Raw genomic sequence first — 115,343 nt, 5'->3', positions numbered from 1 at the left:
GTGGCGGTGGTGCCGGACGGCGCAGTGCGGGAATTCAAAGTGGTCGAGGCAGATAGCGGCAAGGTGGTGCTGACTGGCTTGCTGGGACCCGCCGCGCGCTCAGCGGATTCCGGCGACACGGTCCGTCAGGCCAGCTTTGCCGCCTTGACCAAACCGGGAACATATCTGCTGCGCGTCGACGGCCTGCCAGACTCGCTGCCGTTCAAGGTCAGCGCATCCGCCTACCAGGCGCTGAACGCCGCATCGATCAAAGCCTTCTACTTCAACCGCGCCAGCATCGCGCTGGACGCCAAACACGCCGGCGTCTATGCGCGGCCAGCGGGACATCCGGATACACAAGTGCTGATCCATGCCTCGGCCGCCTCGCCACAGCGCCCGGCGGGCTCGCGCATCTCCAGCCCCAAAGGCTGGTACGACGCGGGTGACTACAACAAATACGTCGTCAACTCCGGCATCTCCACTTACACGCTGCTGGCCGCCTACGAAGATTTCCCCGCCTACTTCCAGCAACAGCGCCTCAATATTCCGGAAAGCGGCAATGGCAGGCCTGACCTGCTCAACGAAGCCTGGTGGAACCTGGAGTGGATGCTGACCATGCAAGACCCGGCCGACGGCGGCGTTTATCACAAACTCACCAACCAGCGTTTCGACGGCATGGTGATGCCGGACCAGGCCAAAGAACCGCGCTACGTGGTACAGAAGTCCACCGCCGCCGCGCTGGATTTCGCCGCCGTCATGGCAACCGCCAGCCGCGTCTACGCACCGTTCGATCAGAAACTGTCGGCCCGCATGCTGGCCGCCGCGCAGTCCGCGTGGCGATGGGCGCAAGCCCATTCGCGCGACTACTACAAGCAACCGCAGGACATCGTCACCGGCGACTATGGCGACAACGATGTCAGCGATGAATTTGCCTGGGCCGCCGCCGAGCTGTACATCACCACCGGCCAGGACGAATTCTACAAAGCCATGCGCGCGCCGGAGCAGCCGGCCACCGTGCCATCATGGAGCGATGTGCGCGGACTGGCGTGGCTATCGCTGGCACGGCATCGGCAGAAACTGACGCCCGCTGCCGATCAGCCGCTGATCGCCAGCCGCATCGACAAGCTGGCGCAACAACTGGCCGATGGATGGCGGCAATCGCCTTATGGCATCAGCATGCAGACAAGCGACTTTGTCTGGGGCAGCAATGCGGTGGCGCTGAACCAGGCCATGGTGCTGCTGCATGGCTACCGTTTGAACGGCAAGCGTGTTTATCTGGACGCTGCCCAGTCCAGCCTGGATTATGTGCTGGGGCGGAATGCGCTCGATATGTCGTTTGTCACCGGCTACGGCGCGCGCGCAACGCTGCATCCGCACCACCGGCCATCGGAAGCCGATGGCATCGCGGCGCCAGTGCCGGGCTTCCTGGCTGGCGGCCCGCAGCCGGGCCAGCAGGACAAGACGCATTGTCCGCAGCCTTATCCATCGGCATTGCCGGCCAAGTCCTATCTTGACCACGTCTGCTCCTACGCCAGCAACGAGGTCACGATCAACTGGAACGCGCCGCTGGTGTATGTGTCGGCCGGCTTGCAGGCGCTGACGCCGCTGAAATGAGCTTAGGCCAGCTTGACCATCTCGCGGTAAAGGTCGGCCTTGCCCTCAAAGCCAATGCCCGGCAGCTCGGGCAGCAGGATATGGCCGTTCTCGACCTTGACGCCGTCCGGGAAGCCGCCATAAGGCTGGAACAGATCCGGGTAGGATTCATTGCCGCCCAGGCCCAGGCCGGCGGCAATGTTGAGCGACATCTGGTGGCCGCCGTGCGGGATGCAGCGCTTGGCCGACCAGCCGTGTTCGCGCAGCATGTCCAGCGTGCGCAGATACTCCACCAGGCCGTAGCTCAGCGCGCAGTCGAATTGCAGCCAGTCGCGGTCGGCGCGCATGCCGCCGTAGCGGATCAGGTTGCGCGCATCCTGCATTGAGAACAGGTCTTCGCCGGTCGCCATGGGGTTGGCGTAGTAATTGCGCAGCGTGGCCTGCAATTCGAAGTCGAGCGGATCGCCCGGTTCCTCGTACCAGAACAGGTCGTACTGCGACAGCGCCTTGGCGTACTTGATTGCGGTGTCCAGATCGAAGCGGCCGTTGGCGTCGACCGCCAGTTTCTGCCCGTCCTGCAGCACGCTCAGGATGGAGTCGATGCGGCGCAAGTCTTCGTCCAGCGAGGCGCCGCCGATTTTCTTTTTCACCACCGTGTAGCCGCGGTCGATATAGCTGCGCATCTCATCCTTCAGCTTGCCGTGGTCCTGGCCCGGATAGTAGTAGCCGCCGGCTGCGTACACAAAGATGTTGCGGTCGGCCTTGCCATTCCCGTAGCGGTCCGCCAGCAGCTGGAACAGCGGCTTGCCTTCGATCTTGGCCACCGCATCCCACACCGCCATATCGATGGTGCCGATGGCTACCGAGCGCTCGCCGTGGCCGCCCGGTTTCTCGTTGGTGAACATGCAGTTCCAGATTTTGTGCGGATCGAGATTGTTGCCGCTGTCGTCGACCAGGCTGGCAGGATCGGCTTCCAGAATGCGCGGAATGAAGCGTTCGCGCATCAGCGTGCCCTGGCCATAGCGGCCGTTGGAATTGAAGCCGTAGCCGATTACCGGCTTGCCGTCGCGGATGACATCGGTCACCACGGCCACCAGGCTCAGCGTCATTTTGCTGAAGTCGATATAGGCGTTGCGGATCGGGGAACTGATCGGGACGGTTTTTTCGCGGATTTCTACGATTCTCATGCTGTACTCCTGTTGAAGATGCGATTAGCTTACTCTTGAATTTGTCATTTATAATTCACCACAATTAAAACCATTCTTCACTTGAAATGAAAAATGAAGCGGCGCCGGACCTGAACTTTTTCGTCCTGCTGGCCAAGCTGGGCAGCATGAGCGCGACCGCGCGCGAGCTGGGCGTGACGCCGCCGGCCGTCACCAGGCGCCTCAGCCAGATGGAGCAGCGGCTCGGCGTGCGCCTGGTCAACCGCACCACGCGCCGCATCAGCCTGACCAATGAGGGCGAGCTTTACCTGGCCCAGGCCAGCGACATCCTGCACCGCATCCGTGACATGGAAGAATCGGTAGCCAGCGGCCGCGCCGAGCCGAAAGGCCTGTTGCGCGTGAATGCCACGCCGGGATTCGGCCGCACGCGCATCGCGCCCATCGTCTCGCGCTTCGCCCACGCCTATCCGGAGGTGGAAGTCGAGCTGCACCTGACCGACCGTCCGATCAGCCTGGCGGAGGAAGCCTATGACCTGGCGATCCGTTTCGGCGAACTGCCCGACACCCGCCTGACCGCGCGCCGGCTGATGAAGAACCGGCGCTTCCTGTGCGCCTCGCCGGCCTACCTGAAGCAAGCGGGCGAGCCGCAGACGCCGCAGGAACTGCATCGCCACCGCTGCATCCTGCACCGCCAGAACGACGACGTGTACGGCACCTGGCGCCTGCTGAAAGGGCGCACGGTGGAATTGGTCAAAGTGCGCGGCGCAGTCTCCAGCAACGATGGCGACATCGTGCTCAATTGGGCGCTGGACGGCCACGGCATCGTCCAGCGTTCGGAATGGGATGTCGCCAAATACCTGGAAAGCGGCCGTCTGCGCGAGGTCATGCCGGGCTACACACTGCCTTCAGCCGATCTGTATCTGTACTATCTGAGCCGCCGCAATCTGCCGGCCAAGATGCGCGCCTTCATCGACTTTCTGGTGCAAGAGTTCAAGTCCACGTAACCAGCCTATATACTTGCCGTTTGTGTGAATGATCAAAAGGAAGCGTATGAGGGGAGGCCGGCTGGCATTGGTTTTGTGGTGGTGCCTGGTGTCGTTGAACGCATGGGCGGCCGCAGCCAACGATGACCTGTCATTCGAGCGCCGGCGCTGGACGCTGGCGGACGGCGCCCCAGGTCAGGCTTTCGATTTGACGCAAACGTCAGATGGTGTGATGTGGTTCTCCTCGTCGACTGGCCTGTACAGCTTCGACGGCGGCAAGTTTAAGCCGGAGACCAAGGTTTACGGCCACGGCCTGCAATCCTCGGCCACGTCTTCGCTACGCTACATCCCAGGCGGTGGCCTGGCGGTCGGCTATACCTTCGGTGGCCTCAGTTTATTTACCGCGCAGGGCGCGCGGCATTTTGTGGCGGGCAAGGATTTTCCATTGGGGAGCGTCAACGGCATCACCGCCGCAGCGGACGGTCAGCTATATGCCTGCACCACTACCGCCATCGTCAAGCTGGAGCAGGGAAAATGGGTGCAGGTGGGCCGCCGCAAGCAGTTGGCCAATCAGATCCGCTTCGACGCAGAGGGAACGCTGTGGGCCATCGGCGGCACGGAAGTCTTCGCCTTGCCTAAAGGGGCGGAAGAGTTCGCCTCTGTCATGAAGTTCCCTGCACAAGTGCGCTACAGCTTCGTCAATAAGCGCTTGCAGGTGAAACTGCCGGATGGCAGCCTGGCCAGGCTGGACAGCAATGGCGCGTTGCATCCGATACAGCTTGATCACCCGGAGCGCTACACCATCATGCTCAACGGTCCGCACGGCACGGTGGTGGCCTTGCATGAAGGCAGCGTAGCGCGGCTCAATCAGCGCGCCGATGGCAGCTGGCACGAGGTCGAGTTCTATCCGCCTATCGTTGCCTCCAGCGCTGGCGCCGGCAATGGCGGCATTGGCCTGATCACCTTGCTCGATCGCGAGGGCAATTTGTGGCGCACCTTGTACGACGGCGTGGAGCGGATACGCCTGCACCGCTTCCATCAGGTCAGGCGGCAGGATCATTTCTGGCTGGCGCAACCCGGCCTGAACGAGGAGATGTGGGTCGGCAGTAATACCTTGCCCATGCTGCGCATACGCCCCGACGGCGCCCCGGTGGAAACCCAGGTCAAAGTGCCGAACGCGATCTTGCGCACGGCGCCCGATCACGTCTGGGTCGGCACCAACGCGGCATTGTGGGAGTTCGGCCGCGATAAGGAGCAACGCTGGGAGTTGCCTGTGCCAGCCAACGCACGCCTGGGCGTGCAGGCGCTGGCGCTGGAGGGCGATGGCCGGCTGCTGGTGTCGCTGGCGCGCCATGGCCTGTGGCGTTTCGATAACGGCGCGTGGCAGCAGGACCCGCGTCTGCAAGGGCAGCAGGACCCAACACCAATCAGCATGCTGCGCGACGCGCACGGCAAGACCTGGCTCGGACTGACCAATAACCGCGTTGGTGTGCTGACGGCGGATGCGCTGAAACTGCTGCCGGCCAGCAGCAATCTACAGATCGGCAATACGCTCAGCATGCTGGACGCTGGCGGGCGTCTGCTGATCGGCGGCGACATGGGCGTGGCCTGGGTCGATGGCGACAAAGTGCAGCCGATGACTTTCCAGCGGCGCGCGCCGGTGCAGCGCGTGACCGGGATGGTGGTGGACCATCTCGGCCAGCTATGGCTGCACTGTAACGACGGCTTGCTGCGGGTGCCGGCTGCGGAACTGGCGCAGTTCTGGCACACGCCGGCGCAGCCACTGGACAGTGAGCTATTCAACTTTGAAGACGGCGTCAACGGCAATGCCTCGCCAACGCGGCCCTTGCCTTCGCTGAGCCTCGACAGTGCCGGCCGCGTGTATTACGCGACGATTGCCCAGGCAGGCTGGATTGATCCGGCGCAGATCCGCCGCAATCCGCGCGCGCCGGACGTCATCATTCAATCCTTGCAGACGGCCGACGGCGAGCTGCAGCCGCTGGATGGCATGAAATTGCCTGGACATCCGACTGCCGTGGACATCAGCTTTGCCGCCACCGCGCTATCGATACCGGAAAGGGTGAGGCTGAAATACCGGCTGGAAGGCGTTGACGGCGGGTGGAAAGAAGTACAGCACGATCGCAGCGCCCATTACACCAATCTGGCGCCGGGTGCTTATCGCTTCCAGGTGATCGCCGCCAATGAAGATGGTGTGTGGAATACCAAGGGCGCGGAACTGCGCTTCCATATCGCCCCGCAGTTCTGGCAGACATGGTGGTTCCGTTTACTGTGCGCGGCGCTGTTGCTGCTGGCCGTGGTGGCCGCGTATCAATGGCGGATTGCGACCGTCAGGCGGCGTGCCGACGAACGCGCGCGGGCGCTGCTTGAAGCGACGTTGCAGGAGCGTGGCCGCATCGCCCGCTCGCTGCATGACAATCTGCTACAGGCGGTGCAGGCGCTGATACTGCGCTTCCACACGCTGCAAAGCCGCATGCTGCAGGAGCCGGATTTACAGGCGAAGCTGGACACGGTGCTGATCCATGCCCAGGAGCTGGTCGAGAACGCGCGCGACGAAGTAGTTGGCTTGCGCTGCGATCCGGTGCGCGATGAATTGTTCACCGCGCTGCGCAAGTCGGTGGCCGTCAGCGTGCCCGCCGCTGAAAGCCTGCTGCACTTCACCACCACCGGTGCGCAGCGGCCATTGCGCGAAGACGCCACGCGTGAAGTCTTCTACGTGCTGCGCGAAGCCCTGTGGAATAGCGCACGTCACGCGCAGGCCAGCCGCATCGCGGCGGAGCTGTGCTATGGCGAGCAGGTGTTTTCTGCATCAGTTACCGATGACGGCATCGGTATCGGCACCGTTGCCGCGAGCGTAGGCCGCTGGGGCATCGTCGGCATGCGCGAGCGCGTGCAGCGGATGGGCGGCCAGATCGAGATCGGCGCAGGGGAACAGGGCGGCACGGTGGTACGCCTTACGATTCCCGCACAGCTGGCGTACGCTTAGTCTGCGTCCATGTGTAGGCGTATAACGCCAGGGTGATCGCCACCATGGCCATACCGAGCATGCGCAGACCATCCTCGGCCAGCCCGCAGCTGGCGCAGGCCTTCGACATCAGCAACTGCGTGCCGCTAACGCCGCACAGCGCCACGATAGGCCAGCCGATGCGGCGGCGGAATTGCTGGATCGCCTGCTGGCCGGCGCCGACGGAAATGCGTGCGGTCGCATAGCCATCCAAGGCATCGGTAATCGCCATCCCCAGCACAAAGGCGCCGGCCACCTGCAAGGCGCTCCAGCCATCGCCAGCCAGCTGCGCGGACGCATAGCCCCAGGCCAGCGCCTGCAAGATGCTTTCCACACCCAGCGCAAACAGCATGCCGATGCCCAGCGCGGTCAGTGGCCGCACGCTGCTCAATGGCGCCACCAGCCGCGCACTCAGACCGTTGCGAGGACCCTGCTGTATCGGCCGCAGCAGGCTGCGCGCATTCAGCACGGCCAACGTCAGCAGCAGCATGCCGGGCAGCCATTCCAGCAGATCCATGGCGTGCAGAAACGGGGAATCCAGTTGCAGCCAGGCGGACGCCAGATCGGCCAGGGCCACGATCAACAGCACGATCACGCCATGGCCGATAGCGAACAAGGCGCCCATCCACGGCGCTGCTGCGGGGCGCGCACGCATGGTCAGGCCATCGATGGCGGCCAGGTGGTCCGGCGCCAGGCCATGCCGCAATCCCAGCAGCAAAGCCAATTCAATTGTCGGTAGCGATTCGGTCATATACAATCCTTAATGCAGGTTAGTTGCATTAATTATAGACGCAATCCGGCCAGGCCGTATGTCCGTATGCTAGAATCCGCCCCCATACGTGAATGGTGCCCCGCGTCTTTTCAGCTGCGGGGTGAAACGGGAAGCCGGTGACGCGCGCGATTACATTGCGCGCCAGTCCGGCGCAGCCCCCGCTGCTGTAAGCCTGACGACGCTGACCGAACGCCACTGTGCAAGCGCACGGGAAGGCAAGGGCAGGGAAGGATGAGGGCAAGCCAGAAGACCGGCCAGTCACGATTGATGCGCAAAGCCCGGGGTGTGGCGCTTGCCTGTTTTTGTTCGACGTTTTCCATTGCTGCCTACACATACGCATGCTGCCTGCCTGCGCGTGTACGTTTGCCATGGAGCGCCGGATTATTCCAATCATTCAGTACAGAGAAAAAATCATGATCCGTTCCCCTGCCTTGCGTCCTGTCGCCGCTCTTATCGCCTTGCTTTGCAGCGGCGGCGCGTTTGCCGAAGATGCCGATGTCCTGCCGACCGTCACCGTCCAGGGCGCAAGCGCCAACGAGGGATTGGGACTGGCGCGCCAGAACGCCACCGCCAGCCGCCTCAATCTGAGCGCGCAGGAACTGCCGGCCAGCGTGGAGGCGCTCAGCGCCGATACCATGCTGGCGCGCGGCGATCTGCTGGTCAAGGAAGCGGTGACCCGCACCACCGGCCTGACCGATATCAGCTCGCCAGGCAACGGCGTCGCCTATTCGGCGCGCGGCTTCACTGGCAGCGGTTCGATCGCGCTGCTGGAAAATGGCCAGCGTCCGCAGGTGGGTTCCGGCACCGCCACCTATCCGGCTGATCCTTGGGGTTATGAATATATTGAAGTGCTGCGTGGTCCAGGTTCTATCGTCTACGGCAGCGGCACCACTGGCGCCACGATCAACGCCGTGCGCAAAGCGCCTTCGCGCACCAGCTCCTTCGAGGCGATGGCCGGTGTGGGCGGCGGCCAGGCGCTGCGCGCCGGCGTTGGTGCGACGGGCGCGCTGGGTGAGAGGGGCGCATTCCGTATCGACGCCTATGCCGACCACAGCGACGGTTTCATTGATCGCGGCGATGCGCGTCACGGCAAGGTGCTGACCAGCGTGAACTATGCGCTGACGCCGGATCTGGATCTGGACCTGTCGCTCGACCACCTGGAACAGAAGCCACAGCGCTACTTTGGCACGCCGCTGGTCAATGGCGGCCTGTCGCACGCGCTGCGCGACCAGAACTACAATGTCAGCGACGCCGACATTTACTTCGTCGACGACAAGGCTGTTGCGCGCCTGAGCTGGCGCTACTCGCCAGCGCTGACCATCAGCAACGAGCTGGCTTACATGAAGGCGCGCCGCAACTGGCGCAACGTCGAGTACTACCACTACGACGCGGCCGCGAACGTGGTCGAGCGCAGCGACTATATCGCCATCCACCACGACCAGGAGCAGACCGGCAACCGGCTGGAAGCGCGCTGGATCGAGGGTGCGAATCGTGTGGTGGCAGGCTGGGAAGCATCGACCATCAACTTCAAGCACACCAACAACTCGCCGTATGGCGGCGCATCGACGGTGGCGTCGACCGGCTTCAATCCGGGCGTATTCGACAGTCCCGATCCGCTCAAACCTAACTTCGCCTCCGATACCACCAGCAACGCCTTCTACATCGAAGATGCGTATAGCCTGACGCCGGATCTGTTGCTGCTGGCCGGCGTGCGCCACGACCGCTACCAGGTCGAACGCGTCAGCCTGCTGGGTGCTGCCGGCTTTACCTCGAAGCTGCAATCGAATGCCGCACGCCTGGGCCTGGCCTGGAAGCTGGACCACGCAACCTCGCTGTACGCGCAAGTCAGCAGCGGCAGCGATCCGGTCACCAGTCTGCTGTCGCTGAACCTGGCCAACAGCCGCTACAAGCTGACGTCATCGCGCCAGGCGGAAACAGGCGTCAAACAATCGCTGGCGGGCGGCAAGGCCGAATGGACGGCGGCGCTGTACCGCATCACCAAGGACGACATCATCACCCGCGATCCGGCCAATGCCGCGCTGTCTATCCAGGGTGGCTCGCAATCGTCGCGCGGTGCCGAAGTGACGGCCAGCGTGGCGCTGAATCAAGCCTGGCGCGTGGAAGCCAACGCCGCCTACACTGACGCGCAGTTCGACCAGCTGATCGAAGGCGGCAACGAATCGCGCGCCGGCAACCGTCCGGCCGATGTGCCGAAGACTTCGGCCAATCTGTGGCTCAACTATCGCGCTGACGGCTGGCGCGGCGCGCTGGGTGCACGCTACGTTGGTGAACGCTACATCGACAACGCCAATCGCCAGACGCTGCCTGCCTACACCACCTTTGACGCTTCGCTGGGCTGGAGCGTCAACCGCAATGTGCTGGTACAGCTGAACCTGCGCAACCTGGCCAACAAGCTGTATGCCGTCACCTCGTATAGCGACAGCCAATATCTGCTGGGCGACCGCCGCCACGCCGAACTGACAGTGCAGTGGCGCTACTGATCGTGCGCTCATGGAAGCGCCACGCGCATTTGTGGCACCGCTGGCTGGGCATCGTGCTTGGCTTGCTGGTGCTGCTGTGGTTTGGTTCCGGCGTGGTGATGATGTATGTACCGTATCCGGCGCTGACGGAGCCCGAGCGCATGGCATGGCTGGACCCGCTCGATGCGGAGCAGATCCAGGTCAACGCCTGGCACGCCTGGCAGGCGGTTGACCGGCCGGGTATGCCCTCGGCGGTGCGCTTGAATACCGTGGCAGGTCGTCCGGCCTACCACTTCAAGGGCGATACCCGCTGGTGGTCGGTGTGGGCTGACAGCGGCCAGCCAATGCAGATGTCAGCGCAGCTGGCGGTGGACAGTGCGCGCAACGCCGCCCCCGGCGCGCGCGCGTTGTCGGCTGAACTGATCGACATCGACCAATGGAGTTTTGGCCGCGTGCAGCAGCACCGGCCGCTGTACCGTGTCAGCGCGGACGACGCGGCCGGCAGTGTGCTGTACGTGTCCAGCCGTACCGGTGAACTGGTGCGCGACACCACGCGCGGCGAACGGGCATGGAACTGGGCCGGTTCGGTGATCCACTGGATTTACTTCACGCCCTTGCGCGAGCACGGCCAGTGGTGGCGGCAGGTGGTGATGTGGACTTCCGGCGCGGCGCTGTTGCTGGTGATGCTGGGCATGCTGCTAGGTATCCAGCGGCTGCGGTTGCGCCGGCCGTATGCGGGTGGCCGCCGCTCGCCATATCGCGGCTGGCAGGCCTGGCATCATTGGCTGGGGCTGAGCATCGGCGCGCTGATGCTGACCTGGCTGTTCAGCGGCTGGTTGTCGGTGACGCCGTTCGACTGGCTGTCGTCGCCGGGTGTCACCGATAAGGACAGGCTGGCGTTCGCTGGCGGGCCGCTAAGCCGCGCCGATTTATCCGCACCGGTGGATGATCTGGTCCGCCGTCATCCGGGCCTTTTGGAACTGGAGTGGCGGCGCATCGATGGGCAGATCAATTTCAGCATGCTGGATCATGTGCAGCGCCAGCTGCTGCAACCGATGCCCGCAGAGCGGATGCAGCACGCGATCCAGGCCCTGCGTCCCGGCGTGCCGGTGCGGTTTGAGCGGCTCACCGGCGAAGACGATTACCACTACAGCCATCACCAGCAAGCGGTGTTGCCAGTGGTGCGCGCGCGCTTTGCGCTGGCCGATGAAACCACGTTCTATATCGATCCGCTGCAAGGCGAGATCGTCGGCCATGCCGACCGTAACAGCAAGTGGAACCGCTGGCTGTTCAACGGCCTGCACCAGCTGGACTTTGTTGCTGAGCTGCGCGCGCGGCCGGTGTGGGATGTGCTGGTAATTGTCTTGTGCACTGTCGGTGCGATCTCCACGATGACTGGCGTGGTACTGGGCTGGCGCCGTCTACGTAGTCGCCGCAAAAAGTAAAAACATTCTCGGAAATCCGCATCGGTGGCATGTCCATGCTGTAGCAAGCGCCGATGCGCGGGAATTTAGGAATATTTTTGCGACTGTGCTTGGCTAGACTTGTGATTCGTCTGTAAGCATGAGGATCACAGGGAATGACAGAGGTTAAACGGCGCAAGGTGCACAGCGCGGAATTCAAGGCCAAGGTGGCGCTGGAAGCGCTGCGCGGGCAGCTGACGGTTAGCGAGATCGCGCAGCTGCATAGCGTTCATCCGGTGATGGTCAGCCAGTGGAAAAAAGAGGTGCTGACCCACGCCTACGTGCTGTTTGAGAGCAAACGCGGCCCCAAAACAAACTGACTATCTGTTGTATTTTCGCCCGATCGCGGCGAAATCTCCTCCCGAAAACGACGAAATTTAAGCTATCTTAACTTTGTCCTATACAGCGCCACAGCGTCGTTTCGCTAACTTAATGCGTGCTTAGCGCACAAGTCATACGACATCTTTCGCAGATAGATATACGGAATCGTTCCTTATCTTCTGCAAGCCAGCCTTTTATATTGCGCCTATTCGATTGAAGAAAGGACGCGATGAGAGGTTTACTGATTCCCTTGCTGCTGTTAAGCCTGGGCCTGCACGGCGCCGCCAGAGCAGGCGACTACCTGACGATTCAGCAGGGCGCGTTGCCACTGGTGTTCTCGGTGCCACATGGTGGCGATGTGCCGCTGGCCGGCGAGCCGGAACGCGTCAAGGGCATCAAAGTCAAGGACGATCGCGTCAATGAACTGGCAACTGCCATTCAGCGTCAACTGCGCGAAAAGAGTGGCAAGCAGGCCTACCTGGTTGGCGCGAATATCAGCCGCAAATACGTCGACTTCAACCGCAAGGCGGAGGAAGCCTATGAGTCCCCGGCCGCAGCACCAGTCTACGCCGCATATTACGCCGCGCTGCGCGGCGCGGTTGACACGGTGCGCCAGCAGCCCGGCGCGCTGCTGGTCGATATCCACGGCCAGAGCTTTGACAAGGGCGCGATCTTCCGTGGAACCGGCAGCGGTCTGACAGCACAAAATACCCCATTTTACGGCCAGCCCAATGGCCTGATTACCCGCCTCGAAGCTGGCGGCCTGAATGTCCTGCCAAAAGCAGCAGACGAGAAGGAAACTCACTTCAGCGGCGGCACCATCGTGCGCGTGTTCGGCTATCAGAACCCACAAGGCATAGACAGCGTGCAGCTGGAATTCGGCGCCAACTGGCGCGCCGATGCCGAACGTATCGAGCAAACCGCAACCGTGGTAGCCGACGCATTGCTGGCGCACTTGCGCGCAGCGGGCTACCGCTAACACTCGCAGCCCTACAGACAGGCCCGCACGCATGCGGGCCGACCATACAATTACAAGAGGAATTTGAATGAGCACTTTGAAGAAGAGCGCTATCGCGCTGGCGCTAGCATTGGTGTACGCGCAGCAGGCAGGCGCGCAGGAAGAGACGATACAGCGCGTCGAAATCACCGGCAGCAGCATCAAGCGCACCGCCGCCGAAGCCGCCGGTTCGGTGCAGGTGCTGACCCGCGACGATATTGAACGTACCGGCGAAACCACGGCGCTGGGCATCCTGACCACTACCTCGGCCATCAGCACCCAGCTGAGCGCCGCCACGCAAGGCGCGGCAACGTTTGCCAACGGTTCGTCAGGCGTCAGCATGCGCGGCCTGGGCAAGGTGTCGACGCTGGTGCTGGTCAACGGCCGCCGCATCGCGCAGTACGCGCTGGCCGACGCCGCACAGCAAAACTTCACCAACATCGACGCGATTCCAGCCGCCGCCATTGAGCGCATCGAGATCCTGAAAGACGGCGCTTCCGCCATCTACGGCTCGGACGCGATTGCCGGTGTGGTCAACATCATCCTGCGCAAAAACTTCGAAGGCGCCAAGATCAGCGCCAACTATCGCGAGGCCGATGGCTTCCGCGACCTGCGCAACCGCAATGTCACCGGCATCGTCGGCTTTGGCGATCTGGATAAAGACGGCTACAACACTTACGTCAACTACGAGTTCTACAAGAACGACGGCTACACCACCGGCGAACTGGCCAGCCATTATCCGGACTGGCACCGTTTGACGCCGGGCCGTTCGACCTGGGATGCGAAAAGCGCCTATTCGCCAACCGGTAACTACTTCCTGAGCAGCACCAACATCGTTGCCGCGCCAGGCTGCCCGGCCAGCGCCATCGACCCGGTCGATAAGCAGTGCAAATACGACTCGCTGGCCACCGATGGCGCCAGCACGGGTTCCAAGCGCTGGGCCCTGGCCAGCAATACCCACTTCCGCATCGGCAAAGAGATCGATGCCAATTTCGAACTGACCGCTGCCGGCGCCACCACCGACTATCTGCTGAGCGGCTTCACCACCAACACCACCACCTCCGCGTCGTACTGGTACGATATGTTGGGCGGCAACCTGAAAGGGCCGTTCTATTATCCTAAGCTGCCGGTTGGCCATGCCAACAATCCGTACTCGGTGCCGGTAGAATACCGCGCGCGCCTGACGGATACCGGCGATGGCTTCAACTTCAACACCACCCAGTCGCAGCAGTACCGCGCCATGCTCAGCCTGAACGGCGAGATCGGAGGCTGGGACTGGAAATCCGCCATCGGCCATATGAAATCCAGTGCCGACAAGGACTTCCGTGGCACCAGCGCGGTCGGCTACACCAACGCCATTGTCAGCGGCGCCTACAAATTCGGCCAGCAGAACGACCCGGCGCTGCTGGAGTCGATGTTCCCGGTCCGGAATACCTACGGCAAGGCCAAGATTTCATTTGTCGATGCGACCGTCAGCGGCGAAGTGGCGCAACTGCCCGCCGGCCCGCTGCGCATCGCGGTCGGTACCGACATCCGCCGCGAAACCTATGAGATGAAGAGCTCCGACAATGTGCTGCGCGGTGAACTGGTCAGCGCCTTCGGCCTGCAGGTCAAGGATACCGTCGACCACTACGCGCTGTTTACCGAAGCCACCATTCCAGTGCTGAAGCGTGTCGAGCTGACCGCCGCCGTGCGCGGCGACAAGACCAGCAACAGCGACGCGCACTTCTCGCCGAAAGTCGGCCTGCGCGTCAACGCCACCGACAGCCTGCTGCTGCGCGCCACCGGTTCCGGCGGCTTCCGCGCGCCGAATATCGTCGAATCCGGCAATGGCCTGGGCCGTGGTTCCTACTCGACCGGCGTGCAGGATTATCGCCGCTGCCCGATCGCCACGGCGCTGAACGCGCTGGTACAGAGCGCGGCCGGCGCCACCACCAGCGACAAGGCGCTGGCCAACACCTATCGCGGCAATGACTGCGCGGCGGTGCTGCCGGCCTTCGTCTCGTCCAACCCGGACCTGAAGCCGGAAACCTCGCGCACGCTGACCGCTGGTTTCGTCTGGGAGCCGATCAAGAACTGGACCATGGCGATCGACTACTACCACATCGAACGCAAGGACCAGATTGGCACGCGCACGCTGGCCGACATCCTGCAAGGTGAAGCTAATCTGCCAGCAGGCCAGTTGGTACGCGTCGATAACGCTGCGGCCGATGCGGAATTCCTGGCGCTGGTCAGCAAATACGCACCGGGCAATACCGTCAACTTCGGCGGCATCGGCAAGGTGGCGCTGGTGTATAACCCATACGTCAACAGCGGCAAGACACGCACCTCGGGCTTTGACTTCGACGCCGCCGGCCGCTTCAACACGCCGCTGGGCCAGGTGCGCCTGAAGCTGGAAGGCGCGTACACCTGGAAGTATCAGGAATACAGCGTGACCAATGGCACATATGGCGCCAACCAGGCCGGTGCCTGGGACGGCGGCCCGCGCCTGAACACCAAGCTGCGCGCAGCACTGAAAGCCGGCGACTTCGATCACGGCGCGACCATCAACTACGCCAGCGGCTACAGCAACAACAGCGTGTCCTCGCCGACCTATTGCGCCACCAACGGCGTGGCGGCCACTTACCTGGCCACCTGCGGCCATGTCGGCAGCAACACCACGGTCGACTACAATCTGGCATGGAGCGGCATCCCGCACACCAAGCTTAGCCTGTATGTCAACAACCTGTTCGAGCAGGACGCGCCGGTGCAATGGCGTAGCGGCTACTCGCCGCAATTCCGCCGCATCGGTGTGACCGCCGCCTACACTTTCTGATGAGTTGATATGAAAAAGACTGCTGCATTTGTTTTGTCCTTGTTGCTGGCCGCAGGCGCGGCCGCGCAACAATATCAGGGCCAGCCGCCGATACGCGGTGTGGTCGACACCACCAGCCGGCCGACCGACCGCCAGGGCAAGGGCGTGTTTCAGTTCAATGAAGACGGTGTGTACTTCTCCAACGAGTTTGACGGTGCGCGTTTGAACAGCATCCAGCGCACCGGGCCGCTGGAGTACACCATCGCCATCACACCGGAGAATGAGCCGATCAATATGAGCCCATGGTATGCCTTCCAGGTGTGGTCCAAAGCGCCGGCCGAGATTTCGGTCAAGCTGGTGTATCCGGAAAAAGCGCGCCACCGCTACACGCCGCAGCTGAGCAGCGACGGCCTGCAATGGAAGCCATTGGTGGAGGAACGCATCACCGAGGAAGACAAGGCCAACACTGAAGGCGGCGCCACCGCGCGGCCGAAGAGCGTGACGCTGCGCCTGCAGGCGGACACCAAGCCGCTGTGGGTGTCCGGCCAGGAGCTGCATACCTCCAGGCGCGTATTCGGCTGGATCGACGATATCGCCCGCAAGCACAAGCTGACCGTCAGTGAAATCGGCAAGAGCACCGGCGGACGTCCTTTGAAGCTGCTCACGCTCGGCAACAAGTCGGGCAAGAAGGCGATCCTGGTGATCTCGCGCCAGCATCCGCCCGAGGTAACGGGTTACTTCGCCATGCAGTCCTTTGTTGAAACACTGGCGGCCGACACCAAACTGGCGCAGCGCTTCCGCAAGGACTGGACGGTGTACGTGGTGCCGCTGATGAATCCCGATGGCGTGGATGGCGGCTTCTGGCGCCACAATGTTGGCGGCATCGACCTGAATCGCGACTGGTCCGATTTCAACCAGCCGGAGACGCGCGCGGTACGCGACTTCCTGAAGCAGCGTGCGGCCGATGGCGGCAAGTTCTACTTCGGCATCGACTTCCACTCGACCTGGGATGACATTTACTATACGCTGGACCCTAAGTTCAAGGGCAATATGCCAGGCCTGGTGCCGGAATGGCTGGAAAAAATCCAGCAGGCGATTCCACACTATAAGCCGGTGATACAGCCTTCGGATCGCCTGGAACCGACCACCGTGTCGCGTAACTACTTCCTCAAGGAGCATGGCATGGAAGCCATCGTGTTTGAAATCGGCGATAACACGCCGCGTGATTTGATCACTGAAAAGGGCAAGGTCGGCGCGACTGAGCTGATGAAGTTGATCCTCTCCAAATCGGCGCCTTGAGATGATGCAGCGCTCCGTCCTGTTCTCTCTTGTGCTGGCTGGCGTGCTGCATGCATCGCCAGCGCTGGCTGATACCGCACCTGCATCGGCATCGCGCAGCGTCGCCGCATTGACCGCCAACCTGCAAGCGCAGCCTGGCTTCCTGCATGTCTGGCGCGACGCCGACAAGGGCCGCGTGCTGCTGACCGTGAAAACGCTGGACAGCCCGTTCCTGCTGGTGACGTCCTTGCCGTATGGCCTGGGTTCCAACGATATCGGGCTTGATCGCGGCCAGCCGGGCGAGGTCAGGACGGTGCGCTTTGAAAAACGCGGCGCGCGGCTGTTCCTGGTCGAAGACAACACCGGCTATGTCGCCAACTCGGCCAATGCCGACGAACGCAACAGCGCTGTGCAAGCTTTCGCCAGCGCGGTGCTGTGGTCGGGCGACATCCTGGCCAGCGATGCGGGCGGCCATCTGGTCGACTTCTCCAGCTTTCTGCTGTCCGACCAGCACGGCGTAACGCGCCGGCTGGCGGGCGCCAAGCAGGGCAGCTACAGCATCAACGCAGCGCGCAGCGCGGTGCTGCCGGAGCTGGCCAAAAGCTTCCCTGACAATACCGAGCTGGAAGCGGAGCTGACCTTCCAGGGCGCAGGCGAGGGCGCGGCAGTGCGCCGCGTGGCGGCCGACGCCTCGGCGCTGACGCTGCGCCAGCATATCAGCCTGGTGAAGCTGCCGGAGCCGGGATTTGCGCCGCGCGCCTACCATCCGGCTTCGGGCGGCAACGCCAATCCCTACGTTGACTTTGCCGCACCGCTGTCCGCCAGCATGGAGGTGCGCTGGCAGCGCCGTCACCGCTTGCAGAAAACCGATCCATCAGCGGCCGTCAGCACGGTCAAGAAGCCCATCGTCTATTACCTGGACCGTGGCACGCCGGAGCCGATGCGCTCCGCATTGCTGGACGGTGCCCGATGGTGGGCCAGCGCTTTCGAGAAGGCCGGCTTCAAGGACGCCTACCGCGTCGAGCTGCTGCCGGAAGGCGTGGACCCGATGGACATCCGCTACAACGTCATCGCATGGGTGCACCGCGACACGCGCGGCTGGTCCTACGGCAGCTCGCTGGTCGATCCGCGCACCGGCGAAATCATCAAGGGCGCGGTGACGCTGGATTCTCAGCGCATGCGCCAGGATGCATTGATCGCGGAAAGCCTGCTGGCGCCGTATGGAAAATCAGGCGAACGCACCGACGCCGCCAAAGCCGCCGTTGTGGAGAAGACCGTGCTGGCGCGCCTGCGCCAGTTGGCCGCGCATGAAATCGGCCACACGCTGGGCTTCGCGCATAACTTCGCATCCAGCCGCCAGGGCAATGGCTCGGTGATGGATTATCCGCATCCGCTGCTGACCATCGGCGCCGATGGCGCGATCGCGCTGAACGAACCGTATGGCAATGGCGTCGGCCCGTGGGATGATTTCGTTGTGGCGCATACCTATACCGAGTTCGCCACGCCGCAAGCCGAGGCGGAAGGCCTGGCGCGGCTGCGGGCGGATGCCAGGGCGCGCAAGCTGGATTACGTCAGCGACGCCGACTCGCGTCCATCCGGCGCCAGCCATCCGAATGGCCTGATGTGGGATGTCGGCCCGGATTCGTTGTCCGGCTGGGACCTGACCATGACCGCCCGCAAGCGCGCCTTGCAGCAGTTCTCCATCGGCGTGCTGCCGGATGCGCGCCAGGTTGGCGAGCTGGAAGCGCGGCTGGTGCCGGTGTACCTGCTGCATCGCTATCAGACCGAAGCCGTGGCGCGGCTGGTGGCAGGTGCTTCGTTCGAATACGCCACCATCGGCGATGTGCGCAGCGGTGCGCGCCAGGCTGGCGTGCAAATCGTGCCGGCCGCGATCCAGCGCCAGGCGCTGCACAAGCTGGTCGATAGCCTGCGTGCCGAACAACTGGTGCTGCCGTCCAATGTGCTGGATATTCTTTCGCCGCCAAGCCAGGGCTATCAGCGCACGCCGGAATACTTCGCTACCAGCATGGAGCGCGTATTTGATCCCTATGCCGCGGCCGAAGCTGCGGCGGCGCAGACTAGTTTGTATCTGTTCGATCCGGCCCGCTTCAACCGTCTGTCGTGGCAGCATGCGCGCGACGCGCAGCAGCCGGGTGTGGCCGATACGCTGGAACTGGTGTGGAACAGCGGCTGGAAACGTGCGCCTGCGCCGTCCGCGCTGATCGGTGGCACAGCGGTGCAGCAGGCTGCCGACTGGGTAGTGCTGGAAAGCGTGCTGCGCCTGCTGGACGGCGACAAGCTGCATCCGCAAGTCGATGCCGATGTGCGACAATCGGTGCGTGAACTGGCGGCGTGGCTGGTCAAGTCGCCAGCCAGTGGCAGTGTGGCCAATAACCGCCGCCGAGCTGCTGAACTGATCACGCGCTACCTGGCCGATCCGCGCAGCGTCAAGCTGCGTGCTGCGCCGGCCATTCCGCCGGGCGCGCCAATCTAGCGAGGAGCATCCATGCGAAACTGGTTTGATCAAGGCGGCCGCGCCTATGCGCGCTTCCGTCCCGAATATCCGCCACGGTTGGCCGAGTACCTGGCGTCCGTAGCGCCGGATACGCGGCTGGCGGTGGATGTCGGCTGCGGCAATGGCCAGCTGACGCAGCTGCTGGCGCCGCACTTCGATAGCGTGATCGGCCTGGATCCGAGTGCCGACCAGATCGATAACGCTCATCCCGCTGATCGCGTCAGCTATCAATGCGCGCCGGCTGAACAACTGCCGCAGGCGGATCACAGCGTGAGCCTGATCACGGCGGCACAAGCCGCGCACTGGTTCGACCTGCCGAAGTTTTATAGCGAGGTGCGCCGCGCCGGTATGGCTGGCGGCGTGCTGGCCTTAATCAGCTACGGCGTGCTGGAACTGGAGCCGCCGCTCAACGAGCGCTTCCAGCGCTTCTACCGGGATGAAATCGGCCCTTATTGGCCACCGGAGCGCAAGCTGGTCGATAGCGGCTATGCGACCATCGATTTTCCGTTTGAGGAATTCAAGGCGCCGGCCATGGAGATCCGGCTGGCGTGGAGTCTGGCTGAATTCCTTGGCTACCTGATCACCTGGTCCGCCGTGCGCAGCGCCAGGGAAGCGGGGCGCGAGGACATCCTGGTGGAATTCGCCAGCGACATCGAAAAGCTGTGGGGCGATGAGCATCTCAAGCGCCCCGTCAGCTGGCCCATCAATATGCGTATCGGCCGGTTTTGATCAGGCCAGCAGTTTCAGCAGCGCTTCGGCTGCGGCTTCTGACGACGCCGGGTTCTGGCCGGTCACCAGCAGGCCGTCGGTGATGGCGTAGGGCTGCCAGTCGCCGAGCTTGGAATACACGCCGCCGTTTTGCTTCAGCATGTCTTCCACCAGGAAGGGTACGACGTTGGTCAGGCCGACCGCTTCTTCCTCGGTGTTGGTGAAGCCGGTGACTTGCTTGCCTTGAACCAGCGGCGCGCCATCGGCGGCTTTCACATGGCGCAGTACGCCCGGCGCGTGGCAGACGGCGCCGACCGGTTTGCCGGCGGCGATCATGTCTTCGATCAGCTTGATCGAGTGGCGGTCTTCCGCCAGATCCCACAGCGGGCCGTGGCCGCCCGGATAAAACACGGCGTCAAAGTCAGCGGCGTTGACGTCGGCCAGCTTGCCGGTGTTGGCCAGCACGGCTTGTGCTTCGGGATCGTTCTTGAAGCGCTTGGTGGCTTCGGTCTGCGATTGCGGCTCATCGCTTTTCGGATCGAGCGGCGGCTGGCCGCCGGCTGGCGACACCACCGTCAGCTGCGCGCCGGAGGCTTTCAGCGTGTAATACGGCGCGGCGAATTCCTCCAGCCAGAAGCCGGTTTTCTTGCCGGTGTTGCCGAGCTGGTCGTGCGAGGTCAGTACCATCAGAATCTTTTTCATGTTCGTTTCCTTTATCAAAGAGCTGCTTCAAGAATGCGGCGGCTGCGCGCGAGGTCAATGTCGCGATGCTCGCCAAGGCTGGTCATGCCGTGCGTTTCCAGCTGTTTCAGCACGGCCTCTACGGCTTCCTGTCCCAGCTGGTAAGCGGACAGGCGGGTTGGGATGCCCAGGCCTTCAAAGAAAGCGCGGGTATGGGCGATGGCGGCGTCGATGCGTTCCTCTTCGCTGCCGCTGGTGATGTTCCAGACGCGCTCGCCAAACTGTAGCAGCTTGGCGCGCTTCGGCTCGCGCTGCACGTCCAGCAGGGCCGGCAGCACCAGCGCCAGCGTGCGGGCGTGGTCGATGTCGTACAGCGCCGTCAGTTCGTGGCCGATCATGTGGGTGGCCCAGTCCTGCGGCACGCCAGCGCCGATCAGGCCGTTCAGCGCCAGGGTGGCAGTCCACATCAGGTTGGCGCGTGTCTCGTAGTCGTCCGGCGATGCGATGGCTTGCGGGGCGATTTCCACCAGTGTTTGCAGCAGGCCTTCGGCAAAGCGGTCTTGCACGCGTGCGTTGACTGGATAGGTCAGGTATTGCTCGGTGGTATGGACGAAGGCGTCGACCAGGCCGTTGGCGACCTGGCTGACCGGCAGCGTGAAGGTCTTGCGCGGATCGAGCACGGAGAATTTCGGATACACCAGTGCGCTATGGAAGGCCAGCTTGGCTTGCGTCGCTTTCTTGGTGACCACGCTGCCGGCGTTCATTTCCGAGCCGGTGGCGGGCAAGGTCAGCACCGCGCCGAAGGGCAGGGCTTGCTTGATGTTGGAACCGCCGCGTTCGGCGATTTCCCATGGCTCGCCGTCATACAGCGCGGCGGCAGCAACGAACTTGGTGCCATCGATGACCGAGCCGCCGCCGACTGCCAGCAGGAAGTCCAGCTTTTCCTTGCGGACGTGCTCGACAGCGCGCATCAGGGTTTCGTAGCTTGGATTCGGTTCGATGCCGCCGAATTCCTGCACGGTGCGCTGGCCCAGTGCGGTGCGCACTTCGGCCAGTGTGCCGGTCTTTTCTGCGCTGGCGCCGCCGTACAGGATCAGCACGCGGGCATGGTCCGGCACCAGCCTGGACAGCTTGGCAACCGTATCGGCGCCGAAGACGATTTTGGTTGGATTGTGGAATTCGAAGTTTTTCATCTGCTTTTCCTTTATATTAGACTGGTCGTCTAGAAAATGATTCAAAAAAATGCTTACAGTTTCAACAGGGCCAGCGTCGCCTGCCAGGCCGATTGCAGCGCGCTTGGATCGCGGCGCAGCTTGGTCAGCATGGCGGCGCCCAGCCACATTTGATACAGCGTCTGCGCCGTTTGCGCCGGTTCGGCCACGGCTGGCAGCGAGCCATCCTGCAGGCCTTGCTCCAGCGTGACCGCCAGGCGGGCGATGATGCGGTGCGTGCCGTCCAGCAGCGCTACGCGCATCGGTTCCGACATGTCCGCAACCTCGCTGCTGAGTTTGACCACCAGGCAGCGGCAGCCGCATTCGGCGTCGAACCAGCCGGTCCAGTAATCCATCAGCGCCTGCGCGGCAGTGTGGCCGGGTTTGGATAGGGTGGTATCCATTTCAGCCAGGTACTGCGTGACATAATCTTCCAGCAATGCTTCGCCGAACAGTTCCTTGGACTTGAAGTAATGGTAGAAGGAACCTTTGGGCACATCGGCGGCCGTCAGGATCTCGTTCAGGCCCACACCCGCAAATCCTTTGCGCGTGATAATGGCCTTCCCTTGATCGAGAATATGCTGGCGGACGTCGGTGTATTCGGCTTTCATGCGATGCAGTATAGCACAATTAGACCAGTCGTCTAGTTATCGGAACGTTTCGCCTGCGCGCTCTGGCTGGTAAGGTACTTCCAGGATGCGCAGCGTGGTCATTTGCCCATCCGGGCGCGGCCAGGCTATGCTGTCGCCGACGGCCAGGCCGAGCAGGGCGGTGCCGATCGGCGTCAGGATCGAGATGCCGTCCGGCAGTTCTGCCATGTCCTTGGGATAAGCCAGCGTCAGGCACAGCTGCTGCGGCGGGTTTTCGATTTCAAAGCGTACCTGCGAGCGCATGGTGACCACATTGGCCGGTATATCTTCGGGCTCGACCGCGATGGCGCGGGCCAGTTCATCCGCCAGCGCCTGATTGTGATTGGTTTCCAGCAGCGCTTCCAGGCGCTCGATATCCAGGGTTGAAACGGTGATATTCGGTTTCATTCTGTACTCCATTAAAAGTGCGTGACGATGCCGCGCGGACGGATGTCCTGCGGACGATTGCAAAGAAGGGAAGGTGGCTCGGCAGGCGGAAGAACGGAGGTTCTGGCTTACCGAGCAAAAGAAAGGCTGGCGATGTCCTTCGTGGACGCGCGGCGGCGTCCGGCCACAGGCGATGCTCCCTGGTACAGGGCGGAACAGTTGCGCGGCATGGTCATGCGGTCAGCGTTCACGGTGCGTCGTCAAAGAGCTTATCGATGAAGCCGAGTATATACCGTTTAGCTGTTACGTCAACCGCGCGCTAAATCCACGCTTGCGCGAAAAAAGGCACACTAGAGTCTGCCGCAACTCCGAAAGGTCCAGCATGCTATCCAAGCTGTCTGCAATGCTCCGCTACTTCAACGATGCAGTACCGTTCCGTCTGGTGCCCGCGATCGCTACCACCATTGTGCTGTTTGTGCTGCTGGCGCTGCCTTGCCCCGCCGGGCTGACGCCGAAAGCCTGGGCGCTGGTGGCGATTTTCCTGACCACCATCGTGGCCATCATCCTCAAGGTGATGCCGATAGGCGTGATGGCAATGATGGCCATCGTCATCGTCTCGCTGTCGCAGGTCACCGCCACTTCCTCCAAAGGCGCGATCGCCGATGCGCTGAGCAGCTTTGCCAGTCCGCTGATCTGGCTGATTGTGGTGGCGGTGCTGATTTCTCGCGGCCTGAAGAAAACCGGCTTGGGCAGCCGCATCGGCCTGATCTTCATTGCCTTGCTGGGCAAGCGCACTATTGGCATCGGCTACGGATTGACGGTATGCGAGCTGGTGCTGGCGCCGTTTACGCCGAGTAATACCGCGCGCGGCGGCGGCATCGTTCATCCGGTGATGAAGTCGATTGCCAACGCTTTCGATTCCGATCCGGCACGCGGCACCGAGGGCAAGGTCGGTACCTATCTGGCGCTGGTCAATTACCACGCCAATCCGATCACCTCGGCGATGTTCCTGACCGCGACCGCGCCGAATCCGCTGGTGGTGGATTTTGTCGCCAAGGCCAGCAACCAGAACTTTCATCTGAGCTGGACCACCTGGGCCTTATGCATGCTGCTGCCGGGCCTGGTGTGCCTGTTGTTGATGCCGCTGGTGATCAACCTGCTGTCGCCGCCGCAACTGAAGGTGACGCCGGACGCGGTGCAATACGCGCGCGGTGAACTGGATCGCATGGGACCGCTTGCGCCGAAAGAAAAAATCATGCTCGGCACCTTCGGCCTGCTGCTGGTGCTGTGGGCGAATGTGCCGGCGATGCTGTTCGGTCCGGCCTGGACGCTGGACCCGACCGTGGTTGCCTTCCTCGGGCTGTTCGTGCTGATTATCACCGGCACGCTGGACTGGGACGACGTGCTGTCGGAAAAGAGCGCATGGGATACGCTGATCTGGTTTGGTGCGCTGGTCATGATGGCCGAGCAGCTGAACAAGCTGGGCGTGATCAGTTGGGCCGCGCTGGGCATGAAGGACGCCATCGTCGCCAGCGGCATGGGCTGGGTGCCGGTGGCGACCGTACTGCTGTTGGCATTCGTGTTTTCCCACTACCTGTTCGCCAGTACCACGGCGCATATCAGCGCCATGCTGTTCGCCTTCATGTCGGTCGGCGCGCAACTGCTGCCGCCGGAATACCTGGTGCCCTTCCTGCTGATGATGACGGCTGGCTCCGCCATCATGATGACGTTGACCCACTACGCCACCGGCACCTCGCCGATCATCTTCGGCAGCGGCTACGTCACCTTGGGTAACTGGTGGCGCGTGGGCTTTGTCATGTGCGTGCTGGAACTGGCGATCTTCGCGGTTGTTGGCGGCGCCTGGTGGAAGGTGCTGGGCTACTGGTAAGCGCCGCCTAGAACGCGTGCCGGAGGCCCAGGTTGTAGGCGCGGTCGCCGCTGCCGGCTTCGCTGTTGTTGGCCACGGTGTAGCCGGCGCCGTTGCGGTTGCAACCGCTGGTTCCCGCCACAGGAGAAAGGATTGGCCACCGGCCTGTGGATCGCCGCCCCCAAACTGGGGCCGCTGATGGTGCCATCGGTCGGCCTGATCTTGATTGCGATCTGGGGCTGGCGTGAGATCTTCTACGTGACCAACTCGCCGAGCGAAAGCCGTTATTGCTCGACTGCCGAACTGCGTTACATCCAGGGCGAGGGCGGCGATGAGCAAGGCAAGCAGACATCGGATACGTCACGCATGCGCAAGATGCCATGGCTGGACGCGATCAACCGCACCAGGCAGGTGGTGTGGCCGGAAACGGTGCGCCAGGTGGCAAATTCGTGGAATATCCTGGGTGTCGCAATCGGCTATGGCTGCATGATCGGCATCAGCAATATCTTTATGTCGTGGATACGGACTACCTGGTGACGGTGAAGGGCTTTGCTTCGGTGAAGATGGGCTTCCTGGCTTCGGCGCCATGCATCGGCGCGGTGGCTGGCAATATGATCGGCGGGATTATCTCGGACCGTCTGCTGGACGGCCGCCGCAAGCCGATGCTGCTGCTGTCGGGCCTGATGCTGGGTATTGGCTTTGCCGGCTATTCGCCTTATCCGATGGGCCTGGCCAGCAAGTCGACTTATCCAACCGCCTTCGGCATCGTCAACTTCCTCGGCCAGATCGGCGGCGCCACGGCACCGCCTTGCTGTGCGCCGTCATCGTCTTCAGTGTGATTGAACCGGTGGCCGAACCGGCGCAGTAAACACCTTTGGCTCCCGATATCATTAATGTTATCGGGAGCCGCACAGGCGGCCCGATCGCGTGATCACCAGCGACGCCACCGCCTGAACCTGCTGTAATCATCATTTTGATTCTTTGATAAGCAGGTGAAAATTTCGCTCAAGTCGCCCCTAGAATGCAGCCACAAGCTGATCAAAAAAACAAACGGGGGAGATAATATGCGCAAGTCTTTGACTCATGCCAGTAGCCTGGCACGCCCAGCGATTGCTGTTGCCGTCGCGTCGGCAATGGCTATCCTGGCCAGTAACGCCGCCATGGCGCAAACCGAAACCGCTACGCCCAGCGCCACGCAGGACAAGGATGCGACTACCACAGTGATGGTGGTCGGCACCCGCAAGGCGGTGGCGTCCGCGATTGACCGCAAGATCCGCAACGCCACGGTGTCGGATTCGATTGTCGCGGAAGACATCAACCAGTTCCCGGACAAGAACGTGGGCGAGGCGCTGTCGCGCATCACCGGCGTGCAGTTGACCCGCGATTTCGGTGAAGGCTCGCAAGTGTCGATCCGTGGTGTGGCGCCGGACCTGAACCGCATTGAGATCAACGGTATGTCCGTCCTGGGCACCAACGGCAACGCCGGCCGTGGCGCCGAGCTGCGCGAGCTGGCGTCCGAGCTGATTGCGTCGATTGATGTGTACAAGGGCACCACTGCCGACCTGACCGAGGGCGGTGTCGGCGGCACGGTGCTGATCCGCACGCGCAAGCCGCTGGACTTCAAGGAGATGACGATCGCAGCCACGGTGGCGGGGGAACACTCGACCAGCCGTGGCGGCGTGCAGCCGCGTCCCAGCCTGCTGTGGGTCGACAAGTTCATGGATGGACGTCTTGGCCTGATGGCCAACATCGTCTACGACAAGGTGTTCACACAGAATGACTACAGCCGCAACACCAGCTGGCGTTTCCTGCGTGACTGGGATTTCTCGCCGGAGAAAACCGTCACCTCGCTCGATCCGGCGGTGGCCGCCATCGGCACCGTGGCCGGCTGCTCGGCCAGCACGCTGACCGCCGCGCAGAAGACCGCCTGCCAGCAGCAATGGTATGACTACAACCCTGGTACGTCGCGCTACGGCATCTGGACCCGCGACCACAAGCGCACCTCGGCCGAACTGACCGCGCAATACAAGTTCAGCAACGAGCTGAATGCGTTTGTCAGCTATCAGCGCAATGACCAGGACCAGCGCCTGAACGACCGCAACTACGGCACCGATTTCAGTGCACTGACACGCTTGTCCAGCGCCGGCATCGCGCCGGTTTACAACCCTGCAACCGGCGTGCCGAATACCGGCACAGGCACCTGTACCGCTTTACCGGCCACCACGCCATCCGGCATGGTGGTCAGCAATCACGTCGTTACCGAATACACGGTCGGCGACTGCCTGTACATCGGCGGTACCGGCGGCCAGGGCGCGTTCAGTACCTCGGCACGCGACTTCAAGCTGAAGATCGGTTCGGACTATCTCAGCACCGGCTTCAATTTCAAGCGCGGCGACCTGGAAGTGGAAGGTTTGCTGAATAGTTCCAAGTCGAAGTACCACAATGAGACCAACTCGATCGTGCTGACGCAGAATGCGCCTGGCCTGAAGGTCCAGTTGGACGCACAAGGCTTGCCGCACTTTACCTTCCCGGCCGGCTATTCGCCAGATGATCCGAATTCCTACGTACAGGCGCAGTTGCAATACCGTCCTTACGAGACCAAGAACACCGAAGATCAGGCCAAGCTGGATTTCAAATACCGTTTGAGCACACCGTTCTTCAGCAAGCTTTGGTTCGGCGCTCAGGGACGCCGTTCCGATTCGCAGCGCTACGATGGTGGCGGCTATATGGTCAGTAATAACGGCACGGCCATCACGAGCGATGACATCTATGTACCATCGGCCAACGTCAACTCGACCATCCTGTTCGACCCCTTCAATACCACTGGCAAGCTGCGCGGCAGTTCGGTGCCGGGCTATCCAAACTTCTACTACAACGACAAGTATGTGAGCAAGACGGATATGGCCGCGTTGATCGCGGCGGTAGCGGGCCGCACGCCAGGCACCTTCTTCGGTGGCTACGACGGTGTCAGCAATGTGCCGTCCGGCTGGATGACGCCGGTGTACAACAATGCGTTGCAGTACTTCGATACCTCGCACTTCAACTTCGACAGCGTGTATTCGGCCACCGGCAACGACAGCAAGGTATATCCACAAATCCCGACCTTCAAGGTCAAGGAGGAGATACGCTCGGCCTACATGCGCGCCGACTTCGACACGGAACTGTTTGACCGTAACCTGTGGGGTAATATCGGCGTGCGCTATACCGGCACGCGCAACACCTCGACTGGCCTGAACAAGCTGACCGTGCGTACGCCAACCGGCAACGGCACCGCTTATACCGATACGGTGATCAGCAATGGTATCGTCAGCGTCGACAGCAAGTACCACGATTATCTGCCGAGCGCCAACGTCATGATGTGGCTGATCCCTGACCAGTTCATGCTGCGCCTGGGCTGGGGCAAGGTGATGGCGCGTCCGGCGATTGACAAGCTGGTGCCGGCGGCGTCGTGCATTCTCGGCAGCGGATCCAACCTGGTGGGCGGCGATGGCACCGACGATTGCACTGCCGGCAATCCAGACCTTAAGCCCTATCGCGCCACCAACAAGGACCTGAGCCTGGAATACTACCCAAGCGCGGATACCCAGCTGACGGCCGGCTTTTTCCGGAAAGAGATCGACAGCTATATCGTCGACAAGGCACTGCGCAAGAATGTTGACCTGTTCCACAATGGCCTCGGTTTCGACGTGACCGGCCCGATGAACGGGCAGGGCGCCACCACCAACGGCGTCGAACTGACCTGGCGCCAGGCGCTGACCTTCCTGCCGGGCTATGCGCGCGGTCTGGGTCTGGATATGAACTACACCCGCATGAACTACAAGTACGCACCGGGTACGGCGCTGATTAATCCGCTCGACGGCACCGAGCTGACTTATCCTGGCCTGTCGAAGAACAGCTATAACGCGGCGGTCTGGTATGACCTGGGCGATGTCAATGCGCGCATTGCCTACAACTACCGCGACCGCTTCTACACCGGCGGCGCCGACGTGGCGGGTAATCCGGTGTTCCAGCAAAAGACCGGCTACCTGGATGCGAAGCTGCAGTGGCGCTATAACAAAAATATCACCATCTCGCTGGAAGGCAAGAACCTGACCGACCAGGCGCAGACGACGGATGGCGGCACCGCCTTCCGTGTGAATGAAGTGGCGTGGTCTGGCCGGCGCTACTTCCTCAGTGTCTCGGTGAAGAACTGATGCCGGGCCGCCGCCTCGCCGCCTTGCTGCTGTGGTGCTGCGCCACGGCAGCCATCGTCCAGGCCGTGCCTGCCGCCGTCAATACCGACCCGGCACGCGCGCAGATCGTCTTGCCAGAACCTGCCAATCCCAGCTTGCCGTCACTGATCCTGATCGGCGACTCCACGGTGCGCAATGGCCGCGATGATGGCCAGGGCCTGGGCGCGGCGGGGCAGTGGGGCTGGGGCAATCCGCTGGCTGCTCATTTTGATGCGGCCAAGGTAAATGTGGTCAACCGCGCGATTGGCGGCTTAAGCAGCCGCACGTATCTGACCGGCGGCCATTGGGAACGCACGCTGGCCTATATCAAGGCGGGCGATGTGGTACTGATCCAGTTCGGCCACAACGACAGCAGCGCGATCAACGACAATAGCCGCGCGCGCGGCACCATCAAAGGTGTTGGCGATGAGCGCGAGGAAATCGACAACCTCCTGACCGGCAAGCGTGAGACGGTGCACAGCTACGGCTGGTACTTGCGCCACTACGTCGCCGCGATCAAGGCGCGCGGCGCGATTGCCGTGATCTGCTCGCCGGTGCCACGCAAGACCTGGGATGCCAGCGGCAAGATCGTTCGCAACCGCGACAGCTACGCCGGCTGGGCGGAGCAGGTGGCGCGCCAGCAGCAGGTCGGCTTTATCGATCTGAATGAGCAGCTAGCCGGCCAGTACGATGCGCTAGGCCGTGACGCGGTGATGCGGCTGTTCCCGCAAACCACGCCGGACGAATATACGCATACCAACCTGGCTGGCGCCGAGCTGAATGCGCGTGCCGTGGTGGCTGGACTAAAGACGCTGCGTGCTGCCGGCCTGGCGATACCGGCTGCGGAAGATGAACGGCCGGTGGCCGATGCATCAAGGACGGATGCCGACAAGCCGCGCGACCCAGCGCTACCGACTCTGTTCCTGGTCGGTGATTCGACCGTGAAAAGCGGCGGCGTCAATGGCGCTGTCGGTTGGGGCGAGCGCCTGGCGCCGTATTTCGACACCACGAAAATCAATGTCGTCAACCACGCCATTGGCGGCCGCAGCAGCCGCACCTTCTTTACCGAAGGACGCTGGGACGAGGTGCTGGCGCAAGTCAGGCGCGGTGACTTTGTGGTGATCCAGTTCGGGCACAACGATGTCGGCCGCATAGGTGATCCGGCCGCCAAGAATCGCGGCTCGGTGCCCGGTACCGGCGATGAAACGGTCGAAGATACGCGGCCGGATGGTAGCAAGGAGCTGGTGCACAGCTTCGGCTGGTATATGGCGCGTTACGTTGCCGATGCACGCGCCAGGGGGGCGACAGTGATCCTGCTGTCGCCGGTGCCGCACCGCGATGCGTGGCGGCCAGGCCGCGACTTCGCCAACTACGCGCAGTGGGACGAGGAAGTAGCGCGCAAGGGCGGCGCCTTGTTCGGCGACCTGACGATGACGGTCACGCATGCATACCGCGATGTGGGCGGCCTGATTGTCGATAGCTTCTTTGCCGACGCGCGCACCCACACCAACGACGCCGGCGCGCGTTTCAATGCCTTGCGCGTAGTCGAGACGCTGAAAGTATTACCGGGAAATCCCTTATCCGCCTACTTCAAGAAGTAGGCGGGAAGTAGGCGGTGCAGCTTAGCCAGGGAAGCCGCGCGAGCCGCCACCGCTTTCACCGCCATTACCGCCAGGGCCGGGACCGCGAGGTCCGCCTTCGCCCGGCTGGCCCCGGAACATATTGCCGCCGTTACGCAGGCGTGAATCGCCGCTCACGCCGCCCAGGCTAAAGCTCAGCGCCACGGTGTAGATGCGGCCCGCCTGCTTGCTGTAGCTCTCCGACTGCACGGTGTCCGAATACTGGATGTTGTGATTCACGTTGCTGTTGAACAGATCGCGAATACTGGAGCGCAGCGTGATGCCAGGTGCGAGACGCCAGCTCCAGCCGGGATTGACCTGCCAGGTCGAATCGACCTGGCTCAAGCCATTCAGGCGCTTGCCGTTGTAATTCCCGTTCAGCTGGAAAGTGTGGTCCCCCGTCGTGTATTGCGCGCGCAGCTGCACGATCTTGGGATTGGAAACCAGTTCGTATTCCTTGGTGTAGCGGGTGCCGTCGGTGTTGTACTGATTCGCCAATACAGACTGGGTCAGATGCTGGAGATTGATGGTCGCGCCGAAGTTCAGCGAACGGTCAGGGCGGCCCTGGACGTTGATGCTGATGCCGTTGGTGGTCTTCGCACCATAGTTCATCGCCTCGCTGATCACGATGGCCGTGCCGGGCACCGGTGTCAAGGCGCGGCCGATCAGCGGCGAATCCTTCTCGCGGTACGGCGTGATGGTGTAATTCAGCCAGCCCGATTTATCGTCGTATTTGAGTTCGTACTTATCGCCATGCATGGGCGCGATGCGTGGATCGCCCAGCGTGTAACTGGTGTCGTTCACATACTGGACGTTCGGGTTGATGTCCGCCAGCGATGGACGCGTGATGCGGCGGGTGAACGCGCCGGTCAAGGTCGAGTTGCCCAGTTCTCCCCACGCGTACTGGACGTACATGCTCGGCATCAGCCGCTTGCTGCTGTCGCCGCTGGAATTGTTCTGGTTGATGTAATCAATGTCGCGATTGATTTTCTCGTAGCGCAAACCAGGCTTGACGGTCCAGTGGTCGGACAGCTTGGTGTTGGCGGTGAAGTAGGCCGCGTAGGAATGCTCGGTGGTCTTGAACGCGCTGGCGCGGTTGACGTCGATGATCTCCTCGCCGGTCAGCGGATCGATGTTGAAGTAATCCGCATCGGTCTGGCCGGTGTTGACGCTGGCCTTGACGCCAGCCGTCAGCAGCACCATCGGCGTGATCGCCTTGGTGTAGTCCATACCGAGTTCGCTCAGGCGGCTGGTGTTGTTATTCCCGTTCAGGAATTGCGCGCGCGGTCCGGTTGGCGGCAGGATGGTATAGCTGTTCAGGTTCCGGTTCTCGCCCTCGCGGTCGTTGCCGGAGGTGCGGAAATCGTAGGTCAGCTTATCGGTGCGGTTGAACTTTTGTTCGTAGGTGAACGCCAGCTGATACACCGTCATGTGGCTGTCGCCATTGCTGCGCTGCCGGTATTGCTGGTAAGGCGTCGGTGCGCCTTGATAGGTCAGGTAGTCATACAGCGATTCGTTATCGCTGTTGGTGCGGTTGTAGTTGAGCGCCAGCCGCGCGCGGTCCGTTTCACCGACGTTGTAGGTAAAGGTCGGATTCAACATGAAAGTGTTGGAGTTCGAGCGGCTCGATCCTTCGCGCAGGGTGGACGAGGTGCTGATGCCGCTGTTGACCACCGAATTGGACCAGCCGGTCCGCTCGTTCACGTTGCGGTTGACGCCTGCCTGCCCCTCGATCTGATAGCGGCCTTCGTTGTAGCTGCCGACTATTGACGCGTTGTGGCGGCCGTTCGGTCCGATGCCTGCGCTGACGGCGCCCTGGCCGCCCTTGGGACGCACGCGGCGCGTAATCAGGTTGAGGATAGGACCGCCGCCGCCCTCGGAGCCGAATTCCGCGCCCGGCACCGTAATCACCTCGACGCTCTCCAGCGCTTCGGCCGGATAGCTGTTCAGCGCATCACCGGCGTTCGCGCCGGAGAACATCGCCGAGCGTTTGCCGTCGACGAAAATCTGCGTGTTCTGATTGCCGCGAATGGCGACCTTGCCATCCTGGTCCACTGTGACGTTGGGGACGTTGGCAATAACGTCGGCGGCGGAGGCGGCGGGCGTGATCACTTCCTGTTTGAGATCGTAGACGGAGCGGTCGATCTGCTCATTCGGCCTTTGCGCCACCACTTCGATGCGCTGCATGGTGCTGTCGTCGGCCGGCTTTTCCTCGGGCTTTTTGCTGGCTTCCGCCGTCACGGCGGGTTTGGCGGGCGTTGCTGGCGCGGTAGGCGGGGCAGACTGCGTCTGTGCCTGGGCCGCGACGCCGGCGCACAGCAACGTCAGTCCGGCCAGACCGGCTGGGGAGAGGGGAGTTTGCATCATTGCGACTATAAAGGCATCTTGTTGCTGGCGTATTTCTGTTTTGTAAAAAGCTGATATAAATGTTAATTAGCCTTGCGCAGGCTGTCCAGCAGTTCTTTGGGTGCTGCGATGACGGTGCCGTGGCGGATGCGCTGCGGCGTACCTTCGTCGGGGAAGTACATCTGCTTGCTCACATCTTCCCAGTGCAGCATGTCACGCGAACGCAATGCGCCGTAGTGCTTGTCCTTGTATGCATCAAAATAAATGATGGTGTTGTCGCCGATCTGAATGGCTGTCGGGCCTTCTACCCAGACGCCGGGCGCGGAGATGGGCTGACTCAGTTTGCCGAACGGGCCGCGCACATCCGGTGCCTCCGCGATTTGCAGGTATTTGCGTGGCGGATTACGCGTCTCATCCTTGACTAGCAGGTACTGCTTGCCGTTGGAGCGCAGGAAAGTGGCGTCGATCACGCTGAAGCCGGGATCGTAGAACAGCCTGGTGGGCGTGAAGGCGACGAAGTCCCTGGTCGTGGTGGCGTACATGCGGTGGTTGTACTTGTCCTCGGACGAACCATCGGTCTGCGCGAATTTTCCCGTTACGGTGGAAGCCCAGAAGATCAGGTATTCGCTGTGCTGTTCATCGTAGATAATCTCCGGCGCCCAGGCGTTCAGCGTGCCCGCTTCATGCGCCATGACTGGCAGCGCACGCTGCGCTGACCAGTGGATCAAATCTGTGGATGAGGCGTAGCCGATATTGTTCTCCTTCCAGCCCGTAGTCCACACCATGTGATACACGCCGTCCGGCCCGCGCACGATGCAGGGATCGCGCATCAGCTTTGCCGTCCCGACTTCCGGCTTGAGGAAGCTGCGGCCCTGGCCCAGCTTCTCCCAGCGGTAGCCATCGTCGCTGGCGGCCAAATGCAGGCCATCCTCGCCATTACCGATGAAGTAGGTGAACAAATATCCTTGTGCCGCTGCGTTTTGCTCGTCACCGAGTGGTCGCTGATGAGTGAAGTTAGGGCTTGGCGGAATATGGAAGGTGGCCACTTGATCTGGGTGCGCGGGATCGAAGTTGCCATATCCATCGGCGATATAAGCGGCGACCGGCAGGCCTGTCTGACGCAGCCCGGTCAGCACCGCTTGCGCCAGCTGATAGCTGCCGTAGCTGTTGTGATGCGTGTTATCGATCTTGCCGGGCAGCGGTTCCGCAAAGGCTGCGGCGGATTTGTCGGGTCCCAGCGCTTCGTAAAACGACTTGCTCATTGCATTCAGATCGATGAATGCGACTCGGAGTTCCTGCGCCGATTGGCGCGCGGCGTTTGCGTAGTCCGTCAAGGTGGGAACCACTTTGCCGTTATCGTCAAAGCGGCGGCGCTCCATCGACGAGACAATCACCGGCACGCCACCATGGACACGGATCGCTTCTACATGCGCACGGATCTCGTCCTTATAGGTAGTGAATGGGCCGCCTTTGCCTTCCTTGATCTGCTTCTGATCGTTATGACCGAATTGCATCAGCACCGTATCCCCAGGCCGCATGGCACTGAGAATCTTATCCAGCCGCCGCCGCGCCAGCGAGTCGCGGTAGGTTTCGCCGGACTCGCCGTGATTGGCGACCGCGATGCCGGGCTTCAGAAAGCGTGGCAGCATCTGCCCCCAACTGCTATAAGGCTCGCCCGGCTGATCGCATACCGTGGAGTCGCCCAGCAGGAATAGTGTAGGCGTCTTTACCGGCGCGATATCGATGGCGCGGATGGCGGGATGCTCACCGTTAAACTCCAGCGTGAGCCGGCGATCCCATGCCCAAGCCTCCTGCACAGTCTCGCGCGGCACCTTTAGCTGGACTGCGCCGGCCGCCACACCCGCCGCAGTGGGAATGCGTGGCGTACGGATATTCACCGTAAAAGTGCGCGTCGTGACCGCACCCGGTGCAGTCTTCACACCTTCCAGCATCAAGCGGCGCAACTCCGCCTTGACAGTGGTGCTGGCCGCCTGAGTGCCGCCCAGCGTGACAGTCACGTTGTAATTCCCCTCCGGCAGATCGGCGGAAAAGAAGAAGGGCTTCTCGCTGGTGAGATAGCTGGCGGCATCATGTACCTCGGCGCCAGCCTCAAAGCCGTAGCCTCGCTGGGCGTCGTACATCATCTCCGCCCGCACCGCAGTGTGACCAGCAGCCGGCTTGCTTTCGCCAAAAGCGAAATGCCATGCATCGGCCGCAGCCACCTGCGCGCACGCGCTGGCCAGCAAAGCCAATATGACAAAGCGCCGCATACTCGTCGCAACTGCGGGCAAGGCGGCGGACTTGAGAAGGCTGCGTCGGCTCAGTGACATGATCTCCATCTTCTGCGTGTAATTTTCGTGCAACGAGTATCTGTATCCGTACAAATACTGTCAACGGCCGGCCACCATTAATCACTTTTGTGATTCGATAATCCCGCCGTCGATCCTGCGGCTTTGCCAGGGCTTAGCGCCTGATTACGCAAACGGCAATATGGGCTGGCCAACTCCCGCGGCCTATTGCGAGCGCAGCTACGCGCAAGCACCAGCAAGCGTTTCAAATAACCGACACTTGGCAAAGATTTTGCTTTATCAAAATACCAATGTGGTAAATATAAGCAAAATGCCCAATTTTGGGGCGCCAAGGAGAAGATCGGACATGGACATTCGACGCACATTCATCGCCACCGCCGTGCTGGCGGCCTTCAGCGCACCGGCATGGGCGCAGCAGCCTTCGGACGAAATCGAAGTCGTCAAGGTGACGGCGCAGAAGCGCAAGGAAGACCCGGCCAAGGTGGCGATGAGTATCAGCGCCGTCACCGGTACGCAGCTGCAGGCGGAGCATGTGCGCGACATCACCGATCTGACGCGCGTGGTGCCGAATATCTCGTTCACCGCCGCCAGCGGCAATGGCGGGGCCGGGCCGGGCACGTCGAATGTGGAGATACGCGGCATCAGCTCCACCGCCGGCGCGGCCACGGTGGGCATCTATCTGGGCGATACGCCGGTTACCGTGGGCAACGTCTACACCATGGGGAATATCGAGCCGCGCTTCTTCGATATCGACCGGGTGGAAGTGCTGCGCGGTCCGCAGGCAACCCTGTACGGCGCCAGTTCCATGGGCGGCACCATCAAGTTCGTGCCGAATGAGCCGGACTTGAAAGAGCGTGAATTCACCACTTATACCGAAGGCTCCAACACCAGGGGCGGCAGCGCGAACTATGCGGCCAATGTGGTGGCCAACTTCCCATTGATCGCCGACGAGCTGGCGCTGCGCATCGGCGTGCAGGCGCAGCACACTGGCGGCTATATCGATCAGGTGGATGGCGACGGCAAAGTCCTCGCCAATAACATCAACAAGATCAGCGATCAGGAGTTTCGCGCTTCGCTGAAGTGGCGGCCGACGCGCGCGCTGACGGTCACGCCGTCGGTGTACTACCAGCGCATCGACGCCAAGGACATTGCGGCGTTTAACCTGGAGCTGCCGCCGTACCAGGCGCAGAAGCAGGTGCGCGAGCCGTCGATCGACAAGCTGCTGGCGCCCAGTGTGACGGTCAACTGGGATCTGGGCGACTTCGACCTGACCTCGGCCACCAGCTACTTCCAGCGCAAGTTCGACCGCACGCAGAACGGCTCGGCGTACAACAGCTATTCGCTGTCCACCTTTCTGACTTCAACCGCCGATGGCGGCAAGGCGCCGCCGGAGCTGATTGAAGCGATTGCCGGGCTGCCGTCGGCGGTGTATCTGAATAACCAGGTGCGCCAGGTGTCGCAGGAGTTCCGCCTGGCTTCGCGTCCGTATGACGAGAAGGTATCGCCGTGGACCTGGCTGGCGGGAACGTACTTCTCGCGCCAGAACACCAACATCATCGAGAATGATCCGATCTTTGGCGTGACCGATACGTTCAGGCAGTTCGGCTTTGATATTGCGGACCCGGAGCTGCTGCCGGATGCGCGTCCCGGCCAGTTCCCGAACGATAACTCGTTTGCCGGCGCCTTCCATTATCGCGAGAAGCAGGCCTCGATCTTCGGCGAGCTGAATTACTACTTCTCGCCGTCGGTGCACGCCACGGTGGGTGCGCGCTACCTGAAGGCGAACACCACGCTGGAACAGCGCAACGGCAACTACCTGGCTGGCGCAGGCAACAACAGCGGCGCCGAGACGACATCCAGCGCGTTCACGCCGAAGTATGCATTGACGTGGGAAGTCAATCCGACCAATACCGTCTATACCAGTGTGGCCAAGGGCTTCCGCCTGGGCGGCGCCAACATCTATGTGCCGACTACGACCTGCGGCCAGGATCTGGAAGCGAACGGCATCACGGCCGGGCCGCCATCGTATTCGCCGGACAGCTTGTGGAGCTATGAGGTAGGCAGCAAGTCGCGCTTCCTGAATAACCGGCTGACGGTCAATGCGGACGTGTTCTACGTGAAGTGGAAGAACATCCAGCAGGGCGTGTACCTGCCGACTTGCGCCTACACCTACAACGCCAATGCGGGCGACGCCACCACCAGGGGCTTTGAGTTCGACATCAAGGCCAAGCCGCTGCCTGGGCTGACGCTGAGTGCATCGGGCGGCTACGTCAAGGCCGAGCTGTCGAATGATGTCGGCATCGAAAATGGTGTGGTGGGTGCAGTGGCGGGCGCGCAGATACAGGGCGTGCCGAAATATAACGCGGCGGTGAATGCGACCTATAACTTCTCGGCGTGGGAGCGGCCGGCGTTTGTGATGGGCGGCGTGCAGTGGGTGGGCGCCAGCAAAGGCTCGCTTGATCCGGAGCAGACCGACCATGACCGGCCGTCCTATCACACGGCCAACTTCAGCGCCGGCGTGACCTTGGGCGCGTATGCGTTCACGCTGTTTGTGAAGAATGCTTTTGACAACGACACCATCATCCAGCATCCGCAGGTGGCGTCGATCGTGCAGGGTTACCGGCTGGCGCCGCGCAGTGTGGGCGTCAGTCTGGCGACGAAGTTTTAGGCGATAATGCTGCCTTTGTCATACAGCACAAGGGCAGCATCATGAGCATCACCATCTACCACAACACCGCCTGCGGCACCTCGCGTAAAACGCTGGAAGCGATCCGCGCGGCTGGCGTCGAACCACAGATCATCGACTACCTCAAAAATCCGCCATCGCGCGCCGAGTTGAAAGCCATGATCGCCAAAGCCGGCATCACCGTGCGCCAGGCGATGCGCAACAAGGGCGAGCTATACACCGAACTCGGCCTGGCCGACAGCACGCTGTCGGACGAAGCGCTGCTGGACGCGATGATGGCGCACCCGATCCTGATCGAGCGCCCATTCGTCATCACCGCCAAAGGCGTGCGCCTGTGCCGTCCCTCCGAGCTGGTACAAGAGATTCTGTAAAAATCCCGAGTTGTTTAGTGGTTGCGGTGGACCGAGAAGTGGGCCAGTTGCAGCAGGGATTCTTTGTAGACGCTGTCCGGCAGGTCGGCGATGGCTTCGGCGGCGCGGCGGGCGGCGATCACCGCCTGTTCGCGCGTGTAGTCCAGCGCGCCGCTGCTGGTGATTGCGGCCAGGATGGCGTCGAAGTGCTGCTCATCGCCGTTTTCGATGCACGAGCGGACCAGCTCGCGCTGCTGCGGCGTGCCGTTTTCCATCAGGTAGATCAGCGGCAGCGTCGGCTTGCCTTCGCGCAGGTCGTCGCCGACGTTTTTGCCGATTTCGCTGGCGTCGCCAGCGTAGTCGAGCACGTCGTCGATCAGCTGGAACGCGGTGCCCAGCGAGCGGCCATATTCACCGGCAGCGGCGATTTGGGCGTCGTTGGCGCCGGCTACCAGTGCGCCCAGCTCGGCCGCTGCTTCAAACAGCTTGGCGGTCTTGGAGCGTATCACTTGCAGGTAGCGCTCTTGCGTTACGTCCGGATCGTGCATATTGAGCAGCTGCAACACTTCGCCTTCGGCGATGACGTTGGTGGCGTCCGACAGGATCTGCATCACGCGCATATTGTTCAGGCCGACCATCATCTGGAAGGAGCGCGAATACAGGAAGTCACCGACCAGCACCGACGCCGCGTTGCCAAACAGTGCATTGGCGGTGGCGCGGCCACGGCGCAGCGACGATTCGTCGACCACGTCGTCGTGCAGCAGGGTTGCGGTGTGGATGAATTCCACCACGGCCGCCAGCTCGTGGTGCGCCGTGCCTTTGTAGGAGTAAGCGTTCGCTACCAGCAGGACCAGCACCGGGCGGATGCGTTTGCCACCGGCGCTGATGATGTATTCGGCAATCTGATTGACGAGGGAAACCTCGGAATGCAGGCGTTGGCGTATCACCGAGTTAACCGCGTCCATGTCGGCGGCGATGGTTTCGATGATGGTGTTTTGGGTGACGTTTTGGGTAGCGGCAGACAAGGCGAACCTGTGCAGTTAGACTATTGGTGCCGGAATTATACGCCATGCCCCCGCGCAGAGGGGCTTTAGCCCTTGATTCCCATTCATATCTTGATCGAATGTTAAGCGCCGCACGCGATAAAATTGACTGACATACCACGCCCTCCGGCATTTGTGAATAGTTTTTGACGCAAATTCTGTTCCTGTGTATAATCTGCGGTTCTCCGGTTTCTCCGGGGATTTTTATAAACATTTGAGAGGTTTCAAATCATGTACGCGGTCATAAAAACCGGTGGCAAACAATACAAAGTTGCTGCTGGCGAAAAACTTAAAGTAGAACAGATACCGGCAGACATTGGTTCCGAAATCACCATTGACCAAGTCCTCGCCGTTGGCGCGGGCGATAGCATCAAGTTCGGTGCTCCGCTGGTTGAAGGTGCCAAGGTTCTGGTTACTGTTGTTTCCCACGGCCGTCACGAAAAAGTGACGATCTTCAAGATGCGTCGTCGTAAGCACTACCAGAAGCATCAGGGTCACCGTCAGAACTACACCGAAATCCAAGTTGTTTCGATCAACGCCTAAGCGTATCGACACTTTTTAGTATCCAAGGAGCTTTAGCATGGCACACAAAAAAGGCGGCGGCACAACGCGAAATGGTCGTGACTCAGAATCAAAACGTCTGGGCGTTAAAGTCTACGGCGGCCAAACCATCAATGCAGGCGGCATCATCATTCGTCAACGCGGCACCCCAGTGCGCGCTGGCGAAGGCGTAGGCACCGGCAAAGATCACACCCTGTTCGCTCTGGTGGACGGCGTGGTGAAGTTTGTTGTTAAGGGCGCAGGCTCGAAACAGTACGTCACCGTAGTAGCAGCAGCGTAATTTACGCTCACGGCCCGCGCGCTGGACGCGACGGGCTGTTTGTAAGGCGCAAGCCTTCAATCGAAAGGCTCTGCCCACTAGGTAGAGCCTTTTAGTTTTATGGCGGTACATCATGAAGTTTATCGACGAAGCAAAAATTGAAGTAATCGGTGGTGACGGCGGCAATGGCTGCTCGTCGTTTTGCCGTGAAAAATTCCGCCCGTTTGGCGGCCCTGACGGCGGCGACGGCGGCAAGGGTGGCTCGATCTGGGCCGTAGCGGACCGTAACATCAATACCTTGGTCGATTTCCGCTTCTCCAAAGTACACCGCGCAGGCAACGGCGAAGCCGGCCGTGGCGCCGACTGCTATGGCCGTGGCGCCGATGATATGTTCCTGCGCATGCCGCTGGGCACGCTGATCATCGATGACCTCAGCGGCGAAATTCTGGCCGACCTGAGCGAACACGGTCAGCAGGAACTGCTGGCCAAGGGCGGCGAGGGCGGCTGGGGCAATATCCACTTCAAGACCTCGACCAACCGCGCACCGCGCCAGAAAACGCCGGGCAAGGAAGGCGAAATCCGCACGCTGCGCCTGGAGCTGAAGGTGCTGGCCGATGTGGGCCTGCTGGGCATGCCGAACGCCGGCAAGTCGACCTTTATCAGCGCCGTGTCGAACGCGCGTCCGAAGATCGCCGATTACCCGTTCACCACCTTGCACCCGAATCTGGGCGTGGTCCGCGTGTCGCACGAGAAGAGCTTTGTGATCGCCGATATTCCTGGCCTGATCGAAGGCGCGGCTGAAGGCGCCGGCCTGGGTCACCAGTTCCTGCGCCACCTGTCGCGTACCGGCCTGCTGCTGCACATTGTCGACCTGGCGCCGTTCGAGGCGACGGTTGATCCGGTCAAGGAGGCCAAGGCGCTGGTCAATGAGCTCAAGAAGTACGACGAAGAGCTGGTCGACAAGCCGCGCTGGCTGGTGCTGAATAAACTGGACATGGTGCCGGAACAAGAGCGCGCCAAGAAGATCAAGGACTTCGTCAAGAAGTTCGGCTTCAAGGGCCCGGTGTTCGAGATCTCCGCGCTGAGCCACGACGGCACGCAGGAGCTGGTCAACGCGATCCAGAAGCATCTGGAAGAAACCCGCCACACCGAACAGCGCGCGGAAGAAGTGCACATGACCGAAGAAGCGCGCGGCATTTCGTCCATCGATCCGGACGATCCTCGCTTCAAAATCATCGACTAAAGGCTCGACTTAGTGCCTGCATCACCGGCATAATCAGTTATCAGCTGATTATGTCTTTCCATCTCGGCGCCCGTCCTGCCATCGCAGGGCCGGCGACTGTTAGCGGCAAAGCAGGGCAATCCGCCCGCCAAATCACAGCAGATTTTCCTACGCTTGTTTTGAGATTGTCGCCTTATGAATTCCGTCATACAAAAAGCAAACCGCATCATCATCAAGGTTGGATCGTCGCTGGTCACCAATGATGGGCGCGGACTCGATCACGCCGCGATTGCGCGCTGGGCCGCGCAGATTGCCGGCCTGCGCGCGCTGGGCAAGCAGGTGGTGCTGGTGTCGTCCGGCGCGATCGCCGAAGGCATGCTGCGCCTGGGCTTCGAGCAGCGCCCGACCGATATCCACGAACTGCAGGCTTGCGCCGCCGTCGGCCAGATGGGCCTCGCGCAGATTTACGAAACCAGCTTCCGCGCGCACCAGCTGGGCACAGCGCAAGTGCTGCTGACGCACGCCGATCTGGCGGACCGCGAACGTTATCTGAATGCGCGTTCGACGCTGACCACCTTGCTGCGCCTGGGCGTGGTCCCGATCATCAATGAGAACGATACGGTAGTCACCGATGAGATCAAGTTTGGCGACAACGATACGCTGGGCGCGCTGGTGGCCAATCTGATTGAGGCGGATGCGCTGATTATCCTCACCGACCAGCAGGGCTTGTATAGCGCCGATCCGCGCAAGGACCCGTCGGCGACACTGATTCAGCATGGCCGCGCCGGCGATGCGGCGCTGGAGGCGATGGCTGGCGGTGCTGGCAGCAGCTTGGGGCGCGGCGGCATGCTGACCAAGATTCTGGCGGCCAAGCGCGCCGCCAAGTCGGGGGCACATACGGTGATCGCTTATGGCCGCGAGAGCGAAGTGCTGGCGCGGCTGGCGGGTGGGGAGTTGATCGGCACGGAGCTGGCGGCGCAGACCGGGCATCTGACCGCGCGCAAGCAGTGGATGGCCGATCATTTACATACCGCAGGGCAGGTGGTGCTGGATGCCGGCGCGGTGCAGAAGCTGACCGGCGATGGCAAGTCGCTGCTGCCGATTGGTGTGGTGGAAGTAAAAGGCGAATTCGGGCGCGGCGCGGTAATCACTTGCGTCGATGCCGACGGCGTACCGGTGGCGCGCGGGCTGTCGAACTACACCAGCGCTGAAACGCGCCGCATCATGCGCAAGCCGTCGAGCGAGATCGAATCCATCCTCGGCTTCGTCGAGGGCCAGGAGCTGATCCACCGCGACAACCTGGTGCTCGTATGATGGTGCGCTTCCTACTTTCGGCAGCGGTGCTGCTGGCCTCTGTTGCAGTGAGCGCGGCGTAACCGGAAACGCAGGTGTTCATGGCTGGCGGCGAGTTGAATTACATCGGCAAGATCAGCGATGCGGCCAACAAGCAGGCATTCGCCTTGTACGACGCGGAGGCGACGAAACCGCCGGTGCTGCTGATCCGTAGCCAGGGCGGTGTGACCAGCCACGGCATGGCGCTCGGGCGTTGGGTGCGCGAGGCGATGCTGTCGCAGATCAAGGCCAGTCTGGCGAAAGACGTGCAACTGGAAGCTGGCTTCTTCGCCGACATCGGCGTGCAGCAAAAGATCTCGCGCCTGGGGCAGACGCCGGCCTACGAGGAGCGCTACGGCAAGGATGACAAAATGCTGGGCTGGTATTACTCGCTCGACGGCTTCCGCAAGCTGGGCGTCGATCACATTACCGTGATCAACGGGCCATGGCGGCCGCAGCTTACCTCGGCCGGCGCGGCGGGCGCCAAAGTGTTCGAGGTCACCGTCGACTAAGCCCGGCGCATCAGGCGCCGGCCGGTGCCAGCGTTTTGGCGCGGTAGTCGCACAGGTCGATCTGCATGCAGTTCCAGCACTCCGGCTTGCGCGCCTTGCAGGTGTAGCGGCCATGCAGGATCAGCCAGTGGTGGGCGTCGTGCAGGAATTCCTTCGGCACGAATTTCAGCAGCTTCTGTTCAACGATGTCGACGTTCTTGCCCGGCGCCAGGCCGGTGCGGTTGGAGACGCGGAAGATGTGCGTGTCCACTGCCATCGTCGGCTGGCCGAAGGCGGTGTTGAGCACCACGTTGGCGGTCTTGCGGCCCACGCCCGGCAACTCTTCCAGCGATTCGCGGTCCTGCGGTACTTCGCCGCCGTGCTTCTCCATCAAAATCTTGCAGGTGGCGATGACGTTCTTGCCCTTGGTTTTATACAGGCCGATGGTCTGGATATAGGTCTTCAATTCCTCCTCACCCATGTCCAGTATCGCTTGCGGCGTGTTGGCCACCGGGTACAGCTTGCGCGTGGCCTTGTTGACGCCGACGTCGGTCGCCTGCGCCGACAGCAGCACGGCGATCAGCAGCTCGAAGGGGGTGGTGTATTCCAGTTCGGTGACGGGCTTGGGATTGGCGGCGCGGAAGCGCACAAACATTTCGTAGCGTTTGGCTGCGTTCATTTGTTCTCGGATTCTTTTTTCAGGCGCGCGCGCTCCATGGCGGCGGCGATGATGGCGCGCTTGCGTTCCAGCGCGGCGGCCGATTCGGCGTCGGCGGGATCGATGGTATTCACTTTTTCCATCTTTGCCTTGGCTTTGTCGGCCAGGCGGGCGTCGTTTTCTTCCTTGTCGCGCTTGAGGCGGAAGTTGCGGAAGTCGTGGCGTTCGCGCGCCGCGTTGGCGTCGGCTGGCGCCCATGCGGCCCAGCCGGTGGTTTCGGTGACCGGGTACATGACGATGCAATCGACCGGGCAGGGCGCCACGCACAGATCGCAGCCGGTGCACAGCGACGGCACTATGGTGTGCATCAGCTTGCCCGCGCCGACAATCGCGTCCACCGGGCAGGCCTGGATGCACAGCGTGCAGCCGATGCACAGCGATTCGTCGATATAGGCTACCGCGCGCGGCCGTTCCAGCCCGTTGACCGGATTCAGCGGAATCACCTTGCGGCCGGTGACTGACGACAGCCGGGCGATGCCCTCGGCGCCGCCGGGCGGGCATTGGTTGATCTCGGCCGCGCCGTCCGCTATGGCTTCCGCATACGGACGGCAGCCCTCATAGCCGCATTTGGTGCATTGCGTCTGCGGCAGGACATCTTCGATGCGGTCGGCAAGGGTAGGATCGGTGGGCACGGCGAGCTAACATCAGGCAAAAACGACATTATCCGATATCTGCGCCCGGCTTACCGAAAAACCTCACCCGGCGCACGGTTTGCCGCTGCAATTCCTCGTCGTGCAGGCTGAGGGCGGGCTTCATCAAGTCGCTGGTGCTGACGATACCGATCAGCCGGCGCGACTGCATGTCGGCCACCACAGGCAGCCGGCCGACGCCATGCACCGCCAGCCGCGAGGCCAGCGTACGGCAGGTTTCATCGGCCAGCGCGACAATCGGCACGTTGACGCCGAACAGTTCGCCGACGCGCTGTGCGCCTGGCTTGCTGTTGATGCCAGCGCGGTCCAGCATGCCGACCAGTACAGCATCGCGCACCACCGGGTAGGCGCGGTGGCGTGGATGGGCGTGGAAGTGCGTGCGCACCACGTCTTCGATCAGCGCGTCGGCGCTGATGGTGTCGACGCTGCTGGTCATGACTTCGGCCACGCTGTGGCGCTCCATCGGGTCGATGCCGTATTCGCGGTAGATGTGGTGGCCGCGCCGGGCAATCTTCTCGGTCAGGATGGAGCGGTGCATGGTGGCGACCGTGAACGCATAGGCCACGGTGGCCGTGGCCAGCACCGGCAGCAGGGCGTTGGCGTCGTGCGTCAGCTCGAAGGCGAACACCACCGCCATCACCGGCGCGCGCATCATGCCGCCCAGCGTGGCGGCCATGAACACCAGCGGCCACACGGCTGGTTCGCCGCCCGGCAGGTAAGGGCCGAGCACCGCGCCCAGGCCTGCGCCCAGCATCAGCAGCGGCGCCAGCACGCCGCCGGATGTACCTGAGCCGAGCGCCAGCAGCCAGATCACGGCCTTGACGATCAGCAGGCTCAGAATGGCCGCAGCGGCCATGTGGTTATTCAACAGGTCGGCGATGACGTCGTAGCCGACGCCCAGCGCGCGCGGCTCGACATACCCGCCGATGCCGATTGCCAGCCCGCCAATGGCCGGCCACCACATCCAGTGCACCGGCAGCTTGTGAAAGCCGTCTTCGACGCGGTACAGCGCAGTGGACAGCAGCCAGGCCAGCATGCCGCACAACACGCCGGCGATCAAACAGGAGATCAGCGCTGACGGCGGCAGTGCTTCGGTATGCAGCGGGAATAGCGGCCCGCTTTCGATCAGCAGCGGTCGCAGGAAGCCCGCTACCGCGCAGGCGATGGCCACTGGCGCCAGGCTGCGCGGGCGCAGTTCAAACAGCAGCAGCTCGACCGCCAGTAGCACCGCCGCGATTGGCGTGCCGAAGACGGCGGTCATGCCGGCGGTGGCGCCCGCCACCAGCAGCGCCTTGCGTTCGGCGGCGCTCAGGTGGAAGTGCTGGGCGATCAGCGAACCAACCGCGCCGCCGGTCATGATGATCGGGCCTTCGGCGCCGAACGGGCCGCCGCTGCCGATGGCGATGCCGGAAGCCAGCGGCTTCAATACCGCGACCTTGGGCGACATGGTGCTTTTCTTGAACAGGATGGCTTCGATGGCTTCCGGGATGCCGTGGCCGCGTATCGCTTCCGAGCCGTAGCGGGCGATCAGGCCGATGATCAGGCCGCCGATGACCGGCACCGCGATGACCCACGCGCCCAGTGTGTGCAAGGCAGGCGAAGTGAAGGCGGTGGATAGTTTCTGAAAGAAGAACAGGTTGGTGAAGAAGCGGATCGCATGCAGCAGCAGGTCGGCGGTGACGGTGCTGACGGCGCCGACCACGGCGGCGATGCTGGTGATCAGCAGCAGCCTGGCCTGGCCGTCGAAGTCGCGGCGGCTATCGTAGTTATTCATGATGGAGATTCGGTATGGTGAACACGCCTTGCAGCGACAGCAGCTCAACGCGGTGCTGTTCCGCCAGCCGGGCGAGGATGGTTTCGCCTTGGCGCAGCAGGTGCACTTCCACGCGGCGGCGGTCGATCGCGCTGTGGCGGCGTTCGACCAGGCCCATGGCTTCGCAGCGCGTGATCAACGCGACCACGCCGTGGTGCTTGGCTTGCAGGCGTTCGGCCAGTTCTCCCACCGTGGCCCAGTCGCGGTCCGGGTAGCCCTTGATGTGCAGCAGCAGCAGGTATTGCAGCGGCGTGATGCCCTGAGCCTGCACTACATCTTCGGAAAAGCGCTCGAAACGGCGCATCTGGTAGCGGAATTCGGAGAGGGCGTTGAAGTCCGCTTTGCTGAGTTTGGAGGAGGTCATACCTCCAAATATATCACAGTATGATGTATTTAGTTTTAAAAAAACGCCCTGTGTGCTGCGACGATCTTAGGCGTCGCAGCACACAGGGCGCTTTTGATTAACCGTGCTTCTTGATGAAGGCGGTAATTTTCGGGCAGACCATTTCGCGCCAGCGGCGGCCTGAGAAGATGCCGTAGTGGCCGGCGCCTGGTGTCACGAAGTCTTCCTGCATATCGGCCGGAATGCCGGTGCACAGGTCGTGCGCGGCTTGCGTCTGGCCGGCGCCGGAAATGTCATCCAGCTCGCCTTCCACCGTGAACAAGGCCACAGTCTTGATGTCGGCCGGCTGCACCAGCTTGCCGCCCACCAGCCATTCGCCACGCGGCAGCGCGAAGTCCTGGAACACGGTCTTGATGGTGTCCAGGTAGTACTCGGCCGGCATGTCCAGCACGGCGTTGTATTCGTCGTAGAACTTGCGGTGCGCTTCGGCGGTTTCCTCGTCGCCCTTGACCAGGTGGTCGTAAAAGTCGCGGTGGCTTTGCGCGTGGCGGCCGGGATTCATGGCGATGAAGCCAGCGTGCTGCAGGAAGCCCGGATAGACCTTGCGGCCAAAGCCCGGATAGTTCGGCGGCACCGGATAGATCACGGTGTTTTCAAACCACGAGAACTTCTTCTCGGTGGCCAGGTTGTTGACGGCGGTCGGCGATTTGCGCGGATCGATCGGGCCGCCCATCATGGTCATGGTCTTCGGCAGTTGCGGATCGTTGTCCGAGGCCATCAGCGAGATCGCCGCCAGCACCGGCACGGTCGGCTGACAGACCGAGATCACATGCACATTCGGGCCGAGCGCGCGGATGAAGTCCTGCACGTAGTAGATGTAGTCGTCCAGATGGAAGGGGCCGGCCGACAGCGGCACCATGCGCGCGTCGGTCCAGTCGGTGATGTAGACGTCGTGATCGACCAGCAGCCCGCGCACGGTGTCGCGCAGCAGCGTCGAATGGTGGCCCGACAGCGGCGCGACCAGCAGCACGGTCGGCTGTTTCAGCGCCTTCAACTTCTTGTCGTCCATGTCTTTCTTGAAGTGGATCAGGCGGCAGAACGGTTTGTTGACCGCCACGTGTTCGATGATGCCTACCGTCTCGCCCTTGATCTCGGTGCTGTCGATCTCGAATGCCGGCTTTTCGTAATCCTTGCCCAGGCGGTACATCAGCTCGTAGCCGGCAGCAATGCGCTGCGAGAACGGCGTGTGCGCCAATGGCGATACCGGATTGGTGAACAGCTTGGACGACGCCTCCGCCCACTGCATCAGCGGGGTCAGAAAGGTGCGTTGCATTTCATGGAGTTGGTAGAGCATAAGGCATCCCGATTTTTATAGGCTTGGTGCGGTGCACCAATACGCACATCATAAGCCAGTTTATAGGTGCTGTGTTTTTGACGTAAAGCATTTGCAGGTGCCCCCGGGCAAGCCTACGTACTATCCACAGGCAATCTTGTAAGAAAAGATAATACCTCTGCGGGCATAAAAAAAGCAGCGTTTCCGCTGCTTTTCTGTAGGACTGTTGCTTGCCTGAGGCTTAGTCGAAGACCGGGGTTTCCACGCCCAGCACCTTGTGCAGTTTCGGCGAGGTGGTGGTGTACTGCATGTGGATTTTCTTGTCCGGGAAGATGTACGGCGCGGCGCCGAAAGCGGCCAGCGCGGCTTCGTGGAAGCCCGACAGGATCAGCTTTTTCTTGCCTGGGTAGGTGTTGATGTCGCCCACTGCGAAGATGCCCGGCACGTTGGTTTCAAACTTCTCGGTGTCCTGCACTTTCAGCTGGCGGCGCTCGATATCCAGGCCCCACTCGGCGATCGGGCCCAGTTTTGGCGACAGGCCGTAGAACACCAGCAGCATGTCCAGCGGCACGCGGCGGGTCACGCCGTCGGCTGCGGTCACTTTCAGGTGGTTCAGCTTGCCGGCGTCGTCGGTTTCGTAACCGGTGGCGGTGCCGACCAGCAGCTGCATTTCGTAGTCGTCGCACAGCGCTTTCATTTTGGCGACCGATGCTGGCGCGGCGCGGAAGTCTTCACGGCGGTGCAGCAGCACCACCGACTCGGCCTTGCCGACAAAGTTCAGCGCCCAGTCCAGCGCGGAGTCGCCGCCGCCGCAGATGACCAGGTTCTTGCCTTCGAACTGCGCCGGGTCTTTGACCTTGTAGTGCAGCTGCGAGCCTTCGAACACTTCGATGCCGTCTACCTTCAGCGTGCGCGCCTGGAACGAACCCACGCCGGCAGCGATGAAGATGGTCTTGGTCAGGAACTTGGTGCCCAGCGTGGTTTCCACGTCGAAGCGGCCGTCGTCGCGGCGCTCGACCTTGGTCACTTCCTGGCCCAGGTGGAAGGTTGGATCGAACGGTTCGATCTGCTTCAGCAGGTTGTCGGTCAGTTCCTGGCCGGTGCACGATGGCACGGCAGGGATGTCGTAGATCGGTTTGTCAGGATACAGTTCCACGCATTGACCGCCTACGGCGCCCAGCGAATCGATCACGTGGGCTTTGATTTCCAGCAGGCCGAGTTCGAAGACCTGGAACAGGCCGACCGGGCCGGCGCCAATGATGACGGCATCGGTTTCGATGACGCCAGTAGGTGTAACGGTACTATTCATACGTGGTTTTCCTGTGATTTCAATGATGGTGGCGGCTTAGCGCACCAGCAGTTGCAGTTTTTCTTTGACGTCCTTGAACTGTTCTGCGTCCGGCAGCGGCGCGACAGTCTTGGTGATCGAAGGCCAGTGACGTGCCAGATCGACGTTGATCTTGATGAATTGCTGTTGGTCGCCTGGGACGTCTTCTTCAGCATAAATCGCGTTGACCGGGCACTCAGCCACGCAGACAGCGCAGTCGATGCACTCGTCAGGATCGATGGCGAGGAAGTTCGGGCCTTGGCGGAAACAATCTACCGGGCAAACATCGACGCAGTCCGTATAACGGCAAGCGATGCAAGATTCGGTGACAACGTGGGTCATAACAGTCCTATCAATGTTGGTGTGCAGCGGCGTCGGCGGCGGGGAAGTGCCTGGCTAACCTCGGCAAAGCACTGTATTTTAAGGTAATTCGCTATTTCTCACAAATTGCGCTTATATACAATACATATAAGCAAATACATTTGAGGAACGCGACACATATCGCCGCAGCCTTTGCAGACTGGCGCGACGCCGGTGCAACTGGCATCATGGCGCCTTTGTTTACTGAGCAGGAGAGCCGCATGGCGGACATCTACATCGTCCAGCAACATCAGCTGGCGCCGGAGCAGGCCCGCGCGGCCGCGCAGCAAGTGGCCGATAAGCTGGCCGAACAATTCGAACTGGCGTGCCGTTGGGACAGCGATGACGTATTGCGCTTCGAGCGCAGCGGCGTGAATGGCGCGCTGACCCTGCGACCAAACGAGGCGCAGTTACAGATCGCGCTGGGCTTCCCGATCAGCCTGATGGCGGGTCAGGTCGAAGCCAAGGTGAGCGAAAAGATGCGCAAACTCTTCGTTTCTTGAAAAAAAAAGATAATTACATATAGGGAAAGCTAATTGCAAATAAGGAAAGCATAGGTATAATTCTTGAATATTATCTATCAAGGATTGCCCATGCGTTCCATGCTTGCCATTTCCGCTGTTGCTGCCGCTGCTGTCGCCATCCCTGTCTCGGCTGAAGTCATCGATTTGTCGAAGCTGAACCGCGTCGGTAGCGCCAAACTGGTGAATGGCGCATTGCAGCTGACCCAGGCCGGCGATGGCACCAGCGCCTCTGGCATTTCGGGCGCCGGCTGGCTGACGCAGGGCGTATCGACCAGCGCCTCGTTCAGCACCAGCTTCTCGTTCTCGCTGCAAGGCAACGACAGTGGCAAGATGGCGGACGGCATTGCGCTGGCGTTCCAGAATGTCGGCACGGACAAGCTGGGCGTCGGCGGCGGCGACGTTGGTTACTGGAATATTGGTGGCTCGGGTTCGAGCGCGGTGGGTTCGGTAATACGCTCGTGGACGCATAACGAATATGGCTTGAGCGTTGATGGCAAGGTGCAGGGCCTGGACCAGGCGCCGTTCAGCCTTGGCGCCTCCAATAACGTGACCGGCACCCAGACCGTCAGCTACAACGCTGCCACGCATGTGCTGACCATGAACGGCACCCTGACCGACCTCAGCACCGGCACCACCTACAATATCAGCGACAGCGCGACGGTCAACCTGGCTACCCGTTTCGGCAGCACCATGTATGTCGGCTTCACCGGCGGCATAGGCGGTACCGATGCTGACCAGCGGATTACCGCGTTCAGCCTGACCTCGGCGGTACCGGAGCCTGAAACCTACGCGATGATGCTGGCAGGCCTGGGCCTGGTCGGATTTGCCGCCCGCCGCAGGGCCCGTTCCCGTTAAGTCAGAACCGCGTCATTCCCGCGAAAGCGGGAATGACGGCCAGCGTTTTTATTTCAGGTCTTCGATCAGATCGATGTACAGCTGCTGTGCTTCGTCCTGGCTTTTGCCTTTCAGCTCGGCCCAGGCGTCGTATTTGGCGCGGGCGACGAAGTCGGTCATGCCAGGGCGCTCGCCGGTGGCGTCGCCGGACGAACCCTGCTTGAACAGGGCGTAGATCTTCAGCAGCGTGATGTTGTCCGGACGCTCAGGCAAATTCTTCGAGTCCGCCTGCGCTTGTTCAAACTGTTCTTGCAAACTCATACCGTGCTCCTTTAGTGGTGATCGATGGATGCGCCATCATAACCGCAGCGCCGGCAAAAGCCGCTAGAGGGGGCGCTCCAAAAACAGAAACGGCGGCCATGCCGGGACTAAGCCGCATGAACCGCCGTTGCTACCGCAGCCCTCCCGGACAGGCGGTTAAAACACCGGAAGAATTACTTCTTCTTCGTCGGGTTGACAGCCGATTTCAGCGTGGCGCCAGCCGAGAATTTCGGGGTTTTCGACGCTGCGATCTTGATCGCTTCGCCGGTTGCAGGATTGCGGCCTTTACGTGCAGCGCGTTTGGCTACGGAGAAGGTGCCGAAGCCGGTGATGCCTACCGTGTCGCCTTTTTTCAGACGTTCGGTGATGATGGCGATCAGGGTGTTCACTGCGCCGTTGGCGGCAGCAGCGGACAGCTCGGTGCGTTTCGCAAATTCTGCAATCAGTTCGCCTTTTTTCATTACTACCTCCTTGGTTATTGGAGCGCGCAGATTAGCATAAATATTGTTAAAAGTAATGGTTTCTGTATGAAGCGCGCCTTGTATTTACTGAGCTGCTGCGCCGCAATGCTACTAAAGCCTTGTATTTAAAGGGCTTACGCGTTTTTTACAAACCCGCAGCGGTTACAAAAAAGGTTTATGATGGAACGCGTAAAGGACGGAAAACATGAGCTTTTCAGACGAGACACTGATAGCGTATGCCGACGGCGGACTGGACGAATCGACCCGCTTGGCGGTCGAAACGGCGATGCGTCACGACAGCAGTCTGGTGCGCCGGGTGGCGCGGCTGCGCGCCGCGCGCGACGACGCTGTCTACGCCGACCAGCATCCGTCCACTTTACATGCCCGCCAGGGCGGCAATGTGGTGCAGCTGGCGACCTTGCGGGCGCAGCGCCTGGCCACGCAGCAGGCGGCGCGCAAGGCCGGCCGGCGGCAGTGGGGCTGGCTGGAGTGGACCGCGCTGGCGCTGGTGATGGTGCTGGGTCTGGCGGCCGGCAAGTTTGGTCTGGCCAAGTGGCAACCAGGCTGGTTTGGCGACAACACGCCGCCACCGACTGAGGTGGTCAGCCGCAATGGTTTGCTGGTGGCGCAGGGCAGGTTGGCCGCGTCGCTGAGCCAGCAGCTGGGCGGCGCGGTGCAACCGGACAGCGAGGTGCGGGTCGGGCTGAGCTTTTTGTCCAACGAGGGCAGCTACTGCCGCAGTTTTACGCTGGTGGGAATGACGCAGGATCTGGTGGGGATATCGTGCCGCGCCAACGAGGAGTGGCGCATACCGGTGCTGGTGCAGAACGCGCGGCCAGTGCCGGCGATGGGTAATCACCGCATGGCGGGTACCGAGATGCCGACGGCGCTGCTGGAAGCGATTGACCAGCGCATCGTCGGCGGCATGCTCGACACGCGAGCAGAAGTGGAAGCGCTGCGCAGGAACTGGCAGCGCTAGCGGGCTTTAATTAAACGCCCAGCAGTTCAACATCAAAGATCAGCGTGGCGTTTGGTGGGATGACGCCGCCGGCGCCGCGCGAGCCGTAGCCCAGGTCGGCCGGGATGATCAGCTGGCGGGTGCCGCCAATCTTCATGCCTTGTACGCCTTCGTCCCAGCCGCGAATGACCATGCCGGCGCCCAGGGCGAACTCGAATGGATCGTTGCGGTCTTTGCTCGAATCGAATTTAGGGCCTTTGCTGCCGTCGTCGTTGCGCAGCCAGCCGGTGTAGTGCACGGTGACGTTTTGGCCGGCTTTGGCGATTTCGCCTTCGCCGACGGTCAGTTCGATGTATTGCAGGCCGGAGTCGGTGGTGATGGTGGACATGATCTTCCTTTCATTAGAAACAGGCCAGAATTGTAGCAGGGCATAGGCTTTGCACGTAAAATGAGGTTTTGCCTCTATAGCGATCCTTACATGCTCCGCAGTTTCGTTTTTTCGTGTGTTTGCGCCATGACCGCCATCGGCAGCGCGCAAGCGAATGTGGTGGTGGTGCTCAATTCGCGCGACGCCACCGTGCAGCTGCTGGACCAGAACACGTATCAGGACTTGGCCACCATCCCGGTCGGCAAGGAGCCGCACCACCTGATGGCGACGCCGGACAATAAATCGCTGATTGTCGCCAGCTCGGTCGGCAATGAGCTGATCTTTCTCGATCCGAAAACCGGCCAGCCGCAGCGCACGCTGAAGAACATCCCCGACCCTTACCAGATCGGCTTTTCGCCCGACCAGAAGTGGTTCGTGTCGAACTCGCTGCGGCTGCACCGCGTCGATCTGTATCAATATGACGGCGTCAACGTCAAGCTGGCCAAGCGCATTCCGCTGCCCAAGCTGCCCAGCCATATGGCCTTCAACGCCGCCAGCAATATGGTGTTCATCACCCAGCAAGGCAGCGATGAAGTCAGCGCCATCGACCTGAACACACAGACCGTCAAGTGGACGCTCCCGGTCGGCAAACTGCCAGCCGGTATCGCCATGACGCCGGACGACAAGTATCTGCTGGTCGGCATCATGGGCAGCGACTACGTGGAAGTGATCGACTGGAAGGCGCAGAAAATCGTCAAGCGCATCAAGACCGGCATGGGTGCGCACAACTTCCGCTCGGCCGGCGATGGCCGCCATACCTATGTGTCGAACCGTGTTTCCAATTCGATTAACATCATTGATCAGAAGACATTGGAAAACGTCGGCCAGATCAATGTGCCCGGCGGCCCGGACTGCATGGAAGTGAGCGACGATGGCAAGACCATGTGGGTCACGCTGCGCTGGATTAAAAAGGTGGCGGTGATCGACCTGAAGACCCGCAAGGTCATCAAGACCATCCCGGTGGGACGCTCGCCGCACGGCGTATTCTTCTTCAACTCCGCGCAACGCTGATGAAACGCGCCGCCGCCCTGACCCTGATGGCGCTGGCGGCAGCGCCGAGCGCGCACGCCACCTGCAAGGGCGCCATCTATCTGACCTTTGATACCGGCAGCCAGTCGCAAGCCGAACTGATCGCCGATACGCTGAAGCGGCACCAGATCAAGGCCACCTTCTTCCTGGCCAATGAGAAAACCGTGCACAGCGATTATTCGCTCGATCCGGCCTGGGCTGCGTACTGGAAGGCGCGTGTGGCGGAAGGCCATGCAGTCGGTACGCATACCTGGGACCACGCGGTTTTCGTGCGCGACGGCGCCGATGGCAAGGTAGTGGTCAAGCCAGGCTTCGGGCCGCAGGCCGGCAAGCAGGTCAGCTGGACGCCGCAGCAATACTGCGAGCAGCTGAAGCGCGTCGACCAGCGTTTTGCCGAATTGACCGGCAAGCCGCTCGATCCCTTGTGGCGCGCGCCGGCCGGGCGCACTTCGCCGAGACTGCTGGACATCGGCAAAGCCTGCGGCTATGCGCATGCGGGCTGGGCGCCGGCCGGCTTTTCCGGCGATGAGCTGCCGAGCGCCACGTATCCGAATACGGTACTTCTGCAAAAAATGTTGCGCGACCTGCGCGGCGGCGATATCGTCCTGATCCACATGGGCATCTGGTCGCGCAAGGATGCCTGGGCGCCGGCCAATCTTGAACCGCTGATCAAGGGGCTGGAGCAGAAGGGCATGTGTTTTGCCACGCTGCGCGAACACCCGGACTATAAAAAATGATGGCATTCTTCTCTGACTGGCTGGGACTGATCCAGGGCTGGCTGTTTGAAACGGTGATACAGCCGCTGGTGTTCCAGCTCGGCTTCGGCGAACACGTCGAGGAAGCATTCGAGGGCACCGAGTGGCTGCTGATCGGCGTGCTGGAACTGGCGCTGCTGTTCCTGGTGCTGCGGCCGCTGGAGTCGCTGATCCCGGCGCAGGCGATCACCGACAGGCGCGCGCGCTGGAACGACTTTATCTATACGGTGCTGCACCGTATCGGCGTGTTCTCGCTGCTGATCTTCTTCACGCTCGATCCGCTGATGGACAGCATTGCCGCCTGGCTGCGGTTTGAAAGCTTCCAGCCGTTCAACCTTGAGTCGCTATGGCCGGGCATCGGTCCGCTGGCCGCGTTTGCCGTGTATTTCGTGGTGCTGGATTTCTGCGATTACTGGTATCACCGCGCCTCGCACCGCTTCAACTGGTGGTGGGCGCTGCATGGTCTGCACCATAGCCAGCAGAATATGAATCTGTGGAGCGATGACCGCAACCATGTGCTGGACGACCTGCTGCGCGATGTCTACATGGGCGTGATCGCGCTGTGCATCGGCGTTGAGCCGGCGCAGTATGTGCTGCTGGTATCGGTGTCGCGCATCCTGCAAAGTCTCCAGCACGCCAATGTGCGCGTGCATTTTGGCTGGATCGGCGAGCGGCTGCTGGTGTCGCCGCGCTATCACCGCATGCACCATGCGATCGGCTTCGGTCACGAAAACGCCGACGGCAAACTGGGTGGCTGCAATTTCGCGGTGTTGCTGCCGGTGTGGGACATCTTGTTCCGCACCGCGAATTTCACGCCGGCGTTTGTCGCCACCGGCATCCGCGACCAGCTGGCGGGCCGTGAATATGGCGAGGGCTTCTGGTCGCAGCAGGTGCTGGGCGTCAAACGTATGATTGAATATGCACGAAAGGATGTGGTCTGATGGGCGCTGTGATCCGCGCGTGGAGCCGCGCTTTCCTGTCGCAATGGCATGGCAAGATGCTGTTGCTGAGTCTTGCGCCGTTCCTGCTGGCGCTGGGCGTCTGGGCGGCGGCCTTGTATTTTTACTTGCAACCGTTAGTCGATTATCTACACGCGCTGTTCACCGAACATAATCTGTTCGCCACCAGCACCAGCTGGCTGCGCAGCCTGGGATTGGGCACGCTGACCTCGGTGGTGCCGCCGCTGATCGCCATGCTGGCGTTGCTGCCGCTGATGATTTTGACCGCGCTGATTTTCATCGGCGTGGTGGCGATGCCGGTGATCGGCCGCCACGTTGGCCTGCGCCATTTCCCGCAACTGGAGCAGCGCAAGGGCGGTTCGATACTCGGCAGCGTCGGCGTGGCGCTGGGCGGCATGGCAATTTTTATCGGCCTGTGGATCGTCACCCTGCCGCTGTACGCCTTCCCGCCGCTGGCGGTGCTGGTACAGGCGCTGTTGTGGGGCTGGCTGACCTGCCGCGTGATGGTGTACGACGTGCTGGCCGATTACGCCAGCAGCGAGGAGCGCCATCAGATCCTCAAGCAGCACCGCCTGCGGCTGCTGCTGATCGGCGTGATTTCCGGCGCTGCCGGCGCACTGCCGGGCGCGATCTGGCTGGGGGGCGTGATGGCGGTGGTGTTCTTCCCCTTCCTGGCGGCCGCCTCGATCTGGCTGTATGTGCTGATTTTTATCTTTACCGGACTGTGGTTCGCGTACTATTGCATGGATGCGCTGGCACAGTTGCGGGCGCGTGAAGAAATAACCAAGGAGCTGGCATGACTATCGGACTCATCATTATTGGCGACGAAATCCTGTCGGGCCGGCGGGTCGATCAGCACTTCCCGAAAGTGGTGCAGATGCTGGCGGCGCGTGGCCTGCAGCTGACCTGGGCCGAAGTCCTGCCGGACGATCCGGTGCGCATCACCGCCACGCTGAAGCGCACCTTCGCCAGCGACGATATCGTGTTCTGCTGCGGCGGCATCGGCGCCACGCCGGACGACCACACGCGCCAGGCCGCCGCCGATGCGCTGGGCCTGCCGCTGGTGCTGCATGAGCAGGGCAAGATCAATATCCAGCAGCGCATCCTGCAAATGGCGCAGGACGCCGGCCAGACCGCCGACCTGAACTCGGCCGAGAACCTGCATCGCCTCAAGATGGCCGAGTTTGCCGAAGGCGCGGCGCTGGTGCCCAACCCGTACAACAACATCGCCGGCTTCGCGCTGCACAAGCATTACTTTGTGCCGGGCTTCCCGGTGATGGCCTGGCCGATGCTGGAGTGGGTGCTGGACAATCACTACGCTGACCTGTTCAACCGCGAACCACGGCTGGAGCAGTCGGTGCTGGTGTATGAGGCGGCCGAATCGGCGCTGACGCCGCTGATGGTGGCGCTGGAGCAGCAGTATCCACGCGTGAAGGTGTTCAGCCTGCCGAGCGTGGGCGACGCCAGCACGCGCCGGCACATCGAACTGGGCGTCAAAGGTGAACCGGTGCAGACGGCGACTGCCTTCATTCAATTGTGCGACGAGTTGCGCAAGCTTAATGTAGAGTTCAAAGCGACCTAGTCCGCTTTGTGACAGTCGAATGACACGGCGTTCTTCCTTCGGGTAGAACGCCGTTGTTTTTTTGCGAAAAACAAACAGTGCTTTGCAATTATTGTGTGCCAGTGCCCGTCAGCATCTCGCTGATGTGGTGCAATGGAAGCTAGCAAGAATGACTGAAATTGTGATGCTGCCTCCTACTACATCTGAATCAACTGAAGACCATCTGGCGCAAGCGCAGATGGACCCGCCACCACCGCCGCCGCCACCGGAAGCAGGCACGCCCAGGAAGAAAAGCAAACGCTCGCGCAATGCCTTCCTGCTGGTGCTACTGGTCGGCGCATCGTTTGCGGCGTACTGGGGCTATCGTGAAACGCTGACCTCATCGATGCAGGCGCGCGTGTTCAGCGACCTGGCCAGCAAAATGACCTACCGGATGGAGAAGGGGCCGAGCAAATCGATCCGCTTCCCGCACGATAGCCCGTATGACGAACGGCTAGGCTATGCCGGCCTGCCCGACTATATCGGCAGGCTCAGTGCGCGCGATTACCAGGTCACGGCGCAGGCACGTATTTCCTCAAAGATGGCGGATATGGCGGATATGGGCGTGTTCGCCACCTACCGCGAAAAGACCAAAACCGGCCTGACGATTGTCGACTGCCGCGCGCAGGAACTGTTTGCGGCCAGTTATCCGGAGCGCATCTACAATAAATTCGAGCAGGCGCCGATCGCCATGGTCAACAGCCTGCTGTTCATCGAGAACCGCGAACTGCTGGACAACACCTATCCGAAGCGCAATCCGGCGGTGGAATGGGACCGGCTGGCCAAGGCGGTGCTGGAGAAGAGCGTTAGCGCCGTGGCGGGCGGCCACCGCGCGGCCGGCGGCAGCACGCTGGCCACGCAGATCGAAAAATACCGCCACTCGCCGGAAGGCCGCACCGGCTCGATGAGCGACAAGCTGCAGCAGATGGTGTCGGCCAGCCTGCGCTCGTATATGGATGGCCCGGAAACGCTCAAGGCGCGCCGCCGCATCGTGCTGGAATACCTGAACACAGTGCCGCTGTCGGCCAAGCCGGGCTATGGTGAAGTGAACGGTATCGGCGACGGCATGTGGGTGTGGTACGGCCGTTCTTTCGACGACGTCAACAAGCGTCTGACCGGCAAGCTGGATAAGCCGGACGCGGAAACCGCGCTGGTTTACAAGGAAGCGCTGAGCCTGATGATCGCGCAGCGCCGTCCAAGCTATTACCTGGGCGATGGTGCGGCCGACCTGGAAGTGCTGGCCAATAGCCACTTGCGCATCCTGGCGGCCGATGGCGCGATCACGCCGGCGCTGCGCGACATGGCTTTGAAGCAGGTGCTGCATCCGGCCACCGGCAACGGCTTGCAGTCGGCGCCGCCGCAAACCTTCGTCAGCCGCAAGGCGACCAATGCGATCCGCAACCACCTGGCCAATCTGCTGGGCGACAACCGCATGTACAACCTGGACCGCCTGGACCTGCGGGTGGAAAGCACGCTGGATGCGCAGGCGCAGTTCGCCGTCACCCAGGTGCTGCAAGACCTGCACGATCCGGAGAAGGCCAAGGCGGCCGGCCTGACCGGCAAGGGCATGCTGGGCAATGGCGATCCGGCCAAGGTGGTGTACAGCTTCACCTTGCTGGAGAAGGGCGATCAGAACAACCTGCTGCGCGTGCAGACCGATAACTTCGACCAGCCGCTGGACATCAACGAAGGCGCCAAGCTGGATCTCGGTTCGACCGCCAAGCTGCGCACGCTGATCAGCTATCTGGACATCATGGACCAGCTGCACAAGAAGTACGGCGGCATGGACAACGCCGCGCTGTCGCAGGTCAAGGTTGATCCGCAGGACAAGCTGTCGCTGTGGGCGCTGGAGTACTTCAAGGGACTGCCGGTCGGCCAGCGCGAGCTGACGCCGATGCTGCACGCGGCCATGGAGCGCAAGTATTCGGGCAATCCGGGCGAAGGCTTCTTCACCGGCGGCGGCCTGCATTACTTCGGCAACTTCTCCAAGGAAGACAACAGCAAGATCCTGACCGTGACCGAAGCGCTGCGCCGTTCGACCAATCTGGTATTCGTGCGGCTGATGCGCGACGTGGCCAAGTTCTATATGTTCCAGTCGCCGGGATCATCGGCGTCGCTGCTGGCGGATGCCGATGATCCGCGCCGCGCCGGCTACCTGGCACGCTTTGCCGACAAGGAAGGCAAGGAATTCCTGGCGCGCTTCTATGCCAAGTACAAGGGCAAGCCTGAGAACGAGCTGGACAAGATTCTGCTGGCGAATATCCGCAGCACGCCGGTACGGCTGGCAGTGATACACCGCACCGTGTATCCGCTGGCGTCGCAGGCGCAGTTTGCCGCCTTCCTGAAGGAGAACCTGCCGTCGCAGAACGAAGTGCCGGATGAGCGCGTGGCCAAGCTGTACGACCAGTATGCGATCGGCAACTGGTCGCTGGCCGACCGTGGCTATCTGGCCAGCGTGCACCCGCTGGAGCTGTGGATGGCGGCCTATCTGCGGCTGCATCCGGGCGCGACCCTGAGCGAGATGACCAAGGCCAGCGAGCAGGAGCGGCAGGATGTGTACCAGTGGCTGTTCAAGACGCACCGCAAGCATGCGCAGGACCGCCGCATCGCCGGCCTGATCGAGGTGGAAGGCTTTATGGAAATCCACAAGCAGTGGAAGAAAATGGGCTATCCATTTGAATCGCTGGTGCCGTCGTATGCGACCACCTTGGGTGCGTCGGCAGACCGTCCAGCTTCACTGGCGGAGATGATGGGGATTGTGGTCAACGGCGGCGTGCGCAAGACTTCACAGCGCGTGACCTCGCTGCACTTTGCCAAAGGCACGCCGTATGAAACCCTGGTGACCAAGGCGCCGCCAACCACCAACGAGCAGGTACTGGCGCCGGAGGTGGCGAAGGTAGTGGCGGAAGCGATACGCGGCGTGGTATCGGATGGCACGGCCAAGCGGGTCAAGGGCGCGTTTGTGGATGCGAATGGCGCCATCATCCCGGTCGGCGGCAAGACTGGTACCGGTGACCAGCGCTTTGATGTGTATGGTGCGGGCGGCCGATTGATCGAGTCGCGCTATGTGAACCGTTCGGCGACGTTTGTGTTCAATATCGGCGGACGCTTCTTCGGTTCGATGACCGCCTATGTGCATGGGCCGGAGTCGAAGAACTACGATTTCACCAGCGCGCTGCCGGTGCAGCTGCTGGTGGTGCTGGCGCCCAACCTGATGCCGCTGATCGAACCGCATGCCGCGCCGAAACAGGCTGCTGCGGCGCCGGTGCGGGCCTGTGGAGGTTGAGTTCGGCGGACGTGTGCCTCTTGCATAGTTTCATATTTATTGGCAATGTATCAGCCCATGAAACCTATGCGCCATCACATGTCCAAGATCCTCAAATTTACGCAGTTCTCGATACGGGACCTGATTGTTGCCGCTGCTCCAACGGTGCTGACCATCGTCGGCGTCTGCCTGCTGGCTTACTGGCTGGTGGACCCGGCGCCGCCGCGCACGGTGCGGCTTGGCACCGGCCAGGAAAATTCCGCCTACGAAGAATTCGGCAAGAAATACGCCGCCGCGCTGGCCAAGCATGGCGTCAAGGTGACCATGGTGTCGTCCGCCGGCTCCAGCGAGAACCTGCGCAATCTGAAGGAAGGCAAGGTGGATATTGCTTTCGTGCAGAGCGGCTCCACCAACGAGGAAGCGGCCGAGCGTGAAGGCTTGTCCTCGCTGGGCAGCCTGTTCGTTGAGCCTTTGTGGCTGTTCCTGCGCGAAGAGAAGGGCAAGCCGCCGGTCACCAAGCTGACTGAGCTGCGCGGCAAGAAAATCAACTACGGCCCCAAAGGTTCGGGCTCGCCACGCTTGTTCAACCAGATCCTGGAGCTGAATGGCGTGGAGAAGGGTGAGGTTCAGCGTTTTTCGCTGGCCAACACGCCGGCCACGGTGGAGCTGCTGGAAGGCCGCATCGACGGCCTGGTATTCACCTCGGCGCCGGAAGCGCCGCTGATCCAGATGCTGCTGCAAACGCCGGGCATCAAGCTGTTCGGCTTCAACCAGGCCGAAGCGTATTCGCGCAAGCTGCCTTTCCTGACGCATGTGATGCTGCCGCAAGGCATCGTCGATCTGGGCCGCAACCTGCCGGCCGAGGATTACAAGCTGATCGCGCCGACCGCCACGCTGGTCGGCCGTGAAGACCTGCATCCGGCGCTGGTGGACCTGTTTGTGCAAGCCGCGTCGGGCATCCATAGCGGCGCGGGCTGGTTCCAGCAGCAGGGCCAGTTCCCGTCGGCCAAGTACAGCGAAATTCCGGTCGATCCGGAAGCGGCCAAGTTCTACAAGAGCGGCCCGCCGTTCCTGCAGCGCTACATGACCTTCTGGCTGGCGAATTTCTTCGACCGCATGTGGGTGCTGGTGGTGGCGCTGGGCGCGCTGATACTGCCGCTGTCAAAAGTGATACCGCCGCTGTATGTGTGGCGTATCCGCTCGCGCGTGTACAAATGGTATGGACAGCTGCGCGCGGTTGAGCAGAAGGTGGAAGAGGCGCCGGTGGCGACGCGCCTGCAGGTGTACGAGGAACAGCTCAAGCGGCTGGACCAGATTGAGGAGCTGGTCAATCAGGTATCGATACCGCTATCGTTTGCCGATGGCTTGTATGGCTTGCGCAGCCACATACAGTTTGTGCGCAAACGCATCATGTTCCTGATCGGCGAAGCCACCGCCACTGCGCCGGACGCGGTCCCCGTCTAAGCGCCTATCCAAGGCAGACTGGCGTGGCACCAGCCGTTGATGTTCTTGCGGTGGCCGTGCTCGTCCTTCTCGCCCTCGAAGCCTTCGAGGATGTCGTAGCAATGCTGGTAGCCGTGTTCGGTCGCCAGCTTGGCTGCACCACGCGAGCGCACGCCGGAGCGGCACAGGAATAAAATCACCTGGTCCTTGCGTGCGATGCCATTCAATTGCTCGATAAATTCATGGTTGGCGTTGCCGCCTGGATAAGTTGCCCATTGCACCGCACCATGTTGGGCTTCCGGTATCGCCACCCGGCCGACCCAATCGCGCTCGGCATTGGTGCGCACATCGACCAGCTTGATGGCGTTTTCCGCACCCAGCAATTCATAGGCCTCCTGCGGCGTCACCGCGCCTGCATAGGGCCAGTCTTTGCTGCGGCTGCGGGCGAGCGCCAGAATCTCATCTATTTTGCTCATAAGGTTTTCCGGTTATTGGTTTAAGTTTATTATATGGCGTCCGCGCGAGTCCGCGACCCCGATGCACCAAAACCATGCGCTTTTCAGAAAATATCCTAAAATGCACCCATAAGGTGCAAAATGCAGGAATTGCACCAATTAAGTGCGCGATAAATCTGCTGTGAATGCGTTCCGGGCTGGCATGGATACTGCTTACTTAAGTCTCACGAGTTCCACATATTCCCTTTAGGAGATACGCATGGCAATTACGGCCGCAGAAGTGTTGAAAATGGTCCAGGAAAACGAAGTCAAATTCGTTGATTTCCGTTTCGCAGATACCCGTGGTAAAGAACAGCACGTCACCGTGCCAGTGTCGGCTTTCGACATCGACAAGTTCGAATCGGGTCACGCGTTTGACGGTTCCTCGATCGCCGGCTGGAAAGGTATTGAAGCATCGGACATGATACTGCTGCCGGACCCAAACACCGCGCGCATCGATCCGTTCATGGAAGAGACCACGCTGTTCATGCAATGCGACGTCATCGAGCCAGCCGACGGCAAGGGCTATGACCGCGACCCACGCTCCATCGCCAAGCGCGCTGAAGCCTACCTGAAATCGTCGGGTATCGGCGACACCGCCTACTTCGGCCCAGAACCAGAATTCTTCATCTTCGACAGCGTGCGCTGGAAGATCGATATGTCCGGCTGCTTCGTCAAAGTGGACTCCGACGAAGCGTCGTGGTCGACCGACAAGGAAATCGAAGGCGGCAACAGCGGCCACCGTCCGACCGTCAAAGGCGGCTACTTCCCAGTGCCACCAGTGGACAGCTTCCAGGACATGCGTTCGGAAATGTGCCTGATCCTGGAATCGCTGGGCATCCCGGTTGAAGTCCACCACCACGAAGTGGCTGGCGCTGGCCAGAACGAAATCGGCACCAAGTTCTCGACCCTGGTTGAGCGCGCTGACTGGACCCAGAACCTGAAATACGTGGTCTGGAACGTTGCCCACAGCTATGGCAAAACCGCGACCTTCATGCCAAAACCTATCGTTGGCGACAACGGTTCGGGCATGCACGTGCACCAGTCGATCTGGAAAGACGGCAAAAACCTGTTCGCTGGCGACGGCTATGCCGGCCTGTCGGAAGACGCGCTGTTCTACATCGGCGGCATCATCAAGCACGCCAAAGCACTGAACGCGATCACCAACCCAGGCACCAACTCGTACAAACGCCTGGTGCCAGGCTACGAAGCGCCAGTGAAACTGGCTTACTCGGCGAAAAACCGTTCGGCTTCGATCCGTATTCCACACGTGGCCAATCCAAAAGGCCGCCGTATCGAAACCCGCTTCCCAGATCCACTGGCCAACGTCTACCTGTGCTTCGCAGCGCTGCTGATGGCTGGTCTGGACGGTATCCAGAACAAGATCCACCCAGGCGAAGCAGCGTCGAAAGACCTGTACCACCTGCCGCCAGAAGAAGATGCACTGATCCCAACCGTGTGCGCTTCGCTGGAAGAAGCACTGGACAACCTGAATAAAGACCGCGAGTTCCTGACCCGTGGCGGCGTATTCAGCGATTCCATGATCGATGCTTACATCGAACTGAAAATGCAGGACGTGCAGCGTATGCGCATGACCACTCACCCTGCCGAGTTCGACATGTACTACTCGCTGTAATCGTTCCGCGCTGCGGCGCGGATGATGCTGCACAAGACGCGGGGCGAGCAGGGCTTTCCCCGCGTTTTTATTTGGATGCTGTATATTCGGGAAGGATGTTTCCCTCCACGGATTACGAATGACAATAAGTTTGAAACCGAGTGCGTTACTGGCGTTGCTGGCCTTGCTGTCCGCAGCCACGGCAGCGCATGCGCAGATTTACAAATGCACCACGGCCGACGGCCGCAAGGAACTGACCGATATAAAACGTGGCCCGCATTGCGATCTGATGGATCTGCCGGGCGTGGCCATTCCAGCGCCGCCGCGCCGCGTGGCGCCATCGCCGCGCAACGCCCAGCCAGTCGCGCCGCCGGGCGATTTCCCGCGTGTCGACAGCGCCGAGCAAAAGGCGCGCGATGCCGACCGGCGCGGCATACTGGAAGATGAACTGAGGGCCGAGACGCAAAAACTGGCCGAGCTGCGCCGCGAATTCAACGGCGGCGAAGCGGAGCGTCGCGGCGATGAACGCAATTACGCGAAGTACCAGGAACGGGTGGCCGGCCTGCGCGACAGCATCAGCCGCTCGGAGAAAAATGTCGATGCCTTGAAACGTGAGATCGCGAATATCCGATGACGAGTTTGCCATGAGTATTGTGAGTAATATCGCGGCCCGCGCGGCCGCCGCCATCCACCGTCCGCCAGCGCTGGCGGGCCTGGAGCTGCTGGCTTCCGCCGTGGTGCTGGTCGACGCCGAAGGCAAGATCGCCTACGCCAACGCGGCCGCCGAGAACCTGCTGGAAAGCTCGCTGAAGGCGCTGTCGCGCCAGACGCTGAGCGCACAGTTCATCAATCCGGAAGAACTGGACCATATCTGTGCGCAGGCGCGTGAACACAAGTTCTCCGACCTGCGCCAGGACCTGACGCTGGAGCGCGGTGGGCGCGAACCGCTGCATGTGCACAGCATGGTGTCAGCGGTTGAAGATCCTGTTGGCGGCGTGCTGATCGAGCTGCGTGAAAACCAGCAGCACCTGAAGCTGGACCGCGAGGAACGCATCCTCGACCAGAGCCAGGTCAACAAGGAACTGATACGCAACCTGGCGCATGAAATCAAGAACCCGCTGGGCGGCATCCGCGGCGCCGCGCAGCTGCTGGAGATGGAACTGCCGGGCGCGCACGCGGTGCAGCTGCGCGAGTACACCCAGGTCATCATCAAGGAAGCCGACCGGCTGCAAACGCTGGTGGACCGCCTGCTGGCGCCGCACCGCCGCCCGCACATCGTCGGCGACGTGAATATCCACGAGGTGCTGGAACGGGTGCGCAGCCTGATGCTGGCCGAGTTCCCATCCGGCCTGATCATCTTGCGCGATTATGACGCGTCGATTCCCGAGTTCCGGGGCGACAAGGAGCAACTGATCCAGACCGTGCTGAACATCGCGCACAACGCCGCGCAAGCCTTGTCGGCGCAGATTGAAGCGGGCGAGGCGCAGATTGTTTTCAAGACGCGGGTGGCGCGCCAGGTCACGCTGGCCAAGGTCCGTTACGGGCTGGCATTAGACTTGCATATCATTGACAATGGACCGGGTATCGCACCCCAGATCCGCGACCGCATCTTCTACCCTTTGGTATCCGGCAGGGAGGGCGGCAGTGGCCTGGGGCTGACCTTGGCGCAGACCTTCGTGCAACAGCACATGGGCGTGATCGAGTGCGAGAGCCGGCCTGGATGTACGGATTTCCGTATTTTGCTGCCGTTGCCATAAGCCGCGGCGGGCATTGCGGACCGTGTCCCTTGATTGACGATACTCGCGGAACCACACAATACATGAAGCCAATCTGGATAGTAGACGACGACGAATCGATCCGCTGGGTACTGGAAAAAGCATTGGCCAGGGAAAACCTGGCCACCAAGAGTTTTGCCAATGCGCGTGATGCGATCGCGGCACTGGAGTACGAGACGCCGCAAGTGCTGGTGTCCGATATCCGCATGCCGGGCGATTCCGGGCTGGACCTGCTGCAACTGGTGAAGTCACGCTTCCCCGGCCTGCCGGTCATCATCATCACCGCCTTTTCCGATCTGGATTCGGCGGTCGCAGCCTTCCAGGGCGGCGCCTTTGAATACCTGGCCAAGCCCTTCGACATCGACAAGGCGGTGGAGCTGATCCGCCGTGCGCTCGACGAAAGCCTGCGCGAAACCAGCGTTGAATCGGGGCCGGCGGAAACCCCGGAAATTCTCGGCCAGGCGCCGGCGATGCAGGAAGTTTTCCGCGCCATCGGCCGCCTGTCGCAATCGAATGTGACGGTGCTGATCACCGGTGAATCCGGCTCCGGCAAGGAGCTGGTGGCGCGCGCGCTGCACAAGCACTCGCCGCGTGCGGCACAGCCGTTTATCGCGCTGAACACCGCGGCGATACCGAAGGATTTGCTGGAGTCCGAATTGTTCGGCCACGAGCGCGGCGCCTTTACCGGTGCGCAGACCACGCGCCGGGGCCGCTTCGAGCAGGCCGAGAACGGCACGCTGTTCCTCGATGAAATCGGCGACATGCCGTTTGACTTGCAGACCCGTTTGCTGCGGGTGCTGTCGGACGGCCATTTCTACCGCGTCGGCGGCCATCAGCCGCTGAAAGCCAATGTGCGGGTGATCACGGCGACCCACCAGAATCTGGAGCAGCGGGTGCGCGAAGGCCTGTTCCGCGAGGACTTGTACCACCGCCTGAACGTGATCCGTCTGCGTCTGCCCAGTTTGAGGGAGCGCCGCGAAGACATCCCTATTTTGGTGCGTCACTTCCTGGTGCAGAGTGCCAAGCAGCTGGGCGTGGAAGCCAAGCGCATGAGCGACGCAGCCTTGCAGTTCCTGTGCAGCCTGGAGTTGCCGGGCAATGTGCGCCAGCTGGAGAACCTGTGCAACTGGATCACGGTGATGGGGCCGGGGCAGACGGTGGAGATCAAGGACTTGCCGCTGGAGCTGTCGCAGGAGCAGGCGGGCGGTACGGCTGCGTCAGCGTTGGGTGGTGCGCCGGCGGAAAGCTATAGCGTGCAGCATCATGGCACGGTCACCACGGTGGCTGGCGCCGAGCTGAACGGCAGCGCCGCCAGTTCCCCGGATGCGTGGCTGGGACTGCTGGAATCGCAGGCCGCCAGCATGCTGAGTGGCGGCCAGCAGGAAGTGATGGCGGTGCTGGGGCGGCAGTTTGAATCGGCGCTGATCCGTACCGCGCTCAAGCACACGCACGGCCGCAAGAACGATGCGGCGGTACGTCTGGGCATAGGCCGCAACACCATCACCCGCAAGATCGCCGAACTCGGCATCGACGGCGCGAAGGATGATTGAGGGGTGACGCTGGCCCCGGACTGCGCGCCGCAGTCCGGGGCAAACTGCGCCGCACAAGTTACTTCGCCAGTGCGACCGCATCCGCCCCAGCCGCCAGCCGCATCGGCGCATCGGGTTCGGTGGCCGCCCGCCATACCGCTTCCGCCACATCGCCAGCCTGCGTGACCGCCTCGGTGGACTGCGCCCATCCCGCAAACACATTCTCCGTCAATTCCGCATAAGCCTCGTGCATCTGCAGCCGTTCCTTCGCATTCGCGCCGAAGCTGGTGGATGGTGCGCGTCCCGGCAGCACCAGGTGCGCGCGCACATCGAAGGCCGCCAGCTCCAGCGCCAGCGATTCAGTAAACGCATTCACCGCTGCCTTGCTGCCTGTGTACACCGACAACAGCGGCAGCGGTTTCAAGGTCACGCTGGAGGTGACATTGATCACCACGCCCGCGCGGCGAAGGCGGAACTGCGGCAACACCGCCTGGGTCATGGCGATCGTGCCGAACACATTGGTCTCGAACACCTCGCGCACAGTCGCTATGCCGATACCTTCCAGCGCACCCAGCGCACCGATGCCGGCGTTATTCACCAGCACATCAATCGGCCCGGCATCTGCCATCAGTTGCGCGATGCTGCCGGCGTCAGTCACATCCAGCGGCAGCACGCGCAAGCGCGGCGAGGGCGGTAGCAGATCCGCCCGCGGCGTGCGCATGGTGGCGATGACGTTCCAGTCACGCTCCAGAAAATGGCGTGCGATTTCCAGGCCAAAGCCCGACGAACAGCCGGTAATCAAAATGGTTTTCATGCTAGCTCCTTGAGTTGAGTGCCTACACTGTAGTGTGCCGCTGCCGGACTAGCTATAATCAGTCGTCCAAGTATCATTAGAAAGCGTCCGGAAATGATCGATCCGCTAGCCGAAGTCGTCACCTTGCTCCAGCCGCGCGCGCAATTCTCCAAGGTGGTCAGCGGGACCGGCGCCTGGCGCGTGCGCCGTTCACATGCCGGCCAGCCGTTTTATTGCGCGGTGCTGGAAGGCGCCAGCCGGCTGACGGTCAGCGGACAGCCGCCGTTGCAACTGGAACAGGGCGACTTTGTGCTGATCCCTGAATCGCACGAGTTTGCGATGACCAGCCTGCTGCCGCCGCCGGACGCCGCTGACGATGCGCCGCCGCTGGCGCTGGGCGACGGCGCTTTCCGGCTGGGCGTGGCCGATGGTCCGGCCGAAACGGTGCTGCTGGTCGGGCACTGCGCCTTCGATTCGCCGGACGCCGCCTTGCTGCTAGCGCTGCTGCCGGAGCTGATCCATATTCGCGGCGAGCAGCGGCTGGCGACGCTGGTGCAGCTGCTGCGGGACGAGTCTCGCAGCCTGCGGCCGGGGCGCGAGCTGGTGCTGTCGCATCTGCTGGAGGTGTTGCTGATTGAAGCGCTGCGCTCGACCGCCGTCACCGCCTCGCCCGGCTTGCTGCGCGGCCTGGCCGACGAACGGCTGGCGCTGGCGCTGCGGCGCATGCATGAGGAGACAGCACGGCCGTGGACCGTGGCACAGCTGGCCAAGGAGGCAGCCCTGTCACGCTCGGCCTTTTTTGAACGTTTCAGCAGCGCGGTCGGCGTAGCGCCGATGGCCTATCTGCTGCGCTGGCGCATGGCGCGCGCCAAGCTGCTGCTGCGGCAGCGTGGCAGTGTCGCCGCCGTGGCGGAGCAGGTCGGCTACGGCTCCGCCAGCGCCTTCAGCGTGGCGTTCACCCGCCATGTCGGCGTGCCGCCCACGCGCTTCGCCAGCATGGCATGAAATGAGGTTTTTATGGCATAACAGCCATTGTGGCGCACCGTACACTGCTTCCATCAACTTAACGAAAAGGAGCAGGGACCATGAAAACCGCACTCATCACCGGCGCATCGTCGGGCATCGGCGCCATTTACGCAGACCGTCTGGCCCGCCGTGGCTATGACCTGATCCTGGTGGCGCGCGACGCCGCCAAACTGTCGGCGCTGGCAGCGCAACTGGGCGCCGCCACCGGCCGCAAGGTCGACACAATCTCCGCCGACCTTGGCGTGACGGCCGATTTGCGCCGCGTTGAACAGCGCCTGGCCAGCGACGCCAGCATCAGCATGCTGGTGAATAATGCCGGCCTGGGCGCCGTCAAATCGCTGATCGATTCTACGCCGGAAGAGCTGGATACGCTGATCAGCGTCAATGTCACCGCGCTGACCCGTCTGAGCCGTGCGGTGGCGCCGGGCCTGGTGGCGCGCGGCGCGGGCGCCATCATCAACATCTCGTCGATCGCTGCGCTGAAGCCGGAACTGCTGAACGGCACCTACGGCGGCAGCAAGGCCTTCGTGCTGGCGCTGACGCAGTCGCTGCACCACGAGCTGGGCGGCAGGGGCGTGCAGGTGCAGGCGGTGCTGCCGGGCGCGATCGGCACGCCATTCTGGGACCGTGCCGGCCACGCGGTCGAGAACCTGCCGCAGGAATGGGTGATGTCGCCACAAGACCTGGTGGATGCGGCGCTGGCCGGCTTCGACCAGCGCGAACTGGTGACGCTGCCCTCGCTGCCGGATGTGCAGGACTTCGTCCGCATGGAGCAGGCGCGCCTGGCACTGGCGCCGAATCTGTCGCATAGCAAGCCGGCCGCACGCTACTTAAGCGTTGCGTAACCTGCAGCAACATCTGTTTGAGGTAAGCTCTTGGCTATTGAGGACTAGGGCTTTCTTTTTTATGGATGACGTATGCTGATTAATTGTGTGGCCTACCAGGATGGTAAAAAAATGGCCGACATTCCGGTGGAAGATATTAGCGACTATCTGGAGAAACCGGAGACCTTCGTGTGGGTCGCCTTGCGCGATGCCCAGCCCGAGGAGCTGGCGACCATGCAGCATGAGTTTGGTCTGCACGAACTGGCGGTCGAGGACGCCAGCCGCGGCCATCAGCGGCCAAAGATCGAGGAATACGGCGATTCGCTGTTCGTGGTGGTCAAGACCATCGAGTGCCACGGGGGCGAGGTGGCGGTAGGCGAGGTGGATATCTTCGTCGGCCAGAACTATGTGCTGTCGTCGCGCGACGGTGACAGCCAGCAAGGCTTCCAGAGTGTGCGCGCGCGCGCCGAGAAGGAGCCGCACATGCTGCGCCTCGGCCCGGCCTTCGTACTGTACGCGCTGATGGATGCGGTGGTCGACCGTTACTTCCCGGTGCTGGACATGCTGGAAACCGAGCTGGAAAAAATCGAGGAGCTGATTTTCACCCAGGGGCGCCAGCGCGACAATATTCAGCGGCTGTATGAGCTGAAGGGCAAGGTCACCACGGTACGCCATGTGGTGGCGCCGCTGATGGAGGCGGTCGGGCGGCTGCATGGCGGGCGCGTGCCGTCGATGTGCCTGGAGACGCAGGAATACTTCCGCGACGTGCACGATCACCTGCACCGCATCAATGCTTCGCTGGACGGCATCCGCGACACCATCGCCACGGCGATCCAGGTCAACCTGTCGATGACGGCGATTGAGGAAAGCGAAGTGAACAAGCGGCTGGCGGCGTGGGCGGCGATCTTTGCGATCGTTACTGCGTTTGCCGGGCTGTGGGGCATGAACTTCAAATACATGCCGGAGCTGGACTGGAAGTTTGGCTATCCGATGGCGATTGCCATCATGATCGGCGTTTGCCTGTATCTGCACCGGCGCTTCAAGAAAGCCGGCTGGCTATAAAAAAAATCCCCGGCAAGCCGGGGATTTTCATATCAACCTATTAGAAATCGTAGGTTGCACGCACGTACATGGTACGGCCGAGTGGATCGGTGTAGCGTGGATCGTAGCCAGCCTGGAAGTTACCAGTCTGGTACGAAAGTGGTGGCTGGCGGTTGAACAGGTTACGCACGCCGGCGGTCAGGGTCAGGCCTGGCAGTGCTTTCCACGAACCGTAGCCATCCCAGGTGGTGTACGAAGGAACGTGGTTCTCTGGATCCTGGTCAATATAGCCCGACTTGTAGTGCGCCACCAGACCTGCGCCGACATCACCCTTGGCCCAGTTCATGTTCAGGGTATTCTGCCAACGGAAGATAGGACCGTTGCCCGAGTACACGCCGACGTTCTGATGCATGGCATCAGTCTGGAAGTTCTGGTACTCGTACTTGTGTACCCAGGTGCCGCTGTAGTTGAAGGTGAAGTTGCCGTATTCCTTGCTACGCAGCTTGTAAGCTGCCGACAGGTCGACACCGTTGGTGTTCAGGTCGCCCAGATTCTGGGTACGCAGATCGATGTAGCCGCAGGTGATCGGGTTAGGGCACTGCGAACCATCGACTGCCAGGTCACCCGAAGCGTTACGGTGGTAAGCCGAAGCGAAGGTGACCGGGTCGCCCAGCACGTCGTAATCCTGCAGGTTGCCGATTTGCTGGGTCAGGCGGATAGTCCACCAGTCAGCCGACAGCGACAGGTTGTTGATTGGCTCCCACATCAAGCCCAGCGTGCCGTTTTTCGAACGCTCTGGCGACAGCGCCTGGTTACCACCGTTCATCACCTGGAACTGCTGCGAGCAGTTGGCTGGCGACGATTTGCCTGGGATAGGCGTGCCGCCTGGGCAGTTGATCGGATCGTCCAGGGTGTTGGCCGAGTTGGTGTAGGTGTTGGCTGCGTTCAGCTCATACAGCGACGGTGCGCGGAAGCCCTTCGAGTACGAACCACGGAACATCAGCGCGTTGACCGGACGGTAGGTGAACGAGAACTTCGGATTGGTGGTGTGGCCGAAGTCGCTGTATTTGTCGTAACGGACAGCGGCGGTCACGTCCAGGTTCTTCAGCAGCGGCACATTCAGTTCCGAGTAGAAGGCCGACACATTGCGGCTGCCTTCTTGCAGCAGGTTAGGATCGATACCGGTCGAGGCCACGACTTTCTGTGCGAACTCGGTGTTGGCGGCGTCCTTGAACTCCTGGTGCTCGTACTGGGCGCCCACTGCCAGTGCTGCCTGGTGGCCGGTGTTGAGCCAGTCGCCAACTTCGCGGCTCAGTTTCAGGTCGGCTGCCTTGTTGGTGCCTTTCGAGTTACGCTGGTTGCCGCTCAGTGCTGCGCTTTCCAGCAGTGCGGTGCCGGCGGCGGTCTGGTCGCCGAACGGATTGATCACGCCATCCAGCACGCCTTTGGTGATGATGCCGCCATCGCTGTAGCCAAACAGGTTTTGCTTGACCTTGTTTTCGTTGTACGAAACCGCAGTTTCGTAATCCCAGCCTGCCAGCACGCCTTTCAGCGAGACCACCAGACGTTGCTGCTTGTTGATGTTCTCATCAGCGCGCGGGCCGTGGAACATGTCGCGCCAGCGGACGTTGACGAAGCCTGGCAGTACGCCTGAGGTCGCTTCGCCGGATGCGTCGGAGTAGGTCGGGCTGATGCGGGCGTCGGTTGGGAAGTACGGGTTAGGCGTGCCGTCCGGACGCAGGCGGTTCATGTACAGGCCGCCGTATGGTACTGGCGCAACCTGGGTCTGGACCTTGGCTTCGGTCGACAGCAACTCGACGCCCAGTTCGTGGTTTTCGTTGATCTTGAAGGTACCTTTGATCAGGCCGGTGGTGCGCTCGCTCTTCGGAATGTAGTCGACGAAGGACGAGGTGGTCATCTGGCAGGCGCCGTTTTTGCCTGGGATCAGGAACACGCCGGTGCTGCAGCCTGGACCGGCCGGATTGCCGGAAATCTCACCCTGCGACCAGTTGGCCGGGTAGGTCGATGCCGACAGGCCGCCAGCGTAGCGGGTGTTGTAGTTACGATCGGTGCCGCCCAGGCGGTTCTGCTGCTGGCGGTCGACCATCGCGAAGATGTTGAAGCCTTGCTTGTCCAGGTCGCCCCAGCCATAGCCGGCGTTGAAGTTGCTCGAATCGCCGCCTTTTTTCTCTGGGCTATCCGCGCCGACGGTGATGGTGCCGCCCTGGAAGTCTTTTTTGGTGATGAAGTTGATCACACCGCCGACCGCGTCCGAGCCGTACAGCGAGGAAGCGCCGTCACGCAGCACCTCGACACGCTCCAGCGCGGCGAACGGAATCATGTTCAGGTCGGGGGCCGAGCTGTCGATGGCGTTGTTAGCCAGGCGGCGGCCGTTCAGCAGCACCAGGGTTTTGTTCTGGCCGATGCCGCGCAGGTCGGCAAACGACGAACCGCCGGTGCCCGAACCAACGGTCTGGCTGGTGCCTTGCTGGGCTTGCGAAACGCTCAGGCTGGCCATCACTTGCTCGATGGTGGTGATACCTTCTTTCTTCAGGTCGTCGACCTTCACCACGGTCACTGGCACTGCGGTCTCAGCGTCGATACGCTTGATGGCCGAGCCGGTGATTTCAACGCGCTGGATCGGCGCGTTATCTTGTGCAAATGCCGGTTGTGCCAGCATCAGTGCGGCGCCGCTGGCGAACATCAGGCGCAGCGAGCGCGACATTACGGTTTCAATGATCATTACCACTCCTTCGAGTATTGCTTGTTACTTGTTTATTGAGATCAGCCACGTCGAATAATCTGTTTACGCGATTATTCTGTGGCGGTTATCAGACCATCCGCGCGAAACCGGGTCAATCGGAGCTCTGTAACAACATTGAAATAAACAACACTTAATGCGGTTTTAGCGCAAATTTACGAGTTTTTTACACAAAAATACAAAGTTTATGATGAATTATGCCTAGCTTGTGCTAGTGGTTGACCGAATATTGATATAGGTTAATGAAGTTGGGGAACGTTACAATAGCTGCAGAGTTAGCTACTTGGAGCCTGCCATGAGCGAAGACAGAATAAGCACGCCGCTATTCGATGCGGCTGACGGACGCGTGTTGGCCGAGGCTGCTTTGCGCTCGATCACCGCCTCGACTGCCCGCGCCCGCGGCGACGATTTCCTGCGCATTCTGGTGCGGGACCTGGCTCAGGCGCTGGATGTCCGCTATGTGATCGCCGGCCGGGTGATCAGTCTGGCGCAGGGCGAAGGCATCCGTACATTGGCCGTGTGGGGCGGCGCCGACTACGCGCCGAACATGGAATACAGCCTGCAGCACACCCCCTGCCAGGACGTGACCGAACAATGCATGTGTTTCCATGCCAGCGGCATCCAGGCCGACTATCCCGAAGACACTTTATTAGTTGAAATGCAGGCCGAAAGTTATATCGGCATGCCGATGATCGACACCGAAGGGCAGACGCTGGGCATCCTGTCGGCCATCGACACCAAACCGATTTCCGAGGATAAGCGCCTGCTGGCCTTGTCGCTGCTGTCGATCTTTGCCGCGCGCGGTGCCGCCGAGTTGCAGCACCAGGACCGCGAGCAGCAGCTGGAGGCCAAGGTGCAGCGCCGCAGCGAGGCGCTGCTGGCCGCGCAGGCCACGCTGGTGGAGCAGGAAAAGATGGCGGCGCTGGGCGCGCTGGTGGCTGGCGTGGCGCACGAGGTCAACACGCCGATCGGCGTGGCGGTCACGGCCGCCTCCACCATGGCCAGCTACGCGCAGGACTTGCTGAAGTGCGTTAACGGCGAGCGCGTCAGCCGCTCGGAATTGCTGGCGGTGGCGCAGCGGCTCAGCGAGGGCGCCCAGCTGATCGAGCGCAACCTGGCGCGCGCGGCCGACCTGATCGGCAACTTCAAGCAGCTGGCGGTGGACCAGGGCAGCGCGCACGAGGCCGAAGTGGCGCTGCGCGAGCATGCGCTGAGCGTGGTGTCGGCGCACGGGCCGGAATTGCGCAAGGTGGGATTGAATGTGACGGTGGACATCGCGCCAGAGCTGCGCACGCGGCTCGATTCCGGGCGCTGGTCGCAAGTGCTGTCCAACCTGTTGATGAACGCGGCCAAGCATGGCTATCCGGACGGCGGCCCCGGCCAGGTAACGCTGGCCGCGCGCATGGCGCTGGAGGGCGGTACGCGCTGGCTGTTGCTGGAATTTAGCGATGATGGCGTCGGCCTGGCGGGGGAGGCGCGTGAGCGCCTGTTCGAGCCTTTCTTCACCACCAAGCGCGGGCAGGGCGGTTCCGGGCTGGGCATGCACATCGTCTACACCATCATGCACCAGATGGGCGGGCAGGCGGCGCTGGCCGCCAACGCCCCCGGCAGCACTGGCTGCCGCATCAAGCTGCGGCTGCCGCTGCGGGACTGATTACGCCTGCTGCTGCGCGGCCATTGCCAGCGCGACCGCTTCGGCGACCTTGATGCCGTCCACGCCGGCCGACAGGATGCCGCCGGCGTAACCGGCGCCTTCGCCGGCCGGGAACAGGCCCTTGGTGTTCAGGCTTTGCAGCGTGTCGTCGCGGCGCTTGATGCGGATCGGCGACGAAGTGCGCGTTTCCAGGCCGGTCAGCACTGCGTCATGCTTGAAGTAGCCCTTGATCTGCTTGTCGAACGCAGGGAAGGCTTCGCGCAGCGCGGTGACCGCGAATTCCGGCAGGATCTGCGCCAGATCGGTCAGCGTGATGCCCGGCTTGTAGGACGGCACCACCGAACCGAAGTCGGTCGAGGCCTTGCCGGCCACGAAGTCGCCCATCAGCTGGCCTGGCGCATTGTAGGTGCCGCCGCCCAGCTTGAAGGCTTTCTCCTCCAGGTCGCGCTGGAAGGCGATGCCGGCCAGCGGGTGGCCCGGATAGTCGACTTCGGGCGAAATGCTGACCACGATGGCGCTGTTGGCGTTGCGTTCATTGCGCGAATACTGGCTCATGCCGTTGGTGACCACGCGGCCCGGCTCGGATGCCGCCGCCACCACCGTGCCGCCAGGGCACATGCAGAAGCTGTACACCGCGCGGCCGTTGGACGCATGGTGCACCAGCTTGTAGTCGGCCGCACCCAGGATGGGATGGCCGGCACTCGGGCCGAAACGGCAGGCGTCGATCAGCGATTGCGGGTGCTCGACGCGCAAGCCGATCGAGAACGGCTTGGCTTCAATGTAGACGCCGCGCTGGTACAGCATCTCGAAGGTGTCGCGTGCGCTGTGGCCGATGGCCAGCACCACGTGCCTGGTGGCGATTTTCTCGCCGCTCTCCAGCGTGAGGCCACGGATCTGTCGTCCGTCGGCGGTTTCTTCGACGTCGATATCGGTGACTTTGCTTTCGAAGCGGTATTCGCCGCCCAGCGCCTCGATGGTTTCGCGCATCGACTCGACCATCTTCACCAGCCGGAAGGTGCCGATGTGCGGCTTGCTGACGTAGACGATTTCTTCCGGCGCGCCGGCCTTGACGAACTCGGTCAGCACCTTGCGGCCGTAGTGTTTCGGGTCCTTGATCTGGCTGTACAGTTTGCCGTCGGAGAAGGTGCCGGCGCCGCCTTCGCCGAACTGCACGTTGGACTCCGGATTCAGCTTGCGCTGGCGCCAGAAGCCGAAGGTGTCGACAGTACGTTCGCGCACCACCTTGCCGCGCTCCAGGATGATGGGACGCAGGCCCATCTGCGCCAGGATCAACGCCGCCAACAGGCCGCATGGGCCGATGCCGATCACCACCGGGCGCTGAAAGTCCGGATGGGCGGCCAGCGTGTGGCCATCGGCAACGAATTGATACGCCATGTCCGGCGACGGCATCAGGTGCACGTCGTGCTTGAGGCGCTTCAGCAGCGCCGCCTCGTTGGCCACGTCTATATCCAGCGAGTAGGTCAGCACGATGGCGGATTTCTTGCGCGCGTCGTAGCTGCGCTTGTAGACGGTGAAGCCGATCAGGTCGGCGGCAGGGATGTCCAGGCGCGCCAGAATGGCGGCCGGCAATTGCTCCTCGGCGTGGTTGAGCGGGAGCTTGACTTCGTTTAAACGCAGCATGGGTGTTCTTCGGTAAATTGCAGGGCTCCGTAGCTAGCGGAGAGCGGAGCGGCCGTCCCCCTCGGGCGTGGCCGCAGCCGCTATTTTACCTTGCCAGGGCGCGCCAGCCCAAGCACCGCGCGCGCCATCACCGGATATTAAAGAGCAGATTATCAGCGCGGATTAATTCCGCTTAATTAACTTTTAAATAGTTGGGTGCTGAATATTAATTCCCGCATTGCTGGAGTTTCTAAAATAAAAACCAAATAAGCATATGCGCCAATTAAGTGCGTTGCGCACTAAAATTGGGCGTTGTTGCGGCACAACAGCAATTCTTTCGAGCAATTTTCGTTGACGTATCGTTTTGCTATCACATGAACCTAGTGGTATTGCTTTGTGTTCGCAATGAGACACATTGCATGTTGCACTGCACAAACAACGGCTTTTTGGAAATTTTACAGCCCCGCACAATCGTTGGTTTTACATGAATTTACAATACGTGCTTTGTTTTTACTTTGCGTTACATGAATAAAAAATCTGCAATGTAAGGAATTGCGAAATATGCAATGAAATATGTTGCGGTGCAGCATGTGTAAGTAGATTAAAGTCCTTGCATTGCCGGGCTAATTACGCTTTGTGGCTGATGTGAATTGGATTACCTCCGTTATTGACAGTTTCTGTACGCCAGTGGTTTCATGCAGTGCGCCTGCAAAATCGAAATGTCAGGGGTGTACATAAATGAGATTCAGGTCTGGATAACCCAGATATAAAAAGAATCCTTAGGCTGGCCAATTAAAAACGCTGCGGTTTAAATAGAGACGAGTGGATTGATTTGGTTGGGTTTCTCTCTATCAGGGAGTTTAATAATGGGAGTTTTACAATGATCCAAGAGAAGATGATGTCGCGTACCTTGCGCAGCGTGTTCGCCGGCTCGATGCTGGTAGGCATGACCGCAATGATGCACAACGCCATTGCACAGGATGCTGCGCCGCAGAAAATCGAATCGGTGCAAGTGACCGGTACCCGCATTACCGCGCCTGGCACGACCTCGACCAGCCCAATTTCGTCGATTACCGCTGAAGAGATCAAGCAGTCGCAACCCGTGTCGGTAGAAGAATTCGTCAAGACCCTGCCTGGCGCAGTGCCTTCGATCGGTCCTGGCACCAACAACGGCACTTCGGGCGCAGCAACCGTCGACCTGCGCGGCCTGGGCGCCAACCGCACGCTGGTGCTGATCAACGGCCGCCGCCTGGTGCCGTTCAGCCTGGACGGCACGGTGGACACCAACTCCATTCCCCTGGCACTGCTGAACCGCGTTGACCTGTTGACCGGTGGCGCATCGGTAGCCTACGGCGCCGACGCTGTAGCTGGCGTTATCAACTTCAACCTGAAGAAAAACTTCAGCGGCTTTGACGCCACCACCACTTACGGCGGCACCACCAGCGACCACGATGGCAAGCGCAAGCGCACCGACATCACCATGGGCGCCAACCTGGATGACGGCCGCGGCAACGTGGTACTGAGCATCGGCAAAACCACCTCGGACCCAGTGCGCCAAGGCGCACGCTCCTACGGTATCACCAGCCTGAGCTCGACCACCGGCCTGGCCAGCGGTTCGGCCACCACTGTGCCGGCAGCGTTTGCTGTCACCAAGCCGTTGACCGGCGGCAGCGACAATCTGGGCGGCACCTGGCAGATCGATCCGGCAACCGGCCGTCTGGTACAGCCAGCTGTGGCGTACAACACCAATCCGCTGAACTACTATTCGACCGGCCTGGATCGTACCCAAGCCACCGCGCTGGCCAACTACAAGATCAATGATCACGTAGAAGCCTACAGCGAAGTGTTCTACACCAGCAGCAAGGTTGGTTCGACGCTGGCGGAATCGGGCACCTTCGGCAACGTCTTCAACGTGCCTATCGGTAACCCATTCATTCCAGCGCCAGCGCGTCAGCAGATTTGCGACCGCGTCGGTATTCCTGCCGCCAATTGCGTGGCCGGCAACACCACCCTGGTGCCGATGACCGTCAACCGCCGCTTTGTCGAACTGGGCCCACGCCTGAACGATTTCAGCAACCGCACGCTGCAATACACCATCGGCCTGCGCGGCGACGCCTTCCTCGATTGGACCTACGATGCATCGTGGACCCGTGGCACCGCCGACCAGACCCAGGTACGCGGCAACTGGGGCTCGCTGTCGAAAGTACAGCAAGCGCTGAACTCGGTCAGCACCACCCAGTGCGTGGTCACTTCCAACAACTGCGTACCGCTGAACGTGTGGGGCGCCGCTGGCAGCATCACGCCAGCCATGCTGGGCTTCGTCAACTCCAGCGCCGTGCTGCTGCAAAGCGTGCAGCAGGACGTGGGCTCCGCGTCGCTGCAAGGCGACCTGGGCGAGAAATTCGTCAGCCCATGGTCGGGTCAGCCGATCACCATGGCAATCACCGGTGAGCAGCGCAAGCTGGCCGCTGGCACCCAGTCCGACGCTGCTTCGCAGATCCAGGGCGAAGTGCTGGGCACCGGCGCACCGACGCCAGACCGTACCGGCACCTTCCGCCTGCGCGAATTGGCGATCGAAACCCAGGTTCCACTGGTCAAGGACAAGCCGTTCATCCGCGCCTTGAATGCTGACCTGGGCTACCGCGAGACGCAGTTCAAATCGGGCAGCAAGGATTCGCTGAGCTACAACAGCTGGAAAATTGGTGCGGAATGGGCGCCAGTGCAGTCGCTGCGTTTCCGCGGCATGGTACAGAAAGCCACCCGCGCACCTAACGTGAACGAGCTGTTCGCACCGAAGGTCACCGGCCTGTCCAATCTGGCGGTAGATCCTTGCCAGCTGGCGCTGGTCAACCCGGCCCAGGCGAACACCGCTGGCACGCTGGCTAACCTGTGCCGCCTGACCGGCGTGCCGGTGAGCGAGCTGGGCAAACTGCCAGCACCATCGTCGGGTCAGATCAACAACCTGGCCGGCGGCAATCCGGACCTGGGCCCTGAAGTCGCCAAGACCAAAACCATCGGTTTCGTCTGGGAGCCACTGCCGAAGCTGGCCGTGTCGCTGGACTACTACAAGATCACGATTGCTGACGCGATCTCGCGCCCAAGCACCACCGACGTGCTGGATGCCTGCTACCGTAACAATCCTGGCTACACGATGACCGCCAACTGCCTGTTGATCGGCCGTAACCCGGCCAACGGTACGTTCAACGGCGTAGCGTCGAGCGGCGTAGCGACCGAGCGTACCAATTCGGGCCGTCAGGAAACCAGCGGTATCGATCTGAACGTACAGTACAAGCTGCAAGGTAAACAGCTGAACCTGGATCCGAAGTGGGGTAACTTTGACCTGGCGCTGGGCTACAACCAAGTCCAGAGCTTCAAGTTCCAAGCTTCGCCGATCTCGGTCAACCGCGATTGCCTGGGCTACTACTCGGTGGCGTGCGGCGACGTGGCCAACGCTCCAGTGTACAAACGCAAGTTCAACCAGCGCACCACCTGGAACGTGGGTTCCTTCTCGGTTGGCTACAACTGGCGTTATGTGAGTGCCGTGGACGTCGAGCCACTGGCACTGGCAACCACCAACTTCCTGCCAGCCTTCCGTCATATCGATGCCTACAACTACGTCGATCTGTCGGGCAGCTATACCTTCTCGAAAAACCTGCGTTTCAACGTCAGCATCGTCAACGCGGCCAACAAGAAGCCACCTATCGTCGGCGGCACCATCGGTACTACTGCTATGAACAGCGGCAATACCTTCCCGCAGTCGTATGACACCATCGGTCGTTACATCACCGTTGGCGCCAACCTGAAGTTCTAAGCTTCGGCACGGCCTGAAAACCCCGCGCACGCCTTCGGGCGGCGCGGGTTTTTTTATTCTCTTATTAGAAGCCGCCCCAGGCGGCGCTCAGCACCGACACCGCCGCCAGCGCCGCCGTCTCGGTGCGCAGGATGCGTGGGCCCATCGCCAGCGGCAGGGCGCCGTGGCGCAGCGCCAGATCCTCTTCCTGCTCGCTCAGGCCGCCCTCGGGGCCGACCACCAGCGTCACCGCCTGCGGCGGCTGGTGGCGCGCCCAGTCGGCCAGCGATTGACCGGCGCGCGGCGTCAGGATGATGCGGCGGTGCAGGTCCTGCTGGGTGATCCAGTGCTTGTAGTCCTGCGGCGGCGCCAGCCGCGCCAGGTGGTTGCGGCCGCTCTGCTCGGCGGCGGACACGATGATGCCGCGCCAATGTTCCAGTTTCTTTTCCGCGCGCTCCGCCGACAGCTTGACCACGCAGCGCTGCGCCGCCAGCGGCTGGAAGCCGGAGACGCCCAGCTCGATCGCCTTTTCGATAATCCAGTCCATCTTGCTGCCTTCGGGCAGGGCCTGCGCCAGCGTCACCGCGAACGGCAGCTCGGCTTCGCGCGCCAGATGCGCCTTGACCTCGGCGCTCACGCTGCGCTTGGCGATCTCGGTCAGCGCGGCCGTATATTCGCCGCCGTCGCCATTAAACAGTGTAACCAGCTCACCCTGGGCCAGGCGCAGCACCTGGATATGGTGGGCCACCGTTTCGGGTAACTGAACAAGCTGGCCGATGGCCAGCGGCTGGGACACGTAAAAGCGGGGCATGGTGAACGATCCGATCTGAATGATGAGCGCTCATTTTAATCGTTGCACGCCCGCCCAAAGAAATTCACAGGGCGATGAATACCGGAAGTTATTCTCGCCCCATGCTGGTGCATATTGCATCCACGTTGGTGCGTGGTAACTTTTAATTGCACCAGTAAGTCAAGTGAAATAATCGTGACAGAATTTTGTTCTGCGAGTTTGCCTTCGCAGGGGTGGGCGAAAAATTTTATATCGATATAGGGATTTTGAGCTATGGAATAAACGGAGTGCTCTGAGGATGAGGCGCATAAAATCTGCCGTTTCATCATAAATTATTTATGGCTCAACTTAAATAAAATAAACCGTTTTTTGGCATTTTTTTCGCTTTCCCGTTGTTTTGTTGCATAACAAAAGTTGTATTGTTGACACACTTGTTTGGCGCGTGTTTTTATGGACGGATAGGGCGAGCTATGGCGTCCTTAATTGTTGGTCAAGAGCTCTCCATCAGAGAGAGAATGGGTATCGTTGCCTACCAGGCAAATAATTTTTCAAATTGGGAATACACTCATATGTTTAGAAAAACTGTTCTTGTGAACGCGCTGACGATTGCCTTTGGCACCGCAGCACTGACCGCCGCCGTTGTGCAGCCGGCAATGGCGCAGTCGAATGCGTCCGGTAACGTCTACGGCCGCGTCGCTCCGGGTAGCGCAACTTCGGTTGTGCTGAAAAATCTGGATACCAACCTTACCCGTACCGCACCTGTCGACGCTAGCGGCAGCTTCAACGCGACCGCGCTGCCGATCGGTCGCTACAGCGCGACGCTGCAACAAGGCAATACCGCTGGCATCTCCGCCAACCTGGAAGTGCTGGCAGGCCAGGGCGTCGAAGCACGTTTCGAAGCCCCTGGCGTGCAATCGGTCCAGGTGACCGGCCGCCGCAGCCGCATCGACGTTTCCAGTGCTAACAACGGCGCGACCTTCACTGCCCGTGAACTGGATAAATTGCCGATCACGCAAAGCGTCGACGCCATCATTCAGCTGGCACCTAACACCACCCGTGCCGACTCCCGTTATGCTGCGGGCGCCAGCTTCGCCGGCGGTGGCGCATCGGAAAATGCTTACTACATCAACGGTTTCCCGGTTACCAATCCACTGACCCAGCTGGGCGCTTCGGAACTGCCGTTTGGCGCGATTGCCCAGGCACAGATTCTGACCGGCGGCTTTGGCGCCGAGTTCGGCCGTTCGGTCGGCGGTGTGGTCAATATTACCACCAAGAGCGGTACCAACAACTGGGAAGCGGGCGCAAGCTTCAGCATCGAGCCAGAATCGCTGCGCGCTAAACGCAAAGACACTTACTACCCGGTCACTGGCGCAAAAGAAAACTCCGGTACCAACGGCACGGATGGTACGCTGTACCGCCGTAATCAGGACAACAGCCGCACCGAGAAAATCTATGGCGCCTATGTTGGCGGTCCGATTATCGAAGACAAGCTGTTCCTGTTCGCCGCTGCTGAAGCACGCCGCATCGATCGCGAAGCTGTGCTGGGTACCCGTACCGGCACTACCAACAACAACCAGGGCTGGGAAGAAAACCAGGACAAGATCGACCGCTACATGGTCAAGCTGGACTGGAATATCACCGATAACCACCGTGTTGAGGTGACGGCGCTGGGTGATACCCCGAAAACCGACCGCCAGCTGTATAGCTACGACTACAGCAACAACACCCACGGCACCACCCAGACGGCTTCGCAGCACTACAAGAACAGCGAAGACTTCACGCCGTCGGTGGGCGCCACCACCCAGATCGCGCGCTATACCGGCAATCTGACCGATAACCTGACCTTGCAGGCACTGATTGGCCGCAGCAAGACCAAAAACTCCAATCGCTACGATATCATTGGCGCCGCACCGACTGGTCCACTGTTCCAGATCAGTGCAGCAGCAGCAGCTCGCTATCCTGGCCTGAACTACACCTCTTCGCAGGTGTTGTCCGGCCTGGTGACGGCTGGCGATTCGAGCAGCGAAATCGATTCCAAACGTCTGGACCTTGAGTACAAATGGAATAACCATACGTTCCGCGCTGGTCTGGATAACAACAAGCTGACCTCGGAAGCTGCCGGCGATGTATATGGCGGTGGCGGTACTTGGGTATACAGCCGTACCCTGACCCCGAACACCCCGGTGAGTGTTGGTGGCGGCAACAACATCGTGGTCGGCACGGGTGGCGGGCTGGGTTCTGAGGGTTACTACGTCAGCAACCGTATCTTCGACTCGACCACCGCTGCCGCATCGACCCAGGCGGCGCAGTTCATCGAAGATCGTTGGCAAGTCAACAAGGACCTGCTGCTGACCCTGGGCCTGCGTAACGAAAGCTTCAAGAACAAGAATGGCGACGGTCAGACCTTCCTGGAAGTGAAGAGCTTCCTGCAGCCACGTCTGGCGGCAGTGTGGGATGTCAACAACGACGCCAGCCTGAAAGTGTTCGGTAGCGCCGGTCGCTACGCGCTGCAGATTCCAACCCACCTGGCCGTGCGTGGCGCCAGCCGTTCGCTGAACACCCGTCAGTTCTTCACCTACACCGGTACCGATGCCAACGGTCTGCCGCTGGGGCTGCAGCCACTGACCGGCGCGTTCTCGACCAACAACGAACTTGGCCAGGCCAAAGATCCGAATACGCTGACTGCGCTCGGCATCGATCCAAGCTACCAGGATGAAATTACCCTGGGCTTCGAAAAAGCCTTCTCGCCTAACCTGAATTTCGGCGCCAAGGCAACCTATCGCAAGCTGAAATCGACCATCGATGACTTCTGCGATGAAGCAGTGATCTTCAAATGGGCTGAGCGTAACAACGTTGACACCAGCAACTACGGCGGCTTCAACTGCGCTTCGATCAACCCAGGCAAGGATACCAATCTGCTGGTTGATTTCGCTGGTAATGGCAAGTACACCAACGTTCACCTGACCAAGGCGGAAATCGGTCTGGACAAAGCCAAACGTAATTACACCGCGTTTGACCTGTTCGCCGAACACCCGCTGCGCAATGGCTGGTATGGCCGTGTCAACTACACCTGGTCGCGCAGCATCGGTAACACCGAAGGCCAGACCCGTTCGGACAATGCACAGACCGACGTGGCAGCAACCTCGACCTGGGATAACTACCCTCTGATGATCGGCGCATACGGCCTGCTGCCGAATGACCGCAAACACCAGATCAAGGCGTTCGGCTTTTACGAGCTGAGCCCTGAGTGGGCAATCGGCGGCAATCTGCTGGTCGCCTCCGGCCGTCCGCGCAGCTGCTTCGGTAACCGTCCGGACATCCCGGATGACATCCAGGACTACGGTTCGGTTTACTTCTACTGCGACAAGGAAACTCCTCGTGGCTCGCTCGGCCGTCTGCCTTGGGATACCCGCCTGGACGCCAACCTGGCATACCGTCCGGCGCTGGTTAAAGGCCTGACCGTCAAGCTGGACGTGTTCAACGTGTTCAACAAGCAAACCGAGCAAACCATCGACGAAACCTACAACAGCGGCGCTCTGATTGCCTCGACCTATGGTCGCGTCATCAGCTACACCGCGCCACGTTCGGCTAAGCTGACCGTCGAGTACAACCACCGCTTCTGATTACCCCGGTAATCTAAGCCCGAGCCGCCGGCCTGTCCGGCGGCTTTTTTTATTGAGGCTCAGGCTCTGATAGAATAGCGGACTACGCAGCTTGGCAGTTGGCAGCATCAGGATTTCAAACCTCCAGCACTTATAGACCATCATGAACACTACGCTCCCGCACCCACAAAAGGCTAACGCGATCCGCGCGCTGGCTATGGACGCCGTCCAGAAGGCCAACTCCGGCCACCCAGGCATGCCGATGGGCATGGCCGAAATCGCTGTTGCGCTGTGGAGTGGCCATTACAGCCACAACCCGGCCAATCCGAAATGGGTGAACCGCGACCGCTTCCTGTTGTCGAACGGCCACGGCTCGATGCTGCATTACGCGCTGCTGCACCTGAGCGGCTATGCGGTGAGCATGGATGACATCAAGGCCTTCCGCCAGATGCACTCGAAGACCCCGGGCCACCCGGAAGTCGGCTACACCCCAGGCGTGGAAACCACCACCGGCCCACTGGGCCAGGGTATCGCCAACGCGGTCGGCATGGCGCTGGCCGAATGGCTGCTGGCAAGCGAATTCAACAAGCCTGGCCTGGACGTGGTCGATCACTACACCTACGCCTTCGTCGGCGACGGCTGCCTGATGGAAGGCATCTCGCACGAAGTGTGCGCACTGGCCGGCACGCTGGGCCTGAAAAAACTGATCGCGCTGTATGACGACAACGGTATCTCGATCGACGGCAAGGTCGAAGGCTGGTTCACCGACGACACCCCGGCACGTTTCGAAGCCTATGGCTGGAACGTGATCCGCGCGGTCGACGGCCACGATGTGGACGCGGTCTCTGCCGCCATCGAAGCCGCCAAGAAGGCTGACAAGCCAACCCTGATCTGCTGCAAAACCATCATCGGCAAAGGTTCGCCTAACCTGCAAGGCGGCGACAAGGTGCACGGCGCCGCGCTGGGCGACAAGGAAGTCGCGGCTGTCCGCGAATACATCGGCTGGAGCGCCGCCCCGTTCGAGATTCCTGCCGACGTGGCCAGCGCCTGGGACTTCACCTCGGTGGGCGCCAAGCTGGAAGCCGACTGGACTGCCAAGTTCGCCGAATATACCGCCAAATACCCGCAAGAAGCCGCTGAGCTGAGCCGCCGCATGGCTGGCGAACTGCCAGGCAACTTCGACGCGGCGCTGGCCGCCGGCATCGCTTCGACGGTCGAGAAGAAAGAAAACATCGCCACCCGCAAGGCCAGCCAGAACGCGATTCAGGCGCTGGCGCCAGTGCTGCCGGAATTCCTGGGCGGCTCGGCCGACCTGACCGGCTCCAACCTGACCAACTGGAAAGAGATTGTTCCAGTGCGTTCCGGCAAGCCAGGCAACCACATCAACTACGGCGTGCGCGAATTCGGCATGTCGGCGATCATGAACGGCGTGGCCCTGCACGGCGGCTACATCCCGTTCGGCGCCACCTTCCTGACCTTCGCCGACTACAGCCGCAACGCGCTGCGCATGGCCGCGCTGATGAAACAGCGTTCGATCTTCGTGTTCACCCACGATTCGATCGGCCTGGGCGAAGACGGCCCGACCCACCAGTCGGTCGAGCACGTATCGTCGCTGCGCCTGATTCCTGGCCTGGACAACTGGCGTCCATGCGACACCACCGAATCGATGGTGGCGTGGGGCGAGGCGGTCAAGCGCCAAACCGGCCCATCGACGCTGATCTTCTCGCGCCAGAACCTGCCTTACCAGGAGCGCAGCGATGCGCAGATCGCCGACATCAAGCGCGGCGGCTATGTGCTGAAAGAAGCGGCTGAAGCCAAAGTCACGCTGATCGCCACCGGTTCGGAAATCGAACTGGCGCAAGCTGCCGCCTCGGCGCTGGCCGCCGAAGGCATTACCGCGCGTGTAGTGTCGATGCCCTCGACCGATGTATTTGACCGTCAGGATGCCGCCTACAAGGCTGCCGTGCTGACCAAGGGCGTGCCACGCGTGGCCATCGAAGCGGGTGTAACCGATTTCTGGTACAAGTACGTCGGCCTGGAAGGCGCTGTGGTCGGCATCGATACCTTCGGTGAGTCGGCTCCGGCAGGCGTGTTGTTCAAGCACTTCGGCTTCACGGTGGACAACGTCGTGGCGAAAGTCAAATCTGTCATTGCTTAATCTATAATTGCTGGTTGCATTAACAATATTTTTAATCAGGAGCAAAGTATGACGATCAAAGTTGCAATCAATGGCTATGGCCGCATCGGCCGTAATGTACTGCGTGCTTTCTACGAAGGCGGTAAAAAGCAAGACATCCAGATCGTGGCGATTAATGACCTGGGCGACGCCAAGTCGAACGCCCACCTGACCCGCTACGACACCGCCCATGGCAAGTTCCCTGGCACCGTGGAAGTCGACGGCGACAATATGATCGTGAACGGCGACAAGATCCGCGTGTTCGCGCAGCGCAACCCGGCTGAAATCCCATGGGGCGAGCTGGGCGTGGACGTGGTGCTGGAGTGCACCGGCTTCTTCACCACCAAAGAAAAAGCTTCGGCCCACCTGAAAGGCGGCGCCAAGAAAGTCATCATCTCGGCACCAGGCGGCAAGGATGTGGACGCAACCGTGGTGTACGGCGTCAATCAGCAAGTGCTGAAAGCCAGCGACACCGTGATTTCGAACGCATCGTGCACCACCAACTGCCTGGCGCCGCTGGTCAAGCCGCTCAACGACGCGATTGGCGTTGAAACCGGCCTGATGACCACCGTGCACGCTTACACCAACGACCAGGTCTTGTCGGACGTGATGCACGAAGACCTGCGCCGCGCCCGTTCGGCTACCCAGTCGATGATCCCGACCAAAACCGGCGCCGCCGCTGCGGTTGGCCTGGTGCTGCCTGAGCTGAATGGCAAGCTGGACGGTTTCGCGATCCGCGTGCCGACCATCAATGTGTCGCTGGTCGACCTGTCGTTCATCGCCAAGCGCGACACCACCGTCGAAGAAGTCAACGCGCTGATGAAGGCCGCTGCTGAAGGCGCGCTGAAAGAAGTACTGACTTACCAGACCGAACCGCTGGTCTCGATCGACTTCAACCACAACCCAGCATCGTCGAACTTCGATTCGACCCTGACCAAAGTGTCGGGCCGTCTGGTGAAAGTATCGTCGTGGTATGACAATGAGTGGGGCTTCTCGAACCGCATGCTGGACACCACCGTTGCACTGATGAACGCGAAGTAATTCGCGCCGCAGTATGACAAAAGGCCACCTCCGGGTGGCCTTTGTTTTTAGCGAAAGCGGTATTCCGCCGTCACGCGCACCGAGCGGCCCTGGACATCGGCCACGCTTTGCGGGATCACGCCGCCGCCATCGGCGTTGAAAGCGCGCAGGTCGAGCGGCGGCCGGCGATTGGTGATATTCCGCACGTACAGCGACAGCGTCAGCCCCTGCAGGGCCTCGTAGCTGAGGTTGTAATCCAGCCTGCCATAGGCCTTGATCCGGCATTCGGCGGCGCTCCAGTCGCGTTGCTGGCAACCGTCGAGCGTGTACAGATCATCGTAGTAATCATCGTTCAGCGAGGTTTTGCTGTTGTACACCAGCCGCAGTCCGTTGATGAGCTTGCCCGTCTGTAGCGCGGCGGTCAGATTGGCCACGGTTTTCGAATAGCCGTAGCGGCCGGCCAGGTTGTCGCCGTAATCATTCAGCGTCGAGCTGAAATTCTTCAATTCGAGTAAATAGGTGGCGTTCAAGCCCAGGTCGAGCCGGCCGATGCGGGTGGCGATGCGCGAATTGGCGCTCAGGTCGACGCCGCTGGTCTTGGTGCGCGCCACGTTCTCGAACTGGCCCGAAGTCGACAGCAGCGAGCCGGCCGTGACGCCGTAACGTGCTTGCTCGGCCAGGCTGAAGGTCTTGTCCTGCGACAGCGGCGCGCGGTTGATGACGCCGGGCGGCTGGTCGTTTTCGGCGGCCAGCAGGTCTTCGGTGGATTTCAGGCCGATCTCGTCCTTGCGTTCGATATGCCAGTAATCCAGCGACAGATTCGAACCCTTGACCGGCTCCAGCACCATGCCGATGGTGGCGCTGCGGCTGGTTTCCGGCTTCAGTCCCGGATTGTTGCGCACGATGCTGGCCACGCCCTTGGCGCATTCATTCTGATAGACGATGTCGGCGCGCGCCAGCAGCAGTGCCTGGTTTGGATCGCTGGCCGGCAGCGCCTCGGCCTGGCTGCGCAAATCGTCCGCCAGCGCATTCGCTTGGGAGCAGCGTTTCGGGTCCTGCTTGCCGTTGTCGAAGGCGAACTTGCTCGACTGCGCACTCTCGGTCAGATTGGGCGCACGGAAGCCGCCTTCGTAGGTGGCGCGCAGCATCAGCGCCGGGGTCACTTCCCAGCGCGCGGCCACCTTGGGCGAGGCGTGCGCCTTGAAGCCGGGGAATTTGTCGACGCGCGCCGCACCGACCAGCTCCAGCTTGTCGGTCACCGGCAGGTTGACCTCGGTGAACACCGCCTCGGTGGTGCGGCTGGCGTCGGCGGTGGCGGCACCGTTGCCGACGATGTCGCCGGTTAGCAAGTTGGCGGTCGGGGTGATGCGGAATTTCTCATGCCGGACTTCGCCGCCGATCGCCAGCCCGATGGCGCGGTCGCTGATCTTGCCGATCTCGCCGCTGATCTTGCCGTCGATGAAATATTGGGTGATCTTGCCGTCATAGCCCTGTTCCGGGAATAGCTGGCGCAGCACTTCCGGCGAATTGGTTTGGCCCAGCTTGTACAGCTGATTGAAGAAATTCGGATCAGCGGCGGTGTATTCGCAATAGCCGGGGAAGTTGGCTTCGCAGTCGGGATCGCCGGCCAGGGTGCGGTTGTAGTCGCCGACCACGGCCTTGAAGCCGCTGTCGCTGAGCGCGCCGGCGTTGCGCATTTTGGTCTTGCTGCCCATCACGCCGGCCGCGCTGTCCCAGTCCCATTTGCCGGCCCAGGTGCCGCGCAGACCGGCCAGCACGCGGTACTGGTCGCTATCGACCGGGCTGGCGTAGGGCGAATCGAGGAAGCGGTAGCGCAATTCCAGCGGTTCGCCGGTGGTGTTCAGCGGCGACGCCGGCGACAGGAAACGGTAGCCGAACAGTCTGCCATCGCCGGTTGCGGGATCGCCCCAGACGGCATCCGGATTCGTCGAGCCGTAGGTGCCGGACGCGCCGATATAGGTGGTCTTGGTCTTGGAATACAGGATTTCCGAATAGGCGTCGATATCGTTGTTGAGCTTCAGCTTGCCCGATACCAGCGCGTTGACGCGGTCGGCCTTGGGAATGGCCTCGAAGCGGGCGTAGCGGTCATAAATGCACAGTCCGGCGCTATTCAGCGTGGCGCAGCCGGCGATCGGCCCCTGGCCGATCAGATTGCCTGGATAGCTGAAGGTCGATGGTGCGCCCCGGTTGCCGAACTTCAGGCCGCTGCCGGGCGCCAGCGCGGAGAATTTTTCGCCGTAGCCGGGATTGATATCGTCCACCACATCGCGCCAGATGACGCTGTCGCGGTGAAAGACTTCGATGTTGGCCAGCACATTGTAACCGTCCCGGCCATAGTCGCCGACGCCGCCGGTGAGGCTGGCGGTCTTGGTTTTGAACTGCTGGTTCTTGAGCGATTGCTCATAATTTCCGCGCACCTGCACGCCCTGGAAATCGCTGCGGGTAATGATGTTGATGACACCGGCCACCGCATCGGAGCCGTAAATGGCCGAGCCGCCATTGCGCAATACCTCGATCCGGTCAATCGCGTCCAGCGGCAAAGTATCGAGATTGGTAAATACTTCGTTATAGTCGGCCAGGCCATATGGCGCGACGCGGCGCGAATTTAATAATACCAGGGTGGACTGTTTGCCGAGATTACGCAGCGATGCCGATGAAGCGCCACCGGCAAAAGAATTCGATCCGCCTATATCCGATAAAGCGCTGCTGCTGGAGGAGGTCAGAGTATCGATGACATCGCGCACGGAGTTAACCCCGAGCCGGCCAATTTCTTCCCGGCGCAATACCTGCACCGGCGTGGCGGTTTCCACATCAATCCGCTTGATGTTGGAGCCGGTAATAATCACTTTCTCTATCGGCGGATTGCTTTCCTGCGCGATTGCAATAGATGAGGTGGCCAGTGCCATGGCGACGGCAATAACACCGTCTTTTAAAACGATCTTATCCATTCAAGCTCCCTGGTGGTGATTGATAATGTTTATTTGGCGACGCTGAATTTAGTATAAGCAGCAAACCAGGAATAATCAGCAGGGATGAGCAATCGTGCGCAGGAACTTGTATCAGACTGGTTTTTGGTGTTTTCGCGCCAATTTTTAGCATGATTGGCTGAGCAGGGACGTAAAAAAGCCGGGCCAGGCCCGGCTTGTCAGGACAAATGCGGTGCTTACTGGTAAGCGCCGGAACCGATCAGATAATCATCGACCCGCTCGACATAACCCGCCTTGGCTTCTACCGTCTTGGTAAGCGGATTCGGCCATTTAAAATATACCCAGCCATTCCCTTGGTTTTTAGCAACCTTAATCATATCCTGAACGATCATTTTGCTTTCATAATCTTTCAAGCCAATAAGAGATTTTCCCACCATTTTAGGATTATTTCCGTGTGCCAAGGCATTACCCTTGAAGTCGTACACGTAGATATATAAATCACGGTCATGAAAGGCGGTATTGTTGGGATCTGAAATCGCGGCAAAGGTTTGTTCCTTGCCTTGAGTCTTTACCATTGCCACGGCTTTTTTAACCATTGCAATAGCTTCCGAGCGCGTGCCCCGTTCCGCAGCTGACGACACCCCACACAACGCAAAACTGATTGCGGCTGCCGCAAATAATGTTTTCATGCGTATTCTCCAGGTTTTAATAGCAGCTTGCGCTGCGCTTTTTTATGTCTTCAGAACTAGGCATAGTAGCGCAGCTCAGCAACCTTTGCTGGAGGAAATGTTGCTAAGTGCCAACATCGTTGCCGAACAAGCTGTCCCACAAGGCGCGTACCTGCACCGCCTGTTCCGCCACCAGCTCCGGCGCGATGCGCGCCAGGTCTTGTCCCTGCAAGCGCAATTGGTGCTGTAGCTTGCGGTATTTGCGGTAGGCATCGGCCACGCTGGCGGCCAGGCCGGCGTCGATCAGGCCGAGTTCGGCGCAGATTTTCAGCAGTGCGATATTGCCGAAGTTGGCGGTCAGCTGCGGATAAGTATGTGCATATTGCAACACCAAGTACTGCACGATGAACTCGATATCGATCATGCCGCCCGGATCTTGCTTCAGGTCGAACAGGGCGCTGGTATTCGGTTTGGCGTCGACCATGCGCTTGCGCATGGCGATCACTTCCTGCTTCAGCGGACCATCGGCTGGGCGCTCCTTGCGCAGCACCGTGTCACGGATGTCGTCGAAACGTAGTCCGATAGATAAGTCGCCGGCACAATAGCGGGCGCGGGTCAGCGCCTGGTGCTCCCATACCCAGGCCGAATTGCTCTGGTATTTTTCAAACGAGGTGACCGAGGACACCAGCATGCCACTGGCGCCGTCCGGCCGCAGCGCGGTGTCGATGTCGAACAGGATGCCGGCCGAGGTGTGCGAAGTCATCCAGGTGATGAAGCGCTGCGCCAGCTTGGCGTACTGGGCCGGCGCTTCCTGGTCGGGATCGTCGTACAGGAAGATCACGTCCAGGTCGGATACATAGCCCAGTTCCTTGCCGCCCAGCTTGCCGTAGGCGATGACGGTGAATAGCGGCACTTCGCGGTGGCGCGTGGCCACCGTCTGCCATACCGCCTTGATGGTGGCCGCGACGATGGTGTCAGCCAGCGCCGACAGGTGGTCGGCCAGCTTTTCCACCGTCAGGTCGCCGGCCAAGTCCTGCGCCAGCAGGTGGAATAGCTGGGCGTGGTGGATTTCGCGCAGGATGTCCATCTGACGCTCGGTATCACCGGGCGCGGCCGCCAGTTGCTGGTCGATATCGGTGGCCAGCGCGACCGGATCGAAGACCGCGTTGCGCACCCGGTCGTCCAGCAACTCGTCCAGCAGGATAGGGTGCTGGCTGAGGAATTTGGCGCCCCAGCCGCTGGCGTGCACCATGCGGATCACCCGCGCCAGTGTGTGCGGATACTCGGTCAGCAGCGACAGATAGGCGGAGCGGCGTGCGATCGCTTCCAGGAAATCCAGCAGCCGGCCCAGCGTCGCCAGCTGGTTGCCGCCGCTGGATTCCTGGGCGGCCTGGACGATCAGCGGCAGCGCCGCATTGATCAGCCCCTGCAGGCGGTTGCGGCTGGCTTCCGGCATGGATTGCAGGCGCGGCGCCTGCCAGGTGGCGATCAGGCGCTTGGTGGCGGCGTCCGGATCGTCGAAGCCGAGCGCGGTAAAGCGGGCCACCATCGCCTCGCGGTTGTCGGGATCGGCGCATTCATTGCTGGATTGCAGTTCGATATCGTTTTCGCTGCTCTCGGTCTTGTCCGAGAACATCTCGTCAAACTGGCCGGCGACAAACTGGCGATGGGCTTCCAGCTGGGCCAGCAGGGTGGCCACGTCGGGCAGGCCCATCATCGCAGCCACTGTCTGCCGGTCGGCGTCGTTGGCGGGCAGGGTGTGGGTCTGGGCGTCGTCCAGGTATTGCAGGCGGTGCTCCAGATTGCGCAAAAAGGTGTAAGAAGCCAGAAGTTGATAGACGATGGCGTGGCTGAGCAGTCCTTTTTCGGCAATGATGCGCAGCGTGGTGCGGGTTGAGCGGTCGCGCAGGGCGGCGTCGCGGCCGCCGCGTATCAGCTGGAATACCTGCGCCAGAAATTCGATTTCGCGGATACCGCCCCGGCCCAGCTTGACGTTGTTGCTGCGGTCCGGGTGCAGCCGTTCCTGGCGGTTCACTTCAGCGCGGATTTGCGCGTGCATATTGCGGATCGCGTCAATCACGCCAAAGTCCAGGTAGCGGCGGAAGCAGAACGGACGCACAATCGCATCGAGTGCGGCGATATCCTCGGCGCGCCCGGTGACAGCGCGCGCCTTTACCCAGGCGTAGCGCTCCCACTCGCGGCCCTGGACGATCAGATAGTTCTCCACCATGGCCAGGCTGGCGGCCAGCGGGCCGGAGTTGCCATTCGGGCGCAGGGCCATATCGACGCGGAAGGTGTAGCCATCTTCGGTGATCTCCGCCAGCGCGGCGATCAGCTTTTTGCCCAGGCGGACGAAGAATTCGTGGTTGGACAGGCTGCGCTGGCCCGGACCGGCGGCGGTGTCGCCGTCTTCCGGGTAGACGAAGATCAGGTCGATGTCGGACGAGACATTGAGTTCGCCGCCGCCTTGCTTGCCCATCGCCAGCACCATCATTTCCTGCGGCTGGCCGGCATCGTGGCTGAGCGGCTGGCCGTGCGCCGCCACCATGTCGGCGTGCAGTTCGGCCAGGTGGCGCTGGATGGCGAAGTCGGCGAAGCGTGTCATGGTTTCCACCACTTCGGCCAGGTTGGCCTGGCCTGCCAGGTCGCGGCGGATCAGCGTGCACACTAGCAGGTTGCGCAGGCGGCGCATGGCGCGCACCAGCGGCAAATTACCATTTGCTTCTTTTTGTAAATAATCCGCGAGATCGATCTTGGCAAGCGATAATTGCGCGAGTTCATCGATCTTGGCGGCGCGGTCGGGCGCGGCGGACAGCCAGCGCTGGTAGAAACGAGATGCAGATGGCGGTACGGACGGGGAGACGGACGGTGAACTCATAGAGGGATAAGGTAGAATTGCTCCGGAAAACCGAGTGTAGCGCGAGTTTGCTATTTATTTGACGCATGGCCTGATTTATTAGCGTATTAATGCAAAAAACAGAAGAGGAGACCGTGACAGGCGAAAGCCCATTGGCTGCGCGCTGGCATCGGCTTCGTGCCGCCTACCGTTTCTGCAATCTGGCCACCTATCATGTGCTGGGCTTCACGCTGAAGCTGGCGCTGCTGCTGTATTTTGCCTTCACCATCCTGTTCCTGACGCTGCGCTACGTGGTGCTGCCAAATATCGACCACTACAAGGACGATATCGAGCGCGCCGCCAGCCGCGCGATCGGCAACCAGGTCACAATTTCCCGTGTGTATGCCTCGTGGAGCGGCTTCCGTCCCAATCTGTTCCTGGGTGACGTGGTGCTGCACGACCAGCAGGGCCGTCCGGCGCTGACCTTGCCGAGCGTGTCGGCCACGCTGTCGTGGTGGACGGCGGTCACCGCCAAAGTACGTTTCCATGCGCTGGAACTGAACCGCCCTGATCTCGATGTGCTGCGCGACCGCGACGGCAAGCTGTACGTGGCCGGCATCTTTATCGACCCCAGCAAGCCGAGCGACGGCAAAGGCCTGGACTGGCTGCTGACCCAGCGCCAGATCGTCATCAACCAGGGGCGCGTGCAATGGACTGACCGCAGCCGAGCCGCGCCGCCGCTGGTGCTGGACCAGCTGGCGCTGGTGATGCAAAACAACTGGCTGCACCATGAGTTTTCGCTGCGCGCCACGCCGCCGGCCGCGCTGGCGGCGCCGCTCGACCTGCGCGCCAACTTCACCCATCCAGCGTTTGGTGCACGCGTCTCCAATTTCTCGATGTGGAAGGGCGAGGTCTACGCCGACGTGCGCGGCGCCGATCTGCTGGCCTGGAAGACCTGGATCGATTACCCGTTTGAACTGAGCAAGGGCAAGGGCTCGCTGCGCGCCTGGGTGGCAATCGACCAGTCTCGCCTGACCAGTTTCACCGCTGATGTCGGCTTGGGCGATATCACCGCCGTGCTGGGCAAGGAATTGCCGCTGCTGGACCTGCAACAGCTGCAAGGCCGGGTGGCGATGCACGAAGATATCCGCCCGGCGCTGGCGCACAAGGGGGCCGCCACGCCGCGCTTCGGCGCGCTGGGCCACACGCTGGAACTGCGCAATCTGACGCTGACCACGCGTGATGGCCTGGTGATGGCGCCGACTTCGCTGTCGGAAACCTATGTGGCAGCCGCTGGCGCCAAACCGGAAAAAGTCGAAGTGCGGGCGCGCCAGCTGGACCTGCAAACGCTGGCCGGCCTGGCTGAGCGCATGCCGCTGAGCGAACACCAGCACAAGCTGGTGGCCGGCTTCGCGCCGCGGGGTTTATTGCAGAATTTCTCGGCCGAATGGCAAGGCGTATTCCCTGCCTTGCAGACATACCGCGTCAAGGGCGACCTGGTCGGCCTGGGCCTGAAGCCGCAGCCGCCGCGCCTGCCGCAAGCCAGGTCGGGCAAGACGCCAGCGATTGCCGGCATGCCAGCCATACCCGGCTTCGATAACCTGAGCGGTTCGATTGACGCCACCGAGAAGGGCGGCAGCTTTAGCCTGAATTCGCAGCAGCTGGTGTTGCAGATGCCGGATTATTTCGCCGAGGCGTCGATGCCGTTCGACCATCTGAACTTGCAGGCGCGCTGGTCGTTTGAAGCGGACAACCAGCTGCGCTTCCAGATCGACAGCATGGACTTCGAGCAGGAGGGCTTGCAGGGCACGCTGCAAGGCACGCATCTGCTTTCGCTGGCCGGCAAAGGTCCCGGCACGGCCGACCTGACCGGCACGCTGACCGGCTTCCAGATCAACCGCATCGGCCGCTACCTGCCGATGCAGACGCCGCACGACATCACCCACTGGCTGACCGGCGCGCTGGAAGGCGGCGTCGCCAGCGATGTGACGATACGCCTGCGCGGCGACCTGGCGCACTTCCCCTTCCATGGCGAGAGTAAGTCGCGTGGTGAGTTCCGCGTGGCCGGCAAGCTGAACGACGCCAGGCTGAATTACGAGCCTGGCTACTATCTGCATGACGGCAAGGAATTGGGCAAGGATGGCAAGCCGCTGCCGCTGTGGCCGCAGGCCGAGCACATCAAGGGCAGCTTTGTGTTCGAGCGCGCGCGCATGGAAATTCGCGGCGATACCGCCACCACCGCCGGCGTTGCGCTGAGCAATGTGAAGGCGGTCATTCCGGATTTGAGCATCCACGATTCGATGCTGGAAATCGACGGCAACGCGGCCGGCCAGATGCAGGAATTCCTCAAGTATGTGGCGATCAGCCCGGTACTCGGCTGGATCTCGCACTTTACCGATGAAACCCAGGCCACCGGCAACGCCAAGCTGGCGCTGAGCCTGCGCATTCCGCTGGCGCATGCGCTGGACACCAAAGTCAACGGCACGCTGACGCTGGCCAATAATGACATCACGCTGATGAACGATTTGCCGGTGGTGCAATCGTCGCAGGGCAAGATCGAATTCAACGAGCATGGCGTCAATCTGAACCAGCTGTCGGGTAATTTCCTGGGCGGGCCGGTGTCGATTACCGGCGGCAGCCAGAAGGATAATGCCATCGTGGTGAAGCTGGCCGGCCTGATCACGGCCGACGGCTTCCGCCAGACTTACAGCATGCCGGCGATGCAGCGCCTGGCCGATCATTTCTCCGGCAGCGCACGCTATACCGGCACCATCACCGCACGCGACCATCAATTGCAAATTGCTGTGGATTCCAGCTTGAGCGGCCTTGGCTTGGACCTGCCGGCGCCGCTGAACAAGCCCGCCACCGACAGCATGCCGGTGCGCTTCCTGCTCAACGCCGGCCTGACACCGGATGCGGGCGGGCTGCTGCATGACGATATCCGCATCAGCCTGGGCAACAGTGTCATGGCGCGCTACCAGCGCCAGAAGATGATGCGCCAGCACTGGAAGCTGGTGCGCGGCGGCATCGGCGTCAACGCGCCGGCGCCGGAGCCGGAGAGCGGCCTGGCGTTCAATCTCAACCTGCGCCAGCTGAATGCGGACAGCTGGCTGGACTTTGGCGACGCCATCGCTGGCAAGGATGGCACCGGCGCTGGAGCAGCGTCCGGCGCGGACGCCAGCGACTTCACCGGCTATGTGGTGCCGGACGCCATTGCTGCCCGCTCCAGCGAACTGATTATCGGCGGCCGCAAGCTGGAAAACATCGTGGTCGGCGTCACCCATCAAAAAGGCAGCTGGCAGGCCAGCATCGATTCGACTCAGGCGAATGGCTATCTGACCTGGGCCGAGCCATCGACCGGCGCCGGCCTGGGCAAGGTGACGGCGCGGCTGTCGTCGCTGGTGATACCGGAATCCGCGTCCGGCGAAGTGCAGGAGCTGTTGGACGGCAAGAGCGCCGCCGCCACCATCCCGGCGCTGGACGTGGTGGTGGAGCGTTTTGAACTGTTCAACAAGCCGCTGGGGCGGCTGGAACTGCAGGCCAATAACGTCCAGCTGCAAAATGCGCGCGAATGGCGCGTCAGCAAGCTGTCGCTGGCCAATGCCGATGGCGAGCTGAACGGCACCGGCAAATGGGTCAGCAAGGGCGGGGTGCATGACACCAGCCTCAACTTCAACCTGGCAATCCGCGATTCCGGCAAGCTGCTGGAGCGTTTCGGCTATGTCGATACCATCAAGGGCGGCAAAGGATCGCTGAAGGGGGATATCGCATGGAAAGGCTTGCCGTATTCGCTGGACCTGCCTAGCCTGTCGGGCCAGATCATGCTGGGCGTGGAGAAAGGCCAGTTCCTCAAGCAAGATCCGGGCGCCGCCAAGCTGCTGGGCGTGCTCAGCCTGCAAGCCTTGCCGCGCCTGCTGAAGCTGGACTTCCACGATGTTTTCTCGGAAGGTCTGGCGTTCGACGGCATTACCGCCAGCGCCAACATCAATCGCGGCATCGTCCGCACCGACAACTTGAAAATGCACGGCGTGTCCGCAACTGTGTTGATGGACGGCAGTGCCGATATCGCCAATGAAACCACCAACCTGCATGTGGTGGTGATTCCCGAGGTCAACCTCGGCACCGCGCCGCTGGTGTATGCGCTGGCGGTCAATCCGGTGATCGGGCTGGGCAGCTTCCTGGCGCAGCTCTTCCTCAGCGCCCCGGTGATGAAAGCCTTGACCTATCATATGCAGGTGACCGGCCCGTGGAAAGCGCCGGTGGTCACCAAGCTGGACGCCGCCAAACTAGAACAGTCAGCCAAAGGAACGCCATGAACCATATCGTTGCCGCCGTACAAATGATTTCCTCGCCCACCGTGGAAGAAAACATCGCCACTGCGCGCCGCCTGGTGACCCAGGCCGCGCAGGGCGGCGCCAAGCTGGTGCTGTTGCCGGAATACTGGGCCATCATGGGTGTGCACGATAGCGACAAGGTGAAAGTCGCCGAGCCGCTGGGCCAGGGACCGATCCAGGACTTCATGTCCGGGCTGGCGCGCGAGCTGAAAATCTGGCTGATCGGTGGCACCTTGCCGCTGGCGTCCGATGAGGCCGACAAAGTCATCAACACCACGCTGGTGTACAACCCGGATGGCGAGCATGCCAGCCGCTACGACAAGATCCACCTGTTCGGCTTCAGCAAGGGCACGGAGTCGTACAACGAATCGAAAACCATCGTGCCGGGCAAGAACCTGGGTGTGTTCGAGGCGCCGTTCGGCAAGGTCGGCATGTCGGTGTGCTATGACCTGCGTTTCCCGGAGCTGTTCCGCGCGATGGGGCCGGTGTCGCTGATCGTGCTGCCCGCCGCGTTTACCTATACCACCGGCATGGCGCACTGGGAAATCCTGCTGCGCGCGCGCGCCATCGAAAACCAGTGCTATGTGCTGGCGGCGGCGCAGGGCGGCATCCATCCGAACGGCCGCCGCACCTGGGGCCACAGCATGCTGATCGACCCGTGGGGCACGGTCAAGTCGGTGCTGGCTGAGGGCGAGGGCGTGGTGCAGGGCGAAATCGACCTCGAATACATGGAAGGCGTGCGCGACAGCCTGCCGGCATTGAAACACCGGACCATGTGATATCCACTACAATGCCGGTAACACCTCATAGAAAGCCTCACCATGAAGCCATTTGAACCGAATCTGTCCACCCTGGCCGTAGCGCGCGATATCCTGCTGACGCCGTTCGGGCTGGACGAAGGCAAGCTGCTCAAGACCCTGGGCACCATGTTCACCCATAAAGTCGACTATGCCGACTTGTATTTCCAATTTACCAAAAACGAAGGCTGGAGCCTGGAAGAGGGCATCGTCAAGACCGGCAGTTTTTCGATCGACCAGGGCGTCGGCGTGCGCGCCGTGTCGGGCGACAAGACCGCGTTTTCGTACTCGGATGAAATCTCCGAAGCGGCGCTGCTGGACGCCGCCTCCGCCACCCGCACCATCGCCCGTGCTGGCGCTGGCAAGATCAAGGTGGCTGGCGCGATGAACCATGTCGGCGGCCGCTCGCTGTACCTGCCGCACGATCCGCTGGTGTCGCTGGATGCGACCGCCAAGGTCAAGCTGCTGGAGCGTATCGAGAAAATGGCGCGCGCCAAAGATCCGCGCGTGGTGCAAGTGATGGCCAGCCTGGCCGGCGAATACGATGTGGTGCTGGTGGTGCGCAGCGATGGCGTGCTGGCGGCCGATATCCGTCCGCTGGTGCGGGTGTCGCTGACGGTGATCGTCGAACAGAACGGCCGCCGCGAAGTCGGCTCGTCGGGCGGCGGCGGCCGCTACGACTATGGCTATTTCAGCGACGCGCTGCTGGAACAATATGCGGATGACGCCGTGAAATCGGCGCTGGTCAACCTGGACGCGCGCCCGGCGCCGGCCGGTCCGATGACCGTGGTGCTCGGCCCTGGCTGGCCGGGCATCTTGCTGCACGAAGCGATTGGTCACGGCCTGGAAGGCGACTTCAACCGCAAGGGTTCGTCGACCTTCGCTGGCCGCATCGGCGACCGCGTGGCGGCGAAAGGCGTGACCGTGGTGGATGACGGCACGCTGGCGGATCGCCGCGGCTCGCTGAACATCGATGACGAAGGCAATCCGACCCAGTGCACCACGCTGATCGAAGACGGCATCCTGAAAGGCTACATCCAGGACACCATGAACGCGCGCCTGATGAAAATGCCGGTGACCGGCAACGCGCGCCGCGAATCGTTCGCGCACCTGCCGATGCCGCGCATGACCAACACCTATATGCTGGGTGGCGATAAAGATCCGGGCGAGATTCTGGCGTCGGTGAAGAATGGCCTGTATGCGGTCAACTTCGGTGGTGGTCAGGTAGATATCACCAACGGCAAGTTCGTGTTCTCCGCCAGCGAGGCCTATATGATCGAAAACGGCAAAATCACCTATCCGGTGAAAGGTGCTACGCTGATCGGCAACGGTCCGGAAGTGCTGAACCGCGTCTCGATGATAGGCAACGACATGAAGCTGGACCCAGGCGTGGGCGTATGCGGCAAGGAAGGCCAGAGTGTGCCGGTCGGCGTAGGCCAGCCGACACTGCGCATCGACGGCGTCACCGTCGGCGGCACCGCCTAAAAACCGGGGTCAGTTCCGCCAAACGTTTGGCGGAACTGACCCCGGATTAATCAGAACTTGTAGGACGCCTTCACGTAGAAGGTACGGCCCAGCGGATCGGTGAAGCGTGGATCGTAGCCGCTCTGGAAGGTGGTGCCCTGGTTGGTGTACGGCGGCGCCGTGTTCAACAGGTTCTTGATACCTACCGTGATGTCGGTGTTCTTGATGCCGGCATAGCTGGCCGACAGCGAGTAGGTCGAGTAGGCCTTGACCTTGTGGTAGTACTGCTCCGCCACATCATTCTCATCCTCGTAGCCGCTCAGGTATTTGTTGGAGAACGCCGCGCTCCACGGACCTTTTTTCCAGCTGATGGTCGCGTTGTGCTTCCAGCGGAACACCGGCGCATTGTCGCCATACACGCCGACATTCTCAACAAACTCGCCACCGGTTTCGTTCTGGTACTTGTAGCTGTGGACCCAGGTGCCGTCGAACTGGAAACCGAAGTCGCCCGCCGAGGTGCGCGGCAGTCTCCAGCGCAGGCTGGTATCGATGCCTGAGGTCTTCACTTCACCCAGATTGTCCAGCACGGCGTTGACGTATTGCAGCGTCTTGCCGTCCGCCGAGTACACGAAGTAGTCCTTGTACTTCTCGTAGTTGTCGAAGATGGTCGACTCGGACACGGTGCCGATCGAATCCTTGATCTTGATGTTGAAGTAGTCGAACGACACGCTGACCGAACTGGCCGGCTCGAAAACCACGCCCAATGCGAAGGTCTTGGATTTTTCCGGATTCAGGTTGGCGTTGCCGCCGCTGCGGATGTACTGCTGCTGGTTGCACGCCACGTTGGGATTGGCGCCGGCCACCGCGCTGCCGCCTGGGCACAGCACTGGATCGTCATACGAGTTGCTGGTAAAGGTGGAGGTGGCCGGGCCATGCAGGTCGTACAGCGTCGGCGCGCGGAAGCCGGTGTTGTACGAAGTACGGAACATCAGCTGCTTGCTGGCTTCCCAGCGCAGACCGACTTTCGGGTTGAAGCTGCCGCCGACGTCGTTGTAGTGGTCGTAACGGGCCGCCGCCGAGAGTTCCAGGTTCTTCGCCAGCGGCACGCTCAGCTCGGAGTAAATGGCCGAGATGTTGCGCTGGCCAGCCTGGTCCTGCGCGTCGGCATAGCCGGAGCTGGAAGCCTGCGACGCCAGGTCGCGGTTGACGCTGTAGGTGGCTTTGTCGTGGCGGAATTCGCTGCCGATCGCAAAGCCGACGCCGCCTGCCGGCAGCTGGAAGATTTCACGGCTGATCTTGCCGTCGACGCCAACGCTGGTCATCTTGGCGGCCAGGTATTCGCCGCGCAGCTGGGCCGCGTCGATGTAGGCCGCGCCGTCCGCCGATTGCTCGCCGAAGGGATTCAGGATGCCGCTCAGCACGCCCGCTTTCATCAGCGTGTCGTTGGTGTAGCCGCCCGCGAAGGCGCTACTGGCTTTGTTGATGGCGTAGGTCAGGCCGACGTTGTAGTCCCAGCCCGCCACCAGGCCTTCCGAGGCCAGCACCAGGCGGTCGGAGATCGAGGTGTCGTAGCCCTGGCGCTTGCCAGCCGCTACGGTGCGCCAGTTCAGCGTCAGGTCTTCACCGGTCAGGCCGGCCACCGCTGGCACGCCAGCGCTGCCGCCCGGATAGTAAGGGCTGGCCGAGGTCATGGTGATGCCAGTCAGCGGCGACGGCGCGATCGCGCTGGCGTTGGTCGAGCGGCTGTGCAGGTATTCGACGGTGGCGATATCGTCTTCATTCAGCTTGAAGGTGGCTTTGCCGAGGAAGGATTCCTGTTTGGTTTTCGGGATCGCCTGGATGTAGGTGCTGGTGTCGGTGCGGCAGGTGCCGGCGGCGTTGGTGATCAGGCCTTTGCCGACGCAGCCGCTGGCGTAGTACGGATTGCCGGTGACGCCGTTGGCCGAGTAGAAGTTGGCCGGCTGCGAGGTGCCGCTGCTGTTGTTGATGCCACGGTCCGGACGCACGCTGGTGCTGGCGAAGTCGCGGTCGGCCGCATCCAGCGCGGTCTGCTGGTGCAGGTCGATTACGCCGAAGACATTCCAGCCATCCTTGTTCAGGTCGCCGTAGCCGCCCGACAGGTTGATGCGCGATTCGGCGCCGGCGCCGCTGGCTTGCGGCTGATAGCGCTCGGCGCTGACGGTCACGCCTTGCACTGAACGCTTGGTGATGAAGTTGATGACGCCGCCGATGGCGTCGGTGCCGTAGATGGCCGAGGCGCCGTCGCGCAGCACTTCGACCCGGTCCAGTGCAGACAGCGGGATGATGTTCAGGTCGACGGAAGAGCCGTTGAACGGGTGGTTGGCCAGGCGGCGGCCATTCAGCAGCACCAGCGTCTTGTTGCTGCCCAGGCCGCGCAGGTCGGCGGTGGCGATGCCGCCGGTGCCGGAACCGACCGACTGGCTGCTGCCGGTTACGCTCTGGTTCATCGACAGGGTATTCATCACCTCGGCGGCGGTGGTCAGGCCTTGCTTTTCAAAGTCGGCCGCCTTGATGCTGGTGATCGGCAGCGCAGTTTCGGTGGCCAGGCGCTTGATGCTGGAACCGGTCACTTCAACGCGCTGGATAGGGCCGTCTTCGGTTTGCGCAACGGCTGCGTGCATGCCAACAGCCAGGCTGCCGGCAAACATCACGCGCAGAGATCGGGTAAGAGCTCTTTCAATCATCATGGGTGTGTCACTCCTGATATTTGTTTTGGGATAGGGATTTCCATCAAAACATTCAGTGGCGCGTTGAACAATGATCGAAAGATAATTATGCTGTTTACCAACAGTAGCAAACAAATGCAGCTGTAAAGACGGGATTTTGCATTAATGTGAAAAAGTCCCGCCAGCCCGCATTCTCTGGGGGAACCGCGATTACATTTGCTTACAGATGCGAAAATGTAAAGATTGCCGGAGAGGTGTAAAGTTTTGTAGGGAGGCTGGTTTGCCGAAAAAAAATCGCTTGCCAAGCCTTGAACAATGGCGCTATAGTCAATCCATGACCAAATTCTTCTTTACCGGCTATTTTTACTTTAGCAATTCCAACCCCAAGGCGGTGGAGTAGCGGCCGGTGCACGTAGAAGCAAAACGAGTCCCAGCGAATTCCCGAAAAACCGCCTCTCCGAGGCGGTTTTTTTTTACCCTGATTTTTTATTTAGCTCACTTGGAGAACAGCAATGCCCCGTACCGATGATTTGCGCATCCGCGAGATGAAGGAACTGACGCCACCGTCCCACCTGATCCGCGAGTATGCATGCACGGAAGCGGCTGAGCAGACCGCCGCCAACGCCCGCGTGGCGCTGCACCGCATCCTGCACGGCCAGGACGACCGCCTGATGGTGGTGATCGGCCCGTGCTCGATCCACGATCCGAAAGCAGCGATGGAGTACGCGCGCCGCCTGGCCCCGCTGCGCAAGGAACTGGGCGCGGACCTGGAAATCGTGATGCGCGTCTACTTCGAAAAACCGCGTACCACGGTGGGCTGGAAAGGCCTGATCAACGACCCGTATATGGACAACAGCTTCCGCATCAACGACGGCCTGCGCATGGCGCGCGAGCTGCTGCGTGACATCAATGAACTGGGACTGCCGGCCGGCACCGAATTCCTCGACGTGATTTCGCCGCAATACATTGCCGACCTGATCTCGTGGGGCGCGATCGGCGCCCGCACCACCGAATCGCAGGTGCACCGCGAGCTGGCGTCGGGCCTGTCGTGCCCGGTCGGCTTCAAGAACGGCACCGACGGCAATGTGCGCATCGCGGTGGACGCGATCAAGGCGGCCTCGCAGCCGCACCATTTCCTGTCGGTGACCAAGGGCGGCCACTCGGCCATCGTGTCGACCAACGGTAATGAAGATTGCCACATCATTCTGCGCGGCGGCAAGGCGCCGAACTACGATGCGGCCAGCGTCGATGAAGCCTGCAAGGCGATTGCCGCGCAAGGACTGGCGGCACGCCTGATGATCGATGCTTCACACGCCAACAGCTCCAAGAAGCCGGAGAATCAGGTACCGGTGTGCGCCGACATCGCCGGCCAGGTGGCGGGCGGCGAGAGCCGCATCGTCGGCGTGATGGTGGAGTCGCATCTGGTGGGCGGCCGCCAGGATCTGGTGCCTGGCAAGGAACTGACCTACGGCCAGTCGGTCACCGATGGCTGCATCGATTGGGACAGCAGCGTGCAGGTGCTGCAGGGGCTGGCGGCGGCGGTGCGCCAGCGCCGCCTGGCGACGCTGGCGCGCGAAGCGGCCGCCAAATAAAACAAAAGCCGGGCTGAACCCGGCTTTTTTACTGCTGCGGCTTGCTGATTACAGCATGTAAGGACCGTGCGAGTAGTGCTTGCCCAGCGTCTCGAAAGCGCGGCGGATGATGTGTTTCCACGAGCGGCGGGTGGCTGGCTTGGCGGCGAGGGTAGCGGTAGCGGTGGTCATGGTGGTTTCCTGTAAGCAGCAAAAATGATCGATGGACACAGCTTACCGGAAGCGCAGATATAAATATAATTTTATATTTCGATATGTGCCATACGCAAAAAGGATAATTTGAGGATGGCGGATATATCTAATGTGAATAATAAAAAAGGCCGGCATAAGCCGGCCAAAGATACTACTCACTACGTTTAGACTTTATGTTTAGAACTTGTACTGCGCCGTGATGTAGAAGGTACGGCCCAGCGGATCGGCGTAGCGGCCATCATAGCCCACCTGATTGCCGCCGCCCGAGTTGCGCACCGAGAACGGCGGGTCCTTGTCCAGCAGATTGCGGATGCCGGCGGTCAGGGTCAGGTTCTTGATGAAGTTCAGCTTGGCCTGGTAATCGACCGTGGTGTAAGCCTTCACATCACGTTCGATCCCGGCCACGGCGCCGATGCTACCGTCGGCGTTGACTTCGCGCACTTGCGCATCATCCGCCGTCAGCGGCTTGTCGTGGTAGCCGGAACGGTAGTTGACGGTCAGCGAGTTGCTCAGCTTCTCCGAGGTTTTCAGCGTGAAGATCATGCGGCTGACCACGCGGAACACCACGTCATCGTAGGAGTTGAAGCGGCCGATCGATTTCTCGGTGCCGACGCCCGGCGTGTCCTGCTCAGCTTTCAGCATATAAGTACCAGTCCAGTTGATGCTGGCCTTGCCGATCGGCGTTGCCGCGCGGAAGGTGGTGTCCCAGTCCAGGCCCTGGAAGTGCGACGCCGCCAGATTCATCGGCGAGCGCACCGCCACCAGCACATTGCTCTTCTGGATAGGGTCGGCGTACACCGCGATCCACTGGTTGGCCAGCGTCGGGTTGGTGAACAGCTGATCCTGCGAGAAGGTGCGGATCTGGTTTTTCAGCTTGACGTCCCACCAGTCCAGGCCGACCGAAAACGCCGTGCTTGGCTCCAGGCGGAAGCCCAGCGTGGCCTGTTTCGAGGTTTCCGCTTTCAGCGCCTTGTCGCCGGTGGCCGGATTGCCGGCGTCCAGCAGGCCGTATTCCGACGAGCCCGGACGGCAGTAGACCGCGCGTGGGTCCGGCGCCTTGACCGGGCAAGGGAAGGCGTTCGACGAGCCGGCGTTTTTCAGCGGGTCGGCGATATTGTTCAGCGTTGGCGCCTTGAAGCCGGTGCCGTAGGAACCGCGCAGCAGCAGCGACTGGGTCGGGGTGTAGCGCAGCGCCAGTTTGTAAGTGGCTTTGGCGACATCTTCGCCCAGCTTGCCGCCAGGCGCAGCCTTGCCGCTGGAGTCGTAGCTGACGTTGTGTTTTTCCACCGCGTCATAGCTGTCGTAGCGGACGGCGGTGGTGGCTTCCAGATCCTTGGCGATCGGCATCAGCAGCTCGGCAAACGCGCCCCAGTTATTGCGGCTGGCGTCGAGCGCCTGCGAACCGGTGCCGCCGCCGATTTCCACGTCGGTCCAGCCCGGATTGCCCGGACCAGGACCCATGGCGATCTTGGACGGGTTGTCTTCGTACTTCTGCTTGGTGAAGTCGGCGCCCACGCCCAGTGCTGCGGCGCCGCCTGGCAGCTCGAACACTTCACGCGAGGCGTGTGCGCTGACGATGTCGAGCTTGGATTTGATCTGGCCCAGGTCCTGGCGCAGCACGGCCGAGGACAGCACCGAGGCAGCGTTGGCAGACGAGACGAATGGATTGTATTTGCCGGTGCGTATCAGTTCTTCGAACTTGTCGCCGCTCATATAGCCGGCCAGCGCCTTGTCGGTCTGCTTGTTCTGCGAATGGGTAAAGGACGCGCCGACATCCCAGCCGGCGTAGTTGCTGTCCAGGCCCAGCACGAAGTGGGCTGCGTCGGTGCGGTACTCGTCGGTACGGCCGCCGGCGTCAGCGCCGCGGTAGTACAGGAAGGCGTCGGTGACGTCGGCGGCGTTGACGCCTTGGCCGGCCAGCAGCGGCACCACCGAGGTGTTGTAGGCGCCGATGTAGTTGTTGTTGACGCTTTTAACACCGGTCACCGGGTCGGTGCTGAACACCGTCAGCGGCTGCGCGGCCGGCGCGTAGCGTGCGGTGTTGGTGAACTTGGACAGCACCAGCTCGCTGTAGGCGGTGGTGTCCTTGCCGAGTTTCAGCGAGCCGTTGGCGAACACGCTGTCGCGCTTCAGTTCCGGCAGCAGCTGCACGGTGGCGGCGTAGTCGAAACGGCAGGCGCCGCCGCGCGAGAAGGTGTTGGCCTGGGTACAGCCGTTCTTGGTCAGCAGGTCGGTGTTGAGCACCACGTCGTCGTTGGCGGTCACTACTTCCACGTTGGCCGGGGTGGAGTTGATACTGGTCTGCCAGGTGACGTATTTTTTACCGTTGTGGGTGAACGGGTGCACGCCGGACTTGGCGAAGTCGCGCTGGGTGGCGTTCAGCTCTTTCTGCTCATCGTGGCTGTACGACAGCTGCACGTTGTAGCCGTCCGCTTCCAGGTTGCCCCAGCCCTTGCTGATCGAGAAGTTGCTGCTCTTGCCGCCTTTTTCTTGCGGCGAATTGTAGGTGCCTTCGACCACCAGGTCGGTCTGGTTTTTCTTCAGGATGAAGTTGATCACGCCAGCGATCGCGTCCGAGCCGTACAGCGTCGAAGCGCCGTCGGTCAGGATCTCGACGCGCTCAACGGCGGCCAGTGGAATGCTGGCCAGGTTGACCGCGCTGCCGGTGCCGTAAGGCGCCATGCGGCGGCCGTTCAGCAGCACCAGCGTGTATTGCGTGCCGATGGCGTGGATGGATGCGGTCTGCACGCCGCCGCCGCCGCCGTTGACCGAGGCCGACGAGGTGATGAAGCCCTGCATCGACGGCAGTTGGGCGACCAGGTCGGCCACGTTCTGCACGCCGCTTTGTTCGATGTCCGAGCGGGTCAGGGTCTGCACCGGCAGCGAACCTTCCTTGGCGATGCGCTTGATCGAGGAGCCGGTGATCTCCACCCGGGCCACGACATCCGCATCCGCCTGCTGGGCCATGGCCGCAGCGTGCATGCCGAGCATCAGACCGCCTGCGCACACCAGGCGTACCGACCTGGCCATAACTGTTTCAACCATCATTGTTGTCGCTCCCTTTAGATGAAATCATTGTGTAATTCTTATGACCGGCCGCAGCCGGGAAGGCGCGCTGTTACGCCTTCATTACTTCATCAAATCACCCGCCGATATTTGCTGTCAATCTGCTCGGCCAGGTAACAACAGGTAAAACGGCCGCGCCAAATTTGCCCGAAAAGCGCTCTAATTTGGTGCGAACCGCATTGAACTGTTCGGAAACAGTGTTTTTCTATTAAAACTGAGCGAATATCTGGCGGGGCTATGGGGAACCCGTACCATCTTGGTGCAAAAGCAATTTGATTAAACTGTGTTCATGATGATACATAGCGTTACATTTATGCGACAAGCGACTCGCCCCAAGAGTGGACGGGTAACGGCGAGGCTTTGCGTAGCCGACAATTAATGGGTTTATGCTAAGGTTGAAAAGCATGTATTGTGGAAACCTGTTTTCGCGCAAGGATAGAGATGCCGGCTTTTATCGTTCGTCGCCTGTGGCAGATGCTGCCGACCATGCTCGGCGTGGTGCTGCTGCTGTTCGCACTGTTTAACTGGGTCGGGGGCGATCCGGCGTATATCCTCGCCGGCAAGATGGCGGATGCGGACAGCATCGCCAATATCCGTAGCCAGCTGGGTGTCGACCAGCCGTATTACGTGCAGCTGTGGATTTTCATCCGGCAAATTCTGAATTTGGACTTTGGCCTGAGCTGGGCGACTGGCGAGCCGGTGTCGCAGCTGATCGCCACGCGGCTGGGGCCGTCGCTGGCGGTGCTGGCGCCGCTGACCGTGCTGGAAACCGTGATCGGCGTCGCGCTGGCGTTGCTGGTCGCGTTTGCGCGCGGCACGCTGAGCGACCGGGTGGTGATGTTGCTGTGTACGCTGGCGATGTCGGTCAGCATCCTGGTGTATATCATCGTGTTCCAGTATGGGCTGGCCTACCAGCTGGGGTGGTTTCCGGTGCAGGGCTGGGGCGGACTGCGGCATCTGATGCTGCCGGTGCTGATCGGGCTGGCGGTGTCGCTGGCGCCGACGTTGCGGCTGTATCGCAGCTTTGTGCTGGATGAGGTCGGGCAGGATTATGTGCGCACCGCGCGCGCCAAAGGCGCCAGCGAGCGGCGCGTGATGTGGGTGCATGTGCTGCGCAATGCGGCGATTCCAATTCTGACGCATGTGATGTCCAGCCTGCCGGCGCTGCTGATAGGCGCGTTTTTGCTGGAGCGGTTTTTTGGCATTCCAGGCATTGGGCGCGAGGTGATCCTGGCGGTCGAGCGCAGCGACTTTCCGGTGATTAAGGCGATTACTGTGTACGTGGCGGCGGCGACCATGGTGTTCAATTTGCTGGCAGATCTGTTGTACCAGGCTGTCGATCCGCGTGTGAAGCTGGCATGAGCGCGGGTTTGTGGAGCCTGGCCTGGCGGCGCTTGCGCGCGGATTGGCTGGCGATGGCGTCGCTGGCGGTGGTGGCGGTGTTTCTGCTGCTGGCGCTGCTGTCCGCCAGCGGCCTGATTGTGGCGGACTGGGACGCAGAGGTGGGCATTAGCTATGCGCCGCCGAAGTTTGCCGCCGGCGTAGCCGGATCCACGCCGCCCGCCGCCGCCGCGCCAGCGCCGGCGGCTTCGGCACCGCCGCGTGATTTGCCCGCTAATCCTTTCGATCCTCTGGCTGAGGATATCCGCGCGCTGCGCGCTGTCGTCTCGGCGGAAACAGCGGTCCGCCTGCCGGCCTTGCCGTTTGGCGGTGACAAATGGGGGCATGATGTCATCAAGAAGACCATCAAGGGCGGCGCAACCTCGATCGCGGTTGGCCTGGTGGCGGCCTTGCTGGCGGTCAGTCTGGGCACCTTGCTGGGCGCGCTGTCGGGCTACTGGGGCGGCGTGGCGGATGATTTTTTGAACTGGTGCTACAGCGTGTTCACCGCAATCCCGTCTGTGCTGATGATCCTGGCGGTGGCGGCGGTGTTGCAGCAGAAGGGCGTGCTGAGCATCGTACTGATCCTCGGCCTGACTGGCTGGACCGGCCCATATCGCTTGATACGCGCCGAATACATCAAGCACAAGGCGCGTGAATATGTGCTGGCCGCCGACGCCATCGGTGCCTCGCACTGGCGCAGGATGTTCAGCCACATCTTCCCCAACGTCAGCCATGTGGCGCTGGTGCAGCTGTCGATCCTGGCGGTGGGCTTCATCAAGGCCGAAGTGATACTGACTTTCCTTGGCTTCGGCGTGCCGGCCGGCGTGGTGTCGTGGGGCAGCATGTTGAACGAGGCGCAGGGCGAATTGCTGCTCGGCCGATGGTGGCAACTGGCTGCCGCCGCCGGCGCCATGGCCTTGCTGGTGACCGCCTTCTCCTTATTCACCGACGCACTGCGCGACGCACTCGACCCGAAGGTGAAGCAATGAACCTGCTTGAGGTCAGCGCACTACGCGTCGCCTTCCGCCTGGACCGCCACCGCACGGTGGAGGCAGTCAAGGGCGTCAGCTTCAGCGTGCCGCACAACACCACGGTGGCGCTGGTCGGCGAATCCGGCAGCGGCAAGTCGGTCAGCGCGCTGGCCGTGATCGGCTTGCTTGATCAGGCGTCCGCCATCATTGATCCCGCCAGCAGCATCCGCTTCGATGGCCCGTGCGTGCGCGGCAAGGATATCGCGATGATTTTTCAGGAGCCGATGTCTTCGCTGAATCCGGTGTTTACCGTCGGCGCGCAAATCGCGGAAGTGCTCCGGCTGCACATGGGCATGGGGCGGCGCCAGGCGCGTCAGCGCACGCTGGGGTTGTTGGAAGAGGTCGGCATTCCGGAGCCTGCCAGCAGAATCGATGCCTATCCGCACCAGCTGTCCGGCGGCCAGCAGCAGCGCGTGATGATCGCGATGGCGATCGCCTGCGAACCCCGGCTGCTGATTGCCGACGAGCCGACCACCGCGCTGGACGTGACCGTGCAGCAGCAGATCATGGAATTGATCGCCAGCCTGCAGCGGCGGCGCGGCATGTCGGTGCTGTTTATCAGTCACGACCTGGCGCTGGTGGCGCAGATTGCCGACCAGGTGGTCGTCATGCGCCACGGCGAAGTGCGCGAGGCCGGCCCGGCCAGCCAGGTACTGATCGCGCCGGCCGACGAATACACACGTAGCCTGCTGCAATGCCGCGCGGCGCTGGCGACGCCAAGACGCAAAGCGGCGGCCGGCCAGCCGCTGCTGGAAGTGCGTGGACTCGGCAAAACCTTTTCGCTGCGCGACGGCTGGTTGCGGCGGCGTGCATTCCCGGCGCTCAATGACGTCTCGTTCACGCTGGCGCGCGGGCAGACGCTGGGCGTAGTGGGGGAATCCGGCAGCGGCAAGACCACGCTCGGGTTGACCTTGCTGCGGCTGCACCAGGCCAGCGGCGGCAGTGTCCGGATTGACGGACGAGAGCTGCTGGGCATGCCGGGGCGCGAGTTTCAGGCCTACAAGCGCCGCATGCAGATCATTTTTCAGAATCCCTACGCCTCGTTGAATCCGCGCTTTACCGTCGGCGATATTCTGCTGGAGCCGATGCGCATCCACCGCATTGGCGCCAACGAGTCCGAGCGGCTGGCGATGGTGCTTACCCTGCTGGACAAGGTCGGCTTGCCAGCGACCGCCATCGGCCGTTATCCGCACGAGTTTTCCGGCGGCCAGCGGCAGCGTATCGCCATCGCGCGCTGCCTGACGCTGCGGCCAGAGATCCTGGTCTGCGACGAATCAGTGTCGGCGCTGGATGTCCCGGTGCAGCTCCAGGTGCTCAATCTTTTGCGGGATTTACAGGATGAGCTGGGGCTGTCATACATCTTCATCTCGCACGATCTGGCGGTGGTCAGATATATGGCGGATCAGGTGATGGTGATGCGGCACGGCGCAGTGGTCGAGCTGGCGGACGCGCAGCAGCTGTACAGCGATCCACAGCAACCCTATACACGCGCCTTGCTGGCGGCAATGCCGCGCCACGGTTAAGCGTTTTTTAAGTTAAGATATCTGGATGGCGAATTTAATCCTCCTGCTTCAAGAATACGGCGTGCTGATCGTGTTTGGCCTGGTGCTGATCGAACAGCTGGGCATGCCCATTCCCGCATTTCCGTTGCTGATCGTGGCCGGCGCCATGTCGGTTGATGGCGATACTCACTGGACCGCTGTGCTGGCGGTGGCCATGCTCGCCTGTCTGATCAGTGATACGTTCTGGTTCCGCGCCGGCCGTTTCTATGGCAAGCGCATCCTCAAGCTGCTGTGCAAGATTTCGCTGTCGCCGGATTACTGCGTCAGCCAGACCGAAGACAATTTCAAGCGCTGGGGACCGAAGGCGATGATCGTCGCCAAATTCATTCCCGGTTTTAATGTGATCGCACCGCCGCTGGCCGGCGCCATGGGCACGCGGCCCGGCACTTTCCTGTGCTACAGCGTGATGGGCAGCACCTTGTGGGCCGGCACCGGCATCGCCATCGGTGCTTTCTTCCACACCAGTGTGGACCAGCTGCTGGACATTCTCAGCACCATGGGCACGACGGCGCTGATCGTGCTGGGGGTGTTGCTGTCGCTGTTTGTCGCGTTTAAATATGTGGAGCGCAAGCGTTTCCGCCAGTCGGTCGATATCGAGCGTATCACTATTGATGACTTCAAGCAGATGATGGAGCAGGGCCACGAGCCTATTCTGGTCGATGCGCGCAGCGCCACCGCACAGATGCTTGATCCGGCAGTGCCGGGCGCGGTGCTGTTCAATGGCGGTGACCTGACGGCTCAGATTGTTGGGCTGGATAAGGGGCGGCATATCATTGTTTACTGCAGTTGCCCGAACGATGTGACTGCCGCGCATGTGGCCAAGAACCTGATCGGCCAGGGCTACCACCTGGCCCGGCCGCTGCATGGCGGCCTGGAGGCGTGGAACGCCGCCTTCCGTAGCGAGACGCTGAGCCAGGACAACACCGCATCCGCCTGACCCGTCATTCCCGCGCAGGCGGGGAAGCATACAACGCCTCCATTTACACTCAGCATGGATACTCGCCTGGGCGGGGATGAGGGAGTTGAGGAAACGTTTCCAATTTTGTGCCGGTAGTCATACTACGCATCAAATTCACGCAATCGTAAAGTTCTGTAGCAAACTGTACTAAAACTACAAACATCGCTTGCTTGTGATGGCAAAAATACCTTAAGCTTAAGCCTCAACTATTTTTGATCCATCATGACTGCTCAATCCGTACAAACGCCTCCCTCCCTGACCACCGTCTTCCCTGGTGGCCCGCGTCTGCTGGCGGATGTGGGCGGCACCAATGCCCGCTTTGCGCTGGAAACCGCGCCGGGCAGGATCGAGGCAATTGAAGTGCTGGCGTGCGCCGCCTACCCAACCCTGGCCGCCGCCCTGGTTGCGTACCTGGCCATGCCCGTGGTTACCCAGGCTGGCGTCACCGGCATCCGCAACGGCGCCATCGCCATCGCCAACCCGGTTACCGGCGACCTGGTGCGCATGACCAATCACCACTGGGAATTCTCTATTGAGGCGCTGCGCCGCGAAGTCAACTTCGACACGCTGGTGGTGGTCAATGATTTCACCGCGCTGGCCAGCTCGCTGCCGCAGCTGTCGGCAGCGCAAAAACACCAGGTGGGCGGTGGTGTCGGCGTGCCTGGCACGCCGCTGGGCCTGATCGGTGCCGGCACTGGCCTGGGCGTTTCCGGCCTGATTCCGGGCAAGGATGGCTGGACTGCGCTGCTGAGCGAAGGCGGCCACGTTACTTTTGCGCCGGCCAATCCGGCCGAAGTGGCGATTCTGCAATTCGCCTGGAAAGAATTCGAGCACGTCTCGGCTGAGCGCCTGATGTCCGGCGCCGGCATCGAACTGATTTATCGCGCATTGGCCGCCATCGGCGACCTGCCTGCTGAAAA

General features: G+C 61.5%; 83 protein-coding genes, 1 pseudogene and 1 riboswitch (2 of these 85 only partly in view). Of the genes and pseudogenes, 54 read left to right on the top strand and 30 right to left on the bottom strand.

Annotated elements, in window-relative coordinates; all coding sequences use genetic code 11:
- On the top strand, nt 1-1,593 hold the 3' portion of the coding sequence (locus KW842_RS11260; protein ID WP_218304164.1) for a glycoside hydrolase family 9 protein. 111 nt of this gene lie to the left of the window's left edge; the window shows 1,593 of its 1,704 coding nt (coding positions 112-1,704); the start codon falls outside the window, past its left edge; the stop codon is at nt 1,591-1,593.
- A 2-nt stretch (nt 1,594-1,595) separates the two neighbouring features.
- On the opposite strand, the gene KW842_RS11255 is transcribed toward KW842_RS11260, so the two are convergent.
- Nucleotides 1,596-2,759, bottom strand: a complete 1,164-nt coding sequence (locus KW842_RS11255; RefSeq protein WP_218304163.1) for a mandelate racemase/muconate lactonizing enzyme family protein — start codon at nt 2,757-2,759, stop codon at nt 1,596-1,598.
- Between the two features lie 86 nt (nt 2,760-2,845).
- Here KW842_RS11255 and KW842_RS11250 point away from each other — a divergent pair, with 86 nt between their 5' ends.
- Together KW842_RS11250 and KW842_RS11245 are read left to right on the top strand one after the other, a co-directional pair.
- Nucleotides 2,846-3,742, top strand: a complete 897-nt coding sequence (locus KW842_RS11250) for a LysR family transcriptional regulator (protein ID WP_218304162.1) — start codon at nt 2,846-2,848, stop codon at nt 3,740-3,742.
- A gap of 88 nt (nt 3,743-3,830) precedes the next feature.
- Nucleotides 3,831-6,725 carry a sensor histidine kinase gene (locus tag KW842_RS11245; protein ID WP_218304161.1) on the top strand — a complete coding sequence of 965 codons (2,895 nt, stop codon included), beginning with the start codon at nt 3,831-3,833 and terminating at the stop codon, nt 6,723-6,725.
- Here KW842_RS11245 and KW842_RS11240 read toward each other — a convergent pair.
- Complete coding sequence (locus KW842_RS11240; RefSeq protein WP_218304160.1) at nt 6,694-7,494, bottom strand: hypothetical protein; 801 nt, start codon at nt 7,492-7,494, stop codon at nt 6,694-6,696. The two genes, KW842_RS11245 and KW842_RS11240, sit on opposite strands and share 32 nt — an antisense overlap.
- 76 nt (nt 7,495-7,570) lie before the next feature.
- A riboswitch (cobalamin riboswitch) is annotated at nt 7,571-7,789 on the top strand.
- A 139-nt stretch (nt 7,790-7,928) separates the two neighbouring features.
- Here KW842_RS11240 and KW842_RS11235 point away from each other — a divergent pair.
- The 8 genes and pseudogenes from KW842_RS11235 (at nt 7,929) to KW842_RS11200 (ending at nt 20,092) form a co-directional block, all read left to right on the top strand.
- Nucleotides 7,929-10,016: a TonB-dependent siderophore receptor gene (locus KW842_RS11235; protein ID WP_218304159.1), complete on the top strand. Its 2,088-nt coding sequence runs from the start codon at nt 7,929-7,931 to the stop codon at nt 10,014-10,016.
- Nucleotides 10,004-11,440, top strand: a complete 1,437-nt coding sequence (locus tag KW842_RS11230) for a PepSY domain-containing protein (RefSeq protein ID WP_218304158.1) — start codon at nt 10,004-10,006, stop codon at nt 11,438-11,440. The genes KW842_RS11235 and KW842_RS11230 overlap by 13 nt, the downstream gene beginning before the upstream one ends.
- 134 nt (nt 11,441-11,574) lie before the next feature.
- Nucleotides 11,575-11,668 (top strand): annotated as a pseudogene (locus KW842_RS27885) (hypothetical protein); the annotation flags it as partial.
- A gap of 340 nt (nt 11,669-12,008) precedes the next feature.
- A complete protein-coding gene (locus tag KW842_RS11220) occupies nt 12,009-12,758 on the top strand; it encodes a hypothetical protein (RefSeq protein ID WP_218304156.1) in 750 nt (249 codons plus the stop codon).
- Between the two features lie 67 nt (nt 12,759-12,825).
- On the top strand, nt 12,826-15,591 hold the full coding sequence (locus KW842_RS11215; RefSeq protein WP_218304155.1) for a TonB-dependent siderophore receptor: 2,766 nt from the start codon (nt 12,826-12,828) through the stop codon (nt 15,589-15,591).
- Nucleotides 15,592-15,600: 9 nt separating this feature from the next.
- Nucleotides 15,601-16,869: a M14 family metallopeptidase gene (locus tag KW842_RS11210; RefSeq protein ID WP_218304154.1), complete on the top strand. Its 1,269-nt coding sequence runs from the start codon at nt 15,601-15,603 to the stop codon at nt 16,867-16,869.
- A gap of 1 nt (nt 16,870) precedes the next feature.
- Nucleotides 16,871-19,342, top strand: coding sequence for a zinc-dependent metalloprotease (locus KW842_RS11205; RefSeq protein WP_229223619.1), 2,472 nt, complete (start codon nt 16,871-16,873; stop codon nt 19,340-19,342).
- Between the two features lie 12 nt (nt 19,343-19,354).
- Nucleotides 19,355-20,092 carry a class I SAM-dependent methyltransferase gene (locus tag KW842_RS11200; protein ID WP_218304153.1) on the top strand — a complete coding sequence of 246 codons (738 nt, stop codon included), beginning with the start codon at nt 19,355-19,357 and terminating at the stop codon, nt 20,090-20,092.
- Here KW842_RS11200 and KW842_RS11195 read toward each other — a convergent pair whose 3' ends face one another.
- The 4 genes from KW842_RS11195 to rnk are packed head-to-tail and all read right to left on the bottom strand — an operon-like array spanning nt 20,093 to nt 23,000.
- Entirely contained in the window at nt 20,093-20,773 is a 681-nt protein-coding gene (locus KW842_RS11195) for a type 1 glutamine amidotransferase domain-containing protein (RefSeq protein WP_218304152.1), read from the bottom strand.
- Between the two features lie 14 nt (nt 20,774-20,787).
- Nucleotides 20,788-21,945: an iron-containing alcohol dehydrogenase gene (locus tag KW842_RS11190; RefSeq protein ID WP_218304151.1), complete on the bottom strand. Its 1,158-nt coding sequence runs from the start codon at nt 21,943-21,945 to the stop codon at nt 20,788-20,790.
- 53 nt (nt 21,946-21,998) lie between these two features.
- Nucleotides 21,999-22,574, bottom strand: a complete 576-nt coding sequence (locus KW842_RS11185; RefSeq protein ID WP_218304150.1) for a TetR/AcrR family transcriptional regulator — start codon at nt 22,572-22,574, stop codon at nt 21,999-22,001.
- Between the two features lie 36 nt (nt 22,575-22,610).
- Complete coding sequence (gene rnk / locus KW842_RS11180; RefSeq protein WP_218304149.1) at nt 22,611-23,000, bottom strand: nucleoside diphosphate kinase regulator; 390 nt, start codon at nt 22,998-23,000, stop codon at nt 22,611-22,613.
- Nucleotides 23,001-23,361: 361 nt separating this feature from the next.
- Here rnk and KW842_RS11175 point away from each other — a divergent pair, with 361 nt between their 5' ends.
- The 5 genes from KW842_RS11175 (at nt 23,362) to KW842_RS11160 (ending at nt 30,658) form a co-directional block, all read left to right on the top strand.
- The gene (locus KW842_RS11175) at nt 23,362-24,867 is read left to right on the top strand and encodes a DASS family sodium-coupled anion symporter (protein ID WP_218304148.1); all 1,506 of its coding nucleotides are present in this window, start codon (nt 23,362-23,364) and stop codon (nt 24,865-24,867) included.
- A 132-nt stretch (nt 24,868-24,999) separates the two neighbouring features.
- Nucleotides 25,000-25,383 (top strand): hypothetical protein, encoded by a 384-nt coding sequence (locus KW842_RS27880; protein WP_373925169.1) that lies wholly within the window; start codon nt 25,000-25,002, stop codon nt 25,381-25,383.
- Nucleotides 25,362-25,685, top strand: a complete 324-nt coding sequence (locus tag KW842_RS27875; protein WP_373925168.1) for a hypothetical protein — start codon at nt 25,362-25,364, stop codon at nt 25,683-25,685. Before KW842_RS27880 ends, KW842_RS27875 begins: the two co-directional genes overlap by 22 nt.
- 225 nt (nt 25,686-25,910) lie before the next feature.
- Complete coding sequence (locus KW842_RS11165; protein WP_218304147.1) at nt 25,911-29,039, top strand: TonB-dependent receptor; 3,129 nt, start codon at nt 25,911-25,913, stop codon at nt 29,037-29,039.
- The gene (locus KW842_RS11160; RefSeq protein ID WP_218304146.1) at nt 29,039-30,658 is read left to right on the top strand and encodes a rhamnogalacturonan acetylesterase; all 1,620 of its coding nucleotides are present in this window, start codon (nt 29,039-29,041) and stop codon (nt 30,656-30,658) included. The genes KW842_RS11165 and KW842_RS11160 overlap by 1 nt, the downstream gene beginning before the upstream one ends.
- Before the next feature lie 21 nt (nt 30,659-30,679).
- Here KW842_RS11160 and KW842_RS11155 read toward each other — a convergent pair whose 3' ends face one another.
- Together KW842_RS11155 and KW842_RS27480 are read right to left on the bottom strand one after the other, a co-directional pair.
- Nucleotides 30,680-33,043: a TonB-dependent receptor domain-containing protein gene (locus KW842_RS11155; RefSeq protein ID WP_218304145.1), complete on the bottom strand. Its 2,364-nt coding sequence runs from the start codon at nt 33,041-33,043 to the stop codon at nt 30,680-30,682.
- Nucleotides 33,044-33,105: 62 nt separating this feature from the next.
- A complete protein-coding gene (locus KW842_RS27480) occupies nt 33,106-35,352 on the bottom strand; it encodes a GDSL-type esterase/lipase family protein (protein ID WP_229223618.1) in 2,247 nt (748 codons plus the stop codon).
- A 325-nt stretch (nt 35,353-35,677) separates the two neighbouring features.
- On the opposite strand from KW842_RS27480, the gene KW842_RS11145 reads away from it, so the two are divergent.
- Nucleotides 35,678-37,999 carry a TonB-dependent receptor gene (locus KW842_RS11145; RefSeq protein WP_218304144.1) on the top strand — a complete coding sequence of 774 codons (2,322 nt, stop codon included), beginning with the start codon at nt 35,678-35,680 and terminating at the stop codon, nt 37,997-37,999.
- Between the two features lie 41 nt (nt 38,000-38,040).
- On the top strand, nt 38,041-38,388 hold the full coding sequence (gene arsC, locus KW842_RS11140; RefSeq protein WP_218304143.1) for an arsenate reductase (glutaredoxin): 348 nt from the start codon (nt 38,041-38,043) through the stop codon (nt 38,386-38,388).
- 14 nt (nt 38,389-38,402) lie between these two features.
- Here arsC and ispB read toward each other — a convergent pair whose 3' ends face one another.
- Nucleotides 38,403-39,392 carry an octaprenyl diphosphate synthase gene (gene ispB, locus KW842_RS11135; protein WP_218304142.1) on the bottom strand — a complete coding sequence of 330 codons (990 nt, stop codon included), beginning with the start codon at nt 39,390-39,392 and terminating at the stop codon, nt 38,403-38,405.
- 249 nt (nt 39,393-39,641) lie between these two features.
- Between ispB and rplU the strand changes: the two genes are divergently transcribed.
- The 5 genes from rplU (at nt 39,642) to KW842_RS11110 (ending at nt 43,296) form a co-directional block, all read left to right on the top strand.
- Entirely contained in the window at nt 39,642-39,953 is a 312-nt protein-coding gene (gene rplU, locus KW842_RS11130) for a 50S ribosomal protein L21 (protein ID WP_154361142.1), read from the top strand.
- Between the two features lie 37 nt (nt 39,954-39,990).
- Complete coding sequence (rpmA, locus tag KW842_RS11125) at nt 39,991-40,251, top strand: 50S ribosomal protein L27 (protein WP_019921557.1); 261 nt, start codon at nt 39,991-39,993, stop codon at nt 40,249-40,251.
- A 112-nt stretch (nt 40,252-40,363) separates the two neighbouring features.
- The gene (gene obgE, locus KW842_RS11120) at nt 40,364-41,473 is read left to right on the top strand and encodes a GTPase ObgE (RefSeq protein ID WP_218304141.1); all 1,110 of its coding nucleotides are present in this window, start codon (nt 40,364-40,366) and stop codon (nt 41,471-41,473) included.
- Between the two features lie 174 nt (nt 41,474-41,647).
- Complete coding sequence (gene proB, locus KW842_RS11115) at nt 41,648-42,766, top strand: glutamate 5-kinase (protein ID WP_218304140.1); 1,119 nt, start codon at nt 41,648-41,650, stop codon at nt 42,764-42,766.
- Nucleotides 42,767-42,840: 74 nt separating this feature from the next.
- On the top strand, nt 42,841-43,296 hold the full coding sequence (locus KW842_RS11110) for a hypothetical protein (protein WP_218304139.1): 456 nt from the start codon (nt 42,841-42,843) through the stop codon (nt 43,294-43,296).
- Between the two features lie 10 nt (nt 43,297-43,306).
- On the opposite strand, the gene nth is transcribed toward KW842_RS11110, so the two are convergent.
- The 7 genes from nth to fdxA form a co-directional block, all read right to left on the bottom strand.
- Nucleotides 43,307-43,954: an endonuclease III gene (gene nth, locus KW842_RS11105; protein WP_218304138.1), complete on the bottom strand. Its 648-nt coding sequence runs from the start codon at nt 43,952-43,954 to the stop codon at nt 43,307-43,309.
- The gene (rsxB, locus tag KW842_RS11100) at nt 43,951-44,625 is read right to left on the bottom strand and encodes an electron transport complex subunit RsxB (protein ID WP_218304137.1); all 675 of its coding nucleotides are present in this window, start codon (nt 44,623-44,625) and stop codon (nt 43,951-43,953) included. The genes nth and rsxB overlap by 4 nt, the downstream gene beginning before the upstream one ends.
- A 28-nt stretch (nt 44,626-44,653) precedes the next feature.
- Entirely contained in the window at nt 44,654-46,417 is a 1,764-nt protein-coding gene (locus tag KW842_RS11095) for a chloride channel protein (RefSeq protein WP_218304136.1), read from the bottom strand.
- Nucleotides 46,410-46,820 (bottom strand): MarR family winged helix-turn-helix transcriptional regulator, encoded by a 411-nt coding sequence (locus tag KW842_RS11090; protein ID WP_218304135.1) that lies wholly within the window; start codon nt 46,818-46,820, stop codon nt 46,410-46,412. The genes KW842_RS11095 and KW842_RS11090 overlap by 8 nt, the downstream gene beginning before the upstream one ends.
- 97 nt (nt 46,821-46,917) lie before the next feature.
- The gene (locus KW842_RS11085; protein ID WP_218304134.1) at nt 46,918-48,153 is read right to left on the bottom strand and encodes a polyhydroxyalkanoate depolymerase; all 1,236 of its coding nucleotides are present in this window, start codon (nt 48,151-48,153) and stop codon (nt 46,918-46,920) included.
- Between the two features lie 220 nt (nt 48,154-48,373).
- Complete coding sequence (locus KW842_RS11080) at nt 48,374-49,441, bottom strand: NAD(P)/FAD-dependent oxidoreductase (RefSeq protein ID WP_218304133.1); 1,068 nt, start codon at nt 49,439-49,441, stop codon at nt 48,374-48,376.
- A gap of 36 nt (nt 49,442-49,477) precedes the next feature.
- Nucleotides 49,478-49,801, bottom strand: a complete 324-nt coding sequence (gene fdxA / locus KW842_RS11075) for a ferredoxin FdxA (protein WP_218304132.1) — start codon at nt 49,799-49,801, stop codon at nt 49,478-49,480.
- A 239-nt stretch (nt 49,802-50,040) separates the two neighbouring features.
- Here fdxA and KW842_RS11070 point away from each other — a divergent pair, with 239 nt between their 5' ends.
- Nucleotides 50,041-50,322, top strand: coding sequence for a polyhydroxyalkanoic acid system family protein (locus tag KW842_RS11070; RefSeq protein WP_218304131.1), 282 nt, complete (start codon nt 50,041-50,043; stop codon nt 50,320-50,322).
- Nucleotides 50,323-50,412: 90 nt separating this feature from the next.
- Nucleotides 50,413-51,198 (top strand): PEPxxWA-CTERM sorting domain-containing protein, encoded by a 786-nt coding sequence (locus KW842_RS27475; RefSeq protein ID WP_229223617.1) that lies wholly within the window; start codon nt 50,413-50,415, stop codon nt 51,196-51,198.
- Between the two features lie 48 nt (nt 51,199-51,246).
- Here the strand turns inward: KW842_RS27475 and KW842_RS11060 are convergent, their stop codons facing one another.
- Together KW842_RS11060 and KW842_RS11055 are read right to left on the bottom strand one after the other, a co-directional pair.
- On the bottom strand, nt 51,247-51,498 hold the full coding sequence (locus KW842_RS11060) for an acyl-CoA-binding protein (RefSeq protein WP_218304130.1): 252 nt from the start codon (nt 51,496-51,498) through the stop codon (nt 51,247-51,249).
- A 173-nt stretch (nt 51,499-51,671) separates the two neighbouring features.
- Entirely contained in the window at nt 51,672-51,959 is a 288-nt protein-coding gene (locus KW842_RS11055; protein WP_110847097.1) for an HU family DNA-binding protein, read from the bottom strand.
- 205 nt (nt 51,960-52,164) lie between these two features.
- Between KW842_RS11055 and KW842_RS11050 the strand changes: the two genes are divergently transcribed.
- Nucleotides 52,165-52,938, top strand: coding sequence for a hypothetical protein (locus KW842_RS11050; protein ID WP_218304129.1), 774 nt, complete (start codon nt 52,165-52,167; stop codon nt 52,936-52,938).
- A 10-nt stretch (nt 52,939-52,948) separates the two neighbouring features.
- On the opposite strand, the gene KW842_RS11045 is transcribed toward KW842_RS11050, so the two are convergent.
- Complete coding sequence (locus KW842_RS11045) at nt 52,949-53,305, bottom strand: FKBP-type peptidyl-prolyl cis-trans isomerase (protein ID WP_218304128.1); 357 nt, start codon at nt 53,303-53,305, stop codon at nt 52,949-52,951.
- A 126-nt stretch (nt 53,306-53,431) separates the two neighbouring features.
- On the opposite strand from KW842_RS11045, the gene KW842_RS11040 reads away from it, so the two are divergent.
- The 7 genes from KW842_RS11040 (at nt 53,432) to KW842_RS11010 (ending at nt 62,416) form a co-directional block, all read left to right on the top strand.
- Nucleotides 53,432-54,355, top strand: coding sequence for a cytochrome D1 domain-containing protein (locus KW842_RS11040; protein WP_373925167.1), 924 nt, complete (start codon nt 53,432-53,434; stop codon nt 54,353-54,355).
- On the top strand, nt 54,355-55,110 hold the full coding sequence (locus KW842_RS11035) for a polysaccharide deacetylase family protein (RefSeq protein WP_218304126.1): 756 nt from the start codon (nt 54,355-54,357) through the stop codon (nt 55,108-55,110). The genes KW842_RS11040 and KW842_RS11035 overlap by 1 nt, the downstream gene beginning before the upstream one ends.
- Complete coding sequence (locus KW842_RS11030) at nt 55,107-56,069, top strand: sterol desaturase family protein (RefSeq protein WP_218304125.1); 963 nt, start codon at nt 55,107-55,109, stop codon at nt 56,067-56,069. The genes KW842_RS11035 and KW842_RS11030 overlap by 4 nt, the downstream gene beginning before the upstream one ends.
- Complete coding sequence (locus KW842_RS11025) at nt 56,069-56,887, top strand: EI24 domain-containing protein (RefSeq protein ID WP_218304124.1); 819 nt, start codon at nt 56,069-56,071, stop codon at nt 56,885-56,887. Before KW842_RS11030 ends, KW842_RS11025 begins: the two co-directional genes overlap by 1 nt.
- Nucleotides 56,884-57,669, top strand: coding sequence for a molybdopterin-binding protein (locus tag KW842_RS11020; RefSeq protein ID WP_218304123.1), 786 nt, complete (start codon nt 56,884-56,886; stop codon nt 57,667-57,669). Before KW842_RS11025 ends, KW842_RS11020 begins: the two co-directional genes overlap by 4 nt.
- A gap of 163 nt (nt 57,670-57,832) precedes the next feature.
- Complete coding sequence (locus tag KW842_RS11015; protein WP_373925166.1) at nt 57,833-60,973, top strand: transglycosylase domain-containing protein; 3,141 nt, start codon at nt 57,833-57,835, stop codon at nt 60,971-60,973.
- Nucleotides 60,974-61,051: 78 nt separating this feature from the next.
- A complete protein-coding gene (locus KW842_RS11010) occupies nt 61,052-62,416 on the top strand; it encodes a TAXI family TRAP transporter solute-binding subunit (protein ID WP_218304122.1) in 1,365 nt (454 codons plus the stop codon).
- Here the strand turns inward: KW842_RS11010 and KW842_RS11005 are convergent.
- Nucleotides 62,413-62,871, bottom strand: coding sequence for a rhodanese-like domain-containing protein (locus KW842_RS11005; RefSeq protein WP_218304121.1), 459 nt, complete (start codon nt 62,869-62,871; stop codon nt 62,413-62,415). The two genes, KW842_RS11010 and KW842_RS11005, sit on opposite strands and share 4 nt — an antisense overlap.
- A 238-nt stretch (nt 62,872-63,109) precedes the next feature.
- Here KW842_RS11005 and glnA point away from each other — a divergent pair, with 238 nt between their 5' ends.
- The 4 genes from glnA to ntrC all read left to right on the top strand — a co-directional run bounded on the left by glnA (nt 63,110) and on the right by ntrC (nt 67,829).
- Nucleotides 63,110-64,525 (top strand): type I glutamate--ammonia ligase, encoded by a 1,416-nt coding sequence (glnA, locus tag KW842_RS11000; RefSeq protein WP_072784841.1) that lies wholly within the window; start codon nt 63,110-63,112, stop codon nt 64,523-64,525.
- A 118-nt stretch (nt 64,526-64,643) separates the two neighbouring features.
- Complete coding sequence (locus KW842_RS10995; protein ID WP_218304120.1) at nt 64,644-65,138, top strand: DUF4124 domain-containing protein; 495 nt, start codon at nt 64,644-64,646, stop codon at nt 65,136-65,138.
- Between the two features lie 10 nt (nt 65,139-65,148).
- A complete protein-coding gene (glnL, locus tag KW842_RS10990) occupies nt 65,149-66,261 on the top strand; it encodes a nitrogen regulation protein NR(II) (protein ID WP_218304119.1) in 1,113 nt (370 codons plus the stop codon).
- Between the two features lie 62 nt (nt 66,262-66,323).
- Nucleotides 66,324-67,829, top strand: coding sequence for a nitrogen regulation protein NR(I) (gene ntrC, locus KW842_RS10985; protein WP_218304118.1), 1,506 nt, complete (start codon nt 66,324-66,326; stop codon nt 67,827-67,829).
- A gap of 58 nt (nt 67,830-67,887) precedes the next feature.
- Here ntrC and KW842_RS10980 read toward each other — a convergent pair whose 3' ends face one another.
- Nucleotides 67,888-68,622: an SDR family oxidoreductase gene (locus KW842_RS10980; RefSeq protein WP_218304117.1), complete on the bottom strand. Its 735-nt coding sequence runs from the start codon at nt 68,620-68,622 to the stop codon at nt 67,888-67,890.
- A gap of 93 nt (nt 68,623-68,715) precedes the next feature.
- On the opposite strand from KW842_RS10980, the gene KW842_RS10975 reads away from it, so the two are divergent.
- The 3 genes from KW842_RS10975 to corA all read left to right on the top strand — a co-directional run bounded on the left by KW842_RS10975 (nt 68,716) and on the right by corA (nt 71,513).
- Entirely contained in the window at nt 68,716-69,606 is an 891-nt protein-coding gene (locus tag KW842_RS10975; RefSeq protein WP_218304116.1) for an AraC family transcriptional regulator, read from the top strand.
- Nucleotides 69,607-69,686: 80 nt separating this feature from the next.
- Entirely contained in the window at nt 69,687-70,472 is a 786-nt protein-coding gene (locus KW842_RS10970; protein ID WP_218304115.1) for an SDR family oxidoreductase, read from the top strand.
- A 72-nt stretch (nt 70,473-70,544) separates the two neighbouring features.
- The gene (gene corA / locus KW842_RS10965) at nt 70,545-71,513 is read left to right on the top strand and encodes a magnesium/cobalt transporter CorA (protein WP_218304114.1); all 969 of its coding nucleotides are present in this window, start codon (nt 70,545-70,547) and stop codon (nt 71,511-71,513) included.
- A gap of 40 nt (nt 71,514-71,553) precedes the next feature.
- Here corA and KW842_RS10960 read toward each other — a convergent pair whose 3' ends face one another.
- Nucleotides 71,554-74,235 carry a TonB-dependent receptor gene (locus KW842_RS10960; protein WP_218304113.1) on the bottom strand — a complete coding sequence of 894 codons (2,682 nt, stop codon included), beginning with the start codon at nt 74,233-74,235 and terminating at the stop codon, nt 71,554-71,556.
- Nucleotides 74,236-74,548: 313 nt separating this feature from the next.
- Between KW842_RS10960 and KW842_RS10955 the strand changes: the two genes are divergently transcribed.
- Complete coding sequence (locus KW842_RS10955) at nt 74,549-75,907, top strand: GAF domain-containing sensor histidine kinase (protein ID WP_218304112.1); 1,359 nt, start codon at nt 74,549-74,551, stop codon at nt 75,905-75,907.
- On the opposite strand, the gene KW842_RS10950 is transcribed toward KW842_RS10955, so the two are convergent.
- The gene (locus KW842_RS10950) at nt 75,908-77,548 is read right to left on the bottom strand and encodes an NAD(P)/FAD-dependent oxidoreductase (protein ID WP_218304111.1); all 1,641 of its coding nucleotides are present in this window, start codon (nt 77,546-77,548) and stop codon (nt 75,908-75,910) included.
- 859 nt (nt 77,549-78,407) lie between these two features.
- Here KW842_RS10950 and KW842_RS10945 point away from each other — a divergent pair.
- Nucleotides 78,408-81,338: a TonB-dependent receptor domain-containing protein gene (locus KW842_RS10945; RefSeq protein WP_218304110.1), complete on the top strand. Its 2,931-nt coding sequence runs from the start codon at nt 78,408-78,410 to the stop codon at nt 81,336-81,338.
- Nucleotides 81,339-81,402: 64 nt separating this feature from the next.
- Here KW842_RS10945 and KW842_RS10940 read toward each other — a convergent pair whose 3' ends face one another.
- A complete protein-coding gene (locus tag KW842_RS10940) occupies nt 81,403-82,128 on the bottom strand; it encodes a 16S rRNA (uracil(1498)-N(3))-methyltransferase (protein ID WP_218304109.1) in 726 nt (241 codons plus the stop codon).
- 569 nt (nt 82,129-82,697) lie between these two features.
- Here KW842_RS10940 and KW842_RS10935 point away from each other — a divergent pair.
- The 3 genes from KW842_RS10935 to gap all read left to right on the top strand — a co-directional run bounded on the left by KW842_RS10935 (nt 82,698) and on the right by gap (nt 88,926).
- Nucleotides 82,698-85,730, top strand: a complete 3,033-nt coding sequence (locus KW842_RS10935; protein ID WP_373925165.1) for a TonB-dependent receptor domain-containing protein — start codon at nt 82,698-82,700, stop codon at nt 85,728-85,730.
- 142 nt (nt 85,731-85,872) lie between these two features.
- Complete coding sequence (tkt, locus tag KW842_RS10930) at nt 85,873-87,867, top strand: transketolase (protein WP_218304107.1); 1,995 nt, start codon at nt 85,873-85,875, stop codon at nt 87,865-87,867.
- Between the two features lie 48 nt (nt 87,868-87,915).
- A complete protein-coding gene (gap, locus tag KW842_RS10925) occupies nt 87,916-88,926 on the top strand; it encodes a type I glyceraldehyde-3-phosphate dehydrogenase (protein WP_218304106.1) in 1,011 nt (336 codons plus the stop codon).
- Nucleotides 88,927-88,973: 47 nt separating this feature from the next.
- Here gap and KW842_RS10920 read toward each other — a convergent pair whose 3' ends face one another.
- From KW842_RS10920 to glnE, 3 genes are all read right to left on the bottom strand, one after another.
- The gene (locus KW842_RS10920) at nt 88,974-91,874 is read right to left on the bottom strand and encodes a TonB-dependent receptor domain-containing protein (protein ID WP_218304105.1); all 2,901 of its coding nucleotides are present in this window, start codon (nt 91,872-91,874) and stop codon (nt 88,974-88,976) included.
- A gap of 215 nt (nt 91,875-92,089) precedes the next feature.
- Complete coding sequence (locus KW842_RS10915) at nt 92,090-92,542, bottom strand: cache domain-containing protein (protein WP_218304104.1); 453 nt, start codon at nt 92,540-92,542, stop codon at nt 92,090-92,092.
- A gap of 103 nt (nt 92,543-92,645) precedes the next feature.
- Nucleotides 92,646-95,399: a bifunctional [glutamate--ammonia ligase]-adenylyl-L-tyrosine phosphorylase/[glutamate--ammonia-ligase] adenylyltransferase gene (gene glnE, locus KW842_RS10910; RefSeq protein WP_218304103.1), complete on the bottom strand. Its 2,754-nt coding sequence runs from the start codon at nt 95,397-95,399 to the stop codon at nt 92,646-92,648.
- 113 nt (nt 95,400-95,512) lie between these two features.
- Here glnE and KW842_RS10905 point away from each other — a divergent pair, with 113 nt between their 5' ends.
- From KW842_RS10905 to tldD, 3 genes are read left to right on the top strand one after another with little or no spacing between them, the layout of a single operon-like run.
- Complete coding sequence (locus tag KW842_RS10905) at nt 95,513-99,673, top strand: YhdP family protein (protein ID WP_373925164.1); 4,161 nt, start codon at nt 95,513-95,515, stop codon at nt 99,671-99,673.
- Nucleotides 99,670-100,470 (top strand): carbon-nitrogen hydrolase family protein, encoded by an 801-nt coding sequence (locus KW842_RS10900; protein ID WP_218304101.1) that lies wholly within the window; start codon nt 99,670-99,672, stop codon nt 100,468-100,470. Before KW842_RS10905 ends, KW842_RS10900 begins: the two co-directional genes overlap by 4 nt.
- A 42-nt stretch (nt 100,471-100,512) precedes the next feature.
- The gene (gene tldD / locus KW842_RS10895) at nt 100,513-101,973 is read left to right on the top strand and encodes a metalloprotease TldD (RefSeq protein ID WP_218304100.1); all 1,461 of its coding nucleotides are present in this window, start codon (nt 100,513-100,515) and stop codon (nt 101,971-101,973) included.
- A 50-nt stretch (nt 101,974-102,023) separates the two neighbouring features.
- Here the strand turns inward: tldD and KW842_RS10890 are convergent, their stop codons facing one another.
- Complete coding sequence (locus tag KW842_RS10890; RefSeq protein WP_218304099.1) at nt 102,024-104,660, bottom strand: TonB-dependent receptor; 2,637 nt, start codon at nt 104,658-104,660, stop codon at nt 102,024-102,026.
- A gap of 491 nt (nt 104,661-105,151) precedes the next feature.
- Between KW842_RS10890 and aroG the strand changes: the two genes are divergently transcribed.
- On the top strand, nt 105,152-106,231 hold the full coding sequence (gene aroG / locus KW842_RS10885; RefSeq protein WP_218304098.1) for a 3-deoxy-7-phosphoheptulonate synthase AroG: 1,080 nt from the start codon (nt 105,152-105,154) through the stop codon (nt 106,229-106,231).
- A gap of 48 nt (nt 106,232-106,279) precedes the next feature.
- Here aroG and KW842_RS27605 read toward each other — a convergent pair whose 3' ends face one another.
- Together KW842_RS27605 and KW842_RS10880 are read right to left on the bottom strand one after the other, a co-directional pair.
- Nucleotides 106,280-106,402, bottom strand: a complete 123-nt coding sequence (locus tag KW842_RS27605) for a hypothetical protein (RefSeq protein ID WP_255583939.1) — start codon at nt 106,400-106,402, stop codon at nt 106,280-106,282.
- A 198-nt stretch (nt 106,403-106,600) separates the two neighbouring features.
- Nucleotides 106,601-109,453 carry a TonB-dependent receptor domain-containing protein gene (locus KW842_RS10880; RefSeq protein WP_229223616.1) on the bottom strand — a complete coding sequence of 951 codons (2,853 nt, stop codon included), beginning with the start codon at nt 109,451-109,453 and terminating at the stop codon, nt 106,601-106,603.
- A 477-nt stretch (nt 109,454-109,930) separates the two neighbouring features.
- On the opposite strand from KW842_RS10880, the gene KW842_RS10875 reads away from it, so the two are divergent.
- From KW842_RS10875 to KW842_RS10855, 5 genes are all read left to right on the top strand, one after another.
- A complete protein-coding gene (locus KW842_RS10875; protein WP_218304096.1) occupies nt 109,931-110,851 on the top strand; it encodes an ABC transporter permease in 921 nt (306 codons plus the stop codon).
- The gene (locus KW842_RS10870) at nt 110,848-111,861 is read left to right on the top strand and encodes an ABC transporter permease (protein WP_218304095.1); all 1,014 of its coding nucleotides are present in this window, start codon (nt 110,848-110,850) and stop codon (nt 111,859-111,861) included. The genes KW842_RS10875 and KW842_RS10870 overlap by 4 nt, the downstream gene beginning before the upstream one ends.
- Entirely contained in the window at nt 111,858-113,426 is a 1,569-nt protein-coding gene (locus KW842_RS10865; RefSeq protein WP_218304094.1) for an ABC transporter ATP-binding protein, read from the top strand. The genes KW842_RS10870 and KW842_RS10865 overlap by 4 nt, the downstream gene beginning before the upstream one ends.
- A gap of 25 nt (nt 113,427-113,451) precedes the next feature.
- Nucleotides 113,452-114,402, top strand: coding sequence for a VTT domain-containing protein (locus tag KW842_RS10860; RefSeq protein WP_218304093.1), 951 nt, complete (start codon nt 113,452-113,454; stop codon nt 114,400-114,402).
- Nucleotides 114,403-114,645: 243 nt separating this feature from the next.
- Nucleotides 114,646-115,343, top strand: the 5' portion of a protein-coding gene (locus KW842_RS10855) for a glucokinase (RefSeq protein ID WP_218304092.1). Its footprint extends 328 nt past the window's final position; 698 of the gene's 1,026 nt are visible here — the first part of the coding sequence; the start codon lies at nt 114,646-114,648; its stop codon lies beyond the right edge, outside the window.

The sequence above is a fragment of the Duganella sp. sic0402 genome, from assembly GCF_019219065.1.
In the GTDB taxonomy this organism is placed as follows: Bacteria; Pseudomonadota; Gammaproteobacteria; order Burkholderiales; family Burkholderiaceae_D; genus Rugamonas.
Note: the sequence above shows the minus strand (reverse complement) of the source record. Positions and strands in the feature narration are given on the sequence as shown.

What these genes read in the sequence shown, in the direction of transcription:
- KW842_RS11255 (WP_218304163.1), bottom strand. Translation starts at nt 2,759, where the DNA reads ATGAGAATCGTAGAAATCCGCGAAAAAACCGTCCCGATCAGTTCCCCG.
- KW842_RS11250 (WP_218304162.1), top strand. Translation starts at nt 2,846, where the DNA reads ATGAAAAATGAAGCGGCGCCGGACCTGAACTTTTTCGTCCTGCTGGCC.
- KW842_RS11240 (WP_218304160.1), bottom strand. Translation starts at nt 7,494, where the DNA reads ATGACCGAATCGCTACCGACAATTGAATTGGCTTTGCTGCTGGGATTG.
- KW842_RS11235 (WP_218304159.1), top strand. Translation starts at nt 7,929, where the DNA reads ATGATCCGTTCCCCTGCCTTGCGTCCTGTCGCCGCTCTTATCGCCTTG.
- KW842_RS11220 (WP_218304156.1), top strand. Translation starts at nt 12,009, where the DNA reads ATGAGAGGTTTACTGATTCCCTTGCTGCTGTTAAGCCTGGGCCTGCAC.
- KW842_RS11215 (WP_218304155.1), top strand. Translation starts at nt 12,826, where the DNA reads ATGAGCACTTTGAAGAAGAGCGCTATCGCGCTGGCGCTAGCATTGGTG.
- KW842_RS11210 (WP_218304154.1), top strand. Translation starts at nt 15,601, where the DNA reads ATGAAAAAGACTGCTGCATTTGTTTTGTCCTTGTTGCTGGCCGCAGGC.
- KW842_RS11205 (WP_229223619.1), top strand. Translation starts at nt 16,871, where the DNA reads ATGATGCAGCGCTCCGTCCTGTTCTCTCTTGTGCTGGCTGGCGTGCTG.
- KW842_RS11200 (WP_218304153.1), top strand. Translation starts at nt 19,355, where the DNA reads ATGCGAAACTGGTTTGATCAAGGCGGCCGCGCCTATGCGCGCTTCCGT.
- KW842_RS11195 (WP_218304152.1), bottom strand. Translation starts at nt 20,773, where the DNA reads ATGAAAAAGATTCTGATGGTACTGACCTCGCACGACCAGCTCGGCAAC.
- KW842_RS11190 (WP_218304151.1), bottom strand. Translation starts at nt 21,945, where the DNA reads ATGAAAAACTTCGAATTCCACAATCCAACCAAAATCGTCTTCGGCGCC.
- KW842_RS11185 (WP_218304150.1), bottom strand. Translation starts at nt 22,574, where the DNA reads ATGAAAGCCGAATACACCGACGTCCGCCAGCATATTCTCGATCAAGGG.
- rnk (WP_218304149.1), bottom strand. Translation starts at nt 23,000, where the DNA reads ATGAAACCGAATATCACCGTTTCAACCCTGGATATCGAGCGCCTGGAA.
- KW842_RS11175 (WP_218304148.1), top strand. Translation starts at nt 23,362, where the DNA reads ATGCTATCCAAGCTGTCTGCAATGCTCCGCTACTTCAACGATGCAGTA.
- KW842_RS11165 (WP_218304147.1), top strand. Translation starts at nt 25,911, where the DNA reads ATGCGCAAGTCTTTGACTCATGCCAGTAGCCTGGCACGCCCAGCGATT.
- KW842_RS11160 (WP_218304146.1), top strand. Translation starts at nt 29,039, where the DNA reads ATGCCGGGCCGCCGCCTCGCCGCCTTGCTGCTGTGGTGCTGCGCCACG.
- KW842_RS11155 (WP_218304145.1), bottom strand. Translation starts at nt 33,043, where the DNA reads ATGATGCAAACTCCCCTCTCCCCAGCCGGTCTGGCCGGACTGACGTTG.
- KW842_RS27480 (WP_229223618.1), bottom strand. Translation starts at nt 35,352, where the DNA reads ATGTCACTGAGCCGACGCAGCCTTCTCAAGTCCGCCGCCTTGCCCGCA.
- KW842_RS11145 (WP_218304144.1), top strand. Translation starts at nt 35,678, where the DNA reads ATGGACATTCGACGCACATTCATCGCCACCGCCGTGCTGGCGGCCTTC.
- arsC (WP_218304143.1), top strand. Translation starts at nt 38,041, where the DNA reads ATGAGCATCACCATCTACCACAACACCGCCTGCGGCACCTCGCGTAAA.
- rplU (WP_154361142.1), top strand. Translation starts at nt 39,642, where the DNA reads ATGTACGCGGTCATAAAAACCGGTGGCAAACAATACAAAGTTGCTGCT.
- rpmA (WP_019921557.1), top strand. Translation starts at nt 39,991, where the DNA reads ATGGCACACAAAAAAGGCGGCGGCACAACGCGAAATGGTCGTGACTCA.
- obgE (WP_218304141.1), top strand. Translation starts at nt 40,364, where the DNA reads ATGAAGTTTATCGACGAAGCAAAAATTGAAGTAATCGGTGGTGACGGC.
- proB (WP_218304140.1), top strand. Translation starts at nt 41,648, where the DNA reads ATGAATTCCGTCATACAAAAAGCAAACCGCATCATCATCAAGGTTGGA.
- nth (WP_218304138.1), bottom strand. Translation starts at nt 43,954, where the DNA reads ATGAACGCAGCCAAACGCTACGAAATGTTTGTGCGCTTCCGCGCCGCC.
- KW842_RS11095 (WP_218304136.1), bottom strand. Translation starts at nt 46,417, where the DNA reads ATGAATAACTACGATAGCCGCCGCGACTTCGACGGCCAGGCCAGGCTG.
- KW842_RS11090 (WP_218304135.1), bottom strand. Translation starts at nt 46,820, where the DNA reads ATGACCTCCTCCAAACTCAGCAAAGCGGACTTCAACGCCCTCTCCGAA.
- KW842_RS11085 (WP_218304134.1), bottom strand. Translation starts at nt 48,153, where the DNA reads ATGCTCTACCAACTCCATGAAATGCAACGCACCTTTCTGACCCCGCTG.
- KW842_RS11080 (WP_218304133.1), bottom strand. Translation starts at nt 49,441, where the DNA reads ATGAATAGTACCGTTACACCTACTGGCGTCATCGAAACCGATGCCGTC.
- fdxA (WP_218304132.1), bottom strand. Translation starts at nt 49,801, where the DNA reads ATGACCCACGTTGTCACCGAATCTTGCATCGCTTGCCGTTATACGGAC.
- KW842_RS11070 (WP_218304131.1), top strand. Translation starts at nt 50,041, where the DNA reads ATGGCGGACATCTACATCGTCCAGCAACATCAGCTGGCGCCGGAGCAG.
- KW842_RS27475 (WP_229223617.1), top strand. Translation starts at nt 50,413, where the DNA reads ATGCGTTCCATGCTTGCCATTTCCGCTGTTGCTGCCGCTGCTGTCGCC.
- KW842_RS11060 (WP_218304130.1), bottom strand. Translation starts at nt 51,498, where the DNA reads ATGAGTTTGCAAGAACAGTTTGAACAAGCGCAGGCGGACTCGAAGAAT.
- KW842_RS11055 (WP_110847097.1), bottom strand. Translation starts at nt 51,959, where the DNA reads ATGAAAAAAGGCGAACTGATTGCAGAATTTGCGAAACGCACCGAGCTG.
- KW842_RS11050 (WP_218304129.1), top strand. Translation starts at nt 52,165, where the DNA reads ATGAGCTTTTCAGACGAGACACTGATAGCGTATGCCGACGGCGGACTG.
- KW842_RS11045 (WP_218304128.1), bottom strand. Translation starts at nt 53,305, where the DNA reads ATGTCCACCATCACCACCGACTCCGGCCTGCAATACATCGAACTGACC.
- KW842_RS11040 (WP_373925167.1), top strand. Translation starts at nt 53,432, where the DNA reads ATGACCGCCATCGGCAGCGCGCAAGCGAATGTGGTGGTGGTGCTCAAT.
- KW842_RS11035 (WP_218304126.1), top strand. Translation starts at nt 54,355, where the DNA reads ATGAAACGCGCCGCCGCCCTGACCCTGATGGCGCTGGCGGCAGCGCCG.
- KW842_RS11030 (WP_218304125.1), top strand. Translation starts at nt 55,107, where the DNA reads ATGATGGCATTCTTCTCTGACTGGCTGGGACTGATCCAGGGCTGGCTG.
- KW842_RS11025 (WP_218304124.1), top strand. Translation starts at nt 56,069, where the DNA reads ATGGGCGCTGTGATCCGCGCGTGGAGCCGCGCTTTCCTGTCGCAATGG.
- KW842_RS11020 (WP_218304123.1), top strand. Translation starts at nt 56,884, where the DNA reads ATGACTATCGGACTCATCATTATTGGCGACGAAATCCTGTCGGGCCGG.
- KW842_RS11015 (WP_373925166.1), top strand. Translation starts at nt 57,833, where the DNA reads ATGCTGCCTCCTACTACATCTGAATCAACTGAAGACCATCTGGCGCAA.
- KW842_RS11010 (WP_218304122.1), top strand. Translation starts at nt 61,052, where the DNA reads ATGTCCAAGATCCTCAAATTTACGCAGTTCTCGATACGGGACCTGATT.
- KW842_RS11005 (WP_218304121.1), bottom strand. Translation starts at nt 62,871, where the DNA reads ATGAGCAAAATAGATGAGATTCTGGCGCTCGCCCGCAGCCGCAGCAAA.
- glnA (WP_072784841.1), top strand. Translation starts at nt 63,110, where the DNA reads ATGGCAATTACGGCCGCAGAAGTGTTGAAAATGGTCCAGGAAAACGAA.
- KW842_RS10995 (WP_218304120.1), top strand. Translation starts at nt 64,644, where the DNA reads ATGACAATAAGTTTGAAACCGAGTGCGTTACTGGCGTTGCTGGCCTTG.
- glnL (WP_218304119.1), top strand. Translation starts at nt 65,149, where the DNA reads ATGAGTATTGTGAGTAATATCGCGGCCCGCGCGGCCGCCGCCATCCAC.
- ntrC (WP_218304118.1), top strand. Translation starts at nt 66,324, where the DNA reads ATGAAGCCAATCTGGATAGTAGACGACGACGAATCGATCCGCTGGGTA.
- KW842_RS10980 (WP_218304117.1), bottom strand. Translation starts at nt 68,622, where the DNA reads ATGAAAACCATTTTGATTACCGGCTGTTCGTCGGGCTTTGGCCTGGAA.
- KW842_RS10975 (WP_218304116.1), top strand. Translation starts at nt 68,716, where the DNA reads ATGATCGATCCGCTAGCCGAAGTCGTCACCTTGCTCCAGCCGCGCGCG.
- KW842_RS10970 (WP_218304115.1), top strand. Translation starts at nt 69,687, where the DNA reads ATGAAAACCGCACTCATCACCGGCGCATCGTCGGGCATCGGCGCCATT.
- corA (WP_218304114.1), top strand. Translation starts at nt 70,545, where the DNA reads ATGCTGATTAATTGTGTGGCCTACCAGGATGGTAAAAAAATGGCCGAC.
- KW842_RS10960 (WP_218304113.1), bottom strand. Translation starts at nt 74,235, where the DNA reads ATGATCATTGAAACCGTAATGTCGCGCTCGCTGCGCCTGATGTTCGCC.
- KW842_RS10955 (WP_218304112.1), top strand. Translation starts at nt 74,549, where the DNA reads ATGAGCGAAGACAGAATAAGCACGCCGCTATTCGATGCGGCTGACGGA.
- KW842_RS10950 (WP_218304111.1), bottom strand. Translation starts at nt 77,548, where the DNA reads ATGCTGCGTTTAAACGAAGTCAAGCTCCCGCTCAACCACGCCGAGGAG.
- KW842_RS10945 (WP_218304110.1), top strand. Translation starts at nt 78,408, where the DNA reads ATGATCCAAGAGAAGATGATGTCGCGTACCTTGCGCAGCGTGTTCGCC.
- KW842_RS10940 (WP_218304109.1), bottom strand. Translation starts at nt 82,128, where the DNA reads ATGCCCCGCTTTTACGTGTCCCAGCCGCTGGCCATCGGCCAGCTTGTT.
- tkt (WP_218304107.1), top strand. Translation starts at nt 85,873, where the DNA reads ATGAACACTACGCTCCCGCACCCACAAAAGGCTAACGCGATCCGCGCG.
- gap (WP_218304106.1), top strand. Translation starts at nt 87,916, where the DNA reads ATGACGATCAAAGTTGCAATCAATGGCTATGGCCGCATCGGCCGTAAT.
- KW842_RS10920 (WP_218304105.1), bottom strand. Translation starts at nt 91,874, where the DNA reads ATGGATAAGATCGTTTTAAAAGACGGTGTTATTGCCGTCGCCATGGCA.
- KW842_RS10915 (WP_218304104.1), bottom strand. Translation starts at nt 92,542, where the DNA reads ATGAAAACATTATTTGCGGCAGCCGCAATCAGTTTTGCGTTGTGTGGG.
- glnE (WP_218304103.1), bottom strand. Translation starts at nt 95,399, where the DNA reads ATGAGTTCACCGTCCGTCTCCCCGTCCGTACCGCCATCTGCATCTCGT.
- KW842_RS10900 (WP_218304101.1), top strand. Translation starts at nt 99,670, where the DNA reads ATGAACCATATCGTTGCCGCCGTACAAATGATTTCCTCGCCCACCGTG.
- tldD (WP_218304100.1), top strand. Translation starts at nt 100,513, where the DNA reads ATGAAGCCATTTGAACCGAATCTGTCCACCCTGGCCGTAGCGCGCGAT.
- KW842_RS10890 (WP_218304099.1), bottom strand. Translation starts at nt 104,660, where the DNA reads ATGATGATTGAAAGAGCTCTTACCCGATCTCTGCGCGTGATGTTTGCC.
- aroG (WP_218304098.1), top strand. Translation starts at nt 105,152, where the DNA reads ATGCCCCGTACCGATGATTTGCGCATCCGCGAGATGAAGGAACTGACG.
- KW842_RS27605 (WP_255583939.1), bottom strand. Translation starts at nt 106,402, where the DNA reads ATGACCACCGCTACCGCTACCCTCGCCGCCAAGCCAGCCACCCGCCGC.
- KW842_RS10880 (WP_229223616.1), bottom strand. Translation starts at nt 109,453, where the DNA reads ATGGCCAGGTCGGTACGCCTGGTGTGCGCAGGCGGTCTGATGCTCGGC.
- KW842_RS10875 (WP_218304096.1), top strand. Translation starts at nt 109,931, where the DNA reads ATGCCGGCTTTTATCGTTCGTCGCCTGTGGCAGATGCTGCCGACCATG.
- KW842_RS10870 (WP_218304095.1), top strand. Translation starts at nt 110,848, where the DNA reads ATGAGCGCGGGTTTGTGGAGCCTGGCCTGGCGGCGCTTGCGCGCGGAT.
- KW842_RS10865 (WP_218304094.1), top strand. Translation starts at nt 111,858, where the DNA reads ATGAACCTGCTTGAGGTCAGCGCACTACGCGTCGCCTTCCGCCTGGAC.
- KW842_RS10860 (WP_218304093.1), top strand. Translation starts at nt 113,452, where the DNA reads ATGGCGAATTTAATCCTCCTGCTTCAAGAATACGGCGTGCTGATCGTG.